The following is a 113,286-nucleotide window of genomic DNA, read 5'->3' as shown; positions in this document are numbered from 1 at the left end:
CTGGAAGTTGCCCTCGAAGAAGAACACCTTGCTGTCCCCCTCGAACGCCAGGATGTGCGTGGCGATGCGGTCCAGGAACCAGCGGTCGTGGCTGATGACCACCGCGCAGCCCGCGAAGCTCAAGAGCGCATCCTCCAGGCTCCGCAGCGTCTCCACGTCCAGGTCGTTCGTGGGCTCGTCGAGCAGGAGCAGGTTGCCGCCGCTCTTGAGCATCTTCGCCAGGTGCACGCGGTTGCGCTCGCCGCCGGACAAATCCTTCACGCGCTTCTGCTGGTCCTGCCCCTTGAAGGCGAAGCCCGCCAGGTACGCGCGGCTCGGAATCTGTCCGCCCTTGCCCAGGTCCAGGTGGTCCAGCCCGCCGCTGACCTCCTGGAACACCGAGTTGTCACCATTCAGCGCGTCGCGGCTCTGGTCCACGTAGGCCAGCTTCACCGTCTCGCCCATGCGCAGCTCGCCCGCGTCCGGCTTCTCCACGCCCGTCATCATCCGGAACAGCGTCGTCTTGCCCGCGCCGTTGGGCCCAATCACGCCGACGATGCCACCCGGCGGCAGCTTGAAGTTCAGGTCGTCCACCAGCAGCCGGTCGCCGTACGCCTTGCGCAGCCCCTTGGCCTCCACCACCAGCCCGCCCAGCTTCGGCGCGGGAGGAATGATGATTTCGCCCGTGGGCTCGCGCTTCTCCTGCGACTGGTTGAGCAGCTCCTCGTACGCGGCGATACGCGCCTTGCTCTTCGCCTGACGCGCCTTGGGCGACTGACGCACCCACTCCAGCTCGCGCTTGAGCGTCTTCTGCCGGTGGCTCTCCGACTTCTCCTCCAGCGCCAGCCGGTTCTGCTTCTGCTCCAGCCAGCTGGAGTAGTTGCCCTTCCAGGGCACCCCCTCGCCGCGGTCCAGCTCCAGAATCCACTCGGCCGCGTTGTCCAGGAAGTACCGGTCGTGGGTGATGCAGACGATGGTGCCCTTGTACTCCTTCAGCGCCACCTCCAGCCACGCGACGCTCTCTGCGTCCAGGTGGTTGGTGGGCTCGTCCAAGAGCAGCAGGTCCGGCTTCTCCAGCAGGATGCGGCACAGCGCCACGCGGCGCTTCTCACCGCCGGACAGCTTCGTCACGTCCGCGTCGCCCGGAGGCAGGCGCAGCGCGTCCATGGCCATCTCGAGCGTCCGGTCCAGCTCCCAGCCGTTCACCGAGTCGATGTAGTCCTGGAGCCGCCCCTGCTCCGCCAGGAGCTTCTCCATGGCCGCGTCGTCCATGGGCTCGGCGAACTTCGCGCTGACCTCGTTGAAGCGGTCCAGCGCGGCGCGAATCTCCTTCAGGCCCAGCTCCACGTTCCCCTTCACGTCGAGCGAGGGGTCGAGCTGCGGCTCCTGCGCCAGGTAGCCCACCTTGGCGGACGGGTCCGGCTTGGCCACACCGAAGAACTCCGTGTCCACGCCCGCCATGATGCGCAGCAGCGTCGACTTGCCGGAGCCGTTGGGGCCGATGACACCAATCTTCGCGCCCGGGAAGAACGACAGGTAGATACCCTTGAGGATCTCCTTGCTGTTCTTGACCTTGCGCAGGTCCTGCATCGTGAAGATGAAATTCTGGGCCATCGCGGCTTTCCTGCCTCCGGCGGGGTGAGGGGCTCAGCGGATACCAGGGTGGAACAGCGCACTCAAGCCGCGCGCGTCCCCGGCCTCCCACCTCCGAGCGGGCCCCGACGCCCGGCAGGCATGCCCGGCCCGGAGGGGCCTGGAGCCGAGAGTCGGGGGGAGCGTCCGGTAACGGGCACTTCCCGGCTCCCGGCGGCCGCGCGGCGAGGGCTCAGGCGCCGCTCAGCAGCACCCGGAGCATGAGGGCCAGGGAGGCGACGGAGCAGACCGTCACCAGGGCCATCAGCGCCAGGGCGGCCACGCGCTCCCGGTGCTGGCGGCTCGCGGCGGATGGGTCCTCGGCGCGCTCCAGCGCGAGCCGGCGGGCGGTGACGCGCGGCAGGTAGACGAGCACCAGCCAGTCCCAGGTGAAGATGAAGCCCGCCCAGAGCCCGATGAACCACGCGAGCGAAAGCGAGAGCACGGTCGCCACGCCCATGCCCACCACCGCGATGCTGGCGGCGGCGCCGGCCATCAGGCCGTAGCGGCCAATCCCCCGCCGCTCCTCCTCGTCGCGCGCGCGGGTCCGCAGCTTCCGGACGGAGAACGAGATTCCGCCCAGCGTCCCGCCGAGCATGGCGAGCGGTGCGACGAAGGAGAGCCATGTCGCGCCCGCGCTGGTCGCCACCTTGAAGGACGCGCCGACGGCGGCGCCCGAGCCGAGCGTCGACGGCAGCAGGGCCATGACGTTCGCCGCCAGCTTCGAGTCCGGCGCCGTGCTCACGGCGAAGTCCCCCAGCCGCGCTTCGACGCCCTCGCGCAGCCGCGCCCGGGCCCGGGAGAGCCGCTTGCGCGCGGCCGGCTCGGACAGGTCCAGCAGCGACGCCACCTGCCGCAAGGACTTGCCCTCGCGGTAGTAGACGAGGAGCACCTCGCGGTCCTCCACCTCGAGCGCCATCAGCGCGTCGTCCAGGACGGAGTCCCGCTCCGCCGCCAGCAACTGCTCGGCCGCGGTGGCCCGCTCGTCGGCACGGCCCGCGAGGTGCTCCGTGTCCATGGGCACGTGCCGGTCGCGCAGCATGCGGAACGACAGGTGGCGCGTCATGTTGCGCAGCCACGGGAGGAAGGTGCGCGGGTTGCGCAGCCGGGCGAGGTCCTTCCACGCGGCGACGAACACTTCCTGGGCCACGTCCTCGCTGCGCCCCACGTCGTGGACGATGGACAGCGCGATGGCGCTCACCAGCCCGGCACAGCGCCGCACCAGCCGCTCGTAGGCGGAGCGGTCCCCCGCGGCGGCGAGGCGGACATCGGCTTCACTGAGGGTCGGTGGCGTAAGCATGGCTCTCCTGGCGTGGAACGGGGGCACCCTCAAGTGCCACCCCGGCCGGAGATGTGACCTGCGAGTCTACCGGACCCGCGCCGCCGTCCAACCCCGCGAAACCATGGGGGACAAAGGCGCCTGGAGCCCCGGGGAAATCCCGTCGAAAATGCTGGTCGAATTTCGCGGACCTCGTTCGACCCTTCGCCGGGGAGGCTCCTCTCCCCCGAACTTCAGAGGAACACCATGCGCTACCTGCTGGCCATCTACGAGAACGAGAAGGTGTGGGAGTCCCTGTCCAAGGACGAGACCGACCAGATCATGGCCGAGTACGGCTCCTTCACGGAGAGCATCCGCAAGAGCGGCAACTACGTGGCGGGCGAGGCGCTGCAGCCCGTGGTCACCGCCACCACGGTGCGCATCCGCGACGGCAAGCGCCTGACGACGGACGGCCCCTTCGCCGAGACGAAGGAGCAGCTGGGCGGCTTCTACCTCATCGACGCGGAGAACATCGACCAGGCCATCGCCATCGCCTCGCGCATCCCGAACGCGCGCACCGGCTGCATCGAGGTGCGCCCCGTGGTGGACTTCGGGGAGCAGGGCTGACGGCTCCGTGAGTCCCCGGGCCGCCGCTGTCACGGACTGGCGGCGGTGGCCTCCACACGGCTTCGCATGAGCACCCCGGGCTCCACCCTGGAGCGGACCTACCGCGCGGACTATGGCCGCATCGTGGCCACGGTCATCCGTGTGCTCGGCGGAGACTTCGCCGCGGCCGAGGAGGTGGTGCAGGAGGCCTTCGCGGACGCGCTGGTGCAGTGGCCGCGACAGGGGATTCCCCACGAGCCACGGGCGTGGGTCATCCGGGCCGCGCGCAACAAGGCGGTGGACCGCGTGCGGCGCGGGGTGCGCCTGGGCGCTCGCGTGGACGCGCTGGAGGCGGTGGCGCGCATCGAGCAGGAGCTCGCCCCGCCTCCAGATGGCACGGAGTGGCAGGCGTTGCCGGACGACACGCTGCGCCTGCTCTTCACGTGCTGCCATCCCGCGCTCGCGCCCGAGGCCCAGGTGGCGCTGGCGCTGCGGACCCTGTGCGGCCTCACGACGGAGGAGATTGCGCACGCCTTCCTCGTGCCGCCCGCGACGCTGGCACAGCGGCTGGTGCGCGCGCAGCGCAAGATTCGCGACGCGGGCATTCCCTACTCCGTGCCGGAAGCGGAGGCGCTGGGCGAGCGCACGCATGGAGTGCTGCACACGGTGTATCTCGTCTTCTCGGAGGGATATGCGGCCACGGACGGGCCGGAGCTGCTGCGGGTGGAGCTGTGCGCGGAGGCGCTGCGGCTGGGCCGGCTCGCGCGCATGCTGTTGCCGCGCGATGCGGAAGTCGCGGCCCTGCTCGCGCTGATGCTGTTGCACCACTCGCGCCGCCGTGCACGCGTGGCGGCGGATGGAGGGCTCGTCCTGCTGGACAGACAGGACCGCGCGCTGTGGAACCGCGAGGAGATTCGGGAGGGACTGGCGCAGCTCGACGCGGCGCTCGCGCTGGGGGCCCGGGGGCCGTACACGCTCCAGGCGGCCATCGCCGCGCTGCACGCGCAGGCCGCGCGCGCCGAGGACACGGACTGGGCGCAGATTGCCGCGCTCTACGAGAAGCTGTGTGCGGTGTCGCCCGGCCCCGTCGTGGAGCTGAACCGCGCGGCGGCGGTGGCCATGGCGCGCGGGCCGGAGCACGGGCTCGCGTTGGTGGATGACCTGGAGACGTCCGGGAGACTCACGGACTACCACCTGCTCCCGGCCGCGCGCGCCGAGCTGCTGCGGCGCATGGGACGCAATGAAGAGGCGGTGGCCAGCTACCGGCGTGCACTGGCGCTGGTGCGCACCGAGCCGGAGCGGCGCTTCCTGGAGGAGCGGCTGCGTGAGCTGCTCGACGGAGCTGAGCCTGGTACCGACTAGGGTGCACTGGACATGAAGACCTGTTCCTGGCTGCTCTGTGGCTTGCTGATAACGGCGTGTGCTTCAACGAACCCCACCCTGCAACGCTGGGAGTCGGCCGAAGCCTCCGCCGAGGAGTGTGACGACCCTGCTGCGGACCGATGCACCCTGTTCATCTGCGGGCTCGGAGCGTGCGGCCTCTATTACTGTGAGGACGTGGACCCGAGCCGCATCCTGCGCGCGCAAGCGATGGTGCCCGTTCGACCACCCGCTCCGTCAATGCCGACGCCGGGCCACGCGCGTCCGTTTCCGACACCCGCCAATCCCCAGCGCTACTGGGGAAGCATGCAGGGGTTGCCGGAGAACGCGGAACCCATCTTCATCATCCCCTGGAATCAGTCGAGCGAGGAGTGGTTCACCTCCAGAGGGGTCGACATCCACGAATGGACCCTGGTTCTCGACAAGCAGGTTCACGAGAACATCCACAGAGGGGGCATGGGTGGCCCCTGGAACGCGGAGTGGGCGCGCTACATCGAGAACAACAGGCGTGCACACCGTCAGGCCATCCATCTCTTTGCTACACAGCTGATCTTCCGGTTCGACCTTTCGGGACCCGTCGTGCCGTACTACAGCAAGAAGGCCATTCCCTTGTTCCCCGTCGTGGAAGAAGACATCTACTGACCATGCGGTTCTACCGACTCCGAAGCGTGTCCCCGTCGAGCTACTCGTGGGAGCTACGGACGGAGCACAAGTGGTTGTTGCCCGGCGTCCACTGCCCGACCTGCGATGACATCTGGAGTGGCATTGGCGAGGCGTATCCGGCGGTGGACCTGTCCGGGCTTCCAGACGCCAGGAGATTCAAGGCGCGTGTGGAAGAGGACTTCGAGGAGTTCACGCGCCTCCGGGAGCTGGTGCGGCCCCTGGTACCAAAGGGTGTGCCGCTGGAGCCTGGAACGACCTTTGGCGCGCTCGTTGGAAGAGGCCACGGGCATTTTCCTCCGCTCGTCTTTCCAACTCCATGGACGTTGCTCGTCCGCCGGGAGTCACTGGAGCAGCTCCAGGCGGAAGGCCTGCGCGGATTGAACGGCTGCCGTACGGAGCTGCGGCTCAAGGAGAAGAACCCGCCTGAGCTGCTGGAGCTTCAGATAGAGCCACGCGGACTGCTCCATGCGGACTGCCTGCCCCGAGGCATCCCCGCCCCATGCGAAACGTGCGGTGGGCCCGGCTTCAGCCTGCCCTCGGAGCCCGTCCTGGACGCCGCATCTCTTCCAGATGACCGCGACCTCTTCCGGCTCGCCAACTATCAGACGGTCATCGTCGGTACGGAGCGGTTCGTGGAGACGGTGCGGCGGCTCGGCTTCGAAGAGGTGGAGATCCACGAGCTGCAAACGCGCTGACCCGTCCGAAGCCGTTGTCACGCCCGCCGCAGCGTGATGACCGCCAGCTCCGCCGGAGCGCCCAGCCGCACCGGCGGCCCCGTGGTTCCCGCGCCGCGATTCACATACAGCCACGAGCGTCCCTGCCGGTACATCCCCGCCGTCCACCGCGTCATGAACCGCGCCAGCGACAGGCGGCGGACCCACGGCACCGCGAGCTGTCCCCCGTGTGTATGTCCCGACAGCGTCAGCTCCACGCCGCGCGCCTGCGCCTGCGGAAACAAATCCGGGTCATGCGCGAGCAGCACCGTGGGGGCACCGTCCGGCCGCGCCGCGAGCGCCCGCGCCACGTCGTGCCGCGACGTCCACGTGTCATCGACGCCCGCGACGTACAGGTTCGCCCCTTCCCGCTTCACCACGACACCCCGGTTGCGCAGCACCGTCAGCCCGTTCCGCTCCAGCGCCCGGACCAGGTGCTCGCCATCCGTGAAGTAGTCGTGGTTGCCCATGCACGCGAAGGCGCCGTCCTTCGCGCGCAGCCCTCCCAGCGCCCGCGCGACGGCCTCCACGTGCGAGGAGCCATTCGTAATCAAGTCCCCCGTGACGGTGACGAGGTCCAGCCCCAGCCCGTTGAGGCGGGACACCCACCCCGCCACCTTCTCCTCGGGCACGTGAGGCCCGCAGTGCACATCCGAGAGTTGCCCGATGCGATAGCCATCGAGCTCCCTCGGAAGCCCCACCACGCGCACCGTCCGCCTCCGCAGCCGCGGCCGGCCGAGCACCGCGTCACTTCCCATCACCAGCGCGACGGCCCCCGCCATCCCCCACGTCACGCCCCCCGGAGCCCCCGCCTGGATGGCCAGCACCGCCGGAAGCATCAGCAGGTCGAACACCAGGCAGGCCGACCACCAGCCCAGTGCCACATAGGTCGACGCCGACCGGGGCGTCGTCGCCCACGGACTCTGGAGCTGCTTCAGGTACGGCCACGAAACGCCCAGCGCCACGAGCGCCGGCAGCGGCGTGCGCGTGAGCCAGCAGAGCCAGAGCACCGGCGGAAGCTGGACGACGGTGACGAGGGCGCCCACCAGCAGGTGGAAACGGCCCTGGAGACGCGTGCGAAGGGACATCGGACCGCAGTCTCTAATCGCCCCCCGCCCCCCGTGCAGCAGACCGTACGGTGCCAGGAGCACCGGAAGTACCGGCCATGCGTCCGCCTGCCCGCTGACCGCACATCCGGCTTCTCCAGCGCGCACGGGCCCATACTGCGGAACACCCGGGACGGGCCCTCCACCGTCCCCGTGCCTTGACCCTCTCGCCGCAATCCCCGATATACCCCTGCCAGCAGTTGATATTGCTTCGCAAAACCAAAAAGCCCCGGATTGCGGATGTCCTCGTCTCTCGCGTCTCTCGCCCTGCTCCTCTCCGTGGCCGCCGCGCCCCAGACTCCTCCCGAGCCGCCAGCGGCCCCGGAGACGGCGATTCCGACAGAGACACCGCCCACCGCGGCCCCGTCGGAGCAGGCCCCCGCGTCCGGTGTCGTCCCGCCCCAGCGCATCGACGACGTCACCGTCCCCTACCCGGAGGCGGAGCGCACGGCCGGCCGCGAGGGCGAGGTGGTGCTGCGGCTCACCATCGACGAGCACGGCGCGGTGACGGAGTCCGAGGTCGTGCGCTCCGCGGGCGCGGCGTTCGACGAGGCCATCCGCACCGCCAGCCTCTCCTTCCGCTTCGAGCCCGCGCGCGTCGACGGCGAGGTGGTGGCCTGCCAGATTGAGCTGGTCCACACCTTCCGGCTCGACGCGCCTCCGGACACGCCGCCGCAGACGCCTCCCACGGAGGCCACCGCGCAGGCGCCCGCCCCCGGCACCGGAGCCGCCGCCCAGGCCCCCGCCGACAGCAAGGGCCTGGAGACGACGGTGTCGGGCCGCACGGAGGCGGAGCGGATGCGCCAGTCCGCCGAGGCCGTGAAGGTCATCAGCACCCGGCGCGCGAAGGCGCGCGCGGGGGACCTCGGACAGGTGCTCGCCTCGCAGGAGGGCGTGGAGGTGCGCCGCACCGGCGGGCTCGGCAGCACCGCGCTCTTCTCGCTCAACGGCCTCACCGACGACCAGATTCGCTTCTTCCTCGACGGCGTGCCCCTGGACCTCGCGGGTTACCCGTTCGGCGTCGCCAACGTGCCGGTGAATCTCGTGGACTCGGTGCAGCTCTACCGGGGCGTGGTGCCGGTGCGGTACGGCGCGGACGCGCTCGGCGGCGCGGTCAACCTCACGTCCGCTCCGCTGGAGGACGGCCTCCACGGCGCCGCGTCCCTCCAGGGTGGCGCCTTCAGCACGTTCCGGCTCACGCTCGGTGGCAGCTACAAGCCCGGCTCCGACGGCTTCTTCGCCCGGGCGCACTTCTTCGCCGACACCACGGACAACGACTACTCCGTGGACACCGAGGCCTCCGACGCCACGGGCAACATCGTCCCCGTCACCGTGCGGCGCTTCCATGATGGCTACCAGGCGCTCGGCGGCGGACTCGAGGCGGGCTACTCGGGGCTCGCCTGGGCGGACCGCATCACCCTGCGCGCCTTCGGCTCCGCCCACGACAAGGAGCTGCAACACAACCTGGTGATGACGGGTGCCCCGTACGGAGAGGCGCGCTACGGCGCCTCCGCGCTGGGGGCCCAGCTCCTCTACGAGAAGGCCCTCTCACCGCGCGTCCGCATGGACGTGCTGGCAGGCTACGGCTGGCAGCGGACCGAGTTCGTCGACGTGTCCGCGTGGGTCTACGACTGGTTCGGCAACCAGGTGTACCTGGGGGGCGAGGGGGAGATTACCGACAACAGCCCCGCCGACCAGACCCTCTGGCAGCAGGCGGTGTACGGCCGCGCCAACGTGGCCTGGGACGTGGCGAAGGCCCAGCACGTGCGGCTCTCCTTCGCGCCCACGCTGACGCTGCGCACCGGCGAGGCGCGGCGGCTCGTCACCGCGGGCGACCTGGACCCGCTCTCGGCGGACCGCTCCATCCTCTCGTTCGTCACCGGCCTCGAGTACGAGGTGGACCTCCTCGACGAGGCGCTCGAGGTCATCGTCTTCGGCAAGGACTACGTCTACGCGGGCCGCGCGCAGGAGCCCGCCGAGACGGGCGGGTGGCGGAACAAGAATCGTGATTTGCACCGGCTCGGCGGCGGCGCGGCGCTGCGCTTCCGGCTGGGCGAGCCCGTCTACCTCAAGGCCAGCTACGAGCGCGCCACGCGGCTGCCCGACGCGGACGAGGTCTTCGGCAACGGCGTGCTCATCAACGAGAACCTGGACCTGGAGCCGGAGCAGAGCCACAACCTCAACGTCGGCGTGGCCACGGTGCCGCTGCGCACGCGGCTGGGGGCCTTCCGGGGCGAGCTCAACGGCTTCGCCCGCCTGGCGGACAACCTCATCCTGCTCGCGGGCCGGGACAGGGACTGGAGCTACCAGAACGTGTACGCGGCCCGGGTGCTCGGCGTGGAGGGCGCGGCGGGGTGGAGCTCCCCGGGCGGGCTGTTCAGCCTCGACGCCAACGCCACCTTCCAGGACCTGCGCAACGACTCGGACCAGGGGATGTTCGGCGCCTTCGAGGGGCAGCGCCTGCCGAACCGGCCGTGGTTCTTCGCCAACGCCACGGCCCGGATGTCGCTGCGCGCGCTCGCCACCGTGGAGGACGAGCTGTCCCCTTTTTGGAGCACCCGCTACGTCCACGGCTTCTTCCGCAACTGGGGAGGCCTGGGCGACGTGGACTCCAAGGAGGCCATCGACGCCCAGCTCGTCCAGGCCGCGGGCGTGGGCTACCGCGTGCGGCGGGGAGGCTTCACCGTGGGCCTCACCGCCGAGCTGGAGAACGTCACCGACGCCAAGGTGTTCGACTTCTTCGGCGTCGAGCGGCCCGGCCGCGCGGGCTGGCTCAAGGGCACGCTGGAGTACTAGCGCACCTTCACGAACTGGTACGCCCAGCCGAGCGTCTCGAAGCGCTTCACCGCCGCGCCATTCACGCCCAGCTCCCACACGGTCGTCTTCGCGTAGTCGGCCGTGGGCAGCAGCAAGAAGGTGCGCCCTTCAATCACGAACGCGTAGTAGCCGCCCGCGATGTAGTCGAGCCCCTCGACGGGCGCCCCGGTGCCCGTCTCCAGATTCACCCGCCACAGCTTCCAGTGGTTGCCGCGGGTGACGACGTCCGACTCGGACTCCGCGGTGATGCCGGCGTGCTCCTTGTCGAAGACGGCCACCACGCCCACGCCGTTGCCCAGGTAGCGGAACGCCGCCGTCTGCCGGCCGCCCACCATGGTGGCCAGCGACTTCGTCCAGGCCGCGTCCAGCTCCAGCTCGCCCTTCTTGATGCGCACCACGCAGGTGTCGGGCGCGTCCTCCTTGAGGACGGGCGCGGCGGCGCTGAACACCCAGTTGCTGAAGTAGAGGTTGCCGGCCTCGTCCTGCGTCGCCACGTCGAGCCCCGGGCACGGCGCATCGATGAGCTTCACCAGGCTGTCGTCCGCGTTGGAGTAGACGGCAATCTGCGAGCTGGGGAGGAAGTCGTAGTAGTCGCCGTCCGTCCAGTAGAAGGGCTGGAACGAGTAGCCGTCCCGCACCACCCGCGCGCGGTCATAGCTGGACTTCGCCACCAGCCCCTCGCGCTCGCGCGCCACGCCCGCCGCCTCGACGGTGCCGGTAATCTGCATCGTCGAGGGGTTCCAGACGATGCGCTTCGTCTCCTCCAGCGACATGTACGCGCGGGTCGAGCCCACGAAGGTGTTGAGGTACAGCGGCGCGGCGGTGAGGCCGTAGCTGGCGAAGCTGAGCTTCCCCGCCTCCGTCAGGCTCCCGTCGTCACCGACGGTGTAGCGCGTGAGCTCGGGCCCCTCGCCGGCGCCGACGAAGAGCATCCCATCCACCGCGCCAATCGTCGCGAAGCCGGAGTGCTCGCGGGCCTTCTCCAAATCAAGCCCGGTGACGTCGAGCGAGTCGAAGACGCTCACGTACGTGGCGCTGCCCGCCTGCGAGAAGACGGAGGTGGCCAGGCTGTACACCGGCCCCTCCTCGGTGCCGGCATCCGTCGGCGTCTTGTCGGGGTCGTCACTGCAGCCGGTGAAGACGGCGGTGAGGACGAGGGTGGATGAGGCGATGCGGCGCAGCCTGCTCATGGGGTTCTCCGTTCAGTGGGGGGAAGGCACGGTGAATCAGGTCGGCACGGGGGCGGGCGCGTCCGGGTCCACCTCGGCAGGGGAGGTCGAGGGCGTCATCCGCTGGAGCCGGCGGATGCCCCGGGCCGCGCCGGCCAGCAGCAGGCCCAGCGCGATGAGGCCCGCCTCCGTGGCCAGCACGAAGGACGAGCCCGAGGCGAGGGGAAGCCGGCCCGTGCGCGCCGCGTCGATGAGCGGCACCGCGAGGAGCAGCACGCTGGAGACGACGAGCAGCCGGCGCGCATGCCGCGCGGCGGAGCGCTCGACGAAGGCCGTGCCCAGGGCCAGGCCCCACGCCGCGAGGAAGACGCCATGCTCCCAGCGGGGGCGCGCCTCGAGCGTCGCGGGCAGCCACTGGTTGGCCAGGAAGAGGGCGGCGACGGCCAGGGGCAGCCCCGCGCAGACGCCCGACGTCAGCCTCGCGAGCGTCCAGTCGAAGCGGCCCGGCTGCTTCGCGCGCCGTCGCTCCAGCCAGAGCAGGTTGCCCGCGAGGATGCCGAAGCCGACGAGCAGCGAGAGCAGCGCGTAGAGGACCTTGGCGGGGAAGCCGGCCCAGGTGGCGAAGTGCAGGCCGTAGAGCGGGTCCATGACGCGTGTGTAGGCCGTGGCGCCGCCCGCCTCGCGGGCCCAGATGACGGCTCCGGCGTTCGACACGCGCACGTGCGTGAAGGCGTGCAGCGTGCCCTCCTGCTCTCCTGGCAGATGGACGATGCCGCTCTCATCCCCGAGGTTGTCGAAGAAGAACCAGTGGTGCGACGACGCGGGGAAGCGCTCCTTCGCCAGAGCCAGCGCGCGGGTCAGGTCGGGCGCACCGGCGGGCCTGCCCGAGGCGGCCGGGGCCGCGGGCCAGTCCACGGCGTGCTCCTTCGCCTTCGCGTCCCCGGCGAGCGACGTGTCCACCACCGCCGGCTCGAACCAGTCATCCAGCCAGAGAATCCCGCCGGTGAGCGCGAAGACGAGCAGGAAGGGCGCGCTGACCACGCCAATCACCTTGTGCGCGTCGGACCAGAGCACCCGCCGCGCGGCGCCGGGCCGGAACTGGCTGAACTCCCGCACCAGCCTGCCGAGCTGGAGCAGCAGCCCCGTTCCAATCAGCATCACGAGCACGACGGAGGCAAGCCCCGTCACGTGCACGCCGCCGGGCAGCGGCTCCAGGAAGTGCATCGCGTTGAGGAACTCGCCCAGGTCGCTGCGCTCACCGAGCTGACGGCCGGAGACGGGGTCCAGCCAGGTGTGCCGGATGGGCCCTTCCGGCGACAGGCGCCAGATGCGCAGCCACGGCTCCTCGTCGGTGGGAAGGGAGATGCCGAACCACGCCGGCCGGGAGGGCGCCTCCGCGTCGGCGACCTGCTGCGCGAGCTGCACGGCCCGCGCCTCGGTGACGGCGATGGGCGCGCGGAACGTGGGCTCCTGCCAGGGGGCCAGCTCCTCGGCGAACAGCGCGAAGGCGCCGAGGAAGAACGTCACGAAGAGCACGAGCGACGAGAGCACGCCGGCCCAGGCGTGCCCGTCCCAGAGAATGGCGTAGGCGCGGGGTGACAGCTTCACGTGAGCACCAGGACGACGGCCGCCACGGCGGCGACGAGGGCCGAGCCCACCCACGCGCGCACCGCGCTCCGCGCGAGGAGGGCGAGACACGCGGCGGTGGCGACCGCGGGCAGCACGGCGAGCAGGGCCAGGAGCAGCCGCACGTCACCGGGAACGGGCAGCACCGCCGCGAGCGCCAGCGTCGCGAGCACCGCGGCCCCCGGGGCCCCCGTCAGCGCGGCGGCAATCCGTCCGGCTCCGTGCACGTGCGCCGCCATCAGGCCGCCCCCAGCCACAGCAGCGCGAGCCCCACCGCGCTCAAGGGAAGCACCAGCCGCGTGGCGCGCGGCCACAGCGGCGCGCAGAGCGCCAGCGCCGCACTGGCCAGCATGGCCAGCACCAGCGCGCACGTCAGGCCGACGGCCAGCCCCTGCGCCTTCACCCCCAGGGCCACGCCCGCCAACAGGGCCACGCCCCCACCCGCCCACCTCCACCCGCGGTGACGCGCCCGCCACCCCGCGGGCACGGCGGCCCCGTGGAGCACGGCGATGCCCAGCAGCAACAGCAGGGTCGAGAGCGCCATCGCCTCCTCACGCGGAGTGATATTGAGAACAATTCTCAATACCGAAACGAAGCCACTTGAACCGCACCGTCGCTCCGAAGTCAAGGCGAGCCCCGGAGCCCGCGCCGTGCTTCCCAGCACATACGCGGAGTTCCCGTTTCGCTCGCGCGAAGGCCCTCCGCTGACGCTCATGGCGCCGTGAAGCCCGGCTGCCGCGCCTCCATCATTGTGCGGCGCGCAACGGACAGCGTGGGCGCGGCGGTCCTCTCCGCGAGAGTCGGGCACGCCCGACGCGAAGGTGTTATTCGAAGCGCCGCCATGTCGACGACGCCCGCCCTCGAGCTCCAGGGACTCACCAAGCGGTACGGCACCTTCACCGCGCTGCAGTCGATGGACCTCTCCATCCGCCCGGGCGAAATCTTCGCCCTGCTCGGCCCCAACGGCGCCGGCAAGACGACGATGATTGGCAGCGTGTGCGGCCTGGTGAAGAAGACCTCCGGCACCATCCGCGTCTTCGGCAAGGACCTGGACAAGGACCCGGTGGCCCCCCGCTACGAAATCGGGCTGGTGCCGCAGGAAATCAACTTCGACCCGTTCTTCTCCGTGGCCGAGTCGCTGCGCATCCAGCTCGGCTACTACGGCCGTCCCCGGGACGAGGCCCGCATCGACGAGGTGCTCACCGCCCTCAACCTCCAGGCCAAGAAGGACGCGATGACGCGCGCCCTCTCCGGCGGCATGAAGCGCCGGCTGCTCATCGCCAAGGCGCTGGTGCACAAGCCCCGCCTCGTCTTCCTCGACGAGCCCACCGCGGGCGTGGACGTGGAGCTGCGCCGCGACTTGTGGACCTACGTGCGCAGGCTCGCGGCCGAGGGCACCACCATCGTCCTCACCACGCACTACCTGGAAGAGGCCGAGGAGCTGGCCGACCGCGTGGGCATCATCAACGAGGGCAAGCTCCTGATGGTGGAGGACAAGGCCACGCTCTTGCGCCGCTTCGGCGAGCGCCGCGTCGTCGTCACCTTCGAGCAGCCCCAGGCCGCCCTGTCCGAGGCCGGCCGCCGCTTCGCCGCCAGCCTCTCCGCGGACGGCCGCTCCCTCACCTACGTCGAGCGCGAGGGCTGCGCGCCCTCCGGCGAGCTGCTCCGCGCGCTGTACGCGGAAGGGCAGCCCATCGCCGACGTGGAGACACGCCGCTCGCGCATGGAGGACGTGCTCATCGAAATCCTCCGCGGCCGTCCCCAGGCCGCCTGAACCCGCCTCGCCCACCGCCCATCATGAACGTCCTCGGGATGCAGACGCTGTTCGCGAAGGAGGTCCGGCGCTTCATGCGCGTGCCGGGCCAGACGGTCCTCTCGCCCCTCATCAGCACCACGCTGTACTTCATCGTCTTCGGCTACTCCATCTCCGGCCGGGTGCAGACGGTGGAGGGCACGCCCTACCTGCACTTCATCGTGCCCGGGCTCGTGTTCCTCGGCATCGCCAACAACGCCTTCCTCAACAGCTCCTCGTCCCTGTTCATCACCAAGATTCAGGGCACCGTGGTGGACCTGCTGGTGTCACCCCTGGGCCCCGGGGAGCTGATGGCGGGCTTCATCGGCGGCGCCATGGTGCGCGGCCTCGTGGTGGGTGGCCTCACCTGGGTGGTGGCCGCCCTCTTCACCGGCTTCAGCCTGGAGCACGCGTGGGTGGCCGCGTACTTCCTGCTCCTGTCGTCCTACGTCTTCAGCGTGCTGGGCATGCTGGCCGCCGTGTGGGCGGAGAAGTTCGAGCAGATCAACTTCTTCCCCACCTTCGTCATGCTGCCCCTCACCTTCCTGGGCGGCGTCTTCTACTCGGTGCGCACGCTGCCCTCGCCGTGGAAGGAGGTCAGCCTCTTCAACCCCATGGTCTACATGGTGGAGGGGCTGCGCTACGGCATGCTGGGCACGAGCAGCTTCTCCCCGGCCGTGGGCGGCGCCATCCTCGCCGGCGTCGCCGTGGTGGCCACCGTCGTGACGTGGCTCGTGTTGCAGTCTGGTTACAAGATGAAGGCCTGACCCCTACATCTTGATTTGCCAATCACCCCGGAGGGCGGGGTCACTGTGGGGTATTTGGCGACCGAGCATTTCCCACCCGGTGAGAAAGGGGGATATCCTCGGGGCACATCATGGCTGTGCCATTCGGTAAGTACGAGCTGCTTCGAAAGATTGCCTCTGGGGGTATGGGGCAGGTGTTTCTCGCCCGCGAGCACGGGACGGGCTTCGAGCGGCTCGTGGTCATCAAGCTCATCCTTCCCCACCTCGCCGAGGACGACGAGTTCCTCAGCATGTTCCTGGATGAGGCGGGGCTGGTGGCGCGGCTGACGCACCCCAACCTCATCACCATCCTCGACCTGTCGGAGATTGAAGGCCGGCACTGCCTGGCCATGGAGTACGTCCAGGGTGACGACGTGCGTCGTCTGGACAAGTTCTCCCGCGCGCAGGGCAAGCCGCTGCCGGTGGGGTTGATTCTGCGCGTCATCGCGGACGCGGCGGCGGGGCTCCACTACGCGCACCAGGCGCGTGACGCACAGGGCAAGCCGCTGCGGCTGGTGCACCGCGACGTGTCCCCGCAGAACATCCTGGTCGGCTTCGACGGCGGGGTGAAGGTCATCGACTTCGGCGTGGCCAAGGCGGCCACCAGCAGCCAGAACACGGCCACCGGCGTCCTCAAGGGGAAGTACCCCTACATGTCTCCCGAGCAGGCGAACGGGCAGGCCATCGACGCGCGCAGCGACTTGTTCGCGCTGGGCATCGTCATGTGGGAGCTGCTCACGGGCAAGCGCCTCTTCAAGGGCGAGTCGGACATGATGACGCTGCGGCTGGTGAAGGACTGCCAGGTGCCGCGGCCGTCGCAGCTCAACCCGCGGCTGCCGCCGGGGCTGGACGAAATCCTCCTCAAGGCGCTGGCCCCCACGCCAGAGGGGCGCTACCCGGACTGCGGCGCCTTCCGGCTGGCGCTGGAGGACTACGCGCTCAACCTGCGGCTGCCCTCCAGCAGCGCGCACCTGTCCGCGCACCTGCGCGAGCTGTACGCGGAGCGCATCGCCACCGAGGCGGACCCGGCGAAGCTGGACCAGCTCGCCGAGGACGCGGACCTGGACTCGCGCTCCAACTCGTCGCTGAGCGGCGTGCCCGGAGGCCCCGCGAGCTCCGGCCTCCCGCGCTCCGCCGCCTCCCGCGCCGTCGCGCGCCCGTCGCAGGGCCCCGGTCCGAGCACGCGCTCGCGCCAGGCGGTGGCCGCGCCGCCCGTGCGGGAGAAGACGCGGGGCACCGCGGCACTGGAGCGGCCGGAAGCGCGCCGCGTGCCCTGGATGCCCGTGGCCGTCGCGGGCGTGGGCCTGCTCATGGCCGGCGCGGCGCTCGTCTTCCTGCGCGGGCCCGCCGAGGCGGGGCCGGTGCAGCCGCCCCCGCCCCCCGTCACCGTCGTGACGCAGCCGGCGCAGCCGCCCCCGCAACCCACGCCCGAGCCGGAGCGGCCCGTGGAGCTGCCCGTCCTCTCCGAGCCGCCCGGCGCCACGGTGAGCATCGACGGCGAGACGCTGGGCAAGACGCCCACGAAGCTCACGCTCCAGCCGGGCACCTCCTCGGTGGAGGTGACGCTCGCGCTCAACGGCTACGAGCCGGTGACGCGGCGGGTGTCCGCCACGGACAGCGAGGTGAACCTGGCGCTGCGCCCCCAGGGCGGGAAGCCCACCTCCAGTCCGGGCACGAAGAAGCCCGGCGGCAACCTGGGCATCAAGACGGGCCGCTGAGACGTGGAGGGCCTCCCGTGTGGCGGCCCCGCCCGCGCCTGAAGCTCACTGGAAGCCGGACTCGAAGAGGAGCTTCGGCTCCTCGGGCGAGTGCTCGACTTCTCCGTACAGCTTGAAGTCGAGCCGAGGGCCCCGTTCCTCCCATGCGCCGCAGGAGGATGGGACTCCCGGCAGCATCTATTGGACTCGCGTCCAGACGGTGGGCCGGAGCTTCGGCTACACCGGGCCCATTGACGGCATCCCCGGGCCGAACATCTACAAGGCCGAGCACAAGATCTGTGCCTGCGCGGTGGACCTGGCCTTCCAACAAGACGACGTGCGTGGTGACACACGAGATGGGCTTCGCCGCGGACGTGGCGCACCGCGTGGTGTTCATGGACGCGGGGAAGGTGGTGGAGGAGGGCTCGCCTCAACAGGTCTTGCGCGAGCCCCAGCCCCCTCGCACCCGTGAATTCCTCGCGCGGCTGCTCCAGCGGTGAGGGGATTTCCGTGCGGGGGACGTTGGGTGGGGACATCGGCGCAATTGACTGGCCCGCCATGATGGCGACCAAGCGCCCGTGGCGGAGCCTCAATGTCCCCTTCCTCCATGTCGCGTCGTCCCGTGTCCTGGGGCGCGCGTCTGTCTCCTTTGTGTCTGCTGTGGTCGCTGTCCGTCGGGTGTGACGCCTCCACCGCGAGCGTCGAGGTGGCACCGCCCGTGCTGGACAGCGCCAGCGCGTCGTCCGTCACGGACCACGAGCCGCAATATCCGGATGATGGTCTCGCGCCACTGGCGCTCAGTGTCGTGCAGAGCCCCGCGGGGGATGCCGTCACTGCGCCGGTGCTGACCACGCTCCGGGCTCCCGATGACGTCACCGTCGAGTTCATCCGGGTGGACGACGAGTCCATCGCCGTCGCCGTGGGCGGTCCCGAGACGTCGACCACGTCCATCGACCGGGTGATGACGCAGATATCCGCCGCCGCGAGCCCCGCGGCCCTCTACACCGCGCTGTCTCCCACGGGCACGGTGGTGCCGCGCACGCTCCAGGCCCACAGCGATGCGGTCGTCGCCGCTGGCAACTGGAAGCAGGGCAGCACCTCGCCGTCCGTCTCCGAGCCGGCCATCGGCGCGGGTGCACCTCGCTCCCTGGGCGCGTGCGGAGGCCTGAAGGCCAATGGGCAGGGCAACATGCACGACAACGCGGGCCGCTGCGAGGACTGGCACCGCGACATCGACCAGACCACCGAGTGGATTTCGACGGACATGATTGGGTATGGCGCCTACGTGCGCGCCATCAACGGCGGCGTCTACTGGGACATCCAGAAGCGCAACTGCCTGAAGAGCTATTGCGATTGGGGCGTCCTGTACAAGAAGACCGTTCCCCAGGGGCACGTCTACTATTTCCCCTACGTGAACGTGAACAACGACTTCAAGGCCTACAGCCGCGCCACCACGCTCAACAACAACGGTGTCCACCAGCACTACGTCTCCACGTGCAGCGACTGGAAGACGCGCACCAACTGGCTCTCCTCTGCGGCGGGAGGCTGCTACATCAACTTCCAGTCGAAGAACCTGTATTGCAATGACCAGACGTACGAGGGACTCGACCCGTCGTACATCTGGACGCCCTTTGACGCGGGCGGCAACGGGACGCAGTTCGACTGCTGAGCCCGTCAGGAGCGGGGCCTGCCGAGAGCTCGACGGCGGGCCCCGATCACGCTGGAGAGCATGAGCGGGGAGGCGTGGAGGGCGCATCGCGATGCGATGCAGCCGCCGGGTTGACGTGGCGCACGCTCAGCGGCGCTGACGCGGCCCCCGCTGTCGGTGAGGTGGTTCACCCCGAGGTGAGCCATGCCGGGGCATGAGGGCTACGGCGCTGGCTCACCGCCACTCGGGCGAATAGCCTGGACGCCTCCCACCACGCCCCAGGAGCACCGCTTGGCCCACTCTCATGGTTTCACGCGTCGCTCCACCCGCCAGGTGGGCCTGGGCCTGTTGCTGGGGGGCGCACTGGCCGGCTGTGCTCCGCTGGAGCCGGATGCGTTGCCCGTGGAGCCCGAGGCGGCCCTGGACGCACAAGCCCAGGCCCTGTCCCATCCCAATGGGAGCAGCCGGACGGTGGTCTCCCGGCGCGTCGTCTACAAGGACGCCTCCGGCAGCTACCAGGCGGCGCCGGGCTTCGAGCAGTTCCGCGCGGCCGGTGCCTCCGACAGCACGCTCCACGCCATCCGCATTGCCCAGGTGGAGTCGCCGAGCGTGCGCGAGGCCATCGTCCTGATGTCGGCCGGGCAGAAAATCTCGAGCAGCGGCCACTCCAGCGGAGTGACGGGCCAGGCCTCCAACTGGGATGCCTCCTGCGGTGACGTCTCCTGCCCCGATGTGCTCCTGGACGGCCGCTCCCTGGCCATGAAGCTGAATGCCCTGGGCTGGTTCCCCCCGGGAAAGACCTCTCTGTCCGTCGTCAACGACAACAACTTCGACCACCTGTTCGACAGCGACACGAAGCAGCGCATCGTCAACGGGTTCGTCCGCTGGCTCGAGGCCCAGGTCCGGCCCGAGACGCGGGCCATCTACCTCGCAGGAAGCTCACGTGGCGGATGCCTGGTGATGCGCATCGCCCAGGCGCTCCGAGCCAACACGGGACTGGATGGCATCGACATCTACGTGTCCTCGCTCGATGGCGTGTGCAGGAACAGCCAGGGCGAGCTGGGCACGTACGACACCAAGATAAACAACCCCGTGCGCCCCTGGGGCACGTTCTACGGCGGCTGGGCCACGAACCTGTCCGCCCAGTTCCCCCGCCGCGGGCGGCTGCACATGTATCAGGTGGTGGGCGGCCAGGAGGTGGCGCCTGCCACCGGCATCCGCGCCTTCTCCGCTTACGCGGGCACCACGCCTCCCTCGACGGGCTCCAACCTGGACTGGGGCTGGTACAAGCAGACCTGGGTGCGGTGGGCGCACAAGGAGATTGGCAACCCGTATACCGAGCCGAGCACGTCGGACCAGCCGCGCGTCATCTCGGAGACCCTCGACGCGCAGCTGACCTGGCTCGACGGACTGCTGTAGCGCGCAGGAGGGGCGTTCGGCCCCGCCGCTCAGGTGCGCTCGAAGACGAGCACGTACTGGTACGGAAGGTCCCGCTCGCCGACCTTCCTGTAGCCGGCGGCGGCCATCTCCTCGACCACCTTCTCCGGCGCGAGCCTGTGCTCCCTGGAGGGCCCCATCGGCGAGTCGAGCTTGAAGTCCACCACGATGACCCGGGCCCCCGGTCGCAGCGAGCCCGCCAGCTTGCGGAAGTAGGCCGGGCGCTCGCCGACATGGTGGTAGGTGTCGACGAGGAGGACGCGGTCCACCGGCTCCGGAAGCTTCGCGTCGGCGGGCTCGCCCAGCACCGCCTCGAGGTGGGGCAGCCCCTCCTTCTCCGCGCGCTCGCCGAGGTAGCGAACCATGTCCGGTTCGATGTCCACGCCGTACACCGTTGCGTCGGGATGGGCCCGGGCGATGCGTACCGGGAAGTAGCCCGTCGCCGCCCCGATGTCCGCGACCTTGCCCCCAGGCGGAATCTCCATCGCGGCGATGACCTCGGCGGGCTTCTGCCATGCGTCGCGCTCCGGGTCCTCGAAGCGCGCCGCCCACTGCTCGGCGTTTTCGAAGCGGTGACTCGCGGGGCCACCGTGGGGGTGCCCCCGCTGCGCCTGCGGGTGAGGCCCGTCCTCCTGCTCCGGCGGGTGCTGCGCCGCTGTCTGGGAGGCACAAGCCGAGCTGACGAACACCAGGGCCGCGAGAAGGATTCGCATGGCCCGTGAATAGCGCCGACGCGCAGGTGCGTCCATACCACGGAGGGCATCCGCATCACGCAGCGGCAGGAGTACGGGACCTTGCGCGCCGTGGACCTGGACATCCAGCGACCCGAGGGCTTCCCGGCTGAGGCGTCCCCGCATCTAGCAAGCTGACGAGGAAGCATCACCGTCACCCGCCGGGACGGCGAGCGTCGCCCGGCCGCCGCGTGGGTGCCCGCCTCGGGCCGGGCCTGCCGACAGCCTCGTGGCGGCCCCGCCCGCGCATGAAGCTCACTGGAAGCCGGACTCGAAGAGGAGCTTCGGTTCCTCGGGCGAGTGCTCATCCTCTCCGTACAGCTTGAAGTTGAGCCGGGCGTCGTCCCCGTCGAGCTCGACTTCAATCGTCCCCACGTTGAGCCCGCCCACCGGCTGCTCGAGCACGCGCGACATGCTGCCGCCGAGCAGGTGGATGCGCGCCCACTTCCCGTCCAGGTCGGACAGCGCGAAGTGCGTGCGGGGGATGTGGCGCGCCATGTGCCAGTCGAGCGAGGACATCTTGTGGGTGATGGAGCTCGACACGAACTGGAAGAGCGACGTGGCCGGCTCCGTGCGCCAGTCGCAGCGGGCCACGTAGCCCACGTGCACGTCGCCACCCACGAGCACCACCTTCTGGCGGGGGTGGCGCTGCTGGTGGTGCTTGATGAGCTCCAGCATGCGGCAGCGGTCGGCGCGGTACTGCGGGTGCATCCACCGGTCGTGCGCGTCCTCGCGGAAGCTGCCCGGCACGTAGCGGGCGATGCGTGACAGCCAGGAGGGCATGAAGAACGGCGGCACGCTCATCATGATGAAGAGCACCGGCGCGTCGACGTTCGCGTTCAGCCAGGTGGAGAAGTGCTCCAATTGGTGCGGCGCGAAGACGCGCGCGTGGTCGCCGTCGGTGGAGCGCCGCTCCGAGCGCACGTCGAGCACGTAGCCCGCGGCGGCGCCGTACTCGAAGCTGTAGTCGTAGGGGCCCTCGAAGCCGGGCGTCAGGGGCACCACCCGCGACTGCTGGTAGTGGCGGTAGGCCGCCTCGGCCGCGTCGCGCAGGTGGCGCCACTTCGGCTCGTGGTGCTCGGGCAGGGAGCCGTAGTTGTCCACCACCTCGTGGTCGTCGAGGATGGGGTAGCCCGGGAAGCGCGCCTGCAGCGCCTGCCAGTCCGGGTGGCCCCAGTTGCGCCGGTAGCGCGCGTGGTACACCGCGAGCGCCTCGTCGTGGGTGCACTCCAGCAGGCTCTTTCGCCCCGGAGGCCCCACCGTCTTGAAGTACTCCGGGTCGAACAGCGACTGCTTCTCCGGAAAGTCCGCGTAGAGCTGGTCGCCGGCCCACAGCACCTGCTTCACGCCGCAGCGCTCCCACGCGGTCCGGGCGACGCGGAGCATGCGCACGCCCATCTCGTGCATCTGCCCCTGCTGGTCGAAGGGCTGATGGCAGCTCGCCACGCCGATGCAGAAGCGCTTCGGCATCTGGCTGCGCCGGGAGGGAAGCGTCTCGAAGCGCCCCTCGCCCACCCGCACGCCGTCCGCACGGCTCAGCCGGAAGCCGTACTCCGTCACCGGCTCCAGCGGCCGGGCCCCGGGGAGGTCATCCGGAAAGGCGAAGGCATGGGTGTGGTCGCTGTACGAGCGGTCCCCCACGTCGAAGTCATATGCGACTCGCTCCGATGGGGCCGCGGCGAGCCACAACTCCAGCCGGTGGGGCCCCCCACCGGGAGAGCGCATCCACAGCCGCACGCCCCGGGGGCTGACACGCCCCACGGCCACGGCCCGCTCCATCTGGGGCTGCTCCGTCCGCATGGACTGACAGTGGTGTCGCCCGAGGCTTCGGACCAGCAGCCGAAGGCCCGAACCGCCGCAAAGCGCCTGCCTGGAGCGGCGGCTCCGCTCTGCCGCCCGGAGGGCAGGCGGGCAGGAAAACGCGGGGAAAATCCTCCCGAAATCGTTTTTCAAGACGGCGGCAGCCTCGGGCCCTCCAGGGAGGCTGGAACCCTTCCCAGGCCCCCCGCCCATGACGCCAGAATCCGTCCATCGCTCCGCCTCTCCCGTGACGGGCCCCCAGGGCCGGCGTGTCCCGCTCGTGCTGGCCGGACTCGGCGCCGTCGTGCTGCTCGCCGGCGTGGCGCTGCTCGTCCGTGGCCCCGGCGACGGGGGCGAGGCGTCCTCTTCCGGTGAGGCCGGCGCCACGTCCCATGCCCGGGGCGCGTCGGGCGGTGGCGGCGGCGGTGGCCACGGAGGCCAGGGCGCTGCGGAAGCAGAGGCGGCGCCGCCGCGCTACGAGGCCACCACCTGCTGGAAGGACATCGAGCGCTTCAACGAGGCGGTGACGATTGGGACCTTCCGCGACTGGGCCGCGCCGCTGCTCGCTTCGAGGGACCCCAACGTCCGCAACTACCTGCGCGAGCGCCTCACGGAGCTCATCGGCAACGACGCGGCCAAGGCGACGGAGGTGCTGGGCTGGAGCCGCGACGCGGGGCCCCGGGAGTTCAACGTCATCATGACGGCGCTGCGCGACTCGGAGGCCGTCCACCATCCCCAGGTCGCCGCGAAGCTCCTCGAGCACGGAATGGACATCACGCTCGACGGCCAGCGCCGCGCGGGCATCCTCTCCGCGCTGGACACCCAGAAGCGGCTGGAGCCGGGGATGCTCGGCACGCTGGCGGACTTCGCGAAGGACCCCGTGTCCGGTGAGGCGGGCTGGGCCGCCGCGCGCACCATCGGCCGGGTGATGAAGCGCGACTTCAACGCGAAGGGCAACCTGGCGCCGTACATGGACAAGCTGCTCACCATCGGCAGCGAGTCGCCCGACGAGCAGATTCGCTACCTCGCGCTGTCCATGCCCATGCACACCACGCCGGTGATGGACGCGGCGACGCACGAGCGCTACGCGAAGGTCCTCACCACCGAGGGCAGCCCGGAAGGCCGCGAGGCGGCGGCGCACAACCTCTCCGTGTCCACCGGCGATGACCGGGCGAAGACGCTGGAGCTGTTCGCCCGCGCCTTCGCGGTGGAGCCGGACGTCTGCGCGCGCTGGGCCTACTTCCGCTTCGCCGCGCGCGTGTCCGGCCGGGACGCCCTGCCCACCATGGCGAACATGGCCATCGCCGACCCGCGCTTCCAGCCCCTCTACCAGGTCTTCGAGGCCATCTACGCCAGCGGCACCCTCGACTTCGTGAGGGTGTGGAACAGCCTGCCCGACCAGGACCCCTTCACCTGTCTCGACCGCCACGAGTGAGCACGGGAGCCACCTCCATGATTCGCACCCCTTCCCCCTGCCTCCGTGCGCTCGGCCTGGCCGCGCTCCTCCACCTCGTCCCCGCCGTGGCCTCCGCGCAGGCGGCCTCGCCGGCCCCCGAGCTGCGCGCCGAGGCGTGCTCCGTCGAGGGGCTGATGGACAGCATCCGCCACGGGCTCGGCTCGAAGTCGGCGGCCTGGCGCAAGTACCTGCGCACGCTGCTGCGCGAGTCCGCCGTCACGCTGCCCGAAGCCGAGCTGCGCGCCGCCTACGAGCGGGAGACGGACCCCGTCATGGCCGAGCACCTCGCGGCGGCGCTGGTGGCCCGCACCGAGCGCGGCGCGGACCCCGCGGCCATGGGCGTGGTGGCCAGGCGCATCCTGGACGAGCGAGACCCCGCCCTCCGCACCGCCTCGCTGCGCGCCCTGCGCCGCACCAGCGCCACGGAGAACACGGGGGACTTGTACGAGCGCCTGGCCCGGGACGCCTCGCCCGAGGTGCGCCAGGAGGCGGCGACGAACCTCATCGAGGACAACCAGTTCGTCTACTCGGGCCACCACGGCCCGGCCGCGGACGCGGCGGTGACGAGCGCGGCGGCCTCGCCGGACCCGAAGCTGACGGCGCGCATCCTCGACAACGTCTCCACCGAGCACATCAGCGCGGAGTCGGGTGAGCGCCTCAAGTCGCTCTTGCGCAGCGACGACGCCAGCGTGCGCGCGGCGGCGGCCAACGCGCTGGGCGGGGTGCCCTCGGCGCAGATGGCCGGCTCGCGCGAGGCGCTGCTCGCCATGTACCGCGACGAGCCGGACGCCGGCGTGCGGAAGATGCTCCTGCAGAGCATTGCCCAGCTCGGCTTCGCCGGTGCGATTCCCGACCTCCAGCGCCTGCGGGGTGTGGACCCGAGCCTGGCGCCGGAGGTCGACGCGTGGATTCGGGCTCTCGGCCTGGGCCTTCAGGAGTGGAGCCTGATCCTGAGGGAGAAGCAGCGGTTGCAGCAGGCTCCTTGAGGTGCAGTCCCATTCGGGGGCCGCGGAAAGCGGCCCGAAAGGAACGACGATGCGTAGCATCATGAAGACGGGTCTGGCCGCGCTGGCCTCGCTGGCGCTGGTCCCGGCCGCGGTGACGGCGCACGAGGTTCGCGGCACGCACCCCGGCACGATTACGGCCACCACCACCTATCCGAGCGGCGGCACCCACCGCGCGGTGGACATCGGCGCGGGCGGCCGCTGCAACTACTGGGGCGCCGAGACGGGCGTCGTGGGCTCCGTGTCCTGGAACGTCACCATCCGCACCTCGGGCGTCTACTGCAACGGTACCGGCAGCGGCACGCAGAACGAGGCGAAGCACCTGTGGGCCAACGGCTACACGTACCGCCAGTGGCACTTCATCAAGACGAGCGACTCGTACGACCGCACGTGTGACCGCTGCCAGGTGGGCAACATCGGCGCCACCGGCAACGCCACGGGCCCGCACGCCCACCTCCAGTACGACAAGCTCGGCACCAACGACACGTCCTGGTACTCCGGCTACACCGTCTACGGCGAGGCCGTGGACCGCTCGGAGACCATCGGCTACCTCGACTAGCCACGCTTCACCCGCCTGGAGGTGAAGCGCTCCGCTCCGCCTCCCGGCCAGCCCACACCTCGCTGACTTCGACCTGCCGGGAGGCGGGGCCCCCCTACCCCCTCTCCCCCCCACCCTGCCTCCTGGCGGGTCACCAGCGCGCCCGTGCTTCAGCCCATCTTCAGGCCCTTGGGACGGGCCTGGAGCCGGTCGACGTAGGCCTCGAGCTTCGGGCGCCCCGTCTTGCCGCCCAGGATGCGCATCCAGATGAACATCGAGCCAATCATCAGGTCGGCCGCGGTGAACCAGTCGCCGAAGAGATAGGGCCCGTCGCCCAGCTCGCGCTCCACCGCGTCGAGGACGCCGTCGAAGTCCGTCCAGCCACGCTGGGGCGCCGTGGGCGTCTTCATCAGGTGGTCGCCCATGGAGGGCTCCACCTGGGAGGTGGAATACACCACCAGGGACAGGTAGCGGCCCCGCTCCGGCGCGTCGATTCTCGGCGCGAGCTTCGCCTCGGGGAACTTGTCGGCGAGGTACAGGCAGATGGCGGCGTTCTCGAACAGACGCGCCTCGCCGTCCACCAGCGCGGGCAGCTTGCCGGCGGGGTTGACCTTCAAATACTCCGGCGCCTTGTGCTCACGCTTCGTGAGGTCGATGGGTACGAGCTCATACTTCGCGCCGCACTCGTCGAGCATCCACTTCGCGATGACCGCACGGCTCCGGGGATTGAAATAGAGCTTCATCGGGACTCCTCCGCTCAGCGGGATTGTTTCCATCATGTTGCTGGTGCAGCGGCATGCTGTAGGACGATACGGGCTTCACGCCGACCAACAAGGAGCACCATCGTGAGCATTCGTTCTTGGGTTGTCGTTTCCGTCCTGTGCCTGTCCGTCTCGGCTACCGCGCAGGCTCCCGCCCGGCAGTACGTGGACACGTCCGCCTATCTGACGTCCGAGGCGGACATCAACGCGTGGTACCAGCTCGTCTCCACGCTGGACCAGCAGTTCGACGACGTCTGCGGGGACACGTTCTGCGAGGGCGACTACAGCAACATCCAGTCGCTGCGCTTCCGCTGCTCCGTGGACAGCCGCACCGGCGTCATCGGCCAGTGCGTCTGGGTCTTCGCCGCGAGCAACGAGGAGATCAACCCGGCCACCGGCGCCATCTCCGTGGACGCCCAGTCCTTCACCTGCGTCGTCCCGCTGGCGCCCCGCACCACCATCCAGGCGTTCCTGAACGCGCTCTCCGGCTCGGACCCGCTGAACGCGCCGCTGCCGCGGACGACTCAGTCCATCTACGACGGACTGAGCAACTGCCTGTAACGGATGGGTGACGGGAGCGGGGACACCTTCCCCGCCCCGTCGCCACGCGAAGGCCTACCGCTTGAAGTGGTCGGCGATGACGCTGGCCACGCAGCAGGTGAGCTTCTTGCCGGTGGGGATGTGCAGGAACTCGTTGGGCCCGTGCGCGTTGCTGCCCGGCCCGAGCAGGCCGGTGATGACGAACTGCGCCTCCGGGAAGCGCTCGCCCAGCATGCCCATGAAGGGGATGGTGCCGCCCTCGCCCATGGCCATGGCCGGCTGACCGAAGTACGTCTTCGACGCGGACTCCACCGCCTTGGACAGCCAGCCCGCCAGCGGGGGCGCGTCCCAGCCGACGCTGGTCTTCTCACCCTCGAACGTCACCTTCGCGCCGTACGGCGGGTCCTTCTCCAGCGCCGCCTTCAGCGCCGCCATGCCCGCCTTCGGGTCCAGGCGCGGGGGAATGCGCATGGACAGCTTGAAGGTGGTGAAGGGCCGCAGCACGTTGCCCGCGTTGCTCAGGGCCGGCATGCCGTCCACGCCCGTCACCGCCAGCGCCGGGCGCCAGGTGCGGTTGAGCACCAGCTCCGCGCCGTCGTCGGACACCGGCTTCGCGCCCGGCACCCAGGGGAACTTGGTGAAGACCTCCTTCTCCAGGACCTTGGCGGCCTCGCGCGCCTGCTCGCGCCGCTCCTTCGGGATTTCGACGTGCAGCGCGTCCACCTTGATGTGGCCCGTCGCCTCGTCCTCCACGCGCGACAGCACCTGCCGGAGGATGCGGAAGGACGACGGGACGATGCCCGTCGCGTCACCCGAGTGCACGCCCTCGGTGAGGATGTCCACGCGCAGGTTGCCGCCCACGATTCCGCGCAGCGACGTGGTCATCCACAGCTGCTCGTAGTTGGCACAGCCCGAGTCCAGGCACACCACCAGCGACGGCTTGCCGATGCGCGGCGCCAGCGCCTCGATGTACGCGGGCAGGTCGTAGCTGCCGCTCTCCTCGCATGCCTCGATGAGCACCACGCAGCGCGCGTGCGGCAGGCCCTGCTCCTTCAAGAGGCGGATGGCCGCCAGCGACGCGAAGGCGGAGTAGCCGTCATCCGCGCCGCCGCGCCCGTAGAGCTTGTCGCCCTCGCGCACCGGCGCCCACGGCGTCAGGCCCTCGCGCCAGCCGGTCATCTCCGGCTGCTTGTCCAGGTGGCCGTACAGCAGGATGGTGTCCTCGCCCTTCGTGCCCGGCACCTCCATGTAGATGACCGGCGTGCGCGGCTTGCCCTTCTCGTCCTTGAGCTGGATGACCTCCAGCTCCAGCCCCGGCAGGTGCGGGGCCTGCGCGCGACACCAGTCCGCGATGAGCTGCACCGCGGCGGCCATGTGGCCGGACTTCACCCACTCCGGGTCGAAGGAGGGCGACTTGTTGGGGATGCGGATGTAGCGCTCGAGGGCCGGGAGGATTTCCTTCTCCCAGATGCGGTCGGAGGACTCGGTAGCGGTCTGGACGTTCATGGCCATGGCGTGGGGATGCAGAGCACGGAGTGGGAGTCCTGTCGACTGTGGGAACCCCGGAGCGGAGCGGGAAGGGACTCGGCCCCCAGCCTACCCCGCCGGAGGGGCGGATGATGCCGATTGGCAGCCCCGTCAGCCCCCGCTCGGGCGAGCGCGTGGTACAGCCCCAACAACCCCGCAAGTCCGTACAACACCGGGTGCGCGTCCCGCATACGCGCCGTGAGCAGCTACGGAAAAAGGGCGCGGAAGGAATGCTCCTTCCGCGCCCTTCCCATGTCAGCGCTTCCGGCCGGGACTACGGCTGGATTTCACGGACGGACAGCCACTTGAAGTCCACGTCGTTGGCGTTGTCCCAGCGGAACGTGGCGATGGGGCCGCCCCAGGTAATGGGCATGGCACCGGTGGCGCCGCCGCAGTGCTGGGCGTCGCCGCCCCAGGTGCCGGAGTCCACCATGTCGTAGACCTTCTTCCACGTCACCTTGTCGGCGTTCTCGTTGACGTACATCTCCAGGCGCACGGCTTCCTTGCCGTTGACGGGGGTGTTGCGCATCACCGCCTTGAAGCCCACCCAGCGGCCCTTGAGCGGCGTGGTGGCGGGCTTGTAGGACGCCTGCTCGTAGGAGACATGCCACGTCTCCTTCTGCCAGCGGGCGCGGCCGTCATAGTGCAGGCCGCCCTTGTAGCTGCTGCCCTCGCAGCCCGAGTGGTTGTCGTTGTGCTTGCCGCCGCGCGCGTACCAGTCGAAGTTGTCCGAGCCGTCCTGCGCCGAGTTGAGCTTCACGAAGCCCGTCATCTCGATGTTCTTCCAGTCGTTGGCGGCCTGCATGTAGCCACGGCTGGCGAGCACGTCGCGGTCGTACGTGGGAATCTTCGAGGCGCTGTAGCCCGTGGACGTGAAGACGCTCATGCGCACCTGGCTGTCCTTCATCTTCCAGGAGCCGTCCGCGTTGCGCGTAATCGGGTTCTGCGGGTCGAAGCGCGAGTCGTTCGTCGCGCTGTCCGCCAGGGCCCACGTCTCACCGCCGGCCTTCGTCGGGTAGAGCATGGTGACGCCGAACCTGTCCTTGCCGGGGGTGGGCGTCGGCGTGGGGTCGGGCGGCGGCTGCGTGGTGCCGGTGATGGCCGCCAATTCGGAGATGCTCGCCCAGGTGTTGAGCGTGTTGCCGTTGACGGTGACGCGCACGTAGCGGGCGTTCACCGTGGGGAACGAGTAGCGCTCGAAGGACGCCGTCTTTCCGGACGAGGCGCCGGCGAACACCTGCGTGAAGGTGGTGCCGTCCGCCGAGGTGGCGATGACGAACTTGTTGGAGCGCGTGGTGCCGGCGTGCCACGCGATGTCCAGCGCGTTGATGGCCTTCAGCGCGCCCAGGTCACCGCGAATCCACTGACCGATGCCAAGGCTGGACCAGCGCGTGGACAGGTTGCCGTCGATGGCGTTGGCCGGCACGTTGCCGTCATTCCCACTGGCGGTGACGGACGTGAAGCCTCCAGCGGCCAGCGCGGGTGTCGCGACCACGAGCGCGGCCAGCGAGAGTGCGCCCACCGGCATGCGGAAGCGCTTCCATCCCCCCCGGGACGAAGTCAGGTGCTGTCGATTCAAGTCACTACCTCAGGTGAGGCCGCGTGGTGCCACGACTCACCGGGACGGAACGGTGCCCTCCCGGCGCGCCGCGTTCCCCCCGCGGCGCGTTGGCTTCCATTCGCTGACCGCCACCCGGCAGGCGCCCACGTTCGGTGCGTGAGGCTCCCTGCAGGCCACGGCCAGCCACGTTGATTGGTCAACGTTCGGACTGCGGGCGCAAATACCCTTTGAGCCGATATGGAATTCCCAGCGCGTTCCCGGGGCGAGGCCTGCTCCCCCGCCCGGGCAGTACCCGCGCGGAGGAGCGCCTTGCGTCCTGCTAGCCCTTCGGAGTGAAGCGCACGACGGCCGCCGCGGGCCCGCTCAGCCGCAGCGTGCCGTCCTTCAGCGGCGCGGCTTCAACGGTTCCACCGAAGCGCGGCGCCTCGCTCCACAGCACCACTTCCGCACCGGCGGGCACGCGGTGCTCCAGCGTGCCGCGGACGGAGACGACGACTTGCAGGCCCTGCCCGCCTCCGCGCCGCTCCAGCACCAGCGCGTCCGGCCCGAGCGCGCGGGCGTCATGGCCTCCCGCCCGGACGTCCTTCAGCGCGGGCTCCGTCGCGCGCAGGTGGAGCAGCTCGCGGTACAGCGCGCGCACGCCCGCGTGCTCCGGCCGCTCCGCCTCGCTCCAGTCCAGCCTGGAGCGGTTGAAGGTCTCCGGCGCCTGCGGGTCCGGCACCTCGGCGCCGGCGAAGCGCGTGAAGCCGGCGAACTCCTTGCGGCGCCCCTCCGTGACGAGCCGGCCCAGCTCCTCGTTGTGGTCGGTGAAGTAGAGGAAGGGCGTGCTCGCGTTCCACTCCTGCCCCATGAAGAGCAGCGGCGTGAAGGGCGACGTCAGGAGCAGCGTGCTCATGGCGCGGAAGGCCGCGGGGGACACGTCGTGCCCCAGCCGCTCGCCCAGGGCGCGGTTGCCCACCTGGTCATGGTTCTGGATGCAGTGGACGAAGCGCCAGGGCTCCAGCCCTTCCGCCTTCGTGCCGCGCGCGTGGCCCAGGTTCTTCGACACCTGGCCCTCGTAGAACCAGCCCTGTCGCAGCGTGCGCGCGAGGTCCTCCGTGCTGCCCGTGTAGTCCTGGTAGTAGCCCTCGCTGTCCCCCGCGAAGGCGCGCCGCATCTGGTGGTGGAAGTCATCCGCCCAGACGCCGTCCAGCCCGTGGCCTTCCGGCGGAGGGCGCATCAGCTTGCGCTCGTTGCGCTCGTCCTCGGCGATGACGAGCACCCGGCGGCCCGGCGCGACGGCCCGGGCGCGCTCGGCGATTTCGGTGAGCAGGTGCGGGGTGCCCTCGTCGACAATCGCGTGCGCGGCGTCCAGGCGCAGGCCGTCCGCGTGGTAGTCGCGAATCCACATCTCCACGTTGGAGAGCACCAGCGAGCGCACGTACGCGCTGCCCTCGCTGTCGTAGTTCACCGCGTCGCCCCACGGCGTGTGGTGGCGGCCGGTGAAGTAGTGCGGCGAGTACGCGCGCAGGTAGTTCCCGTCCGGCCCGAAGTGGTTGTAGACGGCGTCGATGAGCACCGCGAGCCCGCGCGCGTGCGCGGCGTCGATGAGCCGGCGCAGCCCCTCCGGGCCGCCGTACGCGTGCAGGGGCGCGAAGAGGTCCACCCCGTCGTAGCCCCAGTTGCGCACGCCGGGGAAGGCGGCCACCGGCATGATTTCCAGCGCGGTGATGCCCAAATCCTTGAGGCCGGGCAGCCGGGAGATGAGGGCCTCGAAGGTGCCTTCGGGCGTGGCGGTGCCGACGTGCACCTCGTAGATGACGAGGGCTTCAGGCGCCACGCCCTTCCAGCCCGCGTCCGTCCACTCGAAGTCCGGAACGACGACCTCGGACGGGCCGTGCACGCCGAGCGGCTGCGAGCGGGACCACGGGTCCGGGAAGGGGCCCTCGCCGTCCACACGCAGCTTGTAGAGCGTGCCGGCGCCGTGGCCTTCCAGCACGCCGCCGAAGCAGGCGCCGGAGTCATCGGGCTCCTGCGCCAGCGGGACGATGCGCCCGGGCTGCCCCCGCGCATCGTGAATCACCACCTCCAGGCGCTGGTGGCCGGGCGCCCAGACGCGCCACCGCACTCCATTGCCCTCCACCCACGCCCCCAACCGGGGCACTGCCTGCCGTGTCGTTCGGATGTCGTCCGCGGAAACCATGTGGCTGCTTCTGTAATGCGCCAGCTCCAGGTTTGGAGAAGGGGCCCGACGGAGATGTTCACGGCTGGGCAGGCGTCCCGTCCGAATGGACACCGGAGGACGGTGGAGCACCCGACGCGGGACTCAGGGAGGCGCGCCCTGCGCCACCCAGTCGATGAGCGTCTGCTTCTCCGTCGCGGTGAGCGGCTGCCCCTTGGGCATGGGCGCGCCGGAGCACGCGGGGCTGCTGTTGGTGGCCAGCACCTTGTCGATGAGCACGCTCTGGCCACGCAGCGGGCCGCACGCCTTCACCAGCAGCCTGGAGGTACAGCCGCTGCTCGCCTGCCCCACCAGCTCGCCGTAGGCCCGGCCCGGGGTGAGGTTGACGGGCGTGGACGGGCTGGAGTGGCAGCCGGAGTTGCAGTTCTTCTCGAAGAGGGGCTGCACGTGCGTGGCCAGCGTGACGGCGCGCGTGGCCAGCCCGAACCAGGCCGGTCCGGAGGCGCCACCGCCGGGCGCCGGGTTGGTGACGACGACGGAGACGGCACCGGACGCGGGCGCCGTCGCCACCAGTGCAGCGGGCACCGTCACGGTGAGGCGCGTGGCGCTCCGCGTGGACACACTCACGGGGGTGCCGTTGAAGGTGACGCTCGCGCCGGAGCTGAAGTCCTGCCCGTCCAGCGTGAGGGTGAAGCCCGCGCCGCCGGCCACCATTCCGCAGGGCGAGAGGGTGTCGACGCGCGGCACCGGGTTGGGGCGTGCCACGACGAAGGACAGCGCGTTGCTGGTGCCGCCGCCGGGCGCGGGGCTCACCACCGTGACGGGGAAGTCCCCCGCCACCGCGAGGTCCGCCGAGGTGAGGCTGGCGCTGAGCGCGCTCGCGCCCTGCACGCTCGTGGGCCGAGCCGCGCCGTTGAAGCGCAGCGAGGTGCCGGAGACGAAGCCACTGCCCGTGACGGTGAGGGTGAGCGCGGTGCCGCCCTGGCTCGCCTCGGAGGGCGTGAGGCTGGCGAGCGCGGGCACGGGGTTGGGGGCCAGGAGCGGAAGCGTCACCGTGGCGCTCAGCTTTCCATCGGCATTGCGCACCTGGACGCCGGGGTCTCCCGCGGCGGTGGCGGGCACGTCCACCTCCAGCCGGGTGGCGGAGCAGGTGGCGGGCGTGAGCGCGCTGCCGGCGAACAGCACGGTGGCCCGGGTGGGCGTGCAGTCGTAGCCGGAGCCGGTGACGGCGAGCCGGAAGGCCCGGTCCGCCTCACCGGGCGAGGGGCTGAGCCCGGTGATGGTGGGCCCGTCGACGAGCGCGGCGGTGAGCGTGCGCGCCGCGCTGGTGCCACCGCCGGGAGCGGGATTGCGCACCGAGACCTGGTGGCCGCCAGGCCCGGCGAAGGTCGGCATGCGCGCGCGCAGCGACGTACCGCTCACCCACGTGGTGGCCACCTCGGTGCCGTCCAGCAGGACGACGGAGCTGGCGGTGAAGTTGCCACCCGAGAGCGTGACGTCGAACGCGGCGCCGCCCGTGGCCACCGAGTCCGGGGCGAGTGCCGCCAGCGTGGGGGCGGGGTTGAGCACGCGGAAGACGCGCTCCTCGCTGACGCCGCCGTCCGGTGGATTCACCACGCGCACGCGGTGCTCGGCCGCCGAGGCGTTGATGGCCGCGCCCACCGTCGCCGTGAGGCGGCTGGCGCTGACGAACTGCGTGGGCAGCGGCGCGCCGCCCAGCTCCACGCGGCTGCCCGACTCGAAGCGCGCGCCCTCCAACTGCACGCTCACGCCGGCGCTGCCCACCGCCACCGAGTCCGGCGCGAGGCGGGTGAGCGCGGGGCCTCCCGGCACCGGCTCCGGCACGCCCGCGTCGGAGGGTGCGGGCGCCCCGGCGCAAATCCAGGCCGCCACCTGCGCGAGGGCCGCATCATCGAGATAGGGCCCGCCCTCGGGCATGCGGTTGGCCGCGTCCGGCAGCAGCTTCGTATAGAGCAGGCTCTGCTCGGGAGCACCGGGCACCACCAGTCGCCGCGCGCTCTCGTTGACCGTCGCGGCCCAGAACTGCTGCGCGTGGGTGAAGGTCAGCCCGCCCGCGCCCGTGCCGTGACAGCCGGAGGCCGCGCAGCCGGTGGTGGCGCTGGCCGCGAAGTGATTCGCATACAGCGCGTCCAGCGAAGCGCTCCCCACCTGCTCGCACAGCGGGGAGCCGGACTCGACGACCCGCGCATCGCGCTGCTCCGTACAGCCGGCGAGGACACCGAGTGCGAGGGCCAGCACCCTCCAGTGCCAGGTGCCATGAGGAGCAGGACGTACAGGCCCGAAGACGTGGCGAGACATGTCGACAGGGAAGACTCCCTGGAAGAGTCCACGGCCACGTCGCGCGCACCGGCAGGAAGCGGACGGTTGGTGGCCGTTCCCGTCACCGGCAGGTCTTCCGCCCGACACATCGCGGGTGGGCCAGGCCGGTGCCCTTCCCGTCCCTCTCGGAGCTTTCTTCCATGAAGACTCGACGCAACCTGGTCTCTTCCCTGCTGTTCGCCGTGAGCATGCTGGGGCTCGCCGCCTGTGGTGACGACAACTCGCGCGTCACGGTGAAGCTGACGGACGCGCCGGGCGACGGCTTCGAGAAGGCCGTAGTCACCATCTCCAAGGTGTACCTCAAGGGCGGTGGCGCGGAGGGCTCCGGCGAGGTGGTGCTGCGCGACGAGCCCATCACCACGGACCTGCTCACCCTGGCCAACGACACCGCCGACCTGGTGAAGGACGCCGAAGTACCGCAAGGCACGTACAGGGAGCTGCGCTTCGTCATCACCGGCGCGTACGTGCAGGTGAACGAGGACGGCGTCAGCCGCGTCTACGCCACGTCCGACTACGCCGAGGTCCCCTCCGGCGTCGAGGTGGACGGCGAGCTGCAGATGCCCAGCCTGTCCACGTCGGGCCTCAAGGTGAAGTTCGCCAACGACGCGGACGTGACGGTGTCCAGCGAGCAGGAGCAGAAGGTCATCCTCGTGGACTTCGACGTGGCGCAGAGCTTCGGGCGCGCGGCCGGCGGCTCGGACCGCTGGGTGATGAGCCCCGTCATCAAGGGCGCGGACCTGGAGTTCTCCTCCAACATCGTGGTGAGCCTGAAGACAGGCGCCGGCGTCACCCTGCCGGTGGTGGGCGACGCGAAGGTGGAGCTGTCCGCCTTCAACGCGGTGCTCGTCAACGCCGAGGGCAGCCGCGAGCCGCTGGCCTTCACCGACGACAACGGCGACGGCACCTTCGAGGCCAACTTCAAGTTCCTCATCCCCGGCGCCTTCCAGGTGGAAATCGAGGGGCCCGAGGGGCTCGGCTTCACCACCGACCCGGGCCACCCCGCCAGCGTCACCGCGACGGGCGGCGCGGAGTCCCGCGCGGCCTTCACGCTGACGTCCGCCGTCGCGCTCTAGCCAGCGCGTCAGGGGGACTCCCGGCTCACGGTGCGGCGGCAACGGCAGCGTGAGCCGGCGCAGGCCTGGCCACTCCAGGTGCGTCGGGGCGAACAGGGCGCGGCCAGCCATGGCCCGCGCCATTCGCCCCCGCAGGGGTGGTCCGACCGGCTCCGGCGTCCCGGCAGGCGGGCGGCCAGGGGAGCGCGCGGTCCACGTCGGGAAGGCGCCGCGCGTGCCCCGTGTGTCTTGTGGCCGCGCCGTTCCGCCGGGATGATGCGCCCTCCGCGAGAGCGCGGAGCCCTGGAGCCCCCTGGAATGAGCATCGCCCGCACTGGCCTGGAGCCGCGGTCCATCCCGCGCGGAGACGACGTGCGCGCACGCGTCGCCGCCCTCGAGGTGCTGTCCCCGCGCGAAATCGACGCGCGCCTGACGGACCTGGGCTACCGCGGTCAGGACGAGGCGCGGCGCGCGGCCTCGGTGCTCGCCTACCGCCACCTGCGCCGCATCCGCCGCCTCCACCTGGAGGGGCTCGCCCCCGAGCCGGGCCTGCGGGAGAACTGCCTGTTCCTCGGGCCCACCGGCTCCGGGAAGACGTTCCTCGTGGAGCTGCTGTTCCGCGAAATCCTCGCGGTGCCCACCGTGCTGGCGGACGCCACCCAGTTCTCCGAGACGGGCTACGTGGGCGACGACGTCAACACCCTGCTGTCGCGCCTGTACGAGGTGGCGGACAAGGACGCGGAGTGGGCCGCCTGCGGCGTCATCTGCATGGACGAGTTCGACAAGCTCGCCACCAGCCGCTCCGACAGCCGCTTCGCCGGGCAGCAGACCACCAAGGACGTCAGCGGCTTCGGCGTGCAGCGCAGCCTGCTCCATCTGCTGTCCGCCTCCAGCGCGGACTTCCCGGCGGACTTCGGCTTCACCAGCCGCCTGCAGCCGGAGAACATGGACCTGGCCTGCCTCACCTTCATCGCCTGCGGCGCCTTCAGCGGGCTGCGCTCCACCGCCGAGGGCATGGCGCGCGAGGAGCGGCTGGGCTTCGGCCGCGAGCCGCGCGCCTTCCAGCAGGAGGCCATCGCCTCGCAGGTGTCGCAGGAGCAGCTGGAGCAGACCACCGCCTTCGCCCGCTACGGCTTCATCCCGGAGCTCATCGGCCGCTTCAACCGGCTGGTGTCCTTCGCCCCGCTGGACGCGGCCACCCTGGGCGACATCCTCCAGCACAACGTGCTGCGCGCGTACGAGCGCGAGTTCGAGCAGGAGGGCCTGCGCCTGCTGGTGGAGCCCGCCGTGCGTGAGCACGTGGTGGGGCGCGCCCTCAAGCGCGAGACGGGCGCGCGCGGCCTGCGCACCACCCTGGCCCCGCTGCTGGAGGGCGCCGCGTACGAGCACTTCGGCCGGCAGGATGCGGCCGGCACCGTCCGCCTGGTGATGGCGGGCGACGAGGTGCGGGCGCTCGCGGAATAGTCCCGCCGCGGGCCGCCGACCGGCGCTGCGAGGGCGTGGAGGTGGCCTCCCTGCCACACCTGGAGGGCAGGCCCGCCGCTCACCGCGAGCGCGCACGCCTTACGGTTTCCTCAGAGAGACGGAAGCCGGAGGGCTGCACACATGCACCACACGCGAGAGATTCCCCGGGAGGGGTGGGCCGACTACCTCGCCCTGCTGAGCAACCTGGAGAAGGACCACTGGGTCCGCATCGAGATGGAGAGCCCCGAGCTGGGTGAGCAGCCGCTCGCCAGCCGCCTGCCGCTCATCGAGATTGCCCTCGAGGAGAAGGGCAGCGACAAGGGCTCCGTCGAAATCATCGTCGGCCGGCCCGGGGACGAAATCACCCACCGCATCAGCACGCCGGACCACATCTACGCGGACGAGAGCGAGAGCGGCGAGCTGGAGTGCCTGGACATCGAAGGCGCCGACCACGTGAAGACGCTCATCTTCTTCGAGCAGTCCAGCGCGGGCGACGAGCTCGGCGCCAGCACGCCGATGTGAAGCACCCGCCCCGCGCGCGCGCCGGAAACGACGAAGGCCGGAAGGCGCCCCCTCGTGAGAAGAGGAACCCCCCGGCCTTTCCGGCCCTGAGCGGCCCGCCCCGGCTCACGCCGTGGCGGGTGCGTCAGCCGTGCGCCGCTTGATTACGGGTACAGCGCGCGGGCGCCGGTCTTGTCCAGGCTGGTCAGGACGAGGTCGCCCGTCTGGGTGCCGTTGCACTGGGGGTAGTGCATGACCGAGGCGCGGTCATACGAGGTCAGCGCGCGCCAGTTGGCGTCCTCGTAGCAGCCGCTCGCCGTGGAGCGGGTGTGCTCGTGACGGAGGCCGAGCACGTGGCCCAGCTCGTGACGCAGCACGCCCGTCAGCGACCAGGAGCCTCCACCGCCGAAGGCGCTGGTGGACACGAGGATGTTGCGGCCCGAGCGAGCGGAGTTCGGGAAGAACGCGCGCGCCACGTAGGACGTGGTGCTCGTCTGGCGCACGTCGAACAGCACGCCCGTCTGGGACGCGGTGCAGTTGCTGTCGTAGCTGGTGCTGTGGATGAAGTTCACGTTCGCGGTGGCCTCCCAGGCCGCCGTCGCGCTGTTCATCGCGCTGACCATGGTGCTGTAGCGGCTGCCGAAGCTGCTGCTGCTCACGCAGTAGGTCAGGTTGCGGGCCTGCGTGGCGGTCCACTTCACGTCACGGCCGCTGAGGTAGTACACCGCCAGGCCACCGGCGCTGCTGCCGGTCTCGTTGGCGATGTTCTCGTCGTAGAAGGCCTTCAGCTCTTCCTTCGAATCGAAGGCCATGTCGCCGTCGATGACGAACTTGCCCTCTTCATCCTGGTAGGCGTTCGCCTGGAACTCCTCCCACGACATCGTGGGGGCCTGCGTCTCGGAGGCCTCGGGGCCACCGCACGCGGTACCGAGAAGGGCAACACCAGCCATCAGCGCAAAGTTACGGAACTTGAGCATCGGGGGTTCCTCTGAAAACTACTGCGGGGGACGCACCGTCCGCCTGGCTTCCACCAGCCGCGACCCGGTGCGCGCCGACCCATCAGCAATTGACGGGCCACATCTCACTCAGAGGGTGAAAACCGAAATCGCGGCTTAACCTGGACTATCTGCACTCCAGGCTCTCAAGCCGCGAATGTAAAAACAAGTGACAACTCGGAGCATAAGTCAGCGCAGGCGTAGGGAAATCGCCTCGCGCGGATGAGCGTATGGAAAGAGGACGGTGTTGTAGTGTTACCGGTCACCCGCCCGGAGGTCGCAGCTCCCCGCCAGCTGGGAGCACGACGCACTCACGCGCGCAGTGTGGGTGACTCACGGTATCCACACAGACAGGCTGCGTCAAATCCGCCGACGCAGTGCGCCCGGACATATGCAATATCGGCGCACCGCGCCAGCAGTTGCTTTGAGGTGCTACAAAATCGCGCGGCGCACCTTCCAGAAGGTCTCCTTCGCGGCGCGGAAGGCGGCGGAGTCGGCGGGCAGCAGGGTGCGCAGCAGCTCGGCGGACTGCGTCTGCAGGGGCCGCACGCAGTGGGCCTCCACCTTGGCGCGCAGGAAGCCCACCGGGTCCCTGTTGCGGTAGTCGGCGAAGTACGTCTTCAGCTCGTTGCGCGTGCGCGCGCGGCCGTTGTCCGCGTACTTGGCCACGTAGGGGCTGAAGTCCGGGTACAGCCGCCCCTCGCCGAAGTCGCCGTGCAGGGTGGTCTTCATGAAGTTGCCGATGAGCAAGTCATCGAAGACCTGGTAGCGCACGGCCGTCATCAGCGAGTTGCGCGGCGCCTCGAAGGTGATGCCGCGACGGAAGCGGCGCGTGTGGAACTCGATGACGTGGTCCTGCCCGCCCACGCGGAAGCGGAGGAAGTCCAGCGCGGTGCCCAGGTGCTCGATGGAGCCGAAGTACTCGCGCAGCGCCCTGGCCTCGTCGGCCTCCAGCAATTCGCTCCAGTCGTCGCCGAACTCCTTCGGGTCCACCGGGCGCAGGGCGCGCTCCTTCGGGCGGATGAGCTCGGTGCTGTCCTGGAGGAAGTCCTGACGGATGAAGGCCGGCAAGAGCGCGCAGGACTGGGACTCGAAGCCGCGGGCGTAGTCCTCCAGCGTGGTGGTGTACTCGGAGGCCCAGACGCTGTCGGCGCGTTGGTACTTGTGCATGGAGCTGAAGGGCACGAAGTAGCGGGCGCCGTAGAACTCGGCCTGGCGGGCGATGGTGCGGCCCACCGGGTTCCTGGCCGCGGCGTACGGGGCGATGCGCTGCCCATCCTCGGTGAAGTAGTTGATCATGTCCGCGTCGCCGTAGCCGGACAGGGCCAGGAGGTACGACTCCTTGTAGCCCCGGACGATGCTCCGCACGTAGCGGCCCCAGCCGCGGTCTCCCGCGTCGTTGAGGTTGATGACGAGCCGCCCGCCCACGTCCACCAGCAGCACCGCGTCCTGGTTCATGTCCGGCAGGCACATGACGCGGATGCGCGGGGACAGCTGCGTCCATACCCGGTCCGTCAACACGTGGACGTTGAAGCCCTGGCCGCGCAGGTCATCGCGGATGCGGTTGCCGAAGTGGTTGGGCACCAGCAGCGTGGCCTTGCGCAGCTTCTCCAGCGACTCCGCGCTCAGGTGGTCGGGGTGGCCATGGGACAGCCACACGTACTGGCACTTCTGGATGGCGTCGCGCTGGGCCTCCGGGACTTCGTGCGACAGCGTCCAGCTCCCGAAGTACGCCCCGCCGTCCGTCCAGGGGTCCGTCACCAACACCGGACCTTCGTCGTGGCAGATGAGTGTGGCATTCCCAATGGTCTCGAAACCCAGTTCCATCTCGCGCTTCCCCCTCGCCCGCGCGCCCCCGCGCTGGATGGGCCGAAAGGTGAAGCCCGCCCACATGGAGGCACAGTGCCCTGACGTGCAGGGAAAAGGATTTCCTGCCTGGCTGGCCGCTCCAGGACGGGGACGGGGCCCGGCGCTGCGCGACGACACGCCGGGCCGGTGACACCCGGCCCCGAGCCCTCAGCGCCGGCGCGAGACGAGGGAGAGGATTTCCGTGCCGTAGCGCTCGGTGAGGGCGGGGCCCACGCCGTGGATGGCCATGAGCTCCCGGCCGTTCTCCGGCCGGGCCACGGCGATGGCGCCCAGCACCTTGTCCGTGAGGATGCGGAACGCGGGCACCCGGCGCTTGCGCGCCTCCGCGAGCCGCCAGGCCTTGAGCGACTCCACCAGCGCCGGAGATGCCTCCGCCCCGTCCGCGTCGCTCAGCACGGCGCGCCGCCCGCGCGACGCGGGGGCCGGCGCGTCGTCATAGACGATGTCCGGGCGCGCGCCGCGGGACGCATTCCAGGTGGAGCGGCCCTCCGAGCCTCCCGCCGGGGCATTGGCGCGCCAGTGCTTCGGCCGGGCCTCGTCCCCCGCGTCCGGCGCCGCGCCACGCGAGCGCGAGGAGCGCTCCGGGCCCGCCTCCCCCGCCGCGCGTGAGGCGCGCTTGCGTGAGGGGCGCTTCGTCCCGGTGCCCGACGCCTCCGCCTTGCGGCGCTTCTTCTTCGTCGCCTTCTCCAGCGGGAGCGGGAGGAACACCTGGCCGGGGTCCACCGCGCGGGTGCGCCGGCCCTCGTCCGTCAGGGACAGGCGCTGGAAGTTGATGACCTGCCCGTCCTTGTCGAAAGAGTCCACGTCCAGCCGCGCCAGCCCCGCGCGCACCAGGCCGCCCGCCAGCCGCTCGAAGTCGCGGCGCGGGAGGGCCTCGCCGAACAGCTCGCGGTGGAGCCGACCCATGGCCTGCCCGTCGCGCTCGTGCAGCGACTCGAGGATGCGCTCCAGCCAGTGGCACTCCTCGCGGGTGGGCTCCACGAAGCGCAGCGTGGCGCACGTCTCGGGCGCGCAGACGTCGCACAGGCCGCACGCCTCGCCGGAGTCCTGCACGTCACCGAAGTGGGCCACCAGCTGCTTCATGCGGCAGCCGTGGGCCTCCGCGTAGCGCCCCATCTGCTCCAGGTGCAGCAGCTTGCGCTCGCGCTGCGAGGTGTACGAGGCCATCCACCCCGGCCGCCCGCGCGCCACCGTCTCCTCCGGCGTCATCACCACGCCGCCGTGAATCCACAGCTGCTCCAGCGCCTTGTCGAACACCTCCGGGTCTCCGCGCACGCGTCCCTGGAGCACCACCTTCGGCTCCAGCTGCGTGCCCGTGGACTGGAACAGCCGCTCCAGGACGCGGGGCTCCGGGTAGTCGCGGCGGTGGAAGAACTCGTGCGTGCGCCGGTCGATGTACGAGTGCAGCAGCACCGCACGAGACGGCTTGCCGTCGCGGCCCGCGCGGCCCAGCTCCTGGTAGTAGCCCTCCAGGCTCGCCGGCAGCGCGGCGTGGATGACGGTGCGCACGTCCGGCTTGTCGATGCCCATGCCGAACGCGGTGGTGGCCACGATGACCTCCAGCGCGCCCTTGAGGAACTCGGCCTGCACGCGGTCTCGCTCGGCGGGCTGGAGGCCCGCGTGGTACGCGGCGGCGGGGAACTCGCCCGCGAGCGTGTCCGCGAGCTGCTCGGCGTGCTTGCGCGTGGCCGCGTAGACGATGGCGGGCCGGTTCTCCTCGTCCTGCAGGAGCGAGTGGATGGCGTCACCGCGCGCGCCGGGGTTCAGCTCGCGCACTTCAATGGCGATATTGGTGCGGCGGAAGCCGTGGATGAAGGTGCGCGCCTTGCCTCCGGCCCCGTGCAGCCCGAGCTGCTGGACGATGTCGCGCTGCACGTCCGGCGTGGCGGTGGCGGTGAGGGCCACCACGGGCGCGGGCCGCAGCAGCGGCAGCCGCGCGCCGAGCAGGCGGTAGTCCGGGCGGAAGTCGTGACCCCACTGGGAGATGCAGTGGGCCTCGTCGATGGCGATGAGGGCGGGGGTGCGGCGCGCGAGGAACTCCACGAAGCCGGGCACGCCGAGCCGCTCGGGCGCGATGAAGAGGAAGTCGAGCCGCTCCTCCAGGTAGTCCGCGCACACCTGGCGGGACGTGGCCCTGTCCCGCCCGGAGTGGATGCGGTCCGCCGCGAAGCCGAGCGACTGGAGCCGCGCCACCTGGTCCTCCATGAGCGCGATGAGCGGGCTGACGACGAGCGTGGTGCCCGCGCGCGCCAGGCCCGGGAGCTGGTAGCAGAGCGACTTGCCCGCGCCGGTGGGCATGACGAGCAGCAGGTCCTCCCCCGCCGTGGCCGCGCGGCAGACGGCCTCCTGGTAGGGGCGGAACTCGGAGAAGCCGAAGGCCTGCTTCAGCAGCGGGCGGAGCTGGTCCGGGGGCGTGGGCGCGCGAGGCACCCGCGCGGGCCGCTGCGCGGACGGCGGCGCGGTGGGGGCGGCACTCCGGCGCGAGGGCGTCCTGCCACCCGCCGGGCCCGCGTTCCACGAGGAGGCCTCGGGTTCGGGGCCGCGCCAGGCCCGGGAGCTCGTCGGGTCCACGGCCATGCCGCCGTGGAGCGGGGCCATGGACGCAGGGACCGAGGCGTCGGAGAACGCATTCGAGACGACACGGCGCGGACCGCCCTGGCTCCCCAGCGAAGGCCCCGGAGAGAGCGGGCCGGACGCGGAGAACCCCGGCGAGGGCGCGTCCTGGAGGGAGCGCTGGACGGCCGGCCGCTGTGAGCCCGCTCCCTGGAACGAGGGCTGCGTTTCGAGTGTGCGCGCGCCGGGAGCGGCCGGACGCCCCTCGCCCATGGGCGCCTGGAAGGAGCGCGGCGGCGCGCCGGCCGGGCTCGTGGGCCCCTGCCCCACCACGTCGATGACGTACTTCTCGATGCCGCGGAGGAACTCGTCCAGCTGCCCCTCGCCGCTTTCAATCCGCTGGAGCCACGCCTCCCACTGCCCCGTCATGGCGGGCGACTTCACGTGCGGGTGGACCACCTGGATGAGGTGGATGCCCTTCTCCGTGGCCTCCATCACCTTGCCCTTGCGGCGCAGGTACTCGCGGTCCAGCAGCACCTCGATGATGGCCGCGCGCGTGGCCGGCGTGCCCAGGCCCGTCTCGCGCATCGCGTCCGCCAGCTCCTTCTCGTCGAGCGCCTTGCCCGCCGTCTCCATGGCGGTGAGCAGCGACGCGTCCGAGAAGCGCGGCGGCGGGCGCGTGCGCTTCTTCACCGCCTCCGCGTCCTCCACCGTCTGCGGCTGCCCGCGCTCCAGCCCGGTGGGCAGCGACTGCGGCTCGTCGTCCGGCTCGCGCTCCTCGTCCTCGCCCTTCTTCCCCTCCGCCTTCGGACGCGGCGCCTTCTGCCCGCCGCCGATGTCCAGCACCTTCCAGCCCACCCGCTCCACCTGCGTGCCGGTGCTCTGGAAGCGGTCCACCACCCGCGCCGCCGCGTCCCCGGACGTCACCGCGGTAATCACCGTGGTGACACGCCAGACGTGGTCCTCGTGCCAGGCCTGGAGCACCCGGCGGCACACCAGGTCGTAGATGCGCTGCTCGTCCGGCGCCAGGCGCACGCCGTCCGGCGCCGTGGGCGTGGGGATGATGGCGTGGTGGTCCGTCACCTTCGCGTCGTCCACGTACCGCTTGCCGAGCGGCCGCGAGCCCGTGCCCGGCGCCAGGTCCTCCTCGAAGGGCGCGCGGATGGCGTTCACCACCTCCGGCAGCGTGTCCGCCACCGTGCGCGACAGGTGCCGGCTGGCGGTGCGCGGGTAGCTCAGGAGCTTGTGCTTCTCGTAGAGCGCCTGCGCCACCTCCAGCGTGCGCTGCGCGCTGAAGCCGTAGAGCCGGTTGGCGTGCCGCTGCAGCTCCGTCAAGTCGTAGAGGAGCGGAGGCGGCATCTTCTTCTCCTCCGCCTCCAGGGACTCAATCGCCGCGCTGCCCTTGCGCACGCGGTCGATGATGGCCTGGGCCTCCCTGCCATCCGCGTCCAGGCGGCGGGCCTCGCGCGGGGACTCGCCGTGCGGCACCACGGGCCTGCCGTCCGGCCCCGAGCGGAACCACGTGCCCTGGTACATGGCCCCCACGGGCACGGCCTTCGAGCGCGGCACGAAGGTGGCCACCACCTCCAGGTAGTCGCGGGGGACGAAGTCGCGGATGGCCAGTTCGCGCTCCACCACCATGGCCAGCGTGGGCGTCTGCACGCGCCCCACGCTCAGCATCTCCCCGTGCCCGCCGTGCGCCAGCGTGTACAGGCGCGACAGGTTCATCCCCACCAGCCAGTCCGCCCGGCTGCGCCCCATGGCGGCGGCGGCCAGCGGCTCGTAGTCCCGCCCGTCCGCGAGCTTCTGGAAGCCGTCGCGGATGGCCCGCTCCGTCAGCGAGGACACCCACAGCCGGCGCACCGGCTTGCGGCACCCGGCGGCCTCGTAGATGTAGCGGAAGATGAGCTCGCCCTCGCGGCCCGCGTCCGTGGCGCACACCACGGCGGAGACTTCCGGCGCGTTGAGCACGCGCTTCACCACCCCGAACTGGGTGTGCGTCTCCTTGGAGACGACGAGCGGCCACTCCGCCGGCAGCATGGGCAGGAGCGCGCGGCTCCACTTCTTCCAGTCCGGGCGAATCTCGTGCGGCTGCGCCAGCCCCACCAGGTGGCCGATGGCCCACGTCACCACGTAGCCATTGCCCTTGAGGAAGCCGTCCCCGCGCTCATTGGCGCCCAGCACCCGGGCGATGTCGCGCGCCACGGCCGGCTTCTCCGCCAGCACCGCCAGCACGGACCCCCGCCCTCCGGCGCGATTCGGCGCGCCGTCATTGCTCCCGAGCCTGTCCTCGCGGGGCGACTCGCCCATCTCTTCCCACCTCATGAAGCCCTGTCCCCTCCCGCCCGCTCCGCCCACGCCCCGGGTAGAGCCCCTGGCGCGCCGCGGAAGCCCTCTCCCCTATCGCGACAGGCTGACATGCCCGAGCCCCGCTGTCCCTACCTGTCACGCCTGCCCGCTCCACGGCCGGCCGAGGGAAATCCACGCGGGCCGTGTCACCTCCGCGCACGCTCCGTTCCCAACGCTCCAGGTCCGAGGAAATGGGAAAGCTCCCGGGGCCCTCCCGCCCTCGCGTGGCGGGTCCGCGCACGCTGGCGCCTTCGCGCAAGCATTTGGCGCGGCAGAAGAAAACTGCTCCCCGCGCCTGGGTCAGTATGCCCTTGTTGCCAGTCGCCAACGGCGCCTGACGACAGGGGGAAGCAGCTTCACCATGGGTGTAGGGGGGAAGCAGATGTCACACGTCGCGCATGAGTCGGGCCAGGGGATTCCGGGGGGAAGCATGAGGCCCGGTGGCATGTCGCGCGGAGACACAGGGGCCACGATTCGCAGGCCAGGGCGTCAGTCCTGGGTGGAGTGGCAGAGGGCGGTCGAGGGGGAGACAGGGGGAATCGCGGTACCGGCACTGGCCGTCTTCGCGGGGGCGAAGCGGACGCAGCTGGCGGCACTCGCGAAGTCGACCGCCACCGAGCCACTTCGTGAAGTCATGGGGGGAGTGACGCGGGTGGCAGCCATGCGCCCGCAGACGTTCGGACGGGCCCAGACACTGGCGCGGATGCGGGCACTCTCGCGTCCCGCGGTGCCCTGGGAGGACGCCGGACGCTCGAGGGGGGAGTCACAGCAGCTCATGCGGGTGTCGGTACAAGGGATACCGGACACGCGCCGCATGAAGCGCTGACGCGCACCGGGGGGAAGCGCGTCTCGAAAAAAGTTCGCTGGAGGGGTCCAAGGCCCTCCGGACACATCAAGGGCGGGTGGGAGGACGTTGCCGCGGGGGCGGTGGCGTCTGCGGTAGGGGGACCCGGGGTCACGCTCGCCAAGAGGGGGAGAGCGAACCCGAGAATGGGTCATTTCCGGGGGGTGCTCCGAGTCCATCGGAGCATCCCCCGTAGCTTTTTCAGGGGCCTGGGGGCGCCTCACTCCACGTGCAGCGTCATGGTGCCGGTGAGGGTGCGGTGCACGGTGAGCCACAGCACGTCCCCGGCGGTGTCCACGGAGGCGAAGTAGTCCACGTCGGCCGTGAGCGCCTGCCCGTCCAGCGTGACGCGGGAGGGCGCCAGCGCGGCGGTGTAGCCGCGCAGCACCACCAGGGGATTCGTGAGGGAGCGGGCGCCGGCCTCGAAGCGGAGCGTGGCGCGGTTGCTGGCGGCCTGGGCCTCCCAGGTGGCGTAGACGGGGTTGTAGCCGGGCACGTCGTACGTCACGGCGTCGGCGCGCCCCACGCCTCCGGGGCCGCGGGTGGCCACGGTGCCCTCGGTGGCCGTCAGGCGGACGCCCTGCCAGGCCTCCACCTCGGCCGCCAGCGCCAGCACCGGGTCCTCGGCGTGGGTGCCCAGCACGAGGAAGGTGGAGTAGCTCTGGTAGGGGTGGCCGGAGAGGTTGGCGTCGTCGCCATAGCGCGGGTACTGGCGCTGTCCCACGGCGCCGAAGTTGCTGCCCCACGCCAGGCGGTGTGAGCGGGTGGTGCCAGGCAGCTCGTACTGGTTGAGCTGGTACGTCCAGTTGTAGTCCACGGGCATGGGGCCGTCCGCGTCGCGGGTGCCCCGGCTGGGGTAGAGCCAGTAGCCGCCCGCGGGCTTCTGCTCCCACGTCTGCGTCTGCACCACGCCCATCTCCGCGTCCGGCGCCTCCGTCCACATGCGGGTGTAGGGGACGACGTTGGGCGCGGCGTAGTCCCAGCCGGTGTTCATCGTCACCGGCGAGGAGAGCGTGACGAAGCGGTTGCGGTCCCCCCACCCCAGGCCGGCGATTTCGGCGTTGGCGTTGGCGTCGAAGAGCAGGTCACCGTAGGGGGAGCGCACGTCCGCTTCGATGAGGTCCGCGGCGAAGCCCGAGGCGTCGTGCGTAATCGCGTAGAGCGGGTGGCTCCGGCCGGTGGCGAAGAGGTAGTGCACCGTGACGTTGACGACGTGGCCGTCGAGCGGGAGCGGCCAGCGGAACTCATGCAGCGCGTGGTGGCGGCCCTCGAAGGCGACGCGCCAGGTGCCCTGCACGCCCTCCGTCCAGTTGCCCCAGGTGGCGCCGTCCTTGAGGTGGCACACCACCATGCCCCAGCCGGGGACCTGGTTGTGCGCGCCGTCGCAGGTGCGCGTGGCGCCCTGCACCTCGTAGGTGTAGCGGCGGAGGTAGCCGCCGTTCCACCCCGCCGGGTCCCTGGCGTCGTTGCGCACGAGCGCGGCCGAGCGCGGCTGGCAGTCGTCGTCGCGCCAGGTGTAGCGGTCGACATGGAAGCCATCGAGTTGCTGGTCGCGCTCGAGCTTCAGCGGGGCGCAGGGGCCCGTGTCGCCGGTGCCGGCGTCCAGCGGGTCATCACCTCCGGGCTTCACCTCCTTGCCACCGCAGGCCGCGAGCACCAGGGCCAGCAGCACGCTCAGCGCGCGGGCCCGCGGCAGGAAGACGGAGAGGTTCAGGTCGGGCGTCATCGTTGCTCCCTCACGGCGGACAGAGGCTCCACCGTGAGGGGCGAGCCGTGCCGCGTCCCCGTCCTGCCAAGCTGTTAACCTGGTTGCAAGAACTGGCGGGGTGGAGTGTGGAGTGTCCGGGAGGCGACGGCGAGGCAATCTCGTGCTCTTCGACCGCCGGAGCGGCCAGCCGCCCATCTCCGAGCGCACCCGCGCCGAGGAGGCCCGTACACCCTCGGGCCTCCCGGTCACCGTCATCCGCGCCTGAGCCTCAGCCCGCCTTCGCGGTGCCCTTCTCCTGGTGCCAGGCCGCGAGCACTTCCTTCTCACGCTCCGCGGTGATGCCGGCGTCCAGCTTCGCCTGACGCTCGGGCGGCAGCGTCTTGAACCACGCCAGCGTGTCGCGAATCGTGTCCGCCGTGGGCCGGAAGGTGAGGCCCGTGGCCACCGCCTTCTCGATGCTCACCCGCCCCAGGCCCTTCTCCTCACCCGTGCGCGGCACCCACACCGGCATGTCCGTCCAGGCCGCCACCTTCTGCTTGTCCAGGAAGGCCGTGTCCGCCCAGGTGAAGCGCGCGTCGCCGCCCGTGGTCTTCTTGCACAGCTCCAGGAAGTCCTTCATCAGCACCGGCTCGCTGGGGCCCGTGGCGTTGAAGACACCCTTCGTGCGCTGCTCGACGCCGAGGATGATCCACGCGGCCAAATCCCGCGCGTCGATGAACTGCGCGGGGTCCTGCCCGTCACCGGGCGCCAGCACCTCGCCGCCGCGCGCCACGCGCACCGGCCAGTAGGTGAAGCGGTCCGACGGGTCGTCCGGCCCGACAATCAGGCCCGGGCGCACGTTGAGGACGCGGCCGGGCATGGCCGTCTCCGCCGCCTTCTCGCACAGCGCCTTCAGCGCGCCGTAGTTCTCCATCACCTTCTCGTTCGTCTCGTCCGGCATCGTCGCCACCGGCGAGTTCTCGTCGATGCCGTAGTTCGTCATGTCCTTGTAGACGGAGATGGACGAGACGAAGACGTAGTGCTCCACGTTGGGCGCCAGCAGCTCCGCGGAGGCCTTCACGACGCGGGGCACATAGCCGGAGGTGTCCACCACCGCGTCCCACTTGCGGCCCTCGAGCGCCTTCAGGCCGTTGTCCCGGTTCGGGTCGCGGTTGCCCTGCAGCTTCTCCACGTCCGGGAAGAGGCCCGGGTTGGTGCGGCCGCGGTTGAACAGGGTGACGGTGTGGCCGCGCGAGCGCGCGAACTCCACCAGCGCCGGGCCCAGGAACTGGGTGCCACCGAGGATGAGGATGCTCTGCGGCTTGCCGGGCGGCGGCACCTTCGCGGCCTGCCCCTGCGCGCCCGTGTCCGTACCGCCCGCGCCGGACTTGCTCGTCGAGGCACAGCCCAGCGCCCAGAGCGAGCCCACCGCGGCCGCTCCCTGAATCACTCCTCTACGGGACAGCTTCATGCCGTGTTTCTCCTGTTGCCCTGTTGCTTCGAAGGACTGCGTGCGGAACGGGCCGCTTCAGCGGGCCGGGACATTATCGGGAACCGGGGGCCCAAGCGCGGCCGGAGAATGCCGGCGCTGGTGCCGGGCGAGGTACAGCGCCACCGCGAGCCACAGCCCCGCCAGCGGCACCGCCGCCAGCGACAGGCCCGGCATGCTCAGCCCCAGCTTGGACAGCCCGCTCTGCAGGTGCCCGCTCAACGAGTCGCTGCCGCGGTACACCACCGTGTCGATGAAGCTCTTGGACTTGTAGCGGGCCTCGCGGTCCACCGTGGTGAAGAGGACCTCGCGAGACGGCCGGTCCAGCGCGTAGTGGCTGGCGCCGCGCACCGCCTTGAAGGCGATGAGCACGCCCAGCAGCGGCGCCGCCGCAAGCCCCAGGAAGCCAACAATGGTGATGACCGGCGCCACCGCCAGCCCCACCCCCACCCCCAGCCGCGAGATGACGCGCCCCGTGACGAACGCCTGCAGCGTCAGCGTCACCAGCTGCACGATGAAGTCGATGTCGCCGAAGACGGCCACGCGCGCGGCCTCCGTCTTTCCCACCGCCGCGACGAGCTGGACCTCCTGGTAGTAGAGGAACGTGGACGTCGCGGCGTAGAGGAAGACGTTGAGCCCGAGCGCCAGCAGGAAGGGCGACGTCAGGAGCAGCTTCAGCCCGTCCAGCACCCCGCCTCCCACCGGCCCCTCCGCCGCGGGCGGCTGATGCTGCACGTCATGGGCCCAGCCGCTCAGCCGGCGCACGCACTGCGCGCTCACCTCCAGCATCACCGCCGAGACGAGGATGAGGTTCACCGGCCCCACCGGCTCGGCCAGGCGCCCCACCAGGAAGGGCCCCACCAGCATCCCCACGGTGCCGCCGGCGGCGATGAAGCCGAAGAGGCGCTTGCTCTGGCCGCTGGCGAAGACATCCGCCATGAAGCTCCAGAAGATGGAGACGACGAAGAGGTTGTAGACGCTCAGCCAGACGTAGAAGACGCGCGCCACCACCTCGCGGGCCACTCCGAGCTTCAGCAGCACGAAGAAGGCGAGCATGTTGACGAGGAAGAAGCGGTAGATGAAGGGGATGACGACGCGCCGCGGCCAGCGCGACACCAGGGCCGAGTAGGCCGGCACCGCCACCAGCATCACCAGGAAGGTGGCCGTCATCAGCCAGTCCAGCCCCCTCACGCTGCCCGCCGTCCCCATCTCGTTCCGGATGGGCCGGAGGATGGCGTAGCCGCACATCAGCGTGAAGAAGTAGAGGAACGAGCCGAGGACCGCGCCCACCTCCTCGTCCCGGACATCCACGAATCGCTTGAGCATGGGTGGTGATGGTCGGCCGCGTTGAGGGAAGCCTGGACGCCTGGGTCCCGGCCGGGCACGTGCCCGACCAACGGAGGCCCGGGCAGTGTATTCCCGGGTTCCCCGTCCGGAAGAACGTCCTGACCCGGACTGAAAATGCCATGCGACGCGGAGCCCCCGGGGCCGTTCTCCAGGCTTCGCCCCTCCCCCGCGTCCCGAATCCGGGAAGGGTGGGGACCTCGTGCGGACGGTGCCCCACCGGACGGCGGGGACGGACTACTTCCCGGCGGCGAGCGCCTCGCGGAGGGCGGCCTCCACGCGCGGCAGGGCCTCCTCGATTTCCTTCACCGAGGTGGCGCCAACGGACAGGCGGAACCAGCCGGTGTCGGCGGGGAGGCCGAAGGCCTGGAAGGGCACCACCGCGAAGCTGGCCTTCTCCAGCAGGAGCTTGCGGATGTCGTCGTTCGTCTTCAGGCCGCCCTTGCCCACCAGGTCGAAGCGCACGGAGAGGTAGATGGCGCCCTGCGGGGCGATGTGCTGCACCGGCAGGCCCGCCTCGCGCATCCGCGTGAAGCCCTTGTGCAGCGCCTCCAGCCGCTCGTCCACGCGCTGGCGCATCGCCGTGAGGAAGGACTCGGTGGCCTGCGTGTCGTCGAGGTAGCGGGCCACCGCCACCTGCTCGGCCTTGGGCGCCCAGGCGCCCACGTGGCCCAGCACGTCGCGCATGCGGGCGATGATGGTCGGCGGGCCCACGCCCCAGCCCACGCGCACGCCCGTGGCGGCGAAGGCCTTGGAGATGCCGTCCACGAAGACGGTGTACGGCGCCACTTCCGGCACCAGCTCCACCGGCGTCACGTGCTTCACCGCGCCGAAGCTCAGCACCCAGTAAATCTGGTCGTACATGAGGATGAGCGGCTTGTGGCCGCGCTTCTCACGCTCGCGGTTCTCCGCGACGACGCGCTCGCAGATGGCGGCCAGCGTGTCCGGGGCAATCATGGTGCCGGTGGGGTTGAGCGGGCTGCACAGGCACAGGAGGCGCGCGGAGGGCAGGTGCGGCGCGAGCTGCTCCACCGTGGGCATGAAGCCGTGCGCGGGGTCCGTCTCCACCACGACGCTCCTGGCGCCCATGATGTACGCGTAGTGGTTGTTGTTCCACGAGGGCACCGGGTAGACGACCGTCTCTCCCTCGTCCAGCACGGCGCGGTAGGTGCCGTAGATGATGGGGCGGGCGCCGCCGGCGATGACGATGCCCTCCAGCGGGTACTTCAGGCCGAGCGCGCGCTCGTAGAAGCGCTGCACCGACTGGCGCAGGTCGAGCACGCCGTCGGACGGCGGGTAGTTCGTCTCCCCGGCCTGGAGCGCGGTGGCGATGTTCTGCCGCAGCCCGTCGGGGATGGGGAACTCCTTCGGCGCGAAGTCGCCCACCGTGAGGTTGCACACCTTCTGGCCTTTGGCGACGAGCTCCCGGATTTGCGCGGCGATTTTGAGAATCTCGCTGCCGACGAGGCCCCTCGCCATGGTGCCCACGGTGGAGTCATCCCGTGAAGGGCGGGGAAGGGAGGTGAGGTCGATTGCCATGAGGTGTTGCTCTCCGGTTCGTTCGCGTTGGAGCGGGCACGCGGACTGCGGCCGGGCGCGCACCATAACCGCGGCCCGGCCCCCCGTGTGTCATGCATTTGCATCCAGTGGCCGAAGTGCCGCTGTTTCAATTTTCCGGCCCACCGTGCCCCGGGCAACCAGGACGCCGGGCCCTCTCCGGAAAGGTCGGAGCGACGCGTACGCCGCGCCGCCACGCGAGGCGCCTGCGTGTATTCCCGGGACGTCCCGTGTCGCCCGATATGAGCAGGGAGCTGCATCGTTTTTTGCCCCGACAGCTCCGGGGCGGATGACACCCGCGCCCCGGACTTCGACTCCATCCCCCATCCGCGAGGGCTCCACCGCCGTGCCGTCTGGCGCGCGCGGAGCGGACGCCCTCGTTCCCGAGGTCCCGACGATGAAGCCGTTCAAGCGCAGCCTGCTGGTCGTTTCGTCCCTGCTTCTGGCGTCCTCCACCGCTGCCGCGGCGGACCGTCCCGCGGTCAACACGCGCCTGTTCGGCACGCGCGCCATCGTCGCGTGCGACCCGGTGGAGAAGTCGTGCGGTATGGCCGTCATCTCCTTCCCCAGCGGCGTCAGCGGGCTGGTGCCCTACGGGCGCCCGGACGTGGCGGTGGCCACCATGTCGATTCCCTCGGTGGATGCCGCCAACTACATCCTCTCCCGCATCGACGCGGGGGACGCGCCGCAGGCCGCCATCGACACCGTGATGACCCTGGACCCGTGGGCCAGCCTGCGCCAGTTCGCCGCGGTGAAGCTGCATCCCGACGGCACCGTGGCGGTGGGCCAGCGCACCGGTGAAGAGAACCGTCCCTCCCTCTGCGCCGTGAAGGGCGCCACCTACGTGGTGCAGGCCAACAACCAGACCACCGCCGACATGTGCCGCGTCATGGCCGAGGCCTTCGACCTCGCCCGGGGCAGCCTGCCGCAGCGGCTGTTCGCCTCGCTCAAGGCCGGCTCGCGCGTGGGTGGCGACCTGAATGGTGAGCGATCCGGCGTCGTCCGGGTGTGGAACAGCACGGACGACTCCGCCTTCTACACGCACGTGATTGCCGAGGCCGTCGCCCACGGCAGCACCACTGCGCTGCGGGATTTGGAGGTGCAGCTGAACCGCCACCAGGCCGGCCTCGCCGTGACGTACGCGGCGGACCTGGTGCCGCTGGACCGGGAGAACACGAAGGTGGTGAAGCGCGCGCTGCACAAGCTCGGGTACTACCGCGGGCCCATGGATGCCAGCTGGTCCCCGCGCGCCGAGCAGGCCCTGGCCGACTTCGTGTGGAACAACCTCTTCTTCGAGAAGCCCACCGTGGTGGTGGACGGCGTGCGGAAGATTGACGGCGTGCTGGTCAACTTCCTGCGCGACGCGGACCTCGGCGCGCTCCTCGGCCCGACACCGGGGCAGTGAGGCGCGAGCTTCGGGCTGGAACCCGGACGCCGCTCGTGCGAGAGGGAGGCCATGGGCCCTCACCGAGCGGGCCGCCAGGAGAGGGACGATGCGCAGGCTGACGTCGCTGTGGCTCGCGGGGTGTATCGCAATCGCCGGGTGCTCGAAGAAGGAGGAGGGGCCTCCGCATCCCGCCGCGGAGCTGCCCGCTCCGGAGGACTCGCCCGCCCAGCCCGCGGGCCCGCCGCCGGGCACCCTGCCCCGTGAGGGTGAAGCCGCCGCGAAGCCGCCCGTGCATGTCGTGCTCCCCGGTGAGGGGGGCACGGTGCCGGCGCCACCTCCCGAGGAAGTGCGGGAGGAGGCTCCCGCCGCCGAGCCCGGGACGGGGAGCCCTGCTGGTGGGGGCGCGCCCACGACGGGGAGTGCTCCTAGCGGGGCCGCGCAGACCACGGGCAGCCCCCACACCGGGTCGGCCACCCCTGCGCCTGGAGCGGCGACAGGCCAGACTCCCGAGAACCTGAAGAACCGCGAGTGGACCGCGGGCAACGTGACGCTGAAGCGCGCCCCGGGCAGGCCGGTGACGCTGCGCTCGGTGCGCGCGGGGCAGCACGCGGACTTCGACCGCGTGGTGTTCGAGTTCGACGGCGCCAGCCTCCCGGGCTACCGGCTGGAGTACGTGGACAAGCCCATCATCAAGTGCGGCTCGGGAGACCCGACGTCCGTGGCCGGCCAGGGCTGGCTCCAGGTGACGCTCACGCCGGCGCGTGGGCACGACGACAAGGGTCAGGCCACCGTCGCGGAGCGGGAGCTGAAGCCCGGCCTGCCCGTCATCCTCGAGCTGGAGCGCACGTGTGACTTCGAGGGCGAGGTGACGTGGGTGCTCGGCAACAAGGGCCCCAAGAAGTACCGCGTCATGGAGCTGCAGGCGCCCACCCGCCTCGTGGTGGACGTGCAGCACTGACGTCACGGCGGGAGGCGGCTCAGGCCCCGCCGCGCAGCTCGCTCGCGAGCCGGTCCAGGCCCGCGAGCAACGTCGGGTGCCGCTCGCGGGTCTCCGCGCCTCTCGCGCGCAGGGCCATGGCCAGCGCCGCGGGCACGTTCAGCGCCGCGTCACCTCGGAGCCGCTCGCGGTACTCGCGCGCCCAGTCCCCCGGCACTCGCAGGGACCAGTTCCGCGCGTCCACCGTGCCGGGCGTGTTGTACGTCTCCGTCATTCCCAGCAGGTCCGTGAAGAACATCATGACGTTGCGCGCCCGGCTGGCGAACAGGTCCGCCAGCTTCGCCTGCGCGAGCTGCCCCGGGTCCGCCGCCAGCCGCTGCGCGAAGGCCTCCCGTTCGGCTTCCTCCGGACACAGGCGCCACGCGAGGTAGTCCGCCTGCGCCTTCAGCCGGCCGCGCCACTGCCACTCGCCCACCAGCTGCCACAGGGACTTCGTGTCGTGGTTGCCCACCATCACCCAGTCCTCGGGCGCGACATTCTCACTGCGGTACACGTCCGCCGGGTTGTTCAGGTCCGCCTTCTGCGTCACGCGGAAGCGCCCCAGCCCGTACTGCGCCAGCACCCGCTCCAGCGGGTACGGCAGCGTGCTGAGCACCTCGCCGAGCAAATCTCCCAAATCCCTCCCGTTGCGCCGCGCCGCGCTCACGATGGTGTCGAAGAGGACGCTGTAGCGGCGCACCTGCTCCGGCGTGAGGGACTTCACCTCTCCGTCCGCATAGCGAGGCACCGTGCGGTCCAGCTGCTCCGGGTGCACCAGCGCGTAGCGCGCGAGGTCCGGGTGGTCCGGCAGGTCCGGTGACGAGAAGAGGCGCGCGCCGTGCTGCACGGACCACAGCGCATCCGGCATGTCCGCGCGGTACACCCACGGGCACACGAGCCCGTGCGGATGGTCCAGCCGCAGCCCGTCGTACTCGCCGAGCATCTTGTCCATGCGCGCGTTCATGAAGCGCAGCACCGGCCCGGTCCGCTGCCCGGCGGCCACGCCCGCGTCGTCGTCCTCGAAGAACTGCTCCGGGTCCAGCACGGGGTAGTTCCACGGCTGCCCGTCCGGGTTGGTGCGGCTGGGCGGCGCGCCCATGAGGTAGCTGCGCAGGAAGAGTCCCTGCCACGCCCACGTGTCGCGCGGTGAGAAGCCAATCTGCAAGTCGCCGTACAGCTTCAGCCGCCACCCCGCCGTGCGCTCGCGCAGGGCCTGGTGCTGCGCGTGCACGAGGAACTGGAAGAAGGCTTGGCGCTCCAGCGCGTCCGCATACCGGGCCTCCAGCTCCACGAGGCGCGCGGCGGCAGCGGCCTGCTCCTCGTGGCGGGGACTCCACAGCCGTCCGTCGAGCGAGTCGCCCCAGCGCCTCCAGTCCGGCTCGTGCTTCTCCTCGCACAGCACGTCGAAGAGGCCGTCGCGGAGGAGCCATGCGTGGTGCTGCTGGCGGAAGGTGGCGAAGCGCCCGGCCAGCGCGCGCAGGGCCGCAGACGCCTCCGGGGCTTCGCGCTGGCGGCGGAAGGACTCCCAGGCCTCGTGCAGCGCGGCGAGCTGCGTGCGGAAGGCGTGGCGGTAGCGCTCGCCCGGGCCGGCTCCTCGCGGACGGCTCGCGGCGAGGGCGGCTACGCGCCCGCGCGGCAGCAGCGCGCCCCAGGGCTCGGGCTCCTCCAGCGGCGCGAGCGCCACGTTGAGGAGGTTGCGCGAGAAGAGCGTGCCGTCATACGGCGACGCGTTGTACTCGGTGGTCTGCCCCTGCGGCCCGAGCTGGATGCCGTTGAAGCCCAGCTCCCGCGCGAAGGCGAGGAAGCGCGCCGCGCCTTCCGAGTACGGCGAGCCCCAGCCCGTGTCCTCCTCGGGGAGGCTGGGGAAGCTCGGGTCGTGGATGCTCAACACGCAATTGCGGATGTCGAGCGCGGCGAGGGCCTCGGTGACGAGCCGGTGGTGGTCTACGGGCAGCAGCGCTGGAGCCATATGGGGCAGCCGCGGACCCTACGGGCCTCCGCGCGAGGCGCCAACCGTCCTGACGGGCCAGACGTTCAACATCAACGTCCGGCGAGCTCAGGAGCCGAGTGGATGCACCTTGACGAGCCGGCCCACCACCGCCGTCCGCTGGGCCCACCCGTTGATGCGGCCCACGTTGTTGCCGATGAGCACCCGGTCCTTCGTGGCCTGCTTCACCAGGTGCAGGAGGACGCCGCCCTTCCACCGCACCAGCACCACGTCCCCGGTGTCCACCTCCTGAGGGTCCACCGGTCCCAACGTCACCCGCTGCCCGTCTTCGATGCGGCCCCGCATGGAGCCTCCTCGTGGACGGACGGTTACCTGCTCACCTCGTTCGAGCGCCTGAAGCGCGTCCGTGGCCCAGCCCATGCTTCCGTGTCCTTTGTCGGTTTTGGGCCGACGGGACGAAGCGGAAGGGCCCGGCCTGACGGACTCACAGCTCAGTCCTGACGAGCCTGGGGCACGGGGCGGGGCTCGCCGCCGCCACCGTGGGGCCCGTGCTCCTGGGGCGGACGCATGTGGAAGACCTTGCGCAGCCTGCGGCTCATCCAGTTCCGGCCATCCACCAGGATTTCGTACACCGTCGGAATCACCAGCAGCGTCAGCAGCGTGGACGTAATCGTGCCGCCAATCACCGCGCGGCCCAGCGGCGCGCGGAAGTCGCCGCCCTCGCCCGCGCCAATGGCCACCGGAATCATGCCGGCCACCAGCGCCAGCGTCGTCATGATGATGGGGCGCAGGCGGATGCGTCCCGCCTCGATGAGCGCCTCGCGCAGCGGCATGCCCTTCTCGTGAGACCACTTCGCGAAGTCGATGAGGAGGATGGCGTTCTTCGCGACGATGCCCATCAGCAGGATGACGCCGATGAGGCTCATGATGTTGAGCGTGTCGCCTGTAATCAGCAGCGCCAGCACCACGCCGATGAGCGACAGCGGCAGCGACAGGAGGATGGCCAGCGGGTCCAGGAACGAGCCGAACTGGATGACCAGGATGAGGTACATCAGCAGCACCGCCACCCCGAGCGCGATGAACACGCGAGTGAAGACCTCCGCCTGGTCCGCGGACTCGCCGCCCGTCGTCAGCGTGTAGCCGGACGGCAGCTGCACGTTCTTCACCCGCTCCTGGATTTCCGTCATCACCTCCGTCAGCGAGCGCCCCTGCGTGTTCGCCTGGATGTTGATGACGCGCTCGCGGTCCAGGTGCGTAATCTGCGCCGGCCCCAGCGTCTGCCGGATGTCCGCCACCTGCCCCAGCGGCACCAGCTGAATCGGGCCGCCCGGCACCCCGGCCACGCGGATGGGCAGCTGCGCCAGGTCGTTCGGGTTGTCGCGGGCCTCGGGCGCCAGCCGAATCATCACGTCCCGCGTCTCACCGATGGGGTCCACCCAGTCCCCCACGTCCAGGCCCGCGAAGGCCGGGCGCAGCACCTGGGCCACCTGCCCCACCGTGACGCCGAGCTGTCCCGCCAGCCCGCGGTTCAGCGCCACCTCCAGCTCCGGCTTCTGCCCGCGCGTGGACAGCCCCACGTCCACCGCGCCCGGCACCGCCTCCATCTCCTTCTGCACCTGCTGCGCGAGCTGCGTCAGCACCTTCTGGTCCGGCCCCCGCAGCTCCAACTGAATCTGCTTGAAGGCGCCGCCGAAGCCGGAGGTGAACACGGAGACCTTCGCGCCACCTATCGTCTTCAGCTCGTCGCGGAAGATGCGGCCGAGCGCGTCCTGGCTCACGTCGCGCTCCGCCTTCGGCTTGAGGCGCACGTACACCAGTGCCTGGTCCACGCCGGGCGCGCTGAGCGGCAGCGGCACGCCGATGGTGCTGTACGTGTACGCCACCTCCGGGTGCGCGCGGGTGAGGCGCACCACCTCCTCCACCTTGCGCCGCGTGTAGTCCAGGCTGGAGCCCGGCGGCGTCTCCACCAGCACCTCCACCTCCGCGCGGTCGCTCACCGGCACGAAGCCCGCGCCGCCCACGGTGCCCTGCAGCACGAGCGCGCCCACCAGCGAGCCCACCGCCACCAGCACCATGGCCAGCCGGTGGTCCAGCGCCCAGGCGATGACGCTCTTGTAGCGGTCCGCCTGCCGGTCGAACCAGCTGTTGAAGCGCGTCAGCTGCCGGGAGATGAAGCCGCGCCGCGCGCCCTTCTCCACCTGCGGGTCCGGCCAGTAGGCGCTCAGCATCGGGTCCAGCGAGAAGGAGACGAACAGCGACACCAGCACCGCGCACGCAATCGTCAGGGCGAACGGCTTGAACCACTGCCCGGCGACGCCGTACATGAAGGCCACCGGGACGAACACGGCGACGATGGAGAACGTGGTCGCCGACACCGCGAGCCCGATTTCCGAGGTGCCCTCGCGCGACGCCGTGTAGTGGTCCTTCCCCATCTCCACGTGGCGGACGATGTTCTCTCGCACCACGATGGCGTCGTCGATGAGGATGCCGATGGCCAGCGTCAGGCCCAGCAGCGACATGGTGTTGAGCGTGAAGCCGAACACCCAGACGCTGATGAAGGCCGCGAGCACGCTCACCGGCAGCGCCAGGCCGGTGATGACGGTGGAGCGCCACGAGTTGAGGAAGATGAACACCACCAGCACGGTGAGAATCGCGCCCTCCAGCAGCGCGGACTGCACGTTCTCCACCGCGTTCTCCACGCGCACGCCCGCGTCGCGGACGATGGCCAGCTTCACCCCCGCGGGCAGCCGCGTCTGCAGGGCCTCCACGCGCGCACGCACCGCGTCGGCGACCTCGGTGGTGCTGTAGCCCTTGGACTTCAGCACTTCGATGCCCACGGCCTCCGCGCCTTCATAGAGCGCCAGCGTGCGCGGCTCCTCGGAGCCCACGAAGACGTCCGCCACCTGGGACAGGCGGATGGCCTGCCCGTTGCGCGTGGCCACCACCATGTCGCGGAACTCCTCCACGCGCTCCAGGCGTCCCTTGAGACGGATGGACTCCTCGGACAGCTTGGAGTTGATGCGGCCCACCGGCGCCGCCAGGTTCTGCGCCTGCAGCGCGGCCACCACATCCGCCACCGACACGGCCGCCGCCTGCATCGCCTGCGGCTTGAGCTGCACCGTCATCTCCCGCTCGACGTCGCCCACCACGTCCGCCTGCGCGACGCCGGGCACCGAGCGCAATTCGCCCACCACCAGCGGGTCCGCCACGCGAGACAGCGCCGCCACGTCGAGCTGGTCCGAGGTGAGCGTCAGCGAGACGATGGGCTGGTCCGCCGGGTCGAACCGCGTGAGGATGGGCTCCTCCATCTCCTGCGGCAGGTCCGCGCGCTTGCTGGAGATGGCGTCGCGGATGTCCTGGGACACCTCCTGGATGTCCTTCTCGAAGTTGAAGAACACCATGAAGGTGGCCAGGCCGTCGGTGGCCGTGGACGTCGTTTCCTTCGGGTCCACCCCGTTGATGGCGAAGATGGCGTCTTCAATCGGCTCGACGATTTCGCGCTCCACCGTGTCCGGCGAGGCGCCCGGGTAGACGATGGTGACGTTGATGACGGGCTGCTGGACGTCGGGGAACTCGTCCGTCTCTAGCTGCCAGAGGGCCACGAGGCCGAAGACGACCAGGGCCACCATCGCGGTGATGGTGACGATGGGACGCTTGATGGCGAAGTCCGAAATGAACACGGAGTGACTCCCGGCGGATGCGATGGGACGAGGGCGGCCTCAGGGCGAAGGAGACGTCGCGCCCTTCGAGGCCCCCTGCGTGCTCGGCTGCGTGGAGGGAGACTGTCCCTGCTGCTTCTGCGCCGGGGCCTTGGGCGGGGCCTCCGAGCCACCCACGCCCGGGCCGTCGTCCGCCACGGGCTTCGACTCCGGACGCGGCGCCTCCACCTTCACGCGCGAGCCCTCGCCCACCTCGTCGCGCGCCGAGCCCAGCAGCACCACGTCTCCCGCCTGGAGCCCGGAGCGGACCTCCACCTGCTGGGCGACGTCGTCTCGCAGCCCCAGCGTCACGGGGACGCGCTGCACGCGCTCGTCCTGGATGCGGAGCACCGCGGGGGCACCGTTGGTCTCGTCGATGGCATCCACCGGCACCGCCAGCGCGCGCCGCGCCTGCGAGGCCACGCGGCCTTCCGCGAAGAGGCCCGCGAGCAGCTCGAGGTCCGTGTTGGGGATGGCCACGTAGATGCGCACCTGGCCGGTGGCCGGGTCCACCACGGGGTTGATGCGCTCCACCTTGCCGCTGAAGGAGCGCTCACCGTAGCCGGTGACCTGGAACTCCACCGGCGTGCCCGCCTTCACCTGCTCCAGCCGCGCGGCGGGCACGGAGGCCTCCAGCCGCAGCGTGCGCGGGTCCACCACCGTGAAGAGCGGCGTACCGGGCTGCACCACGTCACCCGTGCTCGCCTGGCGCTCGCTCACCACACCGTCGAAGGGCGCGGTGATGCGCGAGCGGCCCACCTGCTCCTGCGCCAGGGCCAGCCGCGAGCGCGCCTCCGCGAGCTGTCCCTCCGCCTGGGACACCCCGAGCTGGGCGCGCTCGAGGTCGCGCTGGGTGATGACGCCCGCCTTGGCGAGCTTCGCGCTGCGCTCCTCCTCGGCGCGGGCCACCTGCAGCGCGCTGCTGGCCGTGCGCACGGTGGTGCGCGTGGCGATGAGCTGGTCCCTCAGGGTGGCCGCTTCGATGCGCGCCAGCTCCTCGCCCTTCTTCACCCGCTGGCCCTGCTCGGCCTTGATGTCGAGGATGGTGCCGCCGACCTCCGCGCGCACCGCGGCCGCCAGGCGCGCCTGCAGGGTGCCGGAGATGCCGGGGCCCGACTGCAGCTCTCGCGCCTCCGCGCGGGCGACGTTCTCCTGCCCGAGCGTCACCACCGGCTCCACGGGCTTCGCGGCCGCTCCGTCCGGGTCCTTCTTGCAACCGGCCACGGCACAGGCCACGCCCAGCAGCAGCCCGAGCACCCGGCCCCGCGTCCTCCCGCTCACGTGTGCGCGTCTCACGGCGAGTCTCCCGTCCTCCGCCGGGCCAACCTCCGGGCTCCGGCGAGCCGGCTAACCATGGTGTCGGCCCCCTGCCTCCGGTAGCCGCACCCGGTGTCGTTCCGTACCCGCGAAGGCCGGCCTGTCCACTGCCTGAAAGGGGAGCAGACGGGCGGGCGGGCCACTCAGGGCCCGCTGCGTGTCGCGAAGGCGTCCAGGAGACGCCGTGTCACGGCGCCGTGGGCGGCACCTCGCTCATGAGGAGGGTGCCGGTGCGGAAGTGGCCCGGCTGTCCGCAGCCCGACAGCTGCGGCTTGTTGGGGCAGCTCACCGGCAGGGTGGAGCGCGTGGTGGAGGAGGAGCACAGGGCGCCATCGGTGTTCCACTCGGCCTCCAGCAGCCACGACTCGGTGTCCTGCTGCACGCCGAGCGCGTCGTAGAGGTTCACCCAGTTGCCGTCCTGCGTGTGCGAGGTGCCGTCGCCGCAGAAGTCCGCGCGCACCATGCGCGTGCAGGCCTGGTGGAGGTCCGCGAGGCTGCGGCCATCCGCCGCCGTGGCCCACGGCCGGTAGCCGAACTGGACGCACTTGGCGATGGCCGCGCCCTCGCAGGCGAAGGTGAAGAGGGTGGGGTCGTCCAGGTGCGCGCCGCCACCGGGCACGCCCTCCTGGTGGTTCCAGGTGCCGGACACGGGAATGGCATTCAGCGCGGAGCCATCCGCCGCAGGGCACGCGGGCTTCCAGGTGCCGTCCGCGCTGTCGCGGAAGGAAACGCGGTAGGACCAGATGTCCTCGCTGGCGCCGGTGGCCGGCTGGATGTCGTCCACGCGCAGCTCCACCGTCTGGCCGCCACCGAGGTTGCCGGTGAAGCGCGCGCCGAGGAAGTCCAGGCCGGACACCTCGCGGCCCCCGTTGAAGCCGTGGAAGACGCTGCCCTGCAGCCACACCGAGCTCATCGGGTCATCCACGCTGTCCGCCGCGAACGCCCCGGACAGATTCACGGAGAGCAGCGGCCCCATGGAGGTGCCGTTGAGGTTGCGTCCGTTGAGGTTGCGCCCGTTGAGGTTGCGCCCGTTGGGAGCAGCCAGCTCCGCGACGCTCGACTGCAACGTGGGCTCGGACTCCGTCACCGAGCCGCCCGCACACCCCACCAACCCGCAGGCAAGAACTGCCGCCCGAACCACCCGCCACTCGCCCATGACCCGACCTCCCCGACCCGACCAGCCCCGTCCTACGACTTGCAAGATTTGCAGTCCCGCCGTGCGCCGCAAGACTCCCGCATGCGGACGGGCACTTGCGGCGTCCACCTGCGAGCAGTGCATTGGCACGGCGGGGAGGACCGGGGGGTTCCAGCGTCGGGTAACGCGGGATGTACGGAGGTTGGCAGCTTGCCTGGCGTGCGAGCAGGCGGCTCAAGGCCCCGGGGGTGGCGGGTCCGCGCACACGCGCATGCCCACCGTCACGTCCCGCAGCGCGGGCTCCGGCAGCTCGCGGTTGGTAGCCCGCGCGGAGGTGGCCGCGAAGGCGAAGCTGCCGCCGCGCGCCACCGCCTTGCCCGGCTCCAGCCAGGAGCGCGTCCACTCCCAGACGTTGCCGGCCAGGTCATCCACGCCGAAGGGGCTGCGCGAGGCGGGGTGGCTGCCCACCTCGTCCGGACCGAAGCCCCCGGGCTGCTTGCCATAGGTGGTGTCGATGTTGGCGTCGTCCGGGCCCAGCGTGTCGCCGTGCGGGTACTCGCGCCCGTCCACGCCGCGCGCCGCGCGCTCCCACTCCAGCTCCGTGCACAGCCGCGCGCCGGGGACGCGGCCGGTGGAGGCCAGCCAGGCCGCGTACGCCTCCGCGTCCGCGAAGGTGATGCCGCTGACGGGGAAGCGCAGCCAGTCCTGCTCCACCCGCCGCGTGCGGTGGGCGTAGCGCAGCTTCTCGCCGGCCTTCGCGACGTAGGGCTCGCTGCCGGGCTGGAAGCGCAGGCGCCAGGCGCCGTCCACACGCTCCAGCGCGAGCAGCCCCGCGTAGCCCCCGGTGCCCACGCGGGGCAGGCGCTTGCCGCGCTCGCCGGGCGGCAGCGCTTCGATGAAGCGGAGCCAGTCCGCGTACGTCACCTCGTGGCGGGAGATGAAGAAGGCCGGCACGTCCACGGCGTGCAGCGGCACCGCGTTGAAGAACTCGCGCACGCTGGCCTCGGCCGCGCTGCCGAAGCGCACCTCTCCCGGCGGGACGAAGACGAAGTCCTCGGGCACCGCGCCCACGCGCGGCAGGGGCACACCGAGCTTGCGCGCCTCCCCGCGCCGCAGCAGCACGGGCTGCACCACCGGCTCGTGGCCCAGCGCGCGCAGGGAGAGCTGGTAGCGCCCCGGCGGCACCGACACGTCCACCCACGGGCCCGCGACGAGCGGCAGCGGCTCACCGGGCTGCTCGCGTCCCTGCGCGTCCCGGCCCAGCGGCCGCAGCTCCACCTGGACGCCGGGGACGGGCGTCTCCAGCGTGAGGCGCGCGGGCGCGTTCCACCGCTGCCAGCGCGCGCCCGAGACGTCGTACAGCTTCAGCCGCTGGAGCAGCATGGGCAGCGCCGCGGTGTCGCCGTCCTGCTCGGCCCACAGGGCGCGCTCGTAGAGGAAGTCCGCCAGCGCCTCGCGCACGTCGGGGCGGCCCGGCGCCAGGGCCAGCGCGCGCTCCAGCCGGCCGGCGACGGCGTCATAGCGGTGACGCACCACCACCGCCTGGGCGCCCGCCCTGCCCCACAGCTTGTCGGCGTCCGCGCGGTGGCCGCTGCCGTAGAGACGGAAGGCCTCGGCGCGCTCGGAGCCCAGCGCCGCGCGCTCGTGGCCCACCGCGCGCAGGGCGAGCGCGGCCTCCTGGAGCTCGGCGCGCACCTGCCTGTCCAGGCCCCAGCGCTCACGCAGCCGGAGGCCGCCGTAGACGAGCCCCAGCGACAGGACGAAGCCCGCCGCCAGCGCCTGGCGCATGCGCCGGCTGCGCACCATCGTCCGGCGCGAGGCCTTGAGGAAGTCCTGCTCCCGGCGCGTGAGCTCGCTCACGTCGAGCAGCTTCGTCTCGGCGAGCTGGCGCGGGCCCCAGAGCGCCTCTCGCGCGTGGCGCAGCTTCTCCCAGTGCGCGGCGGCGGCCTCCAGCCGGGCCTGGACCTCGCGGCGCTCGGCGGCCTCCGCCAGCCAGCGCGCCAGCGTGCTCCAGCCGGACAGCAGCGCCTCGTGGGCCAGCTCGTACGAGGTGCCCTCCTGGGCCTCGCGCGCCACCAGCAGGCGCGCGTGGACGAGGGCCTCCAGCGCGGCCCGGTAGCGCGCGTCGTCCCCCACCAGCTCGCGGTCCGTCTTGCGCGCGCGGGTGCCGTCCGCGGTGACGAGGCGCAGGAGCACGCCCCTGGCGGCGCTGCGCTGGTCCGGCAACAGCCGCGCCACCGCGGCGTCCGCGTGCCGCGCCAGGGCGCCAGCCACGCCGCCCAGCGAGTCCAGCGCGGCCTGGGTAATCACGCGGCCTTCCGCGTCGCGCGCATCCCAGAGCTCCGCCAGCGCGAACTGGAGCAGCGGCAGCCCGCCGTCGGCGGAAGTCGTGGAGGCGACGAGCGCGTCCACCAGCGCCTCGGACTCGAAGCGCACGCCCTTCACGCGGGCGGGGCCGGTGACGGCCTCGCGCGTCTCCTCGGGCGTCAGCGCGCACAAGAGGTACAGCGCGCGCGGCACCTCCGCGCCCAGGCCGGGGACGGAGGTGAGGCGGGTGAGGAAGTCGCTGCGGCCGGTGGCCAAGAGCCGCACCCCGCTGGCCCCTTCCGCGAGGGCGCCGAGCGCCTGGCCCGCGAGCGCCGCCTCCACGGGGGAGGCCAGCGTCACCAGCTCCTCGAGCTGGTCGATGTAGAGCAGCAGACCGTCTCTCGCGCCCAGCCTCGCGCGCAGCCGGCGGACGAGGGAGGCGGGCTCGTTGCGCAGCGCCTCGGCGAGCGGCTCCTCTTCGATTTCCAGCAGCGGGGCGAGCGCGGCGGCCAGCGCGGCCATGGGCCTGCGGCCCGGCACCAGCCGCGCGGTGTGCCACCGGCGGCCGTCCTCCAGCCCGCCCTCCACCACCGCGGGGAGGATGCCGGCGAGGCACAGCGAGGACTTGCCCACCCCGGAGTCGCCGGTGATGAGCAGGAAGGACTCGGCGCGCAGCCTGTCCAGCACGGCGCGCTGCTCGCGTCGGCGCCCGAAGAAGACGGCGCGGTGCTCGGCCTCGAAGGCCTGGAGGCCGCGGTAGGGATTGCCCTCGGGGACGTCGGTGGGCGCCTCCTCGCGGGACAGGGCCTCCAGCGCGTCGAGCAGGTGCGCGGCGGAGGTGTAGCGCTCGGCGGGCTCGCGGCGCAGGCACCGGTCGATGACGGCCGCGAAGGCGGCGTCCACGTCGGGCGCGGCCTGGGCCAGGGGACGGGCGTCCTTCGTCTGCACCACCTTGGGCAAATCCCGCCAGGGCACGTCGCGGAAGGGGCCGCGGCCCGCGCACAACTCGTAGAGGACCACGCCCAGCGAGTACACGTCGCTGCGGGCCGTGAGGTCCTCGCCCGCCCAGGCCTCCGGGGACATGTAGTAGGGCGTGCCCACCAGCGCGCCGCTCGGCAGCGAGGGGAGGAAGACGCCGTCCAGCGAGCGCGCGGAGAAGTTGGGGCTGGCCTCCGGGTCCAGGTCCTCCGGCAGCTTCGGCGCCACGGCGGCGCCCGGGGCGCGGGAGGAGGCCTCGCCCGGCTCGGCGGCCTCGTCCAGCAGCTTGGCGAGCCCGAAGTCGAGCAGCTTCACCTCGCCGGCCTCGGTGAGCACCGCGTTGCCGGGCTTGATGTCCCGGTGGAGCACCCCGCGCCGGTGGGCGGCGCTCAGCCCGCGCGCCAAATCCCTGCCGATGGACAGCACCCGCTCCCAGGACTGGGGCTTGGAGAGCCGGTCCAGGCTGACGCCCCGGATGAACTCGGAGACGAGGTAGGGCTGCTCCTCCAGCTGTCCCACCCGGTAGAGGGTGACGACGTTGGGGTGCTGGATTCGGGCGGCGGCGCGGGCCTCCACGAGGAAGCGGGCCAGGGCGTTGGAGCCGAGCGCGGGGATGAACTTCACCGCCACCGGGCGCTCGAGGAGCGTGTCGTGGGCCAGGTACACCCGGCCCGTCCGCCCGCGGCCGATGGGACGCACGAGCCGGTACTCGTCGAACTCCTGCGGAGGAGTCCACGCGTCGGGCGGCGACGGAGAGGCGGCGGGGGAAGAGCCCACAGGGGGTGCGTATGCATCCTCCCGCCAGGGGTCAACCGGACGGGGACAGGGAACGATGCGCAGCGGAACAGCGGTGCCCCGAGTGTCCGATGTCGGGCAGTGGGGATGTCGGGTGGCTCAGCTCCCCTGCCCGCTCTTGCCCTTCGCCTTGCTGGGCTTGAGCATGTTTCGAATCTTGTTTTCCAGGTCCTGAGGCAGGCACGGCTTGGCGACGAACTCGTCCGCGCCGGCCTCCCGGGCATGCTCCGCGTTGCCGGCGAGCACGTGGCCGGTGAGCGCCATGACGGGGATGTCCCGCGTCCGAGCGTCCTGCTTGATGAGGCGCGTGGCCTCCCAGCCATCCATGATGGGCAGGGAGAGGTCCATCAGGATGATGTCCGGATCACCATCCTGCGCCTTCTCCACCGCTTCCCTGCCGTTGGAGGCGGTGTCCACCTCGAAGCCGACGAACTCCAGGTACTCCGCATACATCTCCCGCGCGTCATCGAAGTCGTCGACGACGAGGACCCGCATCTTGTTGCTGGCAGGAGTGGGGCGGGCGTTGGCGGGCGCCTCGACTTCCGGGGCTGTCATGGCCGTTCGCTTCATGGAACCGACGCCTCACGTGTAGGGAAAGGGCGGTAGGGAATCTATACACGACTCTTCCGACGCGCCCGTCCCCAGCCCCAATCTGGCGAATGGGACGGAGGCGCGAGGGAAGTGTTCAGCGGAGGACTCAGTTGTTGGGGGTGTAGACGTAGACCCTGTGGTTGCCGGGCTCATTCTCGGGCTGTTCGACCCGCGCCAGTACAGGCTGGCCAGCGGAGTCCACCGCGAACAAGGCCCCTCTCACGGTGTTCGAACCGGGCGTCTTCCTCAAGAAGCCACCTACCGACACCCAGGCCCCCAGATTCCAACGGCGGGCATGGAAAATGGTGGCTCCCCCTGCGACTTCCGGCTCGCCAATCAGTGCGGTCAGCCCTCCCTGGGCGTCCAGGGCGAGCGCCATCACTTTGGAATCCGTTGCCCCGGAATAGAGGCTGATGGGGTTGCCGAGCAATGCCCAGGAACTCCCATTCCACCTTTGGAGCTGAGCACTCCAGGCGGTTCCATTCCAAACAGGTACATCCAGAACGGGAGCGCCGGAGTCATCAATGATGACCTCACCTGGATAGGTCTGCGCAGGCATCGGGATGGTATCCCAGGCGCTGCCATTCCAACGCCTCATGTAGGCCGCGAGGCTTCCAGCACTGCCCTCACTCCATGCGACAACAGGATGTCCAGCCGCATCGAGTGCCATGCGAATACCGGAAACGCTCAAGGATGGACTGCTCTTGAGGCCTCCTCCCAGCATGCTCCAGCCACTGCCATTCCAACGCCAAACCAGGACCTGGTCGACGCCCTGGTAGAGCTCTCGGAACGCCAACGCGAGCTGACCCTGCCTGTTCCCCCTCGAGATAATGAGCTCAGCATCGGCTTGCTGGCGCAGGACCACGTCTCCCATCACATCCCAGGTCGACCCGCTCCACCGGCGGGTGCGCAGGCTGATGGCCCCAGAGCTTGGGATTTCAGCCCAAACAACGATGAGCCGCCCCTGTCCATCAACAGCGAGTGAGCAGAAGGAACTGAAGGCGTTGGTGGGCACCTCGAGCACGCCCCCCAGCTGCTCCCAGCCGCTGCCATTCCAGCTTCTGACGCGGACACCGAAAGGTACCTCGACACCCGTACCGTCCCACCACGCCACGACAGGCCGTCCCGCTCCATCGACTTGAAGAGAGGCGCACAACACCTCCGAGCTCTTTGTCGGACTGGCGCTCAGAGGCCCACCGAGAGGCAGGAATCCGGGAACCGTCCACTTCCAGGGCTCCGGAAGCACCTGGACGGCGTTTCCCGCCAGGTCCGCCACGGAACCTTCGAACTTCACCTGCACGACCACATCAGTCGGCAGAAGAGCAGCGGGCTGTATCGCCAGCGAGGTGCCCTCGGGCGTCAACGCGACCTCGGCGGCGATGACGCCTGCATCGGACAGCAACTTCACGGACTCCGTGCTCACGGTGGTCGAATCAAGAGGCTCGGAGAAGGTCGCCTGCACCGTCTGGTGCACGGAGACGGCCTGAGCCCCTGTCAGAGGCGTCTGGGAAACCAGGCGAGGCGGCGTTCTGTCCACGATGAGGGGATGCGATTCACTCGTGAACCTGCGTCCTTCGAGGGTCGCCCTCACTGAGAGCATGTGGGTGCCCTCTTCGAGAGACCGAGTACTCCAGAGTAGCTCGTAGGGTGAAGCCAGGGTTGCAACAGCGACTCCATCCACGAGGAGCTCGACTTCGTCGGGCGAGGCGCCCGTCACGGTGGCGCTCACCTGCACGTCGCTGTTGGTGACCGACCGCGAGGTGACGAACGTCACCGTCAGCGTGGGCACGCCCGAATCCGGGGCGCCTGAATCCGGAATGCCCGAATCCAGAACTCCAGAGTCCGAGGTGCCAGAGTCCGAGGTGCCAGAGTCCGAGGTGCCAGAGTCCGGAACCGAAGCGTCCGGTGTTCCAGCATCTTCGACGTGAGCATCCGGCTCACCCGCATCAGGGATTTCCGAAACCTGTTCTATCTCCGGCAGGTCGATGCATGCACAGAACAGGAAGACAGCGAGTACGGCAAGACGTGGGGCTTGGCTCATGGCACGGACTGGAATGCACTCGTTGTTCCGGGTCGCACCATGGTGAGCAGCCAGAAGTCCTCTGGAAGAACCAGGGGTTCCACCCATCGGGCGGCAGCTCATCCGGCGACACACTCCATCGCGGAGACTCGGATCCGTCTTCGTGGACGCCCGCTACAGCACTTCCGGGGCTTTCCCCAGAACAGCAGCGCCCCCGTGGAACCCATTCCACGGGGGCGCTGAGAAGACCATTCAATACTGGCGATTCAACCCTGACCGCTCATCACGGCAGAACGGGCACGGGCTGCTGGGTGATCCCCGTCACCGTCAGCTCGTTCGTGACAGGCTGGCCCCAGAAGCTCTCGTAGGTGCCGTTGATGTAACGCGTCGGGAGCTTGGAGAAGGACACCACCATGCCGAGCGAGCTGAAGCTCAAGCTTGAGATGGAGTTGACGCCAGAGAAGGTGAACGCCCAGCGGGTCGTGTAACCCGAGCCGTTGATCTGGAACACCGGGGTCTCGGCCGGGATGCGCGTCTGGATGGGGGCCGTGGGCTCGGCGCTGAAGAGCTCGAAGCCCACAGCGTTATTCACCTCACCCGGGTAGTCGCCGACCACGCCCGGCGTAGGGCCACCAATGTCGAAGTTCATGTGCACATAGACGTGCCCGGAGCTGGAGACCGTACGAGAGATGGGGGAGTTGAAGTTGATGTAGACCGTCTCGCCGCTGTTGATCTGGCTCGGGGAGGCGGTCGAGGTCTCCTGGTAGCGAGCGTCCGTGATGGAAATCGCCCGCGGGCTGTTCAAATCCCCGACGAAGAAGAAGCCCGTGGACTCGTAGATGCTGCCGCCCTCGGCGGACACGGCACGCACGTCCAGGTTGTACTCCTTGCCCTCGACCACGGTGGCGCCCGGGTTGATGGTGGCGCTGTAGCCGCCATTGCTCACGGTGGCGGTGACCGACAGCGACTCGCGAGCGTACTCGTCCGTCAGGCGCGCCAGCAGCGAGCCCTGCTGCACGGGCTGGTTGAAGAACAGGTGGATGGGCTCGCCCGGGCGGACCATGTTCCGCAGCGGGTCATAGTCGGTGTTCCCCGTCAGGCTGGCCACGTTGCTGCTCTCGATGTTCAGCGAGCTCGCCTGCGGCCGCGTGAAGGGCAGGTTGATGATGCGGAGGGTGCTGTTCGCGACGATGTCCGACCCTGCGTAGCTGTTCACGTAGCCACCGGTCTCCGGGACACCGTTGGCGTCGGAGTCCATCGGGGACACCCACAGCCTGTACTGCCCCTGGCCGTTGCGCAGCCGCGCCATCTCCGCCGCGCTGGGGACGCCCGTGAACACCAGGGCGCCCTGCTCGTTGGAGGTCGCCTCGACCACCACCGTGCTCACCGCCTGCTGCGAATTGTTCTCGGAGTTGGACAGGATGACAGCGCCCGCCGGCGTGGCCTCGAGCGTCGCCTTCACGCCAGCCGCGGGACGGCCCTGCGGCGTCACCAGCAGGAAGTTCAGCGTGCCGTCCAGCTTCGCCAGGGTGATGGGGCCGAAGCTCGCGTTGCCGTTGTTGATGGGCACGTTGCCCGCCGACGACGGAACCGCCGAGGTGGCGCGCAGCGTGGCATAGCCCTGCTTCGTGAAGGTCAGCAGCACCTGCGCGCCCGCGGGCACGTCCGTGAACTCGAAGTTGCCCTCGGCGTCCGTGGTCGTCGCCACCGGATCCGCGGCGCTGCCGATGGTCATCTTCACCGACGCATCGCCCAGCGGCTTCAGGTCCGTGCCCAGCACCTGGCCCGAAACGGTGCCCTTCGGATTGGCGGGCGTCACCACCGTCACACTGTCGGGCTCACGCACGCCGTCCGCGATACCGTCGCCGTTCTCGTCCTTGAGATCGTCGCCACAGCCCAGCGCAAGGAACGGAACCACGGCAAAAACCAGATGCTTCTTCATCATCCCCACCTTTAAAGGAAATTCCCCAATATCGACGCCCCAACACTTGGAAGGGCGTGGAGCGGACACTCTCCGACCCGAGCCCATCCCGTCAAGACGGGGCCCCGCACTCGTCGACGCTCGCTCCGATTCGGATCAGCTCCCCACCTCCCCTCCCAAGAATCCGAGGAGAGATGTCCAGAGTGACTCACCCCCTGCCGGGTCCTGTCCGCCTTCGCCCCTGCTAGTGGAGCGTCCGCGAGATTCTTCGACATAGTCGAAGAGGGTTCGCGGCCCCAGCACTCGGGCTCGCAAAGTGGCTTGCCTCGACTATGTTGGATTACTTCGCGGACGCGCCACTAGGGTGGGGCCATGTCGGACGTGAATGACCCATGCCTCGGCTGCGCCATCGTGCGCGGAGAAACCCGGCCGGTGGGGGGCGTGCTCGCCCGGGCTGCGGGGCTGGTGCTGCATGGCGTGGCGTCTTCCAGTCCCGTCCCCGGCTGGGTGGTCATCTCCAGTGAGCGACACGTGCGCGCTTGGTACGACCTGGACGAGGACGCCGCGCGTGAGCTCGGGCCGTTCGCCGCCCGGGTGATGCGCGCCCAGCGGGAGGTGCTCGGCGCCGAGCATGCCTACGCCTTCGCCATCGGCGACGTGCTCCGCCACTTCCACCTGCACCTCATCCCCCGCTTCGCCCAGACGCCCCAGCGCCTGTGGGGCCGCGCCGCCTTCGACGCCGCTCCCGCCGACCACCGTCCGGCGGAGGAGCTGGAGGCCGCGGCACGCTCGCTCGCCGCCGCGCTGACGCGCTGAGCCTCGCCCCCGGTCCGCGTGTTAGACAACCGGCCTCCCTCCCGTCGAGAGGTACCGCCCTGCCGACCGAGCCCCGCAACCGCGTCCTGGAGAAGATGCTCGAGCGGCTCTACGCCGCGCTCGCGTCCGGACCGAGCCTCAACTGTCGCCCCCACAACAGTCGCCAGCGCGTGGACCTCGCCGCGCTGAGCCGACTCGATGGCACCGCGCCCCACACCGTGCTCGCCGCCCTCCTCGGCGACAAGGCCGAGGTCCGGCTCGCGGTGAAGCCTCCCGCTCCCGATGCCGGCTCCAACAAGACGCCTGCTCGCGCGAAGGCACCGAGCCGCTCCAGCGCCTCACTCACGGACGCCTCCACGAGGCCGCCCCCTCCCGTCGCGAAGGAGCAGGGCGGCCCCACCCCCTCCGACGCCCCGGAGCCGGACACGGAGCTCCCGGGCGACGACGACGCGCTCGAAGCCGGGGACACCGCCTCCCCCACTCGCGCAGAGGAGGAACAGCAGACCCTGCTGCGCAAGCTGGCCACCATCGTCGAGGACGCTCGCACCTTCGAGCAGGACACCGGCGCCCACGTGCTGCACGTGGGCTTCCCCCTGCTGCACCTGCCCCCGGGCGCGAAGGACAAGCGCGGCTTCGGCACCCGGCGCATCCTCGCCCCCATCGCCTTCGTGCCGGTGCGCCTCACCCTCAAGAAGGGCCGAGCGCCCTCGGTGGAGCTCGAAGGCGCCGAGGAGGGCGTGGACCGCGTCGCGCCCAACACCGCCCTGCTCGCCTGGGTGGAGCAGCAGACCGGCCAGCGCTTCGGTGAGCTCTTCGCCGATGAAGACGGCGCCGACCCCTGGCGCGAGCTGAACGGGCTCGTCTCCGCCGTGGCGAAGGCCCTCGACCTTCCCGCGCCCTCGCCCTTCTCCGCCACCTCGCCCCTGGCGCCCGTGCCCCGCTCGGACGATGACGCGCGCCCCGCCATCCTCCCCAGCGCGGTGCTCGGCCTGTACCCACTGTCCAACCAGAGCCTCGTGGACGACATGCGGGCCCTCGTGGACGGCGAGCCCATTTCCGGCCCGCTGGAGAGCTTCCTCCGCGTGGACGTGTCGCTCGGCGCGCCCCCGGGCCATGGCGGCGGCGAGCCCAACCTGGAGGGCTTCAAGCGCGCGGACGAGGAGCGCCTCGTCACCGTGGCCGACCCGTGCCAGGCCCGCGCGGTGCGGCTGGCGCGCAGCAGCCGGGGACTCGTCGTGCACGGGCCCCCGGGCACCGGCAAGTCGCAGACCATCGCCAATGCCATCGGCGACCACCTGTCTCGCGGCGAGCGCGTGCTGCTCGTCTGCGACAAGCGCACCGCGCTCGACGTGGTGAAGCACCGCCTGGACCACCTCGGCCTCGGCAACCTGTGCGCCGTCGTCCACGACGCGCAGAGGGACCAGCGCGACCTCTACATGGGCATCCGCGAGCAGCTCGACTCGCTGCCGGACGTGCGCACCGATGCGGCCGTGTCCACCGAGCTGTCCCGCGTGAATGCGGAGCTGCAGTCGCTCCATGACGAGCTGGCCACCTCCGACCGCGCCCTCTCCGAGCGCCCCGCCGGCGGCACCGCGCCCTCCTTCCACGAGCTGGTGGGCCAGTGGTTCGCCCTGGAGTCCTCCGAGGCGCTCGCCCCCACGGTGGCAAGCCTCGCCTCCGCGCGGCTCGCCGACGTGTCGCCTCGCGAACGCGAGGTGCGCGAGGTGCTCGAGCGCGGCGTCCGCGAGGGCTACCCGGACAACCCCTGGCGCGAGGCCCTCGGCATCGACCTCGCCACGTACCTCGCCCGGCCGCTGGCCACGTACCGCGAGCGCCTCGACACCGCGGCCCTCGCCGCTCGCGACGCGGACGCGCTGGCCACTCCCGACGTGCCCGCCTTCGGCGCGGACCCTCGGGCGGAAGGCTCGGCACGCGCCGCCTTCGCGGAGAAGCTGGCCCCGCTGCTGGAGACGGCCAGCCCGGACGTGCTCGCCCGCTGGGGCACGGCGTCACCGGACGCGGTGCGGGCCGCGAAGGCCCAGCTCGACGGGCTGGCGCCGCAGACGCAGGTGCTCGCCGAGGGGCCGCTGGATACGGAGCTGGCCCTGGTCCACCGCGAGCAGCCCCAGGCCCTGGGCGCGCTGTCCCTGGCGCTCGCCGCGCTGGGCACGTACCTGGACATCGCTCGCAAGTGGTACGCCTTCTTCTACTTCGCCCGGAGGGCCGGCGCGCGCAAGGTGCTCCAGCAGTTCGGCCTCACGCTGGGCCTCGCCGCCGCCGAGCGCGTCAACCGCTTCCTCTCCGGCGCTCGCGCGCGGGCACTGCTCACCGAGTACCACCGCACCACGCTCGCCCCCGGCACTACCGAGCCGCTCACCGACGAAGCCCTCTCGCGCGGCCTGCGCACGCACGCCGCCCTGTTCGACCTGCTGGGCGAGCTGGACGGCACGCCGCTCCTCGCCTCGTGCCGCGAAGCCGTGCGGCGGGCCCTCGCGGGCGGCGCGGGCGCACACACCGCCCTGCTCTCCGGCCTGCGCCAGTCCGCGCCCCGGGGCGCGGCCGTGGCCCAGCTCGAGGCACGGCTCGCGGAGACTGGGCTGTTCTCCACCGCGTGGCTCCAGACCCGCTCCCGCGAGCTGCGCGCGGGGGGAGGGCTCTCTTCCGTCGTCACGTCCCTCCAGGCCCGGCTGTCCACGGTGGAGGGCCTGCTGCGGCTGCGCACGCTGCTGTCCGGCATGCCTCCCGCGCTGGAGGCCGCGGCGGAGGGACTGGCCCGCCAGGGCGCGGACGTGGAGGGCGGCTGGCGCGCGGTGCTGAAGGCGACGCTGGCCGCCGAGGCGTCCTCCCGACTGCGCGAGGACCCCGCGCTCCAGCACATCGACGCGGACCGCGTGCGGGCCACCCATGCCCGCTACCGGGCATTGGAGGAGAAGAAGCGCGTCCTCGTGCGCGACGCCCTCGTCCACCGATGGACGCAGCGCCAGCGGGAGCGGCTGCTCGCGGGCACCGGCGGCCGGCTCAACAGCCAGGGCGCGGAGCTGCGCCGCCGGCTCATGCTGCGCGGCGAGCGCGCCATGCGCGTGCGCCAGGTCATCGCCACCGGCCAGGGCATCGACGGCGGAGACCCGCTCTTCGACGTGCGCCCCGTGTGGATGGCCAGCCCGCAGACGGTGGCTCAAATCTTCCCCCGCCAGCCCATCTTCGACGTCGTCATCTTCGACGAGTCCTCGCAGTGCCGGCTCGAGGAGGCGCTCCCCGTCCTCACCCGCGCGAAGCGGGTGGTCATCGCCGGAGACCCGAAGCAGCTGCCGCCCACGCGCTTCTTCGAGTCCGCGGTGGTGCAGAGCCAGGAGCTGGAGGCCGAGTCCGAGCAGGGCCTCTTCGAGGAACAACAGGCCGAGGTGGAGGACCTCCTGTCCGCCGCGCTCAACCTGGACATCGACCAGTGCTACCTCGACGTGCACTACCGCTCGCAGAACGCGGACCTCATCGCGTTCAGCAACGACCACTTCTACGACAAGCGGCTCCAGGCCATTCCCGCGCACCCGTCCCACCGCGCGCCGCACGCCCCGCTGCGGCTGCTGCCCGTGGCCGGCACCTACGAGAAGCGCGTCAACCCCGTCGAGGCCCGCGCCGTGGGCGCACTCGTGAAGGAGTTGCTCGCCCGGCCCGAGCCTCCGTCCATCGGCATCGCCTGCTTCAACCTCGCGCAGCGCGACGCCATCACCGACGTGCTCGATGAAATGGCCGCGGAGGACTCCACCTTCGCGGCGCGGCTGACGGCGGCGCGCGCGCGACGGGGCGCGGGCTCGTTCGAGGGCCTCTTCGTCAAGAACCTGGAGAACGTCCAGGGCGACGAGCGAGACCACCTCATCATCAGCACCACCTACGGCCCGGACCGCCAGGGCCGCTTCTACCGGCGCTTCGGCCCGCTGGGCAGCGCGGGCGGAGGCCGCCGCCTCAACGTGCTCGTCACCCGCGCGCGGCAGCAGGTGCACCTCGTCACGTCCATTCCCCGCGAGAGCTACCTGTCCCTGCCCCCGGTGGAGAAGGGCCGGCAGCCCAACGGCGGCTGGCTGCTCTTCGCCTACCTCCAGTTCGCGGAGGCGCTCACGCAAGAATATGCCCGCGATGACGCCGACGCGCGGGCCGGCCCGGCCGCGCCGGTGGCTCGCGAGACGGTGGTGCACGAGCACGAGACGGAAGCGGGCTCCACGTTCGCCCGCGCGCTGGCCGGACACCTGGCCCGGCAGCACCGCGTCTCGTCCGACGTGCACTGGGGCAACGACGGCTTCTGCGTGGACCTGGCGCTGCACCACCCGACGAAGCCCGGTGACGTCACCGTGGGCGTGCTATGCGACGGCACGCGCTATCCCAAGGCCGCCGACCGCGTGGAGTGGGACTTGTTCCGCACCGGCGTGCTCGAGGGCCAGGGCTGGAAGCTCGTGCGCCTGTGGACGCCCCACTTCTTCAGGGACCCGGAGGGCGCCACCACGCGCGTCCTCCAAGCCGCGGGAGACACGCTCATGCGCGAGCCCGCCACCGCGCAGGCCACGGGCACGTCACGTCCCGTAGTGCACTGAGAGTCACGGCATCCAGGCTGCCAACCGGCAGCCCCCCATGGACCTGCCCTGTCAGAGAGGGAAGAATGGCCGCCGCGCCATGCTTCCCTCCCGTTCCGGCCTGCTCCTCCTGTCGCTCCTGCTCCTGTCCAGCCCCGTGCTCGCGGACAACAACGCGGACGAGGCCGACATCGCCTTCGAGCTGGGCAATGATGCCTATTCCAAGGGCCAGTACGCCGAGGCGCTGCGCTCCTACTTCACCAGCTACCGCCTGGTGCCCAACCGCAACGTCCTCTTCAACATCGCCCGCTGCTTCGAGGCGCTGAACAAGTTCAACGAGGCGTACCGCTACTACAACGACCTGCTCACCGAGGAGCTGCCCTCCGAAGACGCCGCCGAGGTGTCCCGCTCGGTGGAGCGGCTCCGCCCCAAGGTGGCCCTCGTCAAGGTGACGACCAATCCCAAGGGCGCCGACGTCTTCGTGGACCGCATGGACCTGGGCAGCCGCGGCCGCTCGCCCCAGACGCTCGCGCTGACACCCGGCCGTCACAAAATCATGGTGAAGAAGGACGGCTACCGCCCCGCCGAGGCCACCCTCTCCCTGGTGCGCGGCCGCGAGGCGGAGCAGACCTTCGAGCTGGTCCTCATCACCGGCGGCGTGGAGCTGACCGGCACCCCCGAGGGTGCCGAGGTGCGCGACTCCCCCAACGGCCCCATCATCGCCCGCCTGCCCGGGCGCGCGCGGCTGCCTCCCGGCCAGCGCGTCCTCTACGCGCGCGCGCCCGGCTACGCCCCCGCGCAGTACGTGGTGGACGTGCCCCCCGACGGCACCGTGCCCCTCGCCGTGTCCCTGCGCGCGCAGGAGCGCCCCACCGGCCGGCTCGTCGTCACCGCCAACCGCGACGGCGCCACCGTGCGCGTGGACGGCAAGCCCACCGGCTTCACCCCCACCGTCGTCACCCTCCCCGAGGGCGAGCACACCCTCGAAGTCGAGAGCCGCGAGGTGCGCCCGCTGCGCCAGACGGTGATGGTGGTGGCCGACCAGGAGGTCAAGGTCCACGCCGAGCTGCGCTACGCGCCGCCTCCCGTGCGCGCCGCGTCCAAGAGCCTCGTGTCCGTGGACGACGCTCCCGCCTCCACCACCGTCCTCACCCAGGAGGAGCTGCGCGCCTTCGGCTGGCGCACCCTCGCCGAGGCCCTCTCCGGCGTGCGCGGCATCTTCCTCACCGACGACCGGACGTACACCTACCTGGGCGTGCGCGGCTTCTCGCCCCCGGGCGACCTCAACACCCGCGTCCTCATCCTCTGGGACGGCCACTCCATGAACGACGTCTGGGCCGGCCAGGGCTACGCCGCCCATGACCTGAGCGTGGACCTCCAGGAGGTGGAGCGCATCGAAGTCGTGCGCGGCCCCGGCTCCGCGCTGTACGGCACCGGCGCCTTCTTCGCCGTCATCAACGTGGTGCCGCGCCAGTCGCTCGGCCCGGACCACCACCTGGAAGTCACCGGCGCGGTGGGCGCGCTGGGCACCACGCGCGGGCACGCCACCGCCGCGTGGGAGGACGGAGACCGCTCCGTGCTGGTGAGCGCCTCGGCCATGAGCGCCTCGGGCGCGGACACCACGCGGCTGGTGGGGGAAAGCGACCTCATCGTCACCGGCCTGGACGCGGAGAAGACGGCGGGCGGCTCGCTGAAGGCCCGCCTGGGCCACTTCTCCGCGCAGGCCCAGTTCAACGTCCGCTCCAAGGAGCTGCCCACCGCCCCGTACGGCACCGTGCCGGGCGTCGAGGGCAACATCGTGGAGGACCTGCGCGCCTTCGCCGAGGCCCGCTACGAGCGCGACTTCTCCGAGCGCTTCGGCCTGTCCGTGCGCGGCGCCTTCGACCTCAGCCGCTACGAGGGCACCTACGTCTACCCGGAGGAGGACGGCGGCCCCACCCGGGAAGAGGGCGCCGCCGACTGGCTCACCGCCGAGGCCCGCGCGCGGATGGGCCTCTTCGAAGGCAACCTCCTCACCCTGGGCATCGAGGGCCAGGCCCAGCTGCGCGTGCGGCAGACGGCCAGCGGCGACGAGCTGGACACGAAGAACCGCACGCTCCTGTCCGCCTACCTGCTCGACGAGTGGAAGCTGCACCCGCGGCTGAGCATCTCCGCCGGCCTGCGCCTGGACAAGTACGTGGACCTGGACACCACGCCGATTACGCCGCGCCTGGCCTTCATCGCGCGGCCCTACGACGCGGGCCTCACCAAGCTGGTGGCCGGCCGCGCCTTCCGCGCGCCCAACGTCTACGAGCTCTACTACGAGGACGGCATCTCCCAGGGCGCCGCCGAGGCGCTGGACCCGGAGACCATCACCACCTTCGAGCTGGAGCACTCGCACGACCTGACGGACGAGCTGCGCGTCACCGTGGCCGGCTACCACAACCGCATCTCCAGCCTCGTGCAGCTGCGCGCGGAGGAGACCCCTTCGGGCGACTGCGGCACCACCACCGCGTGCCTGCGCTTCGTCAACGCGGAGGACACCACGCTGGCCTGGGGCGCGGAGGCCGGCGTGCACTGGCAGCCGGGCCGCTGGCTGCTGGTGGACGTCAGCTACTCGTACGTGACGCTGAGGAACGCCACCGAGGAGGTCACCGCCGCGGCCCCCTCGCACCTCGTCTCCGGACGGCTGCTCATGCCGGTGGGCGGCGGCGACATGCGGCTGGCCACGCAGGCCACCTACCAGAGCGCGCGTGACACCGGCCCGGGCGGCGCCAACAGCGGCGAGGCGCTGCTCGTGAGCTTCGGCCTCTCCGGCGACTACGGCCCGCTGCGCTACTTCGCCGGCGTGCACAACCTGCTGGACACGCGCTACACGCTGCCGGTGTCGGACGAGAACTCCATCGCCCCGGTGCCCCAGTACGGCCGCACCTTCACCCTCCAGCTCACCGGCACCTTCTGACGCCTTCCGCCATGTCCGACGCCGCGCCGTCCTTCAGCTTCATCCACCCCGGCCACGCGCTGTACGCGGGCGAGCTGGAGCTGCGCTTCCGCGTGCTGCGCGAGCCGCTCGGCTTCACCCGCGCCCAGGTGGCCTTCCCCTTCGAGGCGGACAGCCTCCACCTCGTGGCGCACCAGGGTGACACGGTGCTGGGGTGTGTCCTCTTCAACCCCGAGGACGCGCACGGCGGCCGCCTCTTCCAGATGGCCGTGGCCCCCCACCTCCAGGGCCAGGGACTGGGCGCCCGGCTGGTGCGCTCCCTGGAAGAGGAGCTGCGCCGCCGCGGCTTCACCCACGTCCACCTCCACGCGCGCGGGCCCGTCGTCCCCTTCTACGAGCGCCTCGGTTATGCCGTTTACGGAGAGCCTTTCACCGAGGTCGGAATTCCGCATCGGCACATGCGCAAGGCGCTCGACACCTAGGGTGGGACAGCTGTCACCCGCCCACCAGCCCGGGTGGCGTCTTCCCCACCCATGCGCATGATCCACGGGGGTGCTGGTAACCTCTGAAGTCCCGATTCGCCGCCACCTCAGGAGACACGATGAACGGCACGAACGATGGACGTTCCCCGGAAGACAGCGCGCCCGAGGCCGACGACACCGCCGACGGACCCCGGCGGCCCATCTACGTGCTGCAGGACAACACGCTGCACACGCGGCTGACGCGTGAGCTGGGCGTGCACTATCCGTTCGTCAGCGCGGGCATGGGCTTCGTGGCGCTGCCAGCGCTCGTCGTCGCCGTATCGGAAGCAGGTGGCATCGGCATGCTCGGCGCCGCGCCCGAGCCGGCGCCCTTCCTGCGCGCCCGCCTCCAGGCCATCCAGGCAGGCACGAAGCGCCCGTACGGGGTGAACTTCATCGTCGCCAGCGCGGGCGGCCAGGACTTCACCACGCGCGAGCACATCGACACCTGCATCGCCGAGCGCGTGCCCGTCGTCTCCTTCCACTGGGACACGCCGCCTGCGGAGTGGGTGAAGGCGCTGAAGGCCGCGGGCACGAAGGTGTGGATGCAGGTGCCCTCGGTGGAGGCGGCGCGCAAGGCGCTGGGCTGGGGCGCGGACGGCCTCATCGCCCAGGGCCGGCAGGCGGGCGGCCACAACCGGAGCACCGTGTCCACGCTGAAGCTGGTGCGCGAGGTGCGCGCCCTGGCCCGCGACGTGACGCTGCTGGCGGCCGGTGGCATCGCCGACGGGCTGAGCGCGGCGCGCGCCCTCTTCCACGGCGCCGACGGCGTCTGGGTGGGCACGCGCATGGTGGCGTCCGTGGAAGCGTACGCGCACCCCGGCTTCAAGCAGCGGCTGGTGGACGGTGACGCGGGTGACTCGGACTTCACCACGCTGTTCGGCCCGGAGTGGCCGGGCCAGCGCATGCGCGTGCTGCGCAACCGCGTGGTGCGCGAGTGGGCCGGCCGCGAGGACCGCGTGCCGACGCCGCCTCCTCCTCCGGAGCGCATCGGCACCACGAAGCTGTTCCCCGGCGCCCCGGGCGGCGACGCGCCCTTCCCGATGCCCAGGTTCTGCTCCTTCATCCCCACGCCCGGCACCGAGGGCGACCTGGACGAGATGTGCATGCCCGCCAGCGGCGCCAGCATGGCGCGCATCGAAGGCGTGCAGCCCGCGGGGCAAATCGTGGTGGAGATGATGGAGCACGCGCACCGGGTGCTCTCCGGCCCGCACGGCCTGGATGGCGACACCGAGGAGGACGAGCGGGGCTGAGTTGGAGTAGGAGCGCCTCCATGAGTCCCCACTGGAGGCGCGCGTCGCTCGCGGGTTGGCTGGCCTTCGCCCTGTGTGGCGCGACGGCGGTGGTGCGAGCCGCCACCTCGCGCGTGCCCGGGCCGGAGCGGCGCCTGTCCCCCTCCGAGCGCGTCGAGGTGGGCCGCGCCGCCGCCGCCGAGGAGCCCGGCTGGCGGCTGCGCTCGCGCCATTCCTTTCCGGGAGACCACTGGTCCCAGGACGACGACTTCGGCGCCTCCGAGCGGAGCTGGGCCGTGGGCGAGGCCCGCAGGCGCGGCGTGCCGGTGACGGACGTGTTCGACGCCATCGACGCGGAGCTGCACTCGGCGCCCGTCCCACCGCCTCGCAAGGCCACCGCGAGCCCGTGCAAGCCCCGGCCCTTCTACGACTGACGCGCGCATCCCCATGACGCTCCCGTCCCGCCGGCTGCTCCGCGCCGCCCACCATGCCGCCTCACTTCCCGGCCCGCGCCTGGCCCTCTTCGGAGTGCTGGCGCTCATGGCCTGCTGGTACCCGCTGACGCGGGCCGGGGCGCTGAACGACTTCCGCGACTCGCACCTGCTGCACTCGTACGAGGACGCGGGCACGCGCACGCTGACGCGCTACGGGCAGCTGCCGCTGTGGAACCCGTGGTCGTGCGGCGGGCAGTACGCCCTGGGCAGCCCGCAGACGCGCGTGGCGTCGCCGACGTTGCTCGTGTCCGCGGCGCTGGGGGCGCGGCGCGCGGAGCCGGTGGTGCTGTGGGCCCTCCTCGTGCTCGGCATGGAGGGCTTCTTCCGCTACGCGCGGCGGCGCGTGGGCTCCACGCTGGGGGCGCTCGGCGCGGCGCCGCTGTTCGGCCTCGCCGGCTTCACCGCGCTGTCGTGGTCCATCGGCTGGCTCAACTTCGCGGGCTTCCTGCTGCTGCCGTGGCTGCTCGTGGGCACGCGCCTGGCCGCGCGGGGAAGGGTGTCCGGCGCGGCGTTGGTGGCGGGCGTCTTCGCCTTCCTGCTGGGCTTCGGCGGAACGTACCCGGTGCCCATGGGCGCCCTCTTCGTCACGCTGGAGGCGGGGCGCGCGCTGTATGGGTTGCGCGGTACCGCGCGGCGGCGCACGGCGCTGTGGGGCCTGGGGACCACCGCCCTCTTCACCCTGGCCGCGTGCGCGTACCGGCTGTGGCCGCTGCTGGAGACGATGCGCTCCTCGCCGCGCGTCATGGCGGGCACGCCGGGGCATTCGATTGAGACGCTGGGGCGCATGCTGCTCGAGCTTCCGGCGTCCTCGGGGCACAGCAACCCGGGCAACTTCTTCCTCGTGGCCGTGGCCCTGGCGCTCGTGCCCATCGCCGGGGTGCTGGGCCGCCGCCGTGCGCTGTATCCCCTGGTGCTGGCGGCGCTGTGCGTGTGGATGGCGGCGGGGTACTCGGCGAAGCCCTCGCTCTTCGAGTGGCTGCGGCTGTTGCCCGTCTTCGAGACGCTGCGCTACCCGGAGCGCTTCCTCGTGCCCGCGGGGCTCTTCATCGCCGAGCTGGCCGCGCTGGGCGTCGCCGTGCTCCTGGTGAAGGCGAAGCGGTCGCCTCGCTGGAGCTGGGGTGCGGCGCTCGCGTGCGTCCTGGTGGTGGCGGGCTGGGGCGTGCAGGTGCATGCATTCACCCGGCTCACCCACTGGGCGACGCTGCTCGCCGAGCCCCCGCCCACGCCTCCCGAGGCGGAGCGGCCCTTCGCGCAGGCGCGGGGCAACCGGTGGGCCCAGGGGTACTTCCTGGCCATCAACCGGGGCTCCATCGCCTGTGGTGAGGCGTGGCCGGTGCCCATGTCCGAGCGCCTGCGCGGCGACCTTCCCCAGGAGGAGTACCTGGAGGACGCGGCCTCCGGCACCGCGCGCCGCGTGGAGTGGACGCCCAACCGCGTGGAGGTGGACGTGGCGTTGACGCGGCCGGCGGTGCTGCTGGTGAATCAGAACTGGCACCCGGGCTGGAAGGCGTCGGTGGGCGGGGTGGTGCCGCGGGACGGGCTGCTCGGGGTGCAGTTGCCGAAGGGGGAGCACCGCGTGGTGCTGCGCTTCCTGCCGCGCTCGGGCATCGGTGGGGCGGTGGTGTCGGCGCTCGCGTGGGTGGGGCTGGCCTTCCTCGCGTGGCGTCAGCGCTCGCGGGGTGGGCGGCTGGGGCCCGAGGCGCTGATGGTGGCGTCCGTGCCGCTGCTCATCTGGGCGCTGCTGCTGACGACGTGGCACGAGCCGGTGGCGCGGGCGGTGCCTCGCAACCCGGATGGCTCGTGGATGCGGGTGGACTCGCTGCCTCCTCAGGCGCGGCGTCTGGACGTGCGCTTCGACGTACCGGTGGAGCTCGTCGCGGGGGAAGTGCCCTCGGCGCCGGACGCGGAGGGGCTCGTCCACATGGTGCTCTACTGGAAGGTGACGGGGCCGGTGCCGCGCTCGGCGGGCATCTTCGTGCACCTGCCCGGTCCCGAGGGCAGCCAGCGGAAGAACGCGGACCACGCGGTGCTGGGCGGCACCTTCTTCCTCAGCGAGGCCCCGAGGAACACGCTCCTGCGTGACGCCTTCGCAGTGTCCACGAAGGACTGGGAGGCCGGCGAGTGGAAGGTGCTGGTGGGCATGTGGCACGCCAGCGGCGACGGCTCGCGCATCGGCGCCCGGGGGGCCGATGGGAAGCCCCTCACCGAGTCACGCGTGGAGGCGGGCGCCTTCGCGGTGCCGGCGAAGACGGCTCAATAGTCGCGGGGTGCGGGGCAGCGAACGGACGGCCCTGGAGTGCCGAGACGCATCGCTCCCGGGGCGTTATGAAGCGCGCATGAGAATCCTGCACACCATGCTGCGCGTTGGAGACCTGGAGAAGTCGCTCGACTTCTATACCCGCGTCATCGGGATGAAGCTGCTGCGCCGCCATGACTACCCGGATGGGAAGTTCACCCTCGCCTTCGTGGGCTTCGGCCCCGAGGACGCGCACCCGGCGCTGGAGCTGACCTACAACTGGGGCGTCGAGAAGTACGAACTGGGCACGGCGTACGGCCACGTGGCCCTGGGCGTGAATGACATTCGCGCCACGTGCGACGCCATCCGGCAGGCCGGCGGCAAGGTCGTGCGGGAGCCGGGGCCCATGAAGCACGGCACCACGGTGATTGCCTTCGTCGAGGACCCGGATGGGTACCGCGTGGAGCTGATTCAGCAGGGGACGTGAGGGCTCGGGTGAGCGCTCCGGCGGCCCCGGAGCGCTACGCGGGGTCCAGGGCCCACGTGCCGTTCTCCCAGTTCTTCAGCACCTGCGCGGCCTCGAACGCAGCGAGGCCCTCTCCGCTCGCAGCGGCCATCAGCACCGCTTTCGCGTCCTCGGTACGGTAGCGAAGCAGGCAGGCAGCGGCAGCGACCCGCACGTCCATCCGCGGATGCGTCAACAACACAGCCAACGCATCCCTGCCAGCATCTCCAGCGGCACGCAGCTTCTTGAAGGCGGCGATGTAGCGGCCCGCATGCTTGTTTCCGGTCCTGGCATCCCCCTGAAGGATGGCGTCGGACTGCGCGGCCACGTGCCGTGCGAATTCGTCGACGAGTTCCTGGAGAGTCGTCACCGCCAGATTCCCTTCTGGATGTTCTGGATGGCCATCAGGCCGAAGTCGCGCTGGGCAGCAAAGGTCTGCGTGCTCAACCACTCCCGTACCGTCAACGTCTCCGAGTTGGTGATGAAGAAGCGCTTCGAGGAATAGAACGCGCTCACTCTCTCATGCAGAGCCGTGTCCAGCGGGATGACATTCTGGGTGTTGTGAAGCGAGTGCGGCCCGAACCGCTGAACGTTTCCCGGCGTCTGCTCTACGACATGGTGCCACTGCCGCCCCGGCCCCGCGGAACCCAGGGCCTTGCGCAGCCCGCTGGACGAGCCCCAGGCCTTGAGCCCGACGATGCCGGATGCGGCGCCTCCATTGTTCGGGCCCAGAACAGCCATGGCGACAGCGCCGGGTGCCAGCGTCAGCGCCAGGCTTCCTTCGGAGATGGCGACTGCGCTGACCTCACCTACGGCTGCCAGGTTGAGGCCTACCTGTGAGGCGCCTACCGCGGAGGCCTCCGAGAATGCCGGGAGCATTGGCATCCGCGAGGCCAGCCCCGCGGCACCTCCGGTCACGCCCTTGCTCAGCAACACCGTCATGGCGAGCACGAACACACGTGCTCCCTGCTGTCCCAGAACGCCGCCAAATCGCACGCCAGCCTCTTCGAGCTCCTGGAAGGTCCTGGCTGCATCCGAAGCCTGCTTCAGCTCGAAGCAGGCCTTCACCACCGACAGGAACGCATCAATGCCCAGGTACACCATGAGCACCGCTGCCATCACGGCGGCTGCTTTCGTGAATACCGGCTCGGGTGCGGCCGCCAGCGCCACCCATGACGCGAGCCCCGTCACCACCACGGCGTAGAAGAACTGGGGATTGAGGGTGTCCCGCACGGCCTCGCCGATGCTCTCCTGCATCGGCTCCAGCGACATGCCCAGCGCCAGCGACAGCTTGTCCGTGTGACTGAAGTGCAGCCCGTCCTCCAAGAGGGAGAGACAGTCAGCGACGGCTTCGTGTGCCCTGCACCATCGACCGTAGTGGTTGCGCAGGACGCCGTTCCAGGTCGAATCCAACGCGGCACCGTAGGTCGAGGCACGCACCAACAAGCCCGCATCGGATGGCCGGAGTGACATGGGCACCTCCAGCACCAGCCGCGTGAGCGCCCGTTCGAAACCGCGCTCGTCCACCCCAACCGACCTGTCCCAGGTGGGTGGTGCGTATTCCAGGGGCCGACCCTCGCCTGTATCGAAGCGTATGACGCGCGGGCTCGCGCATCCCAGAATCAGCAGCAGCAGCACCGACACCGCACGGTGAAGTGACATGGGCAATCGAAGCCTGATGGGCCGATACCCACGCCAGGTACGCATTGAAGAGATGGCCCTCACCGCTCCTCCGTCGCCGGGAACCACTCCGACGCCCTCGCGGCGATGAAGTCCAGGAAGGCGCGCACGTGCGCGGGCATCGCGGTGCGGCGCAGGTACACCGCGGAGATGAAGCGCGGCGCGGGACGGAACGGGGCCAGCACCCGCACCAGCGCTCCGGACTCCAGCTCCTTCGCGACGAGGTACTCGGGCAGCACCGCGATGCCCATTCCCTCGAGCGCCGCCCGATGCAGCGCCGGCAGGCTGTTGCACCGGAAGCGACTCTTCGGCGGGCGCACCTCCTGCGTCCGCCCACCGTGCCGCAACTCCAGCGGCCGTGCCGCCGGGCCTCGCTGCGGCAACAGCACCTCGTGGCCTGACAGCTCCCCCGGCCGCCTCGGTGTCCCCTGCTCGCGCAGATAGCCGGGGCTCGCGCACAGCACGTACGGGTGCATGCCCAGCCGCCGCATCACCAGCGCGCTCGGCTCCAGCCTGGGCGCGATGCGCAGCGCCACGTCCACGCCACCCTCCACCAGGTCCACCAGCGCGTCCTCCAGCACCAACTCCAGGCTCACCGCCGGATGCTCGCGGAGGAACTCGTTCATCAGCGGCACCAGCACGTGCTGGCCGAAGAGCACCGGCGCGGAAACACGGAGCGTGCCTCGCGGCACCCCCTGCTCCGCCAAGTCCCGCTCCGCCTCGTCGAGCGCTTCGAGGATGCCCCGCGCATGCCCCAGGTAGCGCTCCCCCGCCGCCGTGAGCTGCAGCCGCCGCGTCGTGCGCTGCACCAGCTCCGTGCCCAGGCGCTCCTCCAGTGCCGCCAGCTCGCGGCTCACCGCCGAGGGCACCCGCCGCAACGCCCGCGCCGCCCCGGCGATGCTGCCCGCCCTCGCCACCTCCACGAATGTCCGCAGCGCCTCGAAGCGGTCCCGGCTCGCCATGATTCGTGCTCCTCGCGCACGAATGTCGTGCATCCCTGATGCCTGTTCAAGCCGGACCTCCCGGCGCATTCAAGGGGCCTCACCGCTCCACACAGGAGGAGAGTCATGGGTCTCCAGAATCACGACACGCCCCCAAGTCACCTGGCCGACCGCCAGCTCGCGCACGGAGTGCTCCGGCTCGTGTTCGCCACCAACCTCACCGTGCACGGCCTGGTCCGCATCGGCGCGCCCGGCACCTTCGCCGATGCACTGGTGCAGGGCTTCGTCCACACGCCGCTGCCGGAGTGGAGCGTGCGCGCCTTCGCCGTGGGCCTGCCCTTCGTGGAGCTCGCCGTGGGCCTGTGCATCCTCCTGGGACTGCGCCTGCGCCTCGCGCTCGTCGCCGGAGGCGTCGTCCTCGCCTCCCTCACCTTCGGCGAGTGCCTGCGCCAGCAGTGGAGCGCCGTGGGCCTGCATCTCAGCTACGCGCTGGCCTACTACGTCCTCCTCTCCCGCGCGGCCGACGCCCGCTTCACCGTCGATGGCCTGCTCCGCTCCCGCCGCACAACGCATCCAGGAGGCTCCATACCCGCCACCCGAACGAGCGGAGCCTGAGCCCCGGCCACCGCGCCTCCCCGCCGTGAAGCACGGGACACCTGCACACCGGCCGCGCGCCCGTTAAGGTGCCCTCCCGTGAGCACCGTCCCGCACTTCGTCCCCGGCCACGAGCCGCCAGACCGTCCCCGCGACGGCGCCCTCCTCTTCCTCGCCCGAGGCCTGGACGTGCTCGTCCAGGAGCACGAGGGCGCAGCCTCCATTCCCACCGGCTCCGCCTTCCCGGAGCTCGTCGCGGGCGGGCACTACCTCGGCGCCCTCGACGGGCAGGACTGCTACGCCGCCGTCCTCCCGGAGGACTTCACCCCGCCCGACGGCTTCAAGAAGGTCCCCGGCCGCTCGCTCTACCGGCGCCTGGATGACGTCCGCTTCGCCGTGGTGGGCCGCTCCATCTCCATCGCCGAGTGGGACCTCACCCACCGCTTCTGCGGCCGCTGCGGCACGCCCACCCAGCTCGTCCCCGGCGAGCGCGCCCGCCGCTGCCCGGTGGACCACACGCCCTACTACCCGCGCATCGCCCCCGCCATCATCGTCCTCGTCACCCGCGGCGACACCCTGCTGCTGGGCCGCAACGCCACCTTCCCCGAGCCCATGTTCAGCACGCTCGCCGGCTTCGTGGACCCCGGCGAGACGCTGGAGCAGTGCGTCGCCCGCGAGGTGAAGGAGGAGGTCGGCATCGAGGTGAAGAACATCCGCTACTTCGGCTCGCAGCCGTGGCCCTACGGGCGCTCGCTCATGGTGGGCTTCACCGCCGAGTACGCCGGGGGCGACATCCAGGTGGACCCGAAGGAAATCGCCGAGGCCCACTGGTTCACCGCCGACAACCTCCCCCGCATCCCCCCTCGCATCAGCATCGCCCGCCAGCTCATCGACTCCTTCGTGGAGCGCGTGAAGGGCCCCCCCGCGACGCCCTGACGGCGAGCCGCCTCCAGAGCGCCCGCCCGCTCCCCTGCCTGGAATGCCGGACGTCAGCGAGGCCGTTACCGTCCGTCTTCAGGGTTCCACGCTTGACGGCGAAGACCCGGTGGGGTTGAAGCGCCGGCACCCGACGCCCCTGAAGACGGACTCCAGAAGCCATGCCCGCCGCGCGCCCGCACATCGAGCCCCGCCTCGTCCCCACCGCCGACTCGGTGGTGGTGAAAGAGGTCTACCTCTCCGTCCAGGGCGAGTCCTCCCACGCCGGCCTGCTCTGCGCCTTCGTCCGCCTCACCGGCTGCCACCTGCGCTGCTCCTACTGCGACAGCGAGTTCGCCTTCCACGGCGGCCAGCGCCGGAAGAACGCGGACGTCATCGCCGAGGTGAAGGCCCTCAACACCCCCACCGTGGAAATCACCGGCGGCGAGCCCCTCCTCCAGCCCGGCGTCTACCCGCTCATGCAGGGCCTGCTCGACGCCGGCCTCAAGGTGCTGCTCGAGACGAGCGGCGCCATCGACGTGCGGCTCGTGCCTCCGGCCGTCCACAAAATCGTGGACATGAAGACGCCCTCCTCGGGAGAGAGCGCACGCAACGACCACCGCAACTTCATGTCGATGAACGCCAACGACGAGCTCAAGTTCGTCATCGGCTCGCGCGAGGACTACGACTGGTCCAAGGCGCTCATCGCCGAGCACCGCCTGCTGCACAAGCCCTACGGCATCCTCTTCTCCACCGTCTTCGACAAGCTCCACCCGCGCCAGCTCGCCGAGTGGGTCATCGAGGACAGGCTCGCCGTCCGCTTCCAGCTCCAGATGCACAAGTACCTCTGGGAGCCGAACGCGCGCGGCGTGTGACGCCCCTTCAGGCGCCGCGCGGCACGAAGAGCCACAACAGCCACAGGCCGGACAGCACCCCGTTCAGCGCGCCCAGGGCCACCACCACCTGCGCCTGCGTACGGCCCTTCTCGGCGCCCTCACCGCGGCGGATGCGCCGCAGCTCGCGCGAGCCCAGCACCAGCCCGGCCGCCCCCGCCACCAGCGTGGGCAGGGGCAGCGCCAGCGAGCACGGCAGGCATGCCAGCCCCAGGATGTTGAGCGCCAGCGCCACCTGCACCACGCGCGACGGCCGGGCCTCGCGCCGCAGCAACGCCACGCAGGGCGCGCAGTAGGGGGACTCGCCCACCACCTCCGTGCAGTCGCCGCACAGGAAGCTGCCGCAGCGCGCGCACGTGGCCACCGCCGAGACGTCCGGGTGGGTGGCGCAGCGGGCCCCGCCAGGCGTGGACATCACGGACGAGGCGCCTTCAGAAGCCCGGGGGCGGGACGTGGGAGGACAGCTCGCTCAGCCCGTGCGCGCCCAGTCCCAGGAACACCGCCGCCAGCACCGTGCTGGCCATGAAGCCCGCGACGATGAGCCCCTTGCGCGGGTGCTCGAACTGGCTGAACGCGTAGAACAGCACGTAGCAGGGGATGAGCAGCACCATGACACCCGTGCCCACGCTCCGTCGGAACGCGTGAATCAGCAGGATGACGGCGCAGACCAGCGCGACGAGGCCGAAGAGGATGGCGAGCGGGAGCAGCGGCACGCCCTCCCCTTAACACGTTCCATTCCTGGCCACCGCACCGTGCGCATATTAAGCACGGCTCGACGTCAACCCGCCGAGGGAGGTGCCTGCCATGAACACCGCCAAGACCTTGTTCAACTTCGTCCTCGCGGGCGCCCTGCTGGGCATCGTCGTCGCCTCGTGGGTGGGCCCCGCCTTCCTCGGCTGGTACAACGAGACGCCCTTCGCCACGCAGACGGTGTGCAACCTGCCGCAGGTGATTCGGGGCACCACGTCCTCGCTGCTCACCTACCAGGCCAGCGGAGCGGGCATCGGCGCCCTCGTCATGCTCATCCTCGGCGTGCTCTTCGTGCGCCGCTCCGGCCGCCGCGCCCGGGAGCAGGCGGGGACGACGCCGCCCCCCGCCACCCCCAGCGCCACCGCCTGACGGCTACGGGACGCGCACCAGCACCGGGGGCGAGGTGCCCAGCACGCCACCGCCCTCGTTGTCCGTCACCGTGACGGTGATGTTGAACGTCGTCGTCTCCGACACCTGCGGCGCAATCCAGGTGGGGTTGCGCGTGCGCGAGTCGCTGAAGCGGCCGGCGGGCTCGGCGGGAATCTGCACCCACTCGTACTCCATCTCGTCCCCGTTCGGGTCCGTCACCTCCAGCTCCAGCAACACCTCGCCCCCCGGCGTCACGATGAGGGGATTCGGGCGCGGCCCCACCGTGACCTCCGGCGGCAGGTTGACCAGGCAGCCAAGGTTCAAGGCCCCCAGCGCCAACGCCACGATGACTCCCGAAGACGACCGAGACATGAACTTCCCCCTGCGAAGAATGCTCCTACCCTAACGCGTCCCCACGCTCGGGTGTATCGGGGCACCTTCCGGAAAAGTCGTGGAATCCATGATGGAAGTCATACGCGCGGATGAAAGGTCCACCACCGGTAGTCATCCCCGCTCACCAGTCCGGGGGGAAACGTCGGATGGGCTCACTTCCGGCGGCGCGCGGGCGGCTTCTGGCGGGGTGCCACCAGCAGCAGCTTGTCCCCCCGGGACAGGCGCTTGATGGCGGCCTCGCGACGCAGGGCCGCGCCCCGGTCTCCGACGGACTCGCTCCACACCAGGGTGACGGGGAGGCGGGCGCGCGTATAGGCGGCTCCGCGGCCCCGTCCGTGGGTGGCGAGCCGGCGCTCCAGGTTGTTGGTGGCGCCGGTGTACAGCGTGCCGTCTCGGCAGCGCAGCATGTAGACAGACCAGGTGGGTGTTTCGTCCGACACGGCGGGGGCACTGTACCGCCCCCGCCGGCCGGATGCCTCACTCCTTCCCGCCTGCCGGAGCCCCGGGCGCGCGCGACTTCCGGCGCAGCCGTGGCAGGTGCAACTGGAACTTCAACAGCCGCAGTCGCGGTCGCTCCCGGGGCGGAGGCTTCACCCTCGCCATCACCCGGGAGACTGGCGTGAGCGGATCATCCCCCCACGCCGCGAGGATGTGCGCCTCGCTCACCAGTCCCAACAGCCCACCCCCCTCACCCACCACCCCCAACATCCGCACCTGGTGCCGCTCCATCTCGCGAAGGGCACGCAGGAGGGTATCTGTGGGAAAAACGGTGGCGATGAAGGAGGACAACGCTTCCTTGAAAGCCCGGTTTTGCCTCATACAGCGTCCTCCCGCCATTACACGCACATCTCCCTGCAACAGCCCTGCCGGGAGTAGGTGAGGGTGACCATTCGACACAGCGTGGCGCCACGGACGGGCTTAGACTGGTTGGGTGACACGCAGACAGGTAGCGCGGCTGGGACGGATGGCGGACCTCTTCTCGCGGACGGTGGCCCGCGGCAAGGAGGGGCTGCTGACGCTGAGCTTCCGGCCGGACGAGCTGTACCGGGTGCCCACGGACGACGGCGCCGCCATCGCCCTGGGGCGCTACCACCCGAGAGGAGAAAGGCGCTTCGCGGAGCCCGTCATCCTCTGCCACGGGCTGGGCGCCAACCGCTTCCACCTGGACTTCGACGAGCAGTACAGCATGGCCCGCTACCTGGCCCGCGCGGGCTTCGAGGCGTGGGTGCTGGAGCTGCGCGGCCGGGGGCTGGCGGGCGACTGCTCGGACTTCAATTTTGATGACCAGGCGGAACATGACGTCCGCACCGCGGTGCGAACCGTCCTGTCCACGGGGGCGAAGGAAGTGCTCTGGGTGGGGCACTCCAAGGGAGGACTGACGCTCTACGCGCACCTGGCGAGGAACCCGGAGGCTCCGGTGCGCGCGGCGGCCGTGCTGGGCAGCCCGTTCACCTTCGCGGTGCAGCCGGGGCTGCGCACCTTCATCCAGCGGGTGGAGCCGCTGCTGCAGCTGAAGGTCATCCCCACCGGGCGGGTGACGAGCCTCGCCCTCTTCGGCGCGCCGCCGGGGCCGCTCAGCCGGTACATGATGCTGGCGGAGAACATGGAGACGGAGGTGGTGCGCAAGGCCTTGGCCAACGTGCCCGCCAACGTCTCCGGCGGGGTGGGGCGCCAGTTCGCCCGTTGGATTTCCACCAACCGCTTCACCTCGTATGACGGGGGCTTCGACTACCGCGAGTCCCTGTCCCGGGTGCGCATCCCCTTCCTGCTGCTGGCCGGGAGCAAGGATTTGCTCGCCCCGCCCATGTCGGTGGCGCGCGCGAAGGAGGCCCTGGGCGGGCCGGTGAAGTTCCTCGTCGCCGGCCGGGCCCACGGCTTCGGGGCGGACTACGGGCACGCGGACCTCATCCTCGGCCGCCGGGCCCCGGACGAAATCTTCCCCCTGGTGGAGGCGTTCCTCTCCGCGCACGCGACCCGGTCGTGAGGCGGCGCACAGGGCCCTTCCCCCCGGGTTGTCCGGCCCTCCTCGCCGTGTTACCGGGAAGCCCCTTGCGCATGTCCGTGTCCGCCCGCCTCTTCCTCCTCGCCCTGCTGGTGTCCGCCGCGTGCGGCCGCTCCCCCGGCGAGGGCCGCGCGGAGCTCGACTTGCGGCACACCCGGCAGGCAGGCGGGCAGGCCGTGGCCCGCTGGAGTGGCGACTCGGTGACGGCGGAGGAGCTGGCCCGGCGCTTCGAGGAGCAGAGCCCCGCCCTGCGCGAGCGCTACCTCGCCCCCCAGGCCCGGCGCGAGTACGTGGAGTCCATGGCCCGCTTCGACCTGCTGGTGCGCGATGCGCTGGCCCGCGGGCTCCAGGATGATCCCGAGGTGGTCGAGGCCACCAGGCGCGCGCTGGTGAACCGGCTGATGCGCGCGCAACTGGAGGAGGCTCCGGTCCAGGTTTCGGATGCCGAGCTGGAGGCCGCCTGGGCCGCGCGCCGCGAGGACTTCGTCCGGCCCGAGGCCGTGCGTGTCTCCCACGTCTTCCTCGCCGCGCCGCGCGCGGACGCGGCCCGCGTGGCGGACGCGAAGCAGCGGGCGGAGGCCCTGCTGGCGCGCGCGAAGGCGCTGCCCGCCAGCGACTTCGCCGGCTTTGGCGCGCTGGCGCGCGAGCACAGCGAGGAGCCCCGCACGGCGCCGCTGGATGGAGACCTGCGCTTCCTCTCCGACGACGCCCTGGCCCGCGCGTACGGGCCGGAAGTCGCCGCGGCGGCGCGCTCGCTCTCCGCCGAGGGCGGCCTGAGCGGCGTGGTGCAGACGGACGCGGGCCTGCACCTGCTCAAGCTGCGCGCGCGCCGGCCCGCGCTGAACCTCTCCCTGGACGACGTACGCGAGGAATTGCGCGTGCGGCTGGAGGGCGAGAAGCGCTCCCGCGCCTGGGCGGAGTACCTGGCGCGCGTGGAGCAGCGGCTGTCCCTGTCGATAGACTCGGACGCGCTCGCGCGGGTGCCGCTGGACGTGGCGGCCCCCATGCGCAAGCCCTCGGGCCCCCTGCCCGGCACGGTGCCCGCGCCATGACTGCCCGCTTGCCCTTCCGGCCCGCCGGCCCCACCTACGGGAGTCGCCCCCTCCCTTCCCCGAGGCATTTGAGCATGCGCCTTCATCCCACCCGTGCGCTCTTCGTCCCACTCGCCCTGCTGCTGGCCCTGGGGCCGGGGCTGGCCTGCAACAAGCCGCCGAAGGAGGACCCCGACGCGTCGGTGGTCGCCAGCGTCAACGGCGAGGTGCTCAGCCGCGCCGACTTCGAGCAGGAGCTGTGGCGCGAGCTGGCCTCCACGGAGGCGCCGCAGCGCACGCCCGAGGAGGTGGAGCCCTTCAAGCGGACGCTGCTGGACACCTGCATCCACCGGATGCTGCTGCTCCAGGCGGCGCGCGGCAACAACATCACCGTCACCCCCGAGGAGGTGGACCGGGGCGTGCTGCGGCTGTCCGGCGACTACCCCGCGGGCAACTTCAACGAGGTGCTCGCCCAGGGGCAGCTGTCCATGGCGGAGCTGCGCGAGCGGGAGGCGAGCCGGCTGACGATTGAGAAGCTGTTCGCCAACCACGTCTACTCGCGCGTGGCGGTGACGGAGGAGGAGCTGCGCGCGTACTACGCCGCCAACGAGACGGAGTTCAACGAGCCCGAGCAGGTCCACGCCGCGCAGATGGTGGTGAAGGGCCTGGACGAGGCGCGCAAGCTCCAGGTGCAGCTCAAGTCGGGCAAGAAGTTCGCGGACCTGGCCCGCCGGTATTCCCTCAGCGCGGACGGCAAGGTGGGAGGGGACCTCGGCTTCTTCCCCCGCGGGCAGATGCCCCCGGCCTTCGACGAGGTGGTATTCAAGCTCCCCGTGGGGCAGGTTTCGGATGTGGTCTCCACCGAATACGGCTACCACCTGTTCCGCGTGCTGGAGCGCAAGCCGGCACGCAAGCGGGAGTTCGCCGAGGTGCGGCAGCTGGTGGAAGCGAAGCTTTTGGAGAAGAAGCGCACGGAGGCGCAGGAGGCGTTCGAGAAGGAGCTGCGCGAGAAGGCGCAGGTCCAGGTGAACGAGGCCACCCTGCAGGCCATCCGCGGGAAGCCGGCGCCGCAAGCGGCGGCGAAGTGACGGAATGCACGGCCGGGACGGTGGTTGGACGGACCCGGTGGAGCTCGGAAGGATGCTCGAGATGAAGAAGCTGGTGGCGGTCATCGCGGCGACGGCGCTCTTCGGGAGCGGCACGGCGGCACGCGCGGAGATGGTGGACAGGGTGGCCGCGGTGGTGAACCGCGACATCATCGCGCTGTCCGAGGTGCAGCAGCGCGTGGCCCCGGAGATGTCGCGCATCAACAACCCGGACCCCAAGAAGCGCGCCGAGCAGCGGGCCCTGCTGATGAAGACGGCCCTGGACACCCTCATCGGCGAGAAGCTGATGGAGGGCGAGATTGCCCAGCTGGGCATCACCGCCACCGAGGCCGAGGTGGACGAGCTCGTCGCGGACGTGCGCCAGCAGAACAACATCACCGAGCCGGCGCAGTTCGAGCAGCTGTTGGCGGGCGAGGGCCTCACCATGGCCGCCTACCGGGACATGCTGCGCAAGCGCATCCTGAGAGACCGCCTGCTGCGCGTGAAGATTGGCCCCAAGGTGAAGGTCACCGAGGAGGACCTGAAGGCCGCCTACGCGCAGTTCGCGCGCATGGAGAGCGAGGACTCGGAGGTGCACGCGCGCCACATCCTGGTGCAGGTGGACCCCAAGGCCACGCCGGAGCAGGTGGAGGCCGCGCGCAAGCGGGCCGAGGCCATCGCCGTGGAGGCCCGGCGGCCGGGCATGGACTTCTCCGCCCTGGCGCGCGCGCGCAGCGAGGGCCCGAGCGCGTCCGACGGTGGAGACCTGGGCTGGTTCAAGCGCGGCGTCATGGTGCCCGCCTTCGAGCGCGTGGCCTTCACCCTCAAGGAGGGCGATGTCAGCGAGCCGGTGCGCACCAACTTCGGCTGGCACGTGCTGAAGGTGGAGGAGAAGCGCGCGGTGGCGGCCACCTCCTACGAGGAGATGCGCCCGAAGCTGGAGGCGAAGCTGTACCAGGAGAAGACGGAGAAGTTCCTGGAGCAGTACGTCGCCGAGCTGCGCCAGAAGGCCAGCGTCGAAGTGAAGCTGTAGTCCCTTCCGCTGTAGCCCCCTTGGGGAGATGCTGCGAGGCCGTGAGCCTTCCTCTCGTCGGCATCTCCCTAGGTGACGTGTCGGGCATCGGGCCGGAAGTCACGGCCTCGGCCCTGGCGCTCCCCAAGCTGCGCAAGGTGCTCGTCCCCGTCGTCTTCGGGGACGGGCCCACCCTGGACCGCTTCCCTGTCTTCCGCCGCTACGCGCGCGTGACGCCGGAAGGCCTGGGCCGCGTGGACGGCCCCACCGTGGTGGAGGTGACGCGGCTGGCGGAGAAGGACCGCACGCCGGGGCGCCCCTCCAAGGCCGGTGGCCGCGCGCAGTACGCGTACGTGACGGCGGCGATTGAAGCGATGCGCGCGGGGCACGTGGACGCGCTGTGCACGGCGCCGGTGTCGAAGGAGCAGATTTCGCGCGCGGGCATTCCCTTCATGGGCCACACCGAGGTGCTGGCCGACGCCTTCGGCGTGGACGTGCTGATGATGATGGACGGGCCGCGCGTGCGCATCGCGCTGGCCACCAACCACGTGCCCGTGGCGCGGCTGCCGGAGCTGCTCACCGTGGAGGGACTCACCGCGCAGCTCAAGCTCCTGTCGCGCAGCCTGGAGCCGGTGGTGGGCCGCCGCCCGCGCATCGCCGTGCTGGGGCTCAACCCGCACGCGGGCGAGGGGGGCCTGCTGGGACGCGAGGAGGTGGAGGTGATTGGCCCCGCCATCCGCAAGGCCCGCGCGGCGAAGGTGGACGCGCACGGGCCGGTGCCGGCGGATGGACTGTTCGCGCGGCCGGATGAGATTGCGGGGAAGTACGACGCGGTGCTGGCCATGTACCACGACCAGGGCCTCATCCCCGCCAAGGCGCTGGACTTCGAGCGCACCGTGAATGTGACGCTGGGGCTGCCGGTGCCGCGCACGTCGCCGGACCACGGCACTGCGTATGCGATTGCCGGGAAGGGTGAAGCCAGCTGCGTGCCCATGGTGGAGGCGCTGCTCAAGGCGGCGCAGCTTGCGGGGGCAGGCGCGCGAGGTGCTCGGCGAGGTCCTCGCCGTCCTTCTCCGGGTCGATGAGCTGCACGTGCGCGCCGGCGCCGCTGCCCGGGAGCACCAGCACGCTGACTCGCCCCAGCGGGCAGTAGCCCAGGCAGCCGGCGGGAATCACCACCGTGCTTCCGGCGAGGCCGCGCGCGGAGAGGGTTTCCTTGAGCCGGCGCGGCAGGTCCACGCCCCCGGCGCTCGCGTCCAGGCGCACCAGGCAGCGGTGGCAGACGTGCAGCTCGGTGGGCTCGGCTTCCTGGGGTTCGTGCGACGGCATGCGCTGGAAAGCATAGGTTCCGTCGTGCCCCGTTGCTCGTCCGTGGGGGCCCGCTCCCCGGCTGGGAGTCCGCTCGCCCCCACGGTCTGCATCCCTTCAGCCGGGTGGGAGCCCCTCCGCCGAAGCCCCGAGCCCGTGGTGAGTGGCTGAAGGAGGTGGGCTTCTCCAGAGTGGAGCCCGCCCCCCGTGGCCCAGGAGTGACACGCCCCCCGTCCGGCTCAGAAGACGAACGGGAAGCGGATGGGCTCCTGCATGCGGACCTGGTGGGCCGGGAACTTCCAGCGACGCACCACGTCCTCGATGCAGTGGGCGAGCCCGGTGGCCTTCAGCGTGTCCGTGTCCATGGCGACACTGGACGTGTCGCCGCTCGGGAGCACCGACCAGCGCACCAGGAAGCGACCGCCCTTCTCCACCGGCGTACCCGCGGCGTGCTGACGGATGCAGGCGGTGATGGCCGGCTGGTTCGCCACCACCACGGCCTTCATGTCGTCCGGCGTGAGGTGCTCCTTCGCGTCCGGCGCAGGCGGGATGTAGACGGTGCGCTCGGGAGCCTTGGGCGCCTCGGCCTTCTGCTCCGCGTCCTCCGTGAAGCCGAGCTCCCGCGCGAAGTCCTCGTCCAGCTCGGACTGCGGCGCCTCTTCCTCGGCGGCCTCGGCGGGAGCGGACTCCTCGTCGGCGGCGGAGGACTCGGCCTCGTTGAAGGAGAGCTCGCGGGTGTCCGCGGCCTCGGCTTCCTCGGCTTCATCTTCGGTGTGAGACGGCATGGCGGCCTTCACGGACACCTTGCGCACGGAGGGCGCGCGGGTCGCCATGGTCGGGAGCTGGCCGCTGGTGAGGGTGGTTCCTCCCACGGTGGGCCCACTCGCCTGCCCCGGCGTGGGCGGCTGCGCGCGCAAGCCGTTCGCCGCGCCCTGCACGTCCCCCTGCGCCGTGGAGAGCACGGTGCCCGCGACCGAGGCCGCGGCCTGCTGCGCACCCGAGGGCTCGGATGTACCGGGCTGCGCGGCGGACGTACCCGGCAGGGGCTGGCCCTGAGTTCCCGTCAGCGTGCCGGACGCGCCCGCGATGCCGGCCTGCGCCGTGCCGGGGATACCGGACGGGCCCACGCCGCTGGCAAGAGCTTCTCCGCTGGCACCCGGCCCCGTGCCACCCGCCTGCGCCACGCCGGCCACGGTGCCCGTCTGCGTCTCACCGTTCAGACCTGAAGGCACCAGCGCACCGGCGGCGTTGCCCACCTGCGCCTGTCCATTCAAGGGCTGCACGCCTGCTGCGCCCTGCGCCGTGCCGGTGATTCCAATGCCGCCGGCCTGCGCTCCCTGAAGCAGGGCCACGGGCTGACCGCTCGTCGCGGTGGACGCATGCGTTCCCGACAGGTGCTCGCGGAAGTGCAGGCCCGCGACCACCAGCAGCCCCGCCGTGAGCGCGCCCACGGCCACCGAGCCCAGGAAGGCACCGGGCTTCATGCCCGCGATGCGCTGCGGCTCGGCCTGCGCCGGCATGCTCCACTGCTGGGGATACTGCGCCATGGGAGCCGCGTGCTGGGGTGCCCACGTGGGAAGCTGAGTGCCGGGCGGCGGCGGTGCAATCCCCGGAAGCAGGCTGCCGGGATACGCCGGAGCGCTCGCCAGATGAGCGGAGGCGGGCACGCTCCATGGTGTCGTCGGCAGGCCCGCGGCGTCCGTCCCCGTGCTCCCGTGCGCCTCGGAGTGCGCCTGCACCGTGGCAGGGTCCACCGGAGCGAGCATCTCCGCGAAGGGCGTCGTCACCTTCGCCCCGGGCGACATGCGCATCCACTCGGGAATCTCCACCGCGGGGGCCTCAGGCTCGGGAGGCGCTTCCACGGAGAGCGACGGCGGCGGCAGCGTCTTCAGCCACCGCGACTCTTCCTCGGCCAGGTCGAGCAGCGCGCGCATGCTCCCGGAAGCCGTCGTGGCGGGACTGGCTGCGTCCTGCTCCGAGTCCGGCCGCTGACGCACGAACAGCTCACGGTCCAGGTACGCATCGAGGTCACCATCGAGCGCGTCCTCCACGCTCAGCGGTGCGCCCGGTACCGGCCCGCGCTCGCATCCCGCCGGCCCCGTGCCCGGCGTCCCCATCCCCTGCCCCCGGAACTGCCCCTCGGCCCCTGACAGAAGCTCGCCCACACGCCCTCCCGCGCCCGCGCTGACATCCCGGCCTTGTCGCGCCAGGGCCAGCAACGTAGGGATGGGTCTCCAGCGCGCCACCCGCGAGTGTCCTCCCACGAACGCTCTGCCCCGCGGACGGACCTCGCCTGTCCATTGCTCCACCGAGCCCGCACACGTCGGGGCCGAGCCGCGCACGCATGCCGACATCGCGCTTCGGGCCTCAGCGGTTTTTCACGCCCGCGGCGCACGAAGGGACTTCAGGTACAGGAGCAGGACGGCGACAGCCGGGGCAACCCGGTTGCGCTGGCGCGGAACGGAACATCCATTCCGCAGGCGTCGTGGCACCACCGGGCTACCTCCGCATTCCTACGCACTCACGCCGGCCCACGTCGGCCGGCGTTGCGCGGAACGGAACGTCCATTCCGGGGACGTCACTCCCTCCGGGAGCTACCAGCGCTCCTTGTCGGACTTCGGCGCCATGGGCCACTCGGGAGCGGTGACGCCGTTCACGGTGAGGCCTCCGTGCATGAACGTGGGCGCGCCCTGGAGGAAGCCCGCAGGGAAGTTCAGCGTCGGGGTGGAGGCGTCGTCGAGCGCCTTCACGTGCTCGGGCTTGAGCTGCACGTCCAGCGCGCCCAGGTTGTTGTCGAGCTGCTCCAGCGTGCGCGCCCCGATGATGGTGGACGTCACCCCCGGCCGGCCCTGCACCCACGCCAGCGACACGCGCGCGACCGTGGTGTTCAGCTCCTTCGCCACACGCTGAAGCACGTCGATGATGCTGTACGTCTTCTCGTTCAGCGAACCCTCCGCCCACGCACCGCGGTCCGCCTTCACCTTGCCTGCGTTCTCCCGCGTGTACTTCCCGCTGAGCACCCCGCTCTTCAGCGGAGACCACGGCGTCACGCCAAGCCCCAGCTCGCGCGCCATGGGCAACAGCTCGCCCTCCACCGTGCGCTCCAGCAGCGAGTACTCAATCTGCAGCGCGGCCAGCGGCGCCCACCCACGGAAGTGCGCCGTCACCTGCGCTTGCGCCACCTTCCACGCCGGCGTGTCCGAAACGCCCACGTAGCGGACCTTCCCGGAGCGCACCAGGTCGTCCATCGCCCGGAGCGTCTCCTCGATGGGCGTGTGCATGTCCCAGCAGTGCATCCAGTACAAATCGATGTAGTCCGTCTGCAGGCGTCGCAGCGACTCCTCGCACTGGGAGATCATCGTCTTGCGGCTCGCTCCGCCGCCGTTCGGGTCGCTGGGGAACAGGTTGCCGAGGAACTTCGTGGCGAGGACCACACGCTCGCGCTTGCTGGAGTGCCGGCCCAGGTGGTCGCCGATGATCTTCTCCGAGTGCCCCCGCGTGTACACGTTGGCCGTGTCGATGAAGTTGCCGCCCCGCTCGAGGAAGCGGTCCATGATGGCGTTGGACGTCTCGACGTTGCTGCCCCAGCCCAGGTCCTCGCCGAACGTCATGGCACCGAGGCAGAGGGGACTGACGCGCAGGCCGGAGCGGCCCAGAGTGACGTAGTGATTCAACGGCATGAGTGCTCCCATGAGGATGAAGGCGCGAAGGACGGGCCCGAAGGGAGGCCGTGCACTAACGCGCCCCCCCGTGCTCCGCCACCGCGTCGCGGAACGAGTGACGCGCACGTGACGCCTGGCTGGCGCGCGCACCGCGAAACATGTTGAAACCGCCGCATGCCCCGCCTGCTCCTGCTCATCTCCCTGCTGGCAGCCTGCGCATGCAGCCACCCGCCCCTCCGGAGCCCTTCGCCCATGAGCCTCGAGCCCGACCGTGCCCACCGCGAGCTGCTGGAGCTGGAGCGCTCCGTCACCCAGGCCATCCGTGAGCGCAACGGCGCCCGGCTGCGCGAGCTGCTCGGCGAGGACTTCGTCTTCCGTGGCACGGGGGACGTGGAGACGGACCGCGAGACGTTCATCTCCAACGTCGCCGCCATTCCGGGAGACATCCTGGACCTCGAGATGACCTCCCTGCGGGCCCACGTCTTCGGAGACACCGGCGTGCTCACGGGCGCGCAGCGAGCCCGCGTGCGCCTGGCGGACGGCACCGAGCTGACGGACCTGCAGACCTTCACGGACGTGTGCAAATGGCGCGAGGGGCGGTGGCGCATGGTCCTCGCGCACAGCCTCCCGGCCGCGCCCGAAGTCCCAGCGGACGGGCCCGCGCCCGCGCCTGAGTCGCGCTGAGTGCCTCCCCCGTGAGGAAGGCACCGCGTGCGAGTCCGCGTACGCAGAGCCCCTCGACCCTGCGCACTCCAACGTCCACGGGTAGCACCGCGCGATGCCGAGCCCCTGGCCCCGGAGCACTCCAGCGTCCACGGGTAGCACCGCGCGATGCCGAGCCCCTCGGCCCCGCGCACTCCAGCGTCCACGGGACGGCACCGCGCGCTCCCGTTGCCGCGCTGCGCAGACACTTCAGTCCTAGCGAGCCGTTTCGCCGAGCACGGCCCCCGTGGCCAGGGCTGGCGTCCCACGCCGCACACCCGGGCGAAGGCCCGTAGCCTGACGGGCCGAGCCCGGCGTCCCGCGGTGCACAGGCCCGCTACGAGCCGATGCCTGTCAGACACGACCGCCGTGGAGCCCCGGCAGTGATGCACCCCGCGCGTCCAGACTCGGCGTGGGGGGTTTCCACATGCCGCACTTTCAGGGGGAGCGCCGGTGGATGCTGCCGGCCCGTGGTTCGGACTGGCTCGTCGTTCTATCTGTCAGCGCCGATGCGCGAGAACCGGAGCGCAACCGAGTACCGGATGTCTTCGTCACCTCGTCGCTCGACCATCTGCTGACCACGTTCGCCGCGCGGACGCTGCATGCGATGTACGAAGCGCTCGGTGGCGGCACGCCCTTCGGGCTGACCGGCCTGGAGCGCGGCCGGTATGAGCAGCGACTCAAGCAGCGCCTCTCCGAGGCCTTCACCCATGGCGAGTTGGTGGCGCTGGAGGTGGCGCGTCCCGTGCTCGTGCCTCCGCCGTGGGCAGAGCCACCGCTGCCGAAGCCCGTGGAAGCTCCGGTGGCGGAGCCGACGTGGCTGGCCGTCGAGCTGAAGGACGAGGAGGGCCGCCCCGTGCCGCACGCGCGCTACGTGGTGACGTTGCCGGACGGCTCCACGCGCGAGGGGACGCTCAACAAGAATGGCTACGCCCGCGTGGACGGTGTGAATCCCGGACGGTGTCAGGTCAGCTTCCCCGAGCTGGATGGACAAAGCTGGGGCTGACGCGGCCCGGGAGGCTGGGATAGCGTGAGCGTCGCCATGGTGACCTCGGACAGCGAGCGGACGGACGCGCCCTCCTGGACGTTCCTCACCAACCACGCGCACGTACTGCTGTGCATCGCCGCAGACCCCGAGGTCCGCCTGCGCGACGTGGCCATCCGCGTGGGTATCACCGAGCGCGCCGTCCAGCGCATCGTGAGCGACCTCGAAGACGCGGGCTACCTCCAGCGCGAGCGTGAGGGCCGCCGCAACCGCTACACCGTCGCGAGGGAGCAGCCCCTTCGCCACCCCATCGAGCGGCACCGCAACGTGTCCGCCCTCATCTCGCTGGTGGAGGAAGCGGCCCCACCCGCGCGGGGACGCGGCAAGCGGGTGGAGCCAGCAGTTCCGCCGCTCGCACGAGGACGCGGAAAGCGGCTGGAGCAAGCAGTTCCGCCGCTCACACGAGGACGCAGCAAGAGGCTGGAGCCAGCAGTTCCGCCGCTCGCACGAGGACGCAGCAAGCGGGTGAAGCAAGCAGCGCTACCACCTGCTCCGCCCGCACGAGCACGCGGCAAGCGCTAAAGGCGGCGCGCGAGGATCGCCAGGATCGCGCCGTTCCGCGCCCCTCGGCATCACAGCCCGCCACCGGGCCCCGCTACCTCCGCACCATCACCGCCTCGACGTCCCGGCATCACAGCCCGCTACCTCCGCGCCATCACCGCCCCGACGTCCGAGGCCCCTCGGCATCACAGCCAGCTACCTCCGCGCCATCACCGCCTCGACGTCCGAGGCTTCCTTCGGAATGGCCGCCGTCAGCACCTCGCACCCGTCCGCCGTGACGAGCACGTCGTCCTCGATGCGGATGCCCCGCACGTCCGAGTAGCGCGCCAGCACCTCGCGATTCAGCCTGTCCCCGGCGCGCGCGGTGAGCCGCGCGTCCTCCAGGATGCCGGGCACGCGGTAGAAGCCCGGCTCAATCGTCACCGCCATGCCGGGCTCCAGGTCCCTGTCCAGCCGCAGGTACCGGTGCCCGAACTCCGTCGAGCGCGTGCGCCCCGGCGCATACCCGGCCCGGTCTCCCAGGTCCTCCATGTCGTGCACGTCCAGCCCCATCAGGTGGCCGATGCCATGGGGGAACAGCAGCGCGGTGAGCCCATCCGCCACCAGCTCCTCCACATCGCCCCGGAGGATGCCCAGCTCCACCAGCCCGCGCGCCATCTCCCGGTGCGCGGCCAGGTGCACTTCGCGGTAGCCCACGCCCGGCCGCACCCGGGCGATGCTCGCCTTCTGCGCGCGCAGCACCACCTCGTACAGCTCGCGCTGCGTCGTGCTGAAGCGTCCCGTCACCGGCCACGTGCGCGTCACGTCGCACGCGAAGCCCCCCGGGCTCTCGCCGCCCACGTCCGCCAGCAGCAGGTCTCCCTCGCGCAGCACGTGGTGGTACTTCAGGTTGTGCAGCACCTCACCGTGCACCGTGACGATGGGCTGGTACGCCGGGCGCACGTCGCGCACCACGAACTCCGCCTCCATCGCCGCGCGCACCGCCGCCTCCAGCACCCCCGGCCGCGTCGCGCGCATGCCCGCCAGGTGCGCCGGCGTCGTCGCCTCCGCGGCGCGACGCAACTGCGCTACCGCCGCGGCATCATGGCGAAGGCGCAGCGCCACCATTGCCTCCGCGAGCGGCTCGTCCACCGGGAGCAGCTTCCCCGGCCGCACCTGCCGGCCCAGCAGCGCCTCCACGTCCAGGCACGTCTCCACGTCCGGCGTGGGCAGCGTGGCCACCGCCCCGCCCTTCAGCACCGCGGGCAGCTGCGCGCGCGAGCGCACCGGGCAGCCCGTGCGCTCCGCCACCTCCGCGAAGCCCGGCACGGCGCCGTCCCACAGCGCGTCATCCGCACCGGGCTCGGGCAGGTACAGCGTCCACGTCTGGCCGTCGTAGAAGCCCAGCCCGTCCTGCGCCGCCAGCCCGAAGAGGTAGAGGAAGTGGCTGGACGCGCGGAAGGGGAACTGGTCCGCGGCGTAGTTGCGCGGGCGCGGGCGGCCCGAAGCAATCAGGGCGGGAGCGCTGCCCAGGGCGTGGGCCAGCAGCTCACGCCGCCGCACGAGGGCAGCGCGTTCGGAAGACTCGGGAAGCATGAGGAGGAAACTCCGGCGCTAGGCGCCCAGCGGACGCTGGGGAAGCAGCTTGAAGAGGAAGGCCAGCAGGTCGTCGAAGTGGCCGCCCTTGCGGAACACCGCGTCCACCGGCATGTCTATCTTCCCGTCGTGCCCGGTGACGAAGACCACCTTCGTCTTCGGCATGTGGTGACGCACCAGCGGAATCAGCCCGGTGCCGAAGCCGTCACCCAGGCTCTGGTCCAGCAGCACCGCGTCGTAGGCGCGCGGGCGGGTGAGCAGATTCGCGGCCTCCGCGTAGGAGCCGGCGGTGACCACGGCGAAGCCCGCATCCTCCAGCAGCGCCGCGAGCGTCATCCGGTTGGAAGGGTCATCCTCCACCAGCAGCAGGCAGCGCCCGAAGGTCCAGCTCGTCTCCATCACTTGCTCCCCTGATTCTCATCGCGGCCCACGAGCCTCGAGCCGGGCCCCACGTCCGGACCCGTGAAGACGATTTCAACGAAGGTGCCTCCCGCGGCGCCCGCGCCCACGTCCACCTGCCACCCGTGCCGCATCGCCACCCGGTGGACGATGCTCAACCCCAGCCCCGCGTGGCCGGGCTTCGTCGTGAAGAACGGCTCGAAGGCCCGCGAGTATGCCTCCGGCGCCAGCCCCTCGCCCGTGTCCTCCACGCGGAGCGACACGCCGTCGTCCTCCAGGTCCTTCGTGCGCACGGTGAGCGTGCCCCCGCGCGGCATGGCCTCCACCGCGTTGTCCACGAGGCAGCCCACCAGCACCGCCAGGTCCTCCCGGTCCAGCGCCACCTCGGCCTTCTCCGTCAGCTCCCGCTGCACCCGCACGCTTTCGGGCAGGGCCGCCTGGGACAGCGCGCGCTCCACCGCCTCGCTCGGGCGGCAGTGGGGCCTGGGGCCTCCGGGCGCGGGCGGGCTGCGCTTGGAGAGCAGCTCCTCGGCGGACGTCAGCTCCTTCTCGATGAGCTGGAAGAAGGTCTCCACGCGGGGGTCCGTGGTCCAGACCTCCGTCTTCTTCATCTGCCGCATCAGGTAGAAGGAAGCGTTGCGGATGCTGGCGAGCTTGTTGCGCAAATCATGGCGCAGCGTGGACGCCACCACATCCGCCACCGCTGCCCGCTCCCGTGCCTGCAGGTCTCCACGCCCGGACATTTGCGTCAGTTCCTCGCGCCGAAGGGGCCCTGCGGCCGGCCTCGCACCCGGGCGATGGCCTGCACCAGCTCGCGCAGGGGCACTGGCTTCGTCATGCACACCACGGCCCCCTGGGCCGCCACCACGCGCAGCATCTCCGGCACCACGTGCCCGGAGACGGCGATGACGGCGACGGACAGGTCCGCCTCACGCACCTTCTTCACCAGCTCCGGCCCGCTCATCTCCGGCATCACCAAATCCAGCACGCACACGTCGTAGGCGCCCGAGCGCAGCGAGGTGAGCGCCTCCTCGCCGCTGTAGACGGCCTTGGCGCGCAGCCCCACCGTGCTCAGCGCCCGCACCATGGCCTGGGCCACCTTCTCGGTGTCGTCCACCACCAGCACCTGGGGCGCCCGCATCGCGCGCAGCACCGTGTCCAGCGCGTGCGCCACGTCGAAGGGCTTGGGGAGCACGGTGAAGGCGCCCTCGGCGAGCGCGTCGTCCACCAGCTCCTCCGCGGTGAAGGCCGTCATCAGCACCACCGGCATGTCGGGGCGCTCCTGCTTGATGCGGCGCAGCAGCTCCACCCCGTGCAGCCCGGGCATGCGGATGTCGGTGAGGACCACGTCCACCGGCTGCTCGCTGAGCAGTCGCAGGGCGTCCTCGCCGGAGGAGGCCTCCAGCACGGTGTGGCCCTCCAGCTCCAGGTTCGCCGCGAGGGTGATGCGGAGCGACTCCTCGTCGTCGACCAGCAGGATGCGAGCGGGGCCCACTGCCACTTCCTCCATCACGCGGCCTGCGCCGCCGCGGACGCGGGGAGCTGAATGGTGAATTCGCTCCCTCGACCCGCCTCACTGCGCACAGAGATTGTGCCCCCGTGACGTTGCACCATGTTGGCCACAATGGCCAGTCCCAAGCCCGTCCCCCGCGTCTTCGTGGTGAAGAGGGGTTCGAATATCTTCGGAAGCACGTCCGGGGGGATGCCCGAACCGTCGTCCACCACGCGGACCGACCAGGGCCCCGCCTCCCCGCCTTCCGCCAGCACTGAAACCTCCCCCGTCCGGCCCGAGGGCATGGCCTCCACGGCGTTCTGCACCAGGTTCACCAGGACCTGGCGGAACTGCTCCTTGTCCAGGTTGGGGACGGGGAGCGACTCGGGCACGCCGTTGACGATGCGGACCCCCTCGCGCAGGGGCACCACGCTCAGGGCCTCGTCCACCAGCGGCCGCAGCGGACAGGGCTGTAGCGCGGGAGGGCGCTCGCGGGCGAAGTCGAGCAGGTCGGAGATGATTTTGGCGCAGGCATTCAGCTCGCGCTCCATGACGCCCAGGAACTGGGAGACGCGCGGGTCCTCGGCGGCGCCGACCGGGTCCTTCGTCAACTTACGTGACAGGTAGGCGTGGGCGTTGCGCACGGCGGCCAGCGGGTTGCGCAGCTCGTGCCCCACGCTGGCGGCGAGCTGGCCCACGGCCGCCAGCTTCTCCACCCGGATGAGGTGCTCCTGGAAGCCGCCCAGCTCGCGCAGGGCCCGGTCCAGCTCGCGCGCCTTCGTGCCCTCGCGCTCGCGGGCCAATTCCAGCTCCGCGCGGCGCACCGCCACCTCGCACTGCTCACGCCAGGTGTTGCGCCAGGTGAAGAGGAGCACCCCGTCGAAGGCGGCAATCCAGAGGGCATGCTCCAGGAAGCGCCACGCCTCCGGCTGGGCCACGCCGTAGACGGACTCCGGCCACAGCGCGCCGCGCACCGCGAGGTCCGCGAGGAGCGTGGCCGTCGCCGACAGCAGCACCCGCGGGTCCCGGTAGAGGGAGAGCAGGGCCAGTGAGGCGAAGACGAGGAAGTGCGTCTCGATGCGGCCACCCGACAGGTGGATGAGCAGCGCGGCCCAGAGCGCCTGGCACACCGAGATGACGTGCCGGGTGAGCGCTGCGCCGGGACGCCAGCGGGCCAGGAAGTTGGGGACGGCGGCGAGGACGGCGCCCAGGCCGACGGCGGTCTCCAGGAAGACCAGGTCGACGCCCTGCTCCTTGCCGAGCCAGCCCCGGGGCGACCAGACCACCGCCACGAGGATGGCGAGCGCCCACTGCACCAGTGCCAGCCCCGCGAGGAGCCGGTCCGTGCGGCTGTACACCCGGCCCAGGTGCTCGTTCAGGAGCAGCGCTGACCGCTCCTTGAGCGCGCCCCCGGAGCCGCGGTCTTCCCCCTGCGATTGCGTCATCAAGTGCCTCCCGCCCGGACTGCGGGCGGGCCCTCCAACGGCATGCGACGTGAGGCGGTGGATGCGGCCTCCACGGCTGCCTGCCCTGGTGTGTCTGTGAAATGCCCCCGCGCCCGGGTGGAGCTGACAGCGGCGCGGCGCTGGCCGAGCGGATGATAGAGCAACACCTGGTGGGGGGTGACGCTCCCCGGGGAGGGCGTCCGCACGCCTCGTCCTCCGGCGAGGGACGGCACGCCCGCCTGCACGCTGGCGCTCGGAGGCGGGCCGCGCGGAGCGGGCGTCATCGCGTCCCCCGCTTGCGCTCGGCGAGGCCGGAGGTGATGAGGCTCATCTCGCGCTTGAGGCGGGTAGCCTCCGCCGCGCGGCGAATCATCGCGATGAGGTCCGGCGGCCGGTAGGGCTTGAGCACGAGGTAGAACAGCCCCTGGACCTGCTGCTGGTCCTTGCGGTCCAGGTACTCGCGGTAGCCGGTGACGAGCACGCCGGCGAGGTGCGGGTGCAGCCGCGTCGCCTCGCGCAGCAGGTCCATGCCGTTGCGGCCCGGCATGTAGAAGTCGGTGCAGAGGACGTCGAAGCGCCGGAGCGCCAGCAGCCGCAACGCCGAGCCCGCGTCTCGCGCGGGATGGACGTCGAAGTCTTCGGAAAGCACGGCCGCAGTGGTAGCGAGGACAGGCTCCTCGTCGTCCACCAGCAGCACCTGGAGGCGCTGGGCATTCATGTCGTGAGAGGACGCACGATAGCGCCCGCCGACCACGCTCCGTCAGGGGGTGGCCGACGATTCTTCGCCAATCCCTGGCATCCGGAGCGGAGACGCCAGGATTCGGGCACCTTGACCTACACGAAGCGATGCTCCCGCATCAGGCCGTGGCTGAGTTTTTCCGTGGGAGGAGAAGCGGTGACGTGAGCCTTACCCGACCAGGCACCGGGCCCTTGAATGGCAGGATGGGTGTGGAGACGGCGAGGTGCCGTGGCGGTCGTGCGCGTGGTGCGTGCACACCGCTCGTCAACGTGATGCCTCCGGTCCTCGCCCTCCTGGTGGGCTGCGCCACCGCTCCGCCTCTCCACACCACCGCGCAGGATGCCCCCATCGCTCGGGGCCCGTGGGCGGAGGTCTCCGCCGTGGAGATGCCCACCGGAGACACGTCGATTCCCATCGACCTGCTTCGGGAGGTGGCGGACGCGCTGCTCAAGCGGCCCGGTGCCCGGGTGTGCGACGCGGCGACGCGCCGGCCCATCGCGGGTCTGTCCACGGAGTACTGCTCCACCGTCTACGTCGCGGGAGATGGGGACTCGCTGTCGTGGCGCGTGTCCGAGCCCGTGAGCGGAGGCCAGCAGTCATGCAGACCGTTCTTCGCGGTCAAGGAAGAGAGATGAGCAAGGCGTATGCACTTGCAGGGCTCGCGGTGATGCTCACCGGTTGTGCCAGGACGACCGCGTCCTGGAAGGGCGAGGTGGTGTGGCCGGAGGATGACCAATCGTTCAAGACCATCGCCGCTCCCATGGAAGCGGGGGCCGCGCTCGCCGCGGCGGGGGCCATTCATGAGTTGGTGAAGACCAACAAGGATCCAGGCCTGTTCTGGGGTTGCTCCAGTCCGGAGCAGGGATTGGAAGTGGCCGTCTTCACGGGCCCGACGCCTGGCCTCTACTACGTGGTAGTGGACCAACGCTTCGACCGATGCAGCGGCCCCAGTGGGCGCGTCCTCGACTGGTGGCACGCGTACGCCGTAACGCCTCAAGGTGAAGTGGTGGCCAGAGCCCCGCCTCCGGCGGGAGAGGCACCTGAAGCCCCCCCGCCCGGGCCAGCTCCCGTGCCTTCAGAGCCAGCACCGGCGCCCGTCACTCCGCCACCGAGCACGGGAAGCGGGGTTCCCGCGTCACCGCCTCCAGCGCCCACACCTCCGGCGACGCCGTCCCCACCGCCGCCGTCATCCGCGAGCACTCCAGCAGGCCCTGCCGCACCCGAGCCTCCTTGAAGTCCCCGCCACGGACGCGTGGCAACAGGCCCACCAGCCGTCACGGTCCGTGGTGCGCGTGCAGCGTCTGCGCGTAGTGCTGGAGCTGGCGCCGGGCGGCGTCGAAGGCATCCGTCACCGCCTGGTAGGCGTCCTCGTGTCCCGTGCGCTGCTCCGGGTCCCTCGCCGCGATGATGTTGCGGCCGGGCACGCTCACGTCGACGCGCACGTGGAAGTGCTTGCCCTGCTGCTTGTGCCGATGCGGCTCCTCCACCACCACGTGGCACCCCACGATTCCGTCGAAGAACTGCTCCAGCTTGTCTGCATGGTCGCGGATGTGCTCGTTCAGGCCGTCGCTCGTCGCCATCCCGCGATACGTAATCTGCAGCGCTCGCTTCATCGTCCGCCTCGGGTTGTGCCCCTGTCGGGCTTCGGGTTGCACGGCTCTTCCAATGCATGGACACGGCCAGCGCCAACTCCGCGGAATCCCGTCGGAGGCACACCTCCACCCCGCAGTGTTTGCGGCGGAATGCCCCAGCGCCGCAGCTCCTGCGGGGCGCAATGCCCCGTTGGAGCGCGGTGTGCATCCCACGTCGGGAAGCTCGGAAGGTGCTCGCTGCGCTCAGCTCGGCGCGGGGATGGGCGCGCGGCCTGGCTCCATTGCTTCCGCCGAAGTGCTCGCGCTGGGGAACTGCACGCCCTCCTCACGGTCCGTGCGCTCCTTCAGCGCCCGCACTTCCTCGCGCGTGCGGTGCAGCCCCGCGCCCACCCACTCGTAGGCGCGGTGCAGGAACGAGGACGCGGCGGAGAGCGCGAGCACCGAACCCACCCACCGGGCCTGCCTCGGCGCCACGGCGCGCGCGGCCAGCAGCCCCGCGGCCACCCACGGGCCCAGGCAGAAGGGACAGCCCAACAGCTGCCCCAACGCCTTCTGCATCCCCGTGCCGCGAGAGACCTCCTCCACCTCGCCCGCCGTGGAGCTCTCCTGGAAGCGCACGAAGGGCGCGCGCAGGAAGCTCGTCACCTGGTCCTTCGCCAGCAGCCGCGTCAGCGAGTGCGTCGCCACCGTGAACAGGGCCAGGTCCGCCAGGCCCGTCCGCTCCGGCAGCCGGCGCCTGCTCCGCGCCGTCCAGCCCAGGAAGCCCGCCACGGACACGCCATAGGCGCCGACGAGCACCGCGTACGAGCCCAGGGGGTGATGCGCATCGTCATAGCCGGCGAAGAGGCCGGTCTCCTGCGGAGCCTTCATGGGACGGTTCGCCTCCGAATCGTCCGTGAAGACTGCGCATCCCGGGGAACGGGCCCAAGGGACGGGCAGGCGGGCGGACAGGCCCTCGTCCTGAAGCCCAGGCGTGTCCGGTCAGCTCCGCGCGTCCACGTCCAGCACCGCCGCGCCGCGCACGTGCCCCTGTCGCAGCGCGGTGAGCGCCTCGTTCGCGGCGGACAGGGGAAACACCTGCACCTCGGTGCGCACCGGTGCGCCCGGCGCGAGCGCGAGGAAGTCCAGCGCATCCGCGCGCGTGAGATTCGCCACCGAGCGCACCACCCGCTCCTCCCAGAGCAGTGCGTATGGGAACGCGGGGATGTCACTCATGTGGATGCCGCCACACACCACCACGCCGCCCCGGTCCACGGCGCGCAGCGCGGCGGGCACCAGTGCGCCCACGGGAGCGAAGAGGATGGCGGCATCGAGCGGCTCTGGTGGCAACGCGTCCGAGCCTCCCGCCCACTCCGCGCCCAGCTCCCTCGCGAACCTTTGGCCCTCGGCGTCCCCGGGGCGGGTGAAGGCGAAGACGCGCCGCCGCTGGTAGCGCGCCACCTGGAGGAGCACGTGCGCGGCGGCGCCGAAGCCGTAGAGGCCCAGCCGCTCGGCGTCTCCGGCGAGGCGCAGGCTCCGGAAGCCGATGAGCCCCGCGCACATCAGCGGCGCGGCGTGGACGTCGCTGTAGCCGGCCGGGAGCGGGAAGCAGAAGCGCTGGTGGGCCAGTGTGAACTCGGCGTAGCCGCCGTCGAAGTCGTAGCCGGTGAAGCGCGCCCGCTCGCAGAGGTTCTCCCGGCCCCCGACGCAGAAGCGGCACTCACCACAGCTCCAGCCGAGCCACGGCACTCCGACTCGCGTTCCTGGCGGGAAGGCCGTCACTCCCTCGCCCGCGCCCACCACCGTGGCCACGATTTCATGGCCCGGTACGAGAGGCAGCTTCGGACGCGTCAGCTCGCCGTCCACCACGTGCAGGTCCGTGCGACACACGGCGCAGGCCCTCACCCGGAGCAGCAATTCCTCCGGGCCGGGCCGTGGGATGGGGAGCCGCTCCTCTCGCAGCGGTTCGCCCGGTGCATGCAGCACCATTGCCCGCATGGTCCCTTCCATGGGCCGCTCTCCCTCGCACGCTCCAAGGCAGAACATGGCGACGCCCGTCGCGCGCTGAAGCACGCCACGGGCGTCTGGCAGGCAGGCGGTGGAGGGCACCAACGAGGGAGGGCCGGGCGAGGCCCAGGGCCGTCCCAGGCGTCTCGCCGGCAGGTGATGGAGCCCCCGAAGAGGCCCCTGGACACCCGTGCCACGTGGAGGCGCATCCCGGGCGGCACACAGGTGACGGACCAGCGCCACCGCTCTCGTCAGAGCTGCACGCCGGCCAGCACGCCCGGCCACATGCGCACCACGGTGCGGCCGCTGTCGGAGACCTCACGCCAGTCGAGCCCGAGGCCCACCTCCTTCCACTCGTCGCTGCCATTCCAGCTGGTGAGCGTGT

The 113,286-nt window shown here is 71.1% G+C and carries 94 protein-coding genes (2 of these 94 running past the window's edge); 41 read left to right on the top strand and 53 right to left on the bottom strand.

Annotated elements, in window-relative coordinates; genetic code table 11:
* A protein-coding gene (gene ettA / locus ACX9TP_RS03650) for an energy-dependent translational throttle protein EttA (protein ID WP_482978304.1) crosses the window boundary here: on the bottom strand, positions 1-1,593 show its 5' portion. It extends 87 nt beyond the left edge of the window; 1,593 of the gene's 1,680 nt are visible here — the first part of the coding sequence; its start codon is at positions 1,591-1,593; its stop codon lies off the left edge, out of view.
* Positions 1,594-1,804: 211 nt separating this feature from the next.
* On the bottom strand, positions 1,805-2,911 hold the full coding sequence (locus tag ACX9TP_RS03645; protein WP_482978303.1) for an RNA polymerase sigma factor: 1,107 nt from the start codon (positions 2,909-2,911) through the stop codon (positions 1,805-1,807).
* A gap of 225 nt (positions 2,912-3,136) precedes the next feature.
* Here ACX9TP_RS03645 and ACX9TP_RS03640 point away from each other — a divergent pair, with 225 nt between their 5' ends.
* The 4 genes from ACX9TP_RS03640 (at position 3,137) to sitI6 (ending at position 6,213) form a co-directional block, all read left to right on the top strand.
* The gene (locus ACX9TP_RS03640) at positions 3,137-3,496 is read left to right on the top strand and encodes a YciI family protein (RefSeq protein WP_482978302.1); all 360 of its coding nucleotides are present in this window, start codon (positions 3,137-3,139) and stop codon (positions 3,494-3,496) included.
* Between the two features lie 66 nt (positions 3,497-3,562).
* The gene (locus ACX9TP_RS03635; protein WP_482978301.1) at positions 3,563-4,837 is read left to right on the top strand and encodes an RNA polymerase sigma factor; all 1,275 of its coding nucleotides are present in this window, start codon (positions 3,563-3,565) and stop codon (positions 4,835-4,837) included.
* Positions 4,838-4,849: 12 nt separating this feature from the next.
* Positions 4,850-5,497 (top strand): DUF2380 domain-containing protein, encoded by a 648-nt coding sequence (locus ACX9TP_RS03630; protein ID WP_482978300.1) that lies wholly within the window; start codon positions 4,850-4,852, stop codon positions 5,495-5,497.
* A 2-nt stretch (positions 5,498-5,499) separates the two neighbouring features.
* Positions 5,500-6,213 carry a SitI6 family double-CXXCG motif immunity protein gene (sitI6, locus tag ACX9TP_RS03625; protein ID WP_482978299.1) on the top strand — a complete coding sequence of 238 codons (714 nt, stop codon included), beginning with the start codon at positions 5,500-5,502 and terminating at the stop codon, positions 6,211-6,213.
* Positions 6,214-6,230: 17 nt separating this feature from the next.
* Here the strand turns inward: sitI6 and ACX9TP_RS03620 are convergent, their stop codons facing one another.
* A complete protein-coding gene (locus ACX9TP_RS03620; protein ID WP_482978298.1) occupies positions 6,231-7,319 on the bottom strand; it encodes a metallophosphoesterase in 1,089 nt (362 codons plus the stop codon).
* Between the two features lie 258 nt (positions 7,320-7,577).
* Between ACX9TP_RS03620 and mxcH the strand changes: the two genes are divergently transcribed.
* Positions 7,578-10,133 (top strand): TonB-dependent siderophore myxochelin receptor MxcH, encoded by a 2,556-nt coding sequence (gene mxcH / locus ACX9TP_RS03615; protein ID WP_482978297.1) that lies wholly within the window; start codon positions 7,578-7,580, stop codon positions 10,131-10,133.
* On the opposite strand, the gene ACX9TP_RS03610 is transcribed toward mxcH, so the two are convergent.
* From ACX9TP_RS03610 to ACX9TP_RS03595, 4 genes are read right to left on the bottom strand one after another with little or no spacing between them, the layout of a single operon-like run.
* Positions 10,130-11,344 (bottom strand): MxcI, encoded by a 1,215-nt coding sequence (locus ACX9TP_RS03610; RefSeq protein ID WP_482978296.1) that lies wholly within the window; start codon positions 11,342-11,344, stop codon positions 10,130-10,132. The two genes, mxcH and ACX9TP_RS03610, sit on opposite strands and share 4 nt — an antisense overlap.
* 36 nt (positions 11,345-11,380) lie before the next feature.
* Positions 11,381-12,931, bottom strand: coding sequence for a PepSY-associated TM helix domain-containing protein (locus ACX9TP_RS03605; protein ID WP_482978295.1), 1,551 nt, complete (start codon positions 12,929-12,931; stop codon positions 11,381-11,383).
* Complete coding sequence (locus ACX9TP_RS03600) at positions 12,928-13,176, bottom strand: hypothetical protein (protein WP_482978294.1); 249 nt, start codon at positions 13,174-13,176, stop codon at positions 12,928-12,930. Before ACX9TP_RS03600 ends, ACX9TP_RS03605 begins: the two co-directional genes overlap by 4 nt.
* A gap of 11 nt (positions 13,177-13,187) precedes the next feature.
* Complete coding sequence (locus ACX9TP_RS03595; RefSeq protein ID WP_482978293.1) at positions 13,188-13,493, bottom strand: hypothetical protein; 306 nt, start codon at positions 13,491-13,493, stop codon at positions 13,188-13,190.
* Positions 13,494-13,790: 297 nt separating this feature from the next.
* Between ACX9TP_RS03595 and ACX9TP_RS03590 the strand changes: the two genes are divergently transcribed.
* The 3 genes from ACX9TP_RS03590 to ACX9TP_RS03580 all read left to right on the top strand — a co-directional run bounded on the left by ACX9TP_RS03590 (position 13,791) and on the right by ACX9TP_RS03580 (position 17,244).
* Positions 13,791-14,723, top strand: coding sequence for an ABC transporter ATP-binding protein (locus ACX9TP_RS03590; protein ID WP_482978292.1), 933 nt, complete (start codon positions 13,791-13,793; stop codon positions 14,721-14,723).
* Positions 14,724-14,761: 38 nt separating this feature from the next.
* Entirely contained in the window at positions 14,762-15,508 is a 747-nt protein-coding gene (locus tag ACX9TP_RS03585) for an ABC transporter permease (RefSeq protein WP_482978291.1), read from the top strand.
* A gap of 110 nt (positions 15,509-15,618) precedes the next feature.
* Positions 15,619-17,244 (top strand): protein kinase domain-containing protein, encoded by a 1,626-nt coding sequence (locus tag ACX9TP_RS03580; protein ID WP_482978290.1) that lies wholly within the window; start codon positions 15,619-15,621, stop codon positions 17,242-17,244.
* Between the two features lie 45 nt (positions 17,245-17,289).
* Here the strand turns inward: ACX9TP_RS03580 and ACX9TP_RS03575 are convergent, their stop codons facing one another.
* On the bottom strand, positions 17,290-17,421 hold the full coding sequence (locus ACX9TP_RS03575) for a hypothetical protein (RefSeq protein ID WP_482978289.1): 132 nt from the start codon (positions 17,419-17,421) through the stop codon (positions 17,290-17,292).
* A gap of 143 nt (positions 17,422-17,564) precedes the next feature.
* On the opposite strand from ACX9TP_RS03575, the gene ACX9TP_RS03570 reads away from it, so the two are divergent.
* From ACX9TP_RS03570 to ACX9TP_RS03560, 3 genes are all read left to right on the top strand, one after another.
* A complete protein-coding gene (locus tag ACX9TP_RS03570) occupies positions 17,565-17,723 on the top strand; it encodes a hypothetical protein (RefSeq protein WP_482978288.1) in 159 nt (52 codons plus the stop codon).
* A 107-nt stretch (positions 17,724-17,830) separates the two neighbouring features.
* Positions 17,831-18,892 (top strand): hypothetical protein, encoded by a 1,062-nt coding sequence (locus ACX9TP_RS03565; protein ID WP_482978287.1) that lies wholly within the window; start codon positions 17,831-17,833, stop codon positions 18,890-18,892.
* 270 nt (positions 18,893-19,162) lie between these two features.
* A complete protein-coding gene (locus ACX9TP_RS03560) occupies positions 19,163-20,290 on the top strand; it encodes a hypothetical protein (RefSeq protein ID WP_482978286.1) in 1,128 nt (375 codons plus the stop codon).
* 29 nt (positions 20,291-20,319) lie between these two features.
* On the opposite strand, the gene ACX9TP_RS03555 is transcribed toward ACX9TP_RS03560, so the two are convergent.
* Together ACX9TP_RS03555 and ACX9TP_RS03550 are read right to left on the bottom strand one after the other, a co-directional pair.
* Complete coding sequence (locus tag ACX9TP_RS03555; protein WP_482978285.1) at positions 20,320-21,021, bottom strand: class I SAM-dependent methyltransferase; 702 nt, start codon at positions 21,019-21,021, stop codon at positions 20,320-20,322.
* A 273-nt stretch (positions 21,022-21,294) separates the two neighbouring features.
* Entirely contained in the window at positions 21,295-22,806 is a 1,512-nt protein-coding gene (locus ACX9TP_RS03550; RefSeq protein WP_482978284.1) for an alkaline phosphatase D family protein, read from the bottom strand.
* A gap of 244 nt (positions 22,807-23,050) precedes the next feature.
* Here ACX9TP_RS03550 and ACX9TP_RS03545 point away from each other — a divergent pair, with 244 nt between their 5' ends.
* Genes ACX9TP_RS03545 through ACX9TP_RS03535 form a run of 3 tightly spaced genes read left to right on the top strand, consistent with a single transcriptional unit; the run spans position 23,051 to position 25,858 of the window.
* On the top strand, positions 23,051-24,274 hold the full coding sequence (locus ACX9TP_RS03545; RefSeq protein ID WP_482978283.1) for a hypothetical protein: 1,224 nt from the start codon (positions 23,051-23,053) through the stop codon (positions 24,272-24,274).
* 17 nt (positions 24,275-24,291) lie between these two features.
* The gene (locus tag ACX9TP_RS03540; RefSeq protein WP_482978282.1) at positions 24,292-25,281 is read left to right on the top strand and encodes a HEAT repeat domain-containing protein; all 990 of its coding nucleotides are present in this window, start codon (positions 24,292-24,294) and stop codon (positions 25,279-25,281) included.
* Between the two features lie 49 nt (positions 25,282-25,330).
* On the top strand, positions 25,331-25,858 hold the full coding sequence (locus tag ACX9TP_RS03535) for a hypothetical protein (protein ID WP_482978281.1): 528 nt from the start codon (positions 25,331-25,333) through the stop codon (positions 25,856-25,858).
* 149 nt (positions 25,859-26,007) lie between these two features.
* Here the strand turns inward: ACX9TP_RS03535 and ACX9TP_RS03530 are convergent, their stop codons facing one another.
* Entirely contained in the window at positions 26,008-26,580 is a 573-nt protein-coding gene (locus tag ACX9TP_RS03530) for a glutathione S-transferase family protein (protein WP_482978280.1), read from the bottom strand.
* Positions 26,581-26,682: 102 nt separating this feature from the next.
* Between ACX9TP_RS03530 and ACX9TP_RS03525 the strand changes: the two genes are divergently transcribed.
* Positions 26,683-27,159 (top strand): hypothetical protein, encoded by a 477-nt coding sequence (locus ACX9TP_RS03525; protein WP_482978279.1) that lies wholly within the window; start codon positions 26,683-26,685, stop codon positions 27,157-27,159.
* A 54-nt stretch (positions 27,160-27,213) separates the two neighbouring features.
* Here the strand turns inward: ACX9TP_RS03525 and ACX9TP_RS03520 are convergent, their stop codons facing one another.
* From ACX9TP_RS03520 to ACX9TP_RS03505, 4 genes are all read right to left on the bottom strand, one after another.
* Positions 27,214-28,650, bottom strand: a complete 1,437-nt coding sequence (locus tag ACX9TP_RS03520; RefSeq protein WP_482978278.1) for a M20 family metallopeptidase — start codon at positions 28,648-28,650, stop codon at positions 27,214-27,216.
* Between the two features lie 289 nt (positions 28,651-28,939).
* A complete protein-coding gene (locus ACX9TP_RS03515; protein WP_482978277.1) occupies positions 28,940-30,244 on the bottom strand; it encodes a discoidin domain-containing protein in 1,305 nt (434 codons plus the stop codon).
* A 301-nt stretch (positions 30,245-30,545) separates the two neighbouring features.
* Positions 30,546-32,408: a malto-oligosyltrehalose trehalohydrolase gene (gene treZ, locus ACX9TP_RS03510; protein WP_482978276.1), complete on the bottom strand. Its 1,863-nt coding sequence runs from the start codon at positions 32,406-32,408 to the stop codon at positions 30,546-30,548.
* A 123-nt stretch (positions 32,409-32,531) separates the two neighbouring features.
* On the bottom strand, positions 32,532-34,646 hold the full coding sequence (locus ACX9TP_RS03505) for an IPT/TIG domain-containing protein (protein ID WP_482978275.1): 2,115 nt from the start codon (positions 34,644-34,646) through the stop codon (positions 32,532-32,534).
* A 221-nt stretch (positions 34,647-34,867) separates the two neighbouring features.
* Here ACX9TP_RS03505 and ACX9TP_RS03500 point away from each other — a divergent pair, with 221 nt between their 5' ends.
* The 3 genes from ACX9TP_RS03500 (at position 34,868) to ACX9TP_RS03490 (ending at position 37,765) form a co-directional block, all read left to right on the top strand.
* Positions 34,868-35,800, top strand: coding sequence for a DUF4382 domain-containing protein (locus tag ACX9TP_RS03500; RefSeq protein ID WP_482978274.1), 933 nt, complete (start codon positions 34,868-34,870; stop codon positions 35,798-35,800).
* A 297-nt stretch (positions 35,801-36,097) separates the two neighbouring features.
* Positions 36,098-37,243: an AAA family ATPase gene (locus ACX9TP_RS03495; RefSeq protein WP_482978273.1), complete on the top strand. Its 1,146-nt coding sequence runs from the start codon at positions 36,098-36,100 to the stop codon at positions 37,241-37,243.
* Between the two features lie 141 nt (positions 37,244-37,384).
* Entirely contained in the window at positions 37,385-37,765 is a 381-nt protein-coding gene (locus ACX9TP_RS03490) for a DUF5335 family protein (RefSeq protein ID WP_482978272.1), read from the top strand.
* 143 nt (positions 37,766-37,908) lie between these two features.
* Here ACX9TP_RS03490 and ACX9TP_RS03485 read toward each other — a convergent pair whose 3' ends face one another.
* From ACX9TP_RS03485 to ACX9TP_RS03455, 7 genes are all read right to left on the bottom strand, one after another.
* Positions 37,909-38,721 (bottom strand): M57 family metalloprotease, encoded by an 813-nt coding sequence (locus tag ACX9TP_RS03485; RefSeq protein WP_482978271.1) that lies wholly within the window; start codon positions 38,719-38,721, stop codon positions 37,909-37,911.
* A gap of 450 nt (positions 38,722-39,171) precedes the next feature.
* A complete protein-coding gene (locus ACX9TP_RS03480; RefSeq protein WP_482978270.1) occupies positions 39,172-40,566 on the bottom strand; it encodes an MBL fold metallo-hydrolase in 1,395 nt (464 codons plus the stop codon).
* Between the two features lie 189 nt (positions 40,567-40,755).
* Positions 40,756-45,486: a DNA topoisomerase 3 gene (locus tag ACX9TP_RS03475; protein WP_482978269.1), complete on the bottom strand. Its 4,731-nt coding sequence runs from the start codon at positions 45,484-45,486 to the stop codon at positions 40,756-40,758.
* A 1,088-nt stretch (positions 45,487-46,574) separates the two neighbouring features.
* Complete coding sequence (locus tag ACX9TP_RS03470; protein WP_482978268.1) at positions 46,575-48,080, bottom strand: hypothetical protein; 1,506 nt, start codon at positions 48,078-48,080, stop codon at positions 46,575-46,577.
* A 250-nt stretch (positions 48,081-48,330) separates the two neighbouring features.
* Positions 48,331-49,512 carry an SDR family oxidoreductase gene (locus tag ACX9TP_RS03465; RefSeq protein ID WP_482978267.1) on the bottom strand — a complete coding sequence of 394 codons (1,182 nt, stop codon included), beginning with the start codon at positions 49,510-49,512 and terminating at the stop codon, positions 48,331-48,333.
* A gap of 57 nt (positions 49,513-49,569) precedes the next feature.
* Complete coding sequence (locus tag ACX9TP_RS03460) at positions 49,570-50,856, bottom strand: NTP/NDP exchange transporter (RefSeq protein ID WP_482978266.1); 1,287 nt, start codon at positions 50,854-50,856, stop codon at positions 49,570-49,572.
* A 255-nt stretch (positions 50,857-51,111) separates the two neighbouring features.
* On the bottom strand, positions 51,112-52,413 hold the full coding sequence (locus ACX9TP_RS03455; RefSeq protein WP_482978265.1) for a pyridoxal phosphate-dependent aminotransferase: 1,302 nt from the start codon (positions 52,411-52,413) through the stop codon (positions 51,112-51,114).
* Between the two features lie 415 nt (positions 52,414-52,828).
* On the opposite strand from ACX9TP_RS03455, the gene ACX9TP_RS03450 reads away from it, so the two are divergent.
* Positions 52,829-53,836, top strand: coding sequence for a DUF1028 domain-containing protein (locus ACX9TP_RS03450; protein ID WP_482978264.1), 1,008 nt, complete (start codon positions 52,829-52,831; stop codon positions 53,834-53,836).
* Between the two features lie 88 nt (positions 53,837-53,924).
* Positions 53,925-54,776, top strand: a complete 852-nt coding sequence (locus ACX9TP_RS03445) for an AMIN-like domain-containing (lipo)protein (protein WP_482978263.1) — start codon at positions 53,925-53,927, stop codon at positions 54,774-54,776.
* Between the two features lie 19 nt (positions 54,777-54,795).
* On the opposite strand, the gene ACX9TP_RS03440 is transcribed toward ACX9TP_RS03445, so the two are convergent.
* The 9 genes from ACX9TP_RS03440 to ACX9TP_RS03400 all read right to left on the bottom strand — a co-directional run bounded on the left by ACX9TP_RS03440 (position 54,796) and on the right by ACX9TP_RS03400 (position 71,501).
* A complete protein-coding gene (locus tag ACX9TP_RS03440) occupies positions 54,796-56,763 on the bottom strand; it encodes a 4-alpha-glucanotransferase (RefSeq protein WP_482978262.1) in 1,968 nt (655 codons plus the stop codon).
* Between the two features lie 87 nt (positions 56,764-56,850).
* Positions 56,851-57,087 (bottom strand): hypothetical protein, encoded by a 237-nt coding sequence (locus ACX9TP_RS03435; RefSeq protein ID WP_163997670.1) that lies wholly within the window; start codon positions 57,085-57,087, stop codon positions 56,851-56,853.
* A 146-nt stretch (positions 57,088-57,233) separates the two neighbouring features.
* A complete protein-coding gene (locus tag ACX9TP_RS03430; RefSeq protein ID WP_482978261.1) occupies positions 57,234-60,422 on the bottom strand; it encodes an efflux RND transporter permease subunit in 3,189 nt (1,062 codons plus the stop codon).
* Between the two features lie 39 nt (positions 60,423-60,461).
* A complete protein-coding gene (locus ACX9TP_RS03425; RefSeq protein WP_482978260.1) occupies positions 60,462-61,736 on the bottom strand; it encodes an efflux RND transporter periplasmic adaptor subunit in 1,275 nt (424 codons plus the stop codon).
* A gap of 208 nt (positions 61,737-61,944) precedes the next feature.
* Positions 61,945-62,913, bottom strand: a complete 969-nt coding sequence (locus ACX9TP_RS03420; RefSeq protein WP_482978259.1) for an ADYC domain-containing protein — start codon at positions 62,911-62,913, stop codon at positions 61,945-61,947.
* Between the two features lie 213 nt (positions 62,914-63,126).
* Entirely contained in the window at positions 63,127-66,954 is a 3,828-nt protein-coding gene (locus ACX9TP_RS03415; RefSeq protein ID WP_482978258.1) for an nSTAND1 domain-containing NTPase, read from the bottom strand.
* 117 nt (positions 66,955-67,071) lie between these two features.
* Positions 67,072-67,542, bottom strand: coding sequence for a response regulator (locus tag ACX9TP_RS03410; protein WP_482978257.1), 471 nt, complete (start codon positions 67,540-67,542; stop codon positions 67,072-67,074).
* Positions 67,543-67,669: 127 nt separating this feature from the next.
* Positions 67,670-69,604: an Ig-like domain-containing protein gene (locus tag ACX9TP_RS03405; RefSeq protein ID WP_482978256.1), complete on the bottom strand. Its 1,935-nt coding sequence runs from the start codon at positions 69,602-69,604 to the stop codon at positions 67,670-67,672.
* A gap of 262 nt (positions 69,605-69,866) precedes the next feature.
* Entirely contained in the window at positions 69,867-71,501 is a 1,635-nt protein-coding gene (locus tag ACX9TP_RS03400) for a carboxypeptidase-like regulatory domain-containing protein (RefSeq protein ID WP_482978255.1), read from the bottom strand.
* A 375-nt stretch (positions 71,502-71,876) separates the two neighbouring features.
* Here ACX9TP_RS03400 and ACX9TP_RS03395 point away from each other — a divergent pair, with 375 nt between their 5' ends.
* The 8 genes from ACX9TP_RS03395 (at position 71,877) to gloA (ending at position 84,772) form a co-directional block, all read left to right on the top strand.
* Positions 71,877-72,320 carry an HIT family protein gene (locus ACX9TP_RS03395; RefSeq protein WP_482978254.1) on the top strand — a complete coding sequence of 148 codons (444 nt, stop codon included), beginning with the start codon at positions 71,877-71,879 and terminating at the stop codon, positions 72,318-72,320.
* Between the two features lie 95 nt (positions 72,321-72,415).
* Complete coding sequence (locus ACX9TP_RS03390) at positions 72,416-76,903, top strand: AAA domain-containing protein (protein WP_482978253.1); 4,488 nt, start codon at positions 72,416-72,418, stop codon at positions 76,901-76,903.
* A 79-nt stretch (positions 76,904-76,982) separates the two neighbouring features.
* Positions 76,983-79,823, top strand: a complete 2,841-nt coding sequence (locus ACX9TP_RS03385; protein WP_482978252.1) for a TonB-dependent receptor domain-containing protein — start codon at positions 76,983-76,985, stop codon at positions 79,821-79,823.
* A gap of 11 nt (positions 79,824-79,834) precedes the next feature.
* A complete protein-coding gene (locus tag ACX9TP_RS03380) occupies positions 79,835-80,284 on the top strand; it encodes a GNAT family N-acetyltransferase (protein ID WP_482978251.1) in 450 nt (149 codons plus the stop codon).
* Between the two features lie 119 nt (positions 80,285-80,403).
* Entirely contained in the window at positions 80,404-81,576 is a 1,173-nt protein-coding gene (locus tag ACX9TP_RS03375) for an NAD(P)H-dependent flavin oxidoreductase (RefSeq protein WP_482978250.1), read from the top strand.
* Positions 81,577-81,596: 20 nt separating this feature from the next.
* Positions 81,597-81,989, top strand: coding sequence for a hypothetical protein (locus ACX9TP_RS03370; protein ID WP_482978249.1), 393 nt, complete (start codon positions 81,597-81,599; stop codon positions 81,987-81,989).
* Positions 81,990-82,002: 13 nt separating this feature from the next.
* Positions 82,003-84,309 carry a hypothetical protein gene (locus ACX9TP_RS03365; RefSeq protein ID WP_482978248.1) on the top strand — a complete coding sequence of 769 codons (2,307 nt, stop codon included), beginning with the start codon at positions 82,003-82,005 and terminating at the stop codon, positions 84,307-84,309.
* Between the two features lie 76 nt (positions 84,310-84,385).
* A complete protein-coding gene (gloA, locus tag ACX9TP_RS03360) occupies positions 84,386-84,772 on the top strand; it encodes a lactoylglutathione lyase (RefSeq protein WP_482978247.1) in 387 nt (128 codons plus the stop codon).
* A 34-nt stretch (positions 84,773-84,806) separates the two neighbouring features.
* On the opposite strand, the gene ACX9TP_RS03355 is transcribed toward gloA, so the two are convergent.
* From ACX9TP_RS03355 to ACX9TP_RS03345, 3 genes are read right to left on the bottom strand one after another with little or no spacing between them, the layout of a single operon-like run.
* Positions 84,807-85,160 (bottom strand): DUF2019 domain-containing protein, encoded by a 354-nt coding sequence (locus tag ACX9TP_RS03355; protein WP_482978246.1) that lies wholly within the window; start codon positions 85,158-85,160, stop codon positions 84,807-84,809.
* Positions 85,157-86,452, bottom strand: coding sequence for a SitA5 family polymorphic toxin (gene sitA5, locus ACX9TP_RS03350; protein ID WP_482978245.1), 1,296 nt, complete (start codon positions 86,450-86,452; stop codon positions 85,157-85,159). The genes ACX9TP_RS03355 and sitA5 overlap by 4 nt, the downstream gene beginning before the upstream one ends.
* A 59-nt stretch (positions 86,453-86,511) precedes the next feature.
* Positions 86,512-87,432 carry a LysR family transcriptional regulator gene (locus tag ACX9TP_RS03345; RefSeq protein WP_482978244.1) on the bottom strand — a complete coding sequence of 307 codons (921 nt, stop codon included), beginning with the start codon at positions 87,430-87,432 and terminating at the stop codon, positions 86,512-86,514.
* Between the two features lie 105 nt (positions 87,433-87,537).
* On the opposite strand from ACX9TP_RS03345, the gene ACX9TP_RS03340 reads away from it, so the two are divergent.
* The 3 genes from ACX9TP_RS03340 to ACX9TP_RS03330 all read left to right on the top strand — a co-directional run bounded on the left by ACX9TP_RS03340 (position 87,538) and on the right by ACX9TP_RS03330 (position 89,795).
* Positions 87,538-88,026 carry a DoxX family membrane protein gene (locus ACX9TP_RS03340; RefSeq protein WP_482978243.1) on the top strand — a complete coding sequence of 163 codons (489 nt, stop codon included), beginning with the start codon at positions 87,538-87,540 and terminating at the stop codon, positions 88,024-88,026.
* 78 nt (positions 88,027-88,104) lie between these two features.
* Positions 88,105-88,941, top strand: a complete 837-nt coding sequence (gene nudC / locus ACX9TP_RS03335; RefSeq protein ID WP_482978242.1) for an NAD(+) diphosphatase — start codon at positions 88,105-88,107, stop codon at positions 88,939-88,941.
* 161 nt (positions 88,942-89,102) lie between these two features.
* Positions 89,103-89,795, top strand: a complete 693-nt coding sequence (locus ACX9TP_RS03330; protein WP_482978241.1) for a radical SAM protein — start codon at positions 89,103-89,105, stop codon at positions 89,793-89,795.
* A 7-nt stretch (positions 89,796-89,802) separates the two neighbouring features.
* On the opposite strand, the gene ACX9TP_RS03325 is transcribed toward ACX9TP_RS03330, so the two are convergent.
* Positions 89,803-90,228, bottom strand: a complete 426-nt coding sequence (locus tag ACX9TP_RS03325; RefSeq protein WP_482982362.1) for a hypothetical protein — start codon at positions 90,226-90,228, stop codon at positions 89,803-89,805.
* Between the two features lie 16 nt (positions 90,229-90,244).
* Complete coding sequence (locus ACX9TP_RS03320) at positions 90,245-90,526, bottom strand: hypothetical protein (protein ID WP_482978240.1); 282 nt, start codon at positions 90,524-90,526, stop codon at positions 90,245-90,247.
* Between the two features lie 91 nt (positions 90,527-90,617).
* Here ACX9TP_RS03320 and ACX9TP_RS03315 point away from each other — a divergent pair, with 91 nt between their 5' ends.
* Entirely contained in the window at positions 90,618-90,932 is a 315-nt protein-coding gene (locus ACX9TP_RS03315) for a hypothetical protein (RefSeq protein ID WP_482978239.1), read from the top strand.
* Between the two features lie 3 nt (positions 90,933-90,935).
* Here ACX9TP_RS03315 and ACX9TP_RS03310 read toward each other — a convergent pair whose 3' ends face one another.
* From ACX9TP_RS03310 to ACX9TP_RS03300, 3 genes are all read right to left on the bottom strand, one after another.
* Positions 90,936-91,304, bottom strand: coding sequence for a hypothetical protein (locus tag ACX9TP_RS03310; RefSeq protein ID WP_482978238.1), 369 nt, complete (start codon positions 91,302-91,304; stop codon positions 90,936-90,938).
* A gap of 173 nt (positions 91,305-91,477) precedes the next feature.
* Entirely contained in the window at positions 91,478-91,732 is a 255-nt protein-coding gene (locus ACX9TP_RS03305) for a GIY-YIG nuclease family protein (protein ID WP_482978237.1), read from the bottom strand.
* Positions 91,733-91,802: 70 nt separating this feature from the next.
* Positions 91,803-92,114 (bottom strand): CBS domain-containing protein, encoded by a 312-nt coding sequence (locus ACX9TP_RS03300; protein ID WP_482978236.1) that lies wholly within the window; start codon positions 92,112-92,114, stop codon positions 91,803-91,805.
* A gap of 175 nt (positions 92,115-92,289) precedes the next feature.
* Between ACX9TP_RS03300 and ACX9TP_RS03295 the strand changes: the two genes are divergently transcribed.
* The 5 genes from ACX9TP_RS03295 to pdxA all read left to right on the top strand — a co-directional run bounded on the left by ACX9TP_RS03295 (position 92,290) and on the right by pdxA (position 97,540).
* Positions 92,290-93,309 carry an alpha/beta fold hydrolase gene (locus tag ACX9TP_RS03295; protein WP_482982361.1) on the top strand — a complete coding sequence of 340 codons (1,020 nt, stop codon included), beginning with the start codon at positions 92,290-92,292 and terminating at the stop codon, positions 93,307-93,309.
* A 71-nt stretch (positions 93,310-93,380) separates the two neighbouring features.
* Complete coding sequence (locus ACX9TP_RS03290; RefSeq protein WP_482978235.1) at positions 93,381-94,379, top strand: peptidylprolyl isomerase; 999 nt, start codon at positions 93,381-93,383, stop codon at positions 94,377-94,379.
* A gap of 74 nt (positions 94,380-94,453) precedes the next feature.
* Positions 94,454-95,446 (top strand): peptidylprolyl isomerase, encoded by a 993-nt coding sequence (locus tag ACX9TP_RS03285; RefSeq protein WP_482978234.1) that lies wholly within the window; start codon positions 94,454-94,456, stop codon positions 95,444-95,446.
* A gap of 61 nt (positions 95,447-95,507) precedes the next feature.
* Positions 95,508-96,476: a peptidylprolyl isomerase gene (locus ACX9TP_RS03280; protein ID WP_482982360.1), complete on the top strand. Its 969-nt coding sequence runs from the start codon at positions 95,508-95,510 to the stop codon at positions 96,474-96,476.
* A gap of 41 nt (positions 96,477-96,517) precedes the next feature.
* Positions 96,518-97,540 (top strand): 4-hydroxythreonine-4-phosphate dehydrogenase PdxA, encoded by a 1,023-nt coding sequence (pdxA, locus tag ACX9TP_RS03275; protein WP_482978233.1) that lies wholly within the window; start codon positions 96,518-96,520, stop codon positions 97,538-97,540.
* Here pdxA and ACX9TP_RS03270 read toward each other — a convergent pair.
* The 3 genes from ACX9TP_RS03270 to ACX9TP_RS03260 form a co-directional block, all read right to left on the bottom strand.
* On the bottom strand, positions 97,464-97,784 hold the full coding sequence (locus ACX9TP_RS03270) for a hypothetical protein (protein WP_482978232.1): 321 nt from the start codon (positions 97,782-97,784) through the stop codon (positions 97,464-97,466). The two genes, pdxA and ACX9TP_RS03270, sit on opposite strands and share 77 nt — an antisense overlap.
* 218 nt (positions 97,785-98,002) lie before the next feature.
* Positions 98,003-99,928: an AgmX/PglI C-terminal domain-containing protein gene (locus tag ACX9TP_RS03265; RefSeq protein ID WP_482978231.1), complete on the bottom strand. Its 1,926-nt coding sequence runs from the start codon at positions 99,926-99,928 to the stop codon at positions 98,003-98,005.
* A gap of 429 nt (positions 99,929-100,357) precedes the next feature.
* On the bottom strand, positions 100,358-101,443 hold the full coding sequence (locus ACX9TP_RS03260) for an aldo/keto reductase (protein ID WP_482978230.1): 1,086 nt from the start codon (positions 101,441-101,443) through the stop codon (positions 100,358-100,360).
* Positions 101,444-101,677: 234 nt separating this feature from the next.
* Between ACX9TP_RS03260 and ACX9TP_RS03255 the strand changes: the two genes are divergently transcribed.
* The 3 genes from ACX9TP_RS03255 (at position 101,678) to ACX9TP_RS03245 (ending at position 103,694) form a co-directional block, all read left to right on the top strand.
* A complete protein-coding gene (locus ACX9TP_RS03255) occupies positions 101,678-102,109 on the top strand; it encodes a nuclear transport factor 2 family protein (RefSeq protein WP_482978229.1) in 432 nt (143 codons plus the stop codon).
* A 445-nt stretch (positions 102,110-102,554) separates the two neighbouring features.
* Positions 102,555-103,133, top strand: coding sequence for a carboxypeptidase regulatory-like domain-containing protein (locus tag ACX9TP_RS03250; protein ID WP_482978228.1), 579 nt, complete (start codon positions 102,555-102,557; stop codon positions 103,131-103,133).
* Between the two features lie 36 nt (positions 103,134-103,169).
* A complete protein-coding gene (locus ACX9TP_RS03245) occupies positions 103,170-103,694 on the top strand; it encodes a helix-turn-helix transcriptional regulator (protein ID WP_482978227.1) in 525 nt (174 codons plus the stop codon).
* Positions 103,695-103,868: 174 nt separating this feature from the next.
* Here the strand turns inward: ACX9TP_RS03245 and ACX9TP_RS03240 are convergent, their stop codons facing one another.
* The 6 genes from ACX9TP_RS03240 to ACX9TP_RS03215 form a co-directional block, all read right to left on the bottom strand.
* Positions 103,869-105,248: an aminopeptidase P family protein gene (locus ACX9TP_RS03240; protein WP_482978226.1), complete on the bottom strand. Its 1,380-nt coding sequence runs from the start codon at positions 105,246-105,248 to the stop codon at positions 103,869-103,871.
* Positions 105,249-105,266: 18 nt separating this feature from the next.
* Positions 105,267-105,647, bottom strand: a complete 381-nt coding sequence (locus tag ACX9TP_RS03235; protein ID WP_205519855.1) for a response regulator — start codon at positions 105,645-105,647, stop codon at positions 105,267-105,269.
* On the bottom strand, positions 105,647-106,390 hold the full coding sequence (locus tag ACX9TP_RS03230) for an ATP-binding protein (protein WP_482978225.1): 744 nt from the start codon (positions 106,388-106,390) through the stop codon (positions 105,647-105,649). Before ACX9TP_RS03230 ends, ACX9TP_RS03235 begins: the two co-directional genes overlap by 1 nt.
* 5 nt (positions 106,391-106,395) lie before the next feature.
* Positions 106,396-107,160: a response regulator gene (locus ACX9TP_RS03225; RefSeq protein ID WP_482978224.1), complete on the bottom strand. Its 765-nt coding sequence runs from the start codon at positions 107,158-107,160 to the stop codon at positions 106,396-106,398.
* Positions 107,157-108,584: a sensor histidine kinase gene (locus ACX9TP_RS03220; RefSeq protein ID WP_482978223.1), complete on the bottom strand. Its 1,428-nt coding sequence runs from the start codon at positions 108,582-108,584 to the stop codon at positions 107,157-107,159. The genes ACX9TP_RS03225 and ACX9TP_RS03220 overlap by 4 nt, the downstream gene beginning before the upstream one ends.
* A 280-nt stretch (positions 108,585-108,864) precedes the next feature.
* On the bottom strand, positions 108,865-109,302 hold the full coding sequence (locus tag ACX9TP_RS03215; protein WP_482978222.1) for a response regulator: 438 nt from the start codon (positions 109,300-109,302) through the stop codon (positions 108,865-108,867).
* Positions 109,303-109,592: 290 nt separating this feature from the next.
* On the opposite strand from ACX9TP_RS03215, the gene ACX9TP_RS03210 reads away from it, so the two are divergent.
* Positions 109,593-109,958 carry a hypothetical protein gene (locus ACX9TP_RS03210; RefSeq protein WP_482978221.1) on the top strand — a complete coding sequence of 122 codons (366 nt, stop codon included), beginning with the start codon at positions 109,593-109,595 and terminating at the stop codon, positions 109,956-109,958.
* 462 nt (positions 109,959-110,420) lie between these two features.
* Here the strand turns inward: ACX9TP_RS03210 and ACX9TP_RS03205 are convergent, their stop codons facing one another.
* The 5 genes from ACX9TP_RS03205 to ACX9TP_RS03185 all read right to left on the bottom strand — a co-directional run.
* Positions 110,421-110,582, bottom strand: a complete 162-nt coding sequence (locus ACX9TP_RS03205) for a hypothetical protein (protein WP_482978220.1) — start codon at positions 110,580-110,582, stop codon at positions 110,421-110,423.
* A 15-nt stretch (positions 110,583-110,597) separates the two neighbouring features.
* The gene (locus tag ACX9TP_RS03200) at positions 110,598-110,936 is read right to left on the bottom strand and encodes an HPF/RaiA family ribosome-associated protein (RefSeq protein WP_482978219.1); all 339 of its coding nucleotides are present in this window, start codon (positions 110,934-110,936) and stop codon (positions 110,598-110,600) included.
* 222 nt (positions 110,937-111,158) lie between these two features.
* Positions 111,159-111,785, bottom strand: coding sequence for a DUF1360 domain-containing protein (locus ACX9TP_RS03195; protein WP_482978218.1), 627 nt, complete (start codon positions 111,783-111,785; stop codon positions 111,159-111,161).
* A 111-nt stretch (positions 111,786-111,896) separates the two neighbouring features.
* Positions 111,897-112,904, bottom strand: a complete 1,008-nt coding sequence (locus ACX9TP_RS03190; RefSeq protein WP_482978217.1) for a zinc-dependent alcohol dehydrogenase family protein — start codon at positions 112,902-112,904, stop codon at positions 111,897-111,899.
* Positions 112,905-113,152: 248 nt separating this feature from the next.
* On the bottom strand, positions 113,153-113,286 hold the end of the coding sequence (locus tag ACX9TP_RS03185) for a hypothetical protein (protein ID WP_482978216.1). Its footprint extends 1,354 nt past the window's final position; only the last 134 of its 1,488 coding nucleotides appear in the window; the start codon falls outside the window, past its right edge; it ends in the stop codon at positions 113,153-113,155.

The sequence above is a fragment of the Pyxidicoccus sp. M15 genome (assembly GCF_056858435.1).
This window is presented reverse-complemented; position numbering and strand designations above follow the sequence as displayed.

Excerpts from the sequence above, each read along its gene's own strand:
- ACX9TP_RS03645 (WP_482978303.1), bottom strand. The coding sequence starts at position 2,911 with ATGCTTACGCCACCGACCCTCAGTGAAGCCGATGTCCGCCTCGCCGCC.
- ACX9TP_RS03640 (WP_482978302.1), top strand. The coding sequence starts at position 3,137 with ATGCGCTACCTGCTGGCCATCTACGAGAACGAGAAGGTGTGGGAGTCC.
- ACX9TP_RS03635 (WP_482978301.1), top strand. The coding sequence starts at position 3,563 with ATGAGCACCCCGGGCTCCACCCTGGAGCGGACCTACCGCGCGGACTAT.
- ACX9TP_RS03630 (WP_482978300.1), top strand. The coding sequence starts at position 4,850 with ATGAAGACCTGTTCCTGGCTGCTCTGTGGCTTGCTGATAACGGCGTGT.
- sitI6 (WP_482978299.1), top strand. The coding sequence starts at position 5,500 with ATGCGGTTCTACCGACTCCGAAGCGTGTCCCCGTCGAGCTACTCGTGG.
- ACX9TP_RS03620 (WP_482978298.1), bottom strand. The coding sequence starts at position 7,319 with ATGTCCCTTCGCACGCGTCTCCAGGGCCGTTTCCACCTGCTGGTGGGC.
- mxcH (WP_482978297.1), top strand. The coding sequence starts at position 7,578 with ATGTCCTCGTCTCTCGCGTCTCTCGCCCTGCTCCTCTCCGTGGCCGCC.
- ACX9TP_RS03610 (WP_482978296.1), bottom strand. The coding sequence starts at position 11,344 with ATGAGCAGGCTGCGCCGCATCGCCTCATCCACCCTCGTCCTCACCGCC.
- ACX9TP_RS03595 (WP_482978293.1), bottom strand. The coding sequence starts at position 13,493 with ATGGCGCTCTCGACCCTGCTGTTGCTGCTGGGCATCGCCGTGCTCCAC.
- ACX9TP_RS03590 (WP_482978292.1), top strand. The coding sequence starts at position 13,791 with ATGTCGACGACGCCCGCCCTCGAGCTCCAGGGACTCACCAAGCGGTAC.
- ACX9TP_RS03585 (WP_482978291.1), top strand. The coding sequence starts at position 14,762 with ATGCAGACGCTGTTCGCGAAGGAGGTCCGGCGCTTCATGCGCGTGCCG.
- ACX9TP_RS03580 (WP_482978290.1), top strand. The coding sequence starts at position 15,619 with ATGGCTGTGCCATTCGGTAAGTACGAGCTGCTTCGAAAGATTGCCTCT.
- ACX9TP_RS03575 (WP_482978289.1), bottom strand. The coding sequence starts at position 17,421 with ATGCTGCCGGGAGTCCCATCCTCCTGCGGCGCATGGGAGGAACGGGGC.
- ACX9TP_RS03565 (WP_482978287.1), top strand. The coding sequence starts at position 17,831 with ATGTCGCGTCGTCCCGTGTCCTGGGGCGCGCGTCTGTCTCCTTTGTGT.
- ACX9TP_RS03555 (WP_482978285.1), bottom strand. The coding sequence starts at position 21,021 with ATGCGAATCCTTCTCGCGGCCCTGGTGTTCGTCAGCTCGGCTTGTGCC.
- ACX9TP_RS03545 (WP_482978283.1), top strand. The coding sequence starts at position 23,051 with ATGACGCCAGAATCCGTCCATCGCTCCGCCTCTCCCGTGACGGGCCCC.
- ACX9TP_RS03540 (WP_482978282.1), top strand. The coding sequence starts at position 24,292 with ATGATTCGCACCCCTTCCCCCTGCCTCCGTGCGCTCGGCCTGGCCGCG.
- ACX9TP_RS03535 (WP_482978281.1), top strand. The coding sequence starts at position 25,331 with ATGCGTAGCATCATGAAGACGGGTCTGGCCGCGCTGGCCTCGCTGGCG.
- ACX9TP_RS03530 (WP_482978280.1), bottom strand. The coding sequence starts at position 26,580 with ATGAAGCTCTATTTCAATCCCCGGAGCCGTGCGGTCATCGCGAAGTGG.
- ACX9TP_RS03520 (WP_482978278.1), bottom strand. The coding sequence starts at position 28,650 with ATGGCCATGAACGTCCAGACCGCTACCGAGTCCTCCGACCGCATCTGG.
- treZ (WP_482978276.1), bottom strand. The coding sequence starts at position 32,408 with ATGGTTTCCGCGGACGACATCCGAACGACACGGCAGGCAGTGCCCCGG.
- ACX9TP_RS03500 (WP_482978274.1), top strand. The coding sequence starts at position 34,868 with ATGAAGACTCGACGCAACCTGGTCTCTTCCCTGCTGTTCGCCGTGAGC.
- ACX9TP_RS03495 (WP_482978273.1), top strand. The coding sequence starts at position 36,098 with ATGAGCATCGCCCGCACTGGCCTGGAGCCGCGGTCCATCCCGCGCGGA.
- ACX9TP_RS03490 (WP_482978272.1), top strand. The coding sequence starts at position 37,385 with ATGCACCACACGCGAGAGATTCCCCGGGAGGGGTGGGCCGACTACCTC.
- ACX9TP_RS03485 (WP_482978271.1), bottom strand. The coding sequence starts at position 38,721 with ATGCTCAAGTTCCGTAACTTTGCGCTGATGGCTGGTGTTGCCCTTCTC.
- ACX9TP_RS03480 (WP_482978270.1), bottom strand. The coding sequence starts at position 40,566 with ATGGAACTGGGTTTCGAGACCATTGGGAATGCCACACTCATCTGCCAC.
- ACX9TP_RS03475 (WP_482978269.1), bottom strand. The coding sequence starts at position 45,486 with ATGAGGTGGGAAGAGATGGGCGAGTCGCCCCGCGAGGACAGGCTCGGG.
- ACX9TP_RS03470 (WP_482978268.1), bottom strand. The coding sequence starts at position 48,080 with ATGACGCCCGACCTGAACCTCTCCGTCTTCCTGCCGCGGGCCCGCGCG.
- ACX9TP_RS03465 (WP_482978267.1), bottom strand. The coding sequence starts at position 49,512 with ATGAAGCTGTCCCGTAGAGGAGTGATTCAGGGAGCGGCCGCGGTGGGC.
- ACX9TP_RS03460 (WP_482978266.1), bottom strand. The coding sequence starts at position 50,856 with ATGCTCAAGCGATTCGTGGATGTCCGGGACGAGGAGGTGGGCGCGGTC.
- ACX9TP_RS03455 (WP_482978265.1), bottom strand. The coding sequence starts at position 52,413 with ATGGCAATCGACCTCACCTCCCTTCCCCGCCCTTCACGGGATGACTCC.
- ACX9TP_RS03450 (WP_482978264.1), top strand. The coding sequence starts at position 52,829 with ATGAAGCCGTTCAAGCGCAGCCTGCTGGTCGTTTCGTCCCTGCTTCTG.
- ACX9TP_RS03445 (WP_482978263.1), top strand. The coding sequence starts at position 53,925 with ATGCGCAGGCTGACGTCGCTGTGGCTCGCGGGGTGTATCGCAATCGCC.
- ACX9TP_RS03440 (WP_482978262.1), bottom strand. The coding sequence starts at position 56,763 with ATGGCTCCAGCGCTGCTGCCCGTAGACCACCACCGGCTCGTCACCGAG.
- ACX9TP_RS03435 (WP_163997670.1), bottom strand. The coding sequence starts at position 57,087 with ATGCGGGGCCGCATCGAAGACGGGCAGCGGGTGACGTTGGGACCGGTG.
- ACX9TP_RS03420 (WP_482978259.1), bottom strand. The coding sequence starts at position 62,913 with ATGGGCGAGTGGCGGGTGGTTCGGGCGGCAGTTCTTGCCTGCGGGTTG.
- ACX9TP_RS03410 (WP_482978257.1), bottom strand. The coding sequence starts at position 67,542 with ATGAAGCGAACGGCCATGACAGCCCCGGAAGTCGAGGCGCCCGCCAAC.
- ACX9TP_RS03405 (WP_482978256.1), bottom strand. The coding sequence starts at position 69,604 with ATGAGCCAAGCCCCACGTCTTGCCGTACTCGCTGTCTTCCTGTTCTGT.
- ACX9TP_RS03395 (WP_482978254.1), top strand. The coding sequence starts at position 71,877 with ATGTCGGACGTGAATGACCCATGCCTCGGCTGCGCCATCGTGCGCGGA.
- ACX9TP_RS03390 (WP_482978253.1), top strand. The coding sequence starts at position 72,416 with ATGCTCGAGCGGCTCTACGCCGCGCTCGCGTCCGGACCGAGCCTCAAC.
- ACX9TP_RS03385 (WP_482978252.1), top strand. The coding sequence starts at position 76,983 with ATGCTTCCCTCCCGTTCCGGCCTGCTCCTCCTGTCGCTCCTGCTCCTG.
- ACX9TP_RS03380 (WP_482978251.1), top strand. The coding sequence starts at position 79,835 with ATGTCCGACGCCGCGCCGTCCTTCAGCTTCATCCACCCCGGCCACGCG.
- ACX9TP_RS03375 (WP_482978250.1), top strand. The coding sequence starts at position 80,404 with ATGAACGGCACGAACGATGGACGTTCCCCGGAAGACAGCGCGCCCGAG.
- ACX9TP_RS03370 (WP_482978249.1), top strand. The coding sequence starts at position 81,597 with ATGAGTCCCCACTGGAGGCGCGCGTCGCTCGCGGGTTGGCTGGCCTTC.
- ACX9TP_RS03365 (WP_482978248.1), top strand. The coding sequence starts at position 82,003 with ATGACGCTCCCGTCCCGCCGGCTGCTCCGCGCCGCCCACCATGCCGCC.
- gloA (WP_482978247.1), top strand. The coding sequence starts at position 84,386 with ATGAGAATCCTGCACACCATGCTGCGCGTTGGAGACCTGGAGAAGTCG.
- sitA5 (WP_482978245.1), bottom strand. The coding sequence starts at position 86,452 with ATGTCACTTCACCGTGCGGTGTCGGTGCTGCTGCTGCTGATTCTGGGA.
- ACX9TP_RS03345 (WP_482978244.1), bottom strand. The coding sequence starts at position 87,432 with ATGGCGAGCCGGGACCGCTTCGAGGCGCTGCGGACATTCGTGGAGGTG.
- ACX9TP_RS03340 (WP_482978243.1), top strand. The coding sequence starts at position 87,538 with ATGGGTCTCCAGAATCACGACACGCCCCCAAGTCACCTGGCCGACCGC.
- ACX9TP_RS03330 (WP_482978241.1), top strand. The coding sequence starts at position 89,103 with ATGCCCGCCGCGCGCCCGCACATCGAGCCCCGCCTCGTCCCCACCGCC.
- ACX9TP_RS03325 (WP_482982362.1), bottom strand. The coding sequence starts at position 90,228 with ATGTCCACGCCTGGCGGGGCCCGCTGCGCCACCCACCCGGACGTCTCG.
- ACX9TP_RS03315 (WP_482978239.1), top strand. The coding sequence starts at position 90,618 with ATGAACACCGCCAAGACCTTGTTCAACTTCGTCCTCGCGGGCGCCCTG.
- ACX9TP_RS03310 (WP_482978238.1), bottom strand. The coding sequence starts at position 91,304 with ATGTCTCGGTCGTCTTCGGGAGTCATCGTGGCGTTGGCGCTGGGGGCC.
- ACX9TP_RS03305 (WP_482978237.1), bottom strand. The coding sequence starts at position 91,732 with ATGCTGCGCTGCCGAGACGGCACGCTGTACACCGGCGCCACCAACAAC.
- ACX9TP_RS03295 (WP_482982361.1), top strand. The coding sequence starts at position 92,290 with ATGGCGGACCTCTTCTCGCGGACGGTGGCCCGCGGCAAGGAGGGGCTG.
- ACX9TP_RS03290 (WP_482978235.1), top strand. The coding sequence starts at position 93,381 with ATGTCCGTGTCCGCCCGCCTCTTCCTCCTCGCCCTGCTGGTGTCCGCC.
- ACX9TP_RS03285 (WP_482978234.1), top strand. The coding sequence starts at position 94,454 with ATGCGCCTTCATCCCACCCGTGCGCTCTTCGTCCCACTCGCCCTGCTG.
- ACX9TP_RS03280 (WP_482982360.1), top strand. The coding sequence starts at position 95,508 with ATGAAGAAGCTGGTGGCGGTCATCGCGGCGACGGCGCTCTTCGGGAGC.
- ACX9TP_RS03270 (WP_482978232.1), bottom strand. The coding sequence starts at position 97,784 with ATGCCGTCGCACGAACCCCAGGAAGCCGAGCCCACCGAGCTGCACGTC.
- ACX9TP_RS03260 (WP_482978230.1), bottom strand. The coding sequence starts at position 101,443 with ATGCCGTTGAATCACTACGTCACTCTGGGCCGCTCCGGCCTGCGCGTC.
- ACX9TP_RS03255 (WP_482978229.1), top strand. The coding sequence starts at position 101,678 with ATGAGCCTCGAGCCCGACCGTGCCCACCGCGAGCTGCTGGAGCTGGAG.
- ACX9TP_RS03250 (WP_482978228.1), top strand. The coding sequence starts at position 102,555 with ATGCCGCACTTTCAGGGGGAGCGCCGGTGGATGCTGCCGGCCCGTGGT.
- ACX9TP_RS03245 (WP_482978227.1), top strand. The coding sequence starts at position 103,170 with ATGGTGACCTCGGACAGCGAGCGGACGGACGCGCCCTCCTGGACGTTC.
- ACX9TP_RS03240 (WP_482978226.1), bottom strand. The coding sequence starts at position 105,248 with ATGCTTCCCGAGTCTTCCGAACGCGCTGCCCTCGTGCGGCGGCGTGAG.
- ACX9TP_RS03235 (WP_205519855.1), bottom strand. The coding sequence starts at position 105,647 with ATGGAGACGAGCTGGACCTTCGGGCGCTGCCTGCTGCTGGTGGAGGAT.
- ACX9TP_RS03230 (WP_482978225.1), bottom strand. The coding sequence starts at position 106,390 with ATGTCCGGGCGTGGAGACCTGCAGGCACGGGAGCGGGCAGCGGTGGCG.
- ACX9TP_RS03220 (WP_482978223.1), bottom strand. The coding sequence starts at position 108,584 with ATGACGCAATCGCAGGGGGAAGACCGCGGCTCCGGGGGCGCGCTCAAG.
- ACX9TP_RS03215 (WP_482978222.1), bottom strand. The coding sequence starts at position 109,302 with ATGAATGCCCAGCGCCTCCAGGTGCTGCTGGTGGACGACGAGGAGCCT.
- ACX9TP_RS03200 (WP_482978219.1), bottom strand. The coding sequence starts at position 110,936 with ATGAAGCGAGCGCTGCAGATTACGTATCGCGGGATGGCGACGAGCGAC.
- ACX9TP_RS03195 (WP_482978218.1), bottom strand. The coding sequence starts at position 111,785 with ATGAAGGCTCCGCAGGAGACCGGCCTCTTCGCCGGCTATGACGATGCG.
- ACX9TP_RS03190 (WP_482978217.1), bottom strand. The coding sequence starts at position 112,904 with ATGGAAGGGACCATGCGGGCAATGGTGCTGCATGCACCGGGCGAACCG.